92 protein-coding genes, 10 tRNA genes, 2 rRNA genes, 3 pseudogenes and 3 riboswitches are annotated in these 94,230 nt (G+C 35.9%); of the genes and pseudogenes, 77 read left to right on the forward strand and 30 right to left on the reverse strand.

The annotated features are described in order from the left end of the window. From AC1DMU_RS26125 to AC1DMU_RS26200, 16 genes are all read left to right on the forward strand, one after another. Nucleotides 1-113, forward strand: a 23S ribosomal RNA gene (locus AC1DMU_RS26125); the annotation flags it as partial. A gap of 49 nt (nt 114-162) precedes the next feature. After that, nucleotides 163-278: ribosomal RNA gene (gene rrf / locus AC1DMU_RS26130) — 5S ribosomal RNA — on the forward strand. A 9-nt stretch (nt 279-287) separates the two neighbouring features. Next, nucleotides 288-362 (forward strand) — tRNA-Asn (locus AC1DMU_RS26135). Between the two features lie 4 nt (nt 363-366). Next, a tRNA-Thr gene (locus AC1DMU_RS26140) sits at nt 367-439 on the forward strand. 22 nt (nt 440-461) lie between these two features. Further along, a tRNA-Glu gene (locus tag AC1DMU_RS26145) sits at nt 462-536 on the forward strand. A 10-nt stretch (nt 537-546) separates the two neighbouring features. Continuing rightward, nucleotides 547-612, forward strand: a tRNA-Val gene (locus AC1DMU_RS26150). Between the two features lie 46 nt (nt 613-658). Beyond that, a tRNA-Lys gene (locus tag AC1DMU_RS26155) sits at nt 659-731 on the forward strand. A gap of 157 nt (nt 732-888) precedes the next feature. Next, the gene (locus AC1DMU_RS26160) at nt 889-2,034 is read left to right on the forward strand and encodes a glycerate kinase (RefSeq protein WP_142291669.1); all 1,146 of its coding nucleotides are present in this window, start codon (nt 889-891) and stop codon (nt 2,032-2,034) included. Between the two features lie 209 nt (nt 2,035-2,243). Next, a complete protein-coding gene (rocF, locus tag AC1DMU_RS26165; RefSeq protein ID WP_088061671.1) occupies nt 2,244-3,137 on the forward strand; it encodes an arginase in 894 nt (297 codons plus the stop codon). Between the two features lie 249 nt (nt 3,138-3,386). Continuing rightward, nucleotides 3,387-4,208: a diadenylate cyclase CdaA gene (cdaA, locus tag AC1DMU_RS26170; protein WP_088061673.1), complete on the forward strand. Its 822-nt coding sequence runs from the start codon at nt 3,387-3,389 to the stop codon at nt 4,206-4,208. After that, entirely contained in the window at nt 4,201-5,700 is a 1,500-nt protein-coding gene (locus tag AC1DMU_RS26175) for a CdaR family protein (protein ID WP_088061674.1), read from the forward strand. The genes cdaA and AC1DMU_RS26175 overlap by 8 nt, the downstream gene beginning before the upstream one ends. Then, nucleotides 5,693-7,039, forward strand: a complete 1,347-nt coding sequence (gene glmM / locus AC1DMU_RS26180) for a phosphoglucosamine mutase (RefSeq protein ID WP_088061676.1) — start codon at nt 5,693-5,695, stop codon at nt 7,037-7,039. The genes AC1DMU_RS26175 and glmM overlap by 8 nt, the downstream gene beginning before the upstream one ends. 286 nt (nt 7,040-7,325) lie before the next feature. Beyond that, the gene (locus AC1DMU_RS26185; protein ID WP_033659100.1) at nt 7,326-7,511 is read left to right on the forward strand and encodes a hypothetical protein; all 186 of its coding nucleotides are present in this window, start codon (nt 7,326-7,328) and stop codon (nt 7,509-7,511) included. Nucleotides 7,512-7,523: 12 nt separating this feature from the next. Then, nucleotides 7,524-9,326 carry a glutamine--fructose-6-phosphate transaminase (isomerizing) gene (gene glmS, locus AC1DMU_RS26190; protein ID WP_088061678.1) on the forward strand — a complete coding sequence of 601 codons (1,803 nt, stop codon included), beginning with the start codon at nt 7,524-7,526 and terminating at the stop codon, nt 9,324-9,326. Nucleotides 9,327-9,595: 269 nt separating this feature from the next. Beyond that, on the forward strand, nt 9,596-11,560 hold the full coding sequence (locus AC1DMU_RS26195; protein ID WP_088061679.1) for a S9 family peptidase: 1,965 nt from the start codon (nt 9,596-9,598) through the stop codon (nt 11,558-11,560). A gap of 117 nt (nt 11,561-11,677) precedes the next feature. Next, nucleotides 11,678-12,244: a DUF4256 domain-containing protein gene (locus AC1DMU_RS26200; protein ID WP_088061681.1), complete on the forward strand. Its 567-nt coding sequence runs from the start codon at nt 11,678-11,680 to the stop codon at nt 12,242-12,244. A 71-nt stretch (nt 12,245-12,315) separates the two neighbouring features. Here the strand turns inward: AC1DMU_RS26200 and AC1DMU_RS26205 are convergent, their stop codons facing one another. From AC1DMU_RS26205 to AC1DMU_RS26220, 4 genes are all read right to left on the reverse strand, one after another. Further along, nucleotides 12,316-12,822 carry a DoxX family membrane protein gene (locus AC1DMU_RS26205; protein WP_087984974.1) on the reverse strand — a complete coding sequence of 169 codons (507 nt, stop codon included), beginning with the start codon at nt 12,820-12,822 and terminating at the stop codon, nt 12,316-12,318. A gap of 244 nt (nt 12,823-13,066) precedes the next feature. Beyond that, nucleotides 13,067-13,978, reverse strand: coding sequence for a sigma factor regulator N-terminal domain-containing protein (locus tag AC1DMU_RS26210; RefSeq protein ID WP_088061683.1), 912 nt, complete (start codon nt 13,976-13,978; stop codon nt 13,067-13,069). Then, nucleotides 13,978-14,469: an RNA polymerase sigma factor gene (locus tag AC1DMU_RS26215; protein WP_088061685.1), complete on the reverse strand. Its 492-nt coding sequence runs from the start codon at nt 14,467-14,469 to the stop codon at nt 13,978-13,980. Before AC1DMU_RS26215 ends, AC1DMU_RS26210 begins: the two co-directional genes overlap by 1 nt. 140 nt (nt 14,470-14,609) lie before the next feature. Beyond that, entirely contained in the window at nt 14,610-15,911 is a 1,302-nt protein-coding gene (locus tag AC1DMU_RS26220) for a DUF5068 domain-containing protein (protein WP_088061687.1), read from the reverse strand. Between the two features lie 460 nt (nt 15,912-16,371). On the opposite strand from AC1DMU_RS26220, the gene AC1DMU_RS26225 reads away from it, so the two are divergent. Then, nucleotides 16,372-17,148 (forward strand): SDR family oxidoreductase, encoded by a 777-nt coding sequence (locus AC1DMU_RS26225; protein WP_088061689.1) that lies wholly within the window; start codon nt 16,372-16,374, stop codon nt 17,146-17,148. A 37-nt stretch (nt 17,149-17,185) separates the two neighbouring features. Here AC1DMU_RS26225 and AC1DMU_RS26230 read toward each other — a convergent pair whose 3' ends face one another. The 4 genes from AC1DMU_RS26230 to AC1DMU_RS26245 all read right to left on the reverse strand — a co-directional run bounded on the left by AC1DMU_RS26230 (nt 17,186) and on the right by AC1DMU_RS26245 (nt 20,883). After that, nucleotides 17,186-17,854, reverse strand: coding sequence for a methionine ABC transporter permease (locus tag AC1DMU_RS26230; protein ID WP_088061690.1), 669 nt, complete (start codon nt 17,852-17,854; stop codon nt 17,186-17,188). Then, nucleotides 17,829-18,869: a methionine ABC transporter ATP-binding protein gene (locus tag AC1DMU_RS26235; RefSeq protein WP_088061692.1), complete on the reverse strand. Its 1,041-nt coding sequence runs from the start codon at nt 18,867-18,869 to the stop codon at nt 17,829-17,831. The genes AC1DMU_RS26230 and AC1DMU_RS26235 overlap by 26 nt, the downstream gene beginning before the upstream one ends. 12 nt (nt 18,870-18,881) lie before the next feature. Then, nucleotides 18,882-19,694 (reverse strand): MetQ/NlpA family ABC transporter substrate-binding protein, encoded by an 813-nt coding sequence (locus tag AC1DMU_RS26240; protein ID WP_088061693.1) that lies wholly within the window; start codon nt 19,692-19,694, stop codon nt 18,882-18,884. 85 nt (nt 19,695-19,779) lie between these two features. Next, nucleotides 19,780-19,894: riboswitch (SAM riboswitch) on the reverse strand. Nucleotides 19,895-19,974: 80 nt separating this feature from the next. Then, nucleotides 19,975-20,883 carry an NAD(P)-dependent alcohol dehydrogenase gene (locus tag AC1DMU_RS26245; RefSeq protein ID WP_087984968.1) on the reverse strand — a complete coding sequence of 303 codons (909 nt, stop codon included), beginning with the start codon at nt 20,881-20,883 and terminating at the stop codon, nt 19,975-19,977. Between the two features lie 145 nt (nt 20,884-21,028). Between AC1DMU_RS26245 and AC1DMU_RS26250 the strand changes: the two genes are divergently transcribed. The 5 genes from AC1DMU_RS26250 to AC1DMU_RS26270 all read left to right on the forward strand — a co-directional run bounded on the left by AC1DMU_RS26250 (nt 21,029) and on the right by AC1DMU_RS26270 (nt 27,046). After that, nucleotides 21,029-21,793: a hypothetical protein gene (locus tag AC1DMU_RS26250; protein WP_088061695.1), complete on the forward strand. Its 765-nt coding sequence runs from the start codon at nt 21,029-21,031 to the stop codon at nt 21,791-21,793. A 112-nt stretch (nt 21,794-21,905) separates the two neighbouring features. Beyond that, complete coding sequence (locus AC1DMU_RS26255) at nt 21,906-23,342, forward strand: FAD-binding oxidoreductase (RefSeq protein WP_097891797.1); 1,437 nt, start codon at nt 21,906-21,908, stop codon at nt 23,340-23,342. Further along, nucleotides 23,339-23,872 carry an MFS transporter gene (locus tag AC1DMU_RS26260; RefSeq protein ID WP_048567287.1) on the forward strand — a complete coding sequence of 178 codons (534 nt, stop codon included), beginning with the start codon at nt 23,339-23,341 and terminating at the stop codon, nt 23,870-23,872. Before AC1DMU_RS26255 ends, AC1DMU_RS26260 begins: the two co-directional genes overlap by 4 nt. A gap of 78 nt (nt 23,873-23,950) precedes the next feature. Next, nucleotides 23,951-25,669, forward strand: coding sequence for a DUF3981 domain-containing protein (locus tag AC1DMU_RS26265; RefSeq protein WP_088061696.1), 1,719 nt, complete (start codon nt 23,951-23,953; stop codon nt 25,667-25,669). A 126-nt stretch (nt 25,670-25,795) separates the two neighbouring features. Further along, nucleotides 25,796-27,046 (forward strand): multidrug effflux MFS transporter, encoded by a 1,251-nt coding sequence (locus tag AC1DMU_RS26270; RefSeq protein ID WP_080377454.1) that lies wholly within the window; start codon nt 25,796-25,798, stop codon nt 27,044-27,046. A 33-nt stretch (nt 27,047-27,079) separates the two neighbouring features. On the opposite strand, the gene AC1DMU_RS26275 is transcribed toward AC1DMU_RS26270, so the two are convergent. Then, the gene (locus AC1DMU_RS26275; protein ID WP_088061698.1) at nt 27,080-27,526 is read right to left on the reverse strand and encodes a hypothetical protein; all 447 of its coding nucleotides are present in this window, start codon (nt 27,524-27,526) and stop codon (nt 27,080-27,082) included. A gap of 274 nt (nt 27,527-27,800) precedes the next feature. Between AC1DMU_RS26275 and AC1DMU_RS26280 the strand changes: the two genes are divergently transcribed. Further along, nucleotides 27,801-28,304: a hypothetical protein gene (locus AC1DMU_RS26280; protein WP_000756533.1), complete on the forward strand. Its 504-nt coding sequence runs from the start codon at nt 27,801-27,803 to the stop codon at nt 28,302-28,304. Between the two features lie 18 nt (nt 28,305-28,322). Here the strand turns inward: AC1DMU_RS26280 and AC1DMU_RS26285 are convergent. Further along, nucleotides 28,323-28,461: pseudogene (locus AC1DMU_RS26285) on the reverse strand (DUF3951 domain-containing protein). 151 nt (nt 28,462-28,612) lie between these two features. Next, nucleotides 28,613-28,690, reverse strand: a pseudogene (locus AC1DMU_RS26290) (DUF3951 domain-containing protein); the annotation flags it as partial. Between the two features lie 168 nt (nt 28,691-28,858). Continuing rightward, nucleotides 28,859-28,964, forward strand: a riboswitch (SAM riboswitch). A 134-nt stretch (nt 28,965-29,098) separates the two neighbouring features. Between AC1DMU_RS26290 and AC1DMU_RS26295 the strand changes: the two are divergent. From AC1DMU_RS26295 to AC1DMU_RS26315, 5 genes are read left to right on the forward strand one after another with little or no spacing between them, the layout of a single operon-like run. Next, nucleotides 29,099-30,016, forward strand: a complete 918-nt coding sequence (locus tag AC1DMU_RS26295; protein WP_088061700.1) for an ABC transporter permease — start codon at nt 29,099-29,101, stop codon at nt 30,014-30,016. 16 nt (nt 30,017-30,032) lie between these two features. Continuing rightward, complete coding sequence (locus AC1DMU_RS26300; RefSeq protein WP_088061701.1) at nt 30,033-31,037, forward strand: ABC transporter permease; 1,005 nt, start codon at nt 30,033-30,035, stop codon at nt 31,035-31,037. Next, the gene (locus tag AC1DMU_RS26305) at nt 30,994-32,004 is read left to right on the forward strand and encodes an ABC transporter ATP-binding protein (protein ID WP_088061703.1); all 1,011 of its coding nucleotides are present in this window, start codon (nt 30,994-30,996) and stop codon (nt 32,002-32,004) included. The genes AC1DMU_RS26300 and AC1DMU_RS26305 overlap by 44 nt, the downstream gene beginning before the upstream one ends. Beyond that, nucleotides 32,001-32,774 (forward strand): ABC transporter ATP-binding protein, encoded by a 774-nt coding sequence (locus AC1DMU_RS26310; RefSeq protein WP_060486393.1) that lies wholly within the window; start codon nt 32,001-32,003, stop codon nt 32,772-32,774. The genes AC1DMU_RS26305 and AC1DMU_RS26310 overlap by 4 nt, the downstream gene beginning before the upstream one ends. Before the next feature lie 13 nt (nt 32,775-32,787). Beyond that, nucleotides 32,788-34,398, forward strand: coding sequence for a peptide ABC transporter substrate-binding protein (locus tag AC1DMU_RS26315; RefSeq protein WP_070169278.1), 1,611 nt, complete (start codon nt 32,788-32,790; stop codon nt 34,396-34,398). Between the two features lie 16 nt (nt 34,399-34,414). Here AC1DMU_RS26315 and AC1DMU_RS26320 read toward each other — a convergent pair whose 3' ends face one another. Then, nucleotides 34,415-34,882, reverse strand: a complete 468-nt coding sequence (locus AC1DMU_RS26320; protein ID WP_088061704.1) for a YusW family protein — start codon at nt 34,880-34,882, stop codon at nt 34,415-34,417. 172 nt (nt 34,883-35,054) lie between these two features. Between AC1DMU_RS26320 and AC1DMU_RS26325 the strand changes: the two are divergent. From AC1DMU_RS26325 to AC1DMU_RS26335, 3 genes and pseudogenes are all read left to right on the forward strand, one after another. Further along, nucleotides 35,055-35,893, forward strand: a pseudogene (locus AC1DMU_RS26325) (helix-turn-helix transcriptional regulator). Between the two features lie 11 nt (nt 35,894-35,904). Next, the gene (locus AC1DMU_RS26330; protein WP_075312858.1) at nt 35,905-36,096 is read left to right on the forward strand and encodes a hypothetical protein; all 192 of its coding nucleotides are present in this window, start codon (nt 35,905-35,907) and stop codon (nt 36,094-36,096) included. After that, nucleotides 36,093-36,440 (forward strand): ABC-2 transporter permease, encoded by a 348-nt coding sequence (locus tag AC1DMU_RS26335; protein WP_097891789.1) that lies wholly within the window; start codon nt 36,093-36,095, stop codon nt 36,438-36,440. Before AC1DMU_RS26330 ends, AC1DMU_RS26335 begins: the two co-directional genes overlap by 4 nt. A gap of 42 nt (nt 36,441-36,482) precedes the next feature. Here AC1DMU_RS26335 and AC1DMU_RS26340 read toward each other — a convergent pair whose 3' ends face one another. From AC1DMU_RS26340 to proC, 4 genes are all read right to left on the reverse strand, one after another. Beyond that, nucleotides 36,483-38,123, reverse strand: a complete 1,641-nt coding sequence (locus AC1DMU_RS26340) for a peptide ABC transporter substrate-binding protein (RefSeq protein WP_088061706.1) — start codon at nt 38,121-38,123, stop codon at nt 36,483-36,485. 408 nt (nt 38,124-38,531) lie between these two features. Further along, the gene (locus AC1DMU_RS26345) at nt 38,532-40,172 is read right to left on the reverse strand and encodes a peptide ABC transporter substrate-binding protein (RefSeq protein WP_088061708.1); all 1,641 of its coding nucleotides are present in this window, start codon (nt 40,170-40,172) and stop codon (nt 38,532-38,534) included. Nucleotides 40,173-40,304: 132 nt separating this feature from the next. Beyond that, nucleotides 40,305-40,409: riboswitch (SAM riboswitch) on the reverse strand. Between the two features lie 153 nt (nt 40,410-40,562). Continuing rightward, nucleotides 40,563-41,396, reverse strand: coding sequence for an aldo/keto reductase (locus AC1DMU_RS26350; RefSeq protein ID WP_088061710.1), 834 nt, complete (start codon nt 41,394-41,396; stop codon nt 40,563-40,565). A 1-nt stretch (nt 41,397) separates the two neighbouring features. After that, nucleotides 41,398-42,201 (reverse strand): pyrroline-5-carboxylate reductase, encoded by an 804-nt coding sequence (gene proC, locus AC1DMU_RS26355; protein ID WP_088061712.1) that lies wholly within the window; start codon nt 42,199-42,201, stop codon nt 41,398-41,400. 187 nt (nt 42,202-42,388) lie between these two features. Between proC and pnuC the strand changes: the two genes are divergently transcribed. Next, nucleotides 42,389-43,039, forward strand: a complete 651-nt coding sequence (pnuC, locus tag AC1DMU_RS26360) for a nicotinamide riboside transporter PnuC (protein ID WP_476941641.1) — start codon at nt 42,389-42,391, stop codon at nt 43,037-43,039. Nucleotides 43,040-43,106: 67 nt separating this feature from the next. Here pnuC and AC1DMU_RS26365 read toward each other — a convergent pair whose 3' ends face one another. From AC1DMU_RS26365 to modA, 3 genes are all read right to left on the reverse strand, one after another. Next, on the reverse strand, nt 43,107-43,958 hold the full coding sequence (locus AC1DMU_RS26365; RefSeq protein WP_000353549.1) for a GRP family sugar transporter: 852 nt from the start codon (nt 43,956-43,958) through the stop codon (nt 43,107-43,109). A 300-nt stretch (nt 43,959-44,258) separates the two neighbouring features. Further along, complete coding sequence (modB, locus tag AC1DMU_RS26370; RefSeq protein WP_088061716.1) at nt 44,259-44,933, reverse strand: molybdate ABC transporter permease subunit; 675 nt, start codon at nt 44,931-44,933, stop codon at nt 44,259-44,261. A gap of 5 nt (nt 44,934-44,938) precedes the next feature. Beyond that, nucleotides 44,939-45,745 carry a molybdate ABC transporter substrate-binding protein gene (gene modA, locus AC1DMU_RS26375; RefSeq protein WP_088061718.1) on the reverse strand — a complete coding sequence of 269 codons (807 nt, stop codon included), beginning with the start codon at nt 45,743-45,745 and terminating at the stop codon, nt 44,939-44,941. Between the two features lie 133 nt (nt 45,746-45,878). Between modA and AC1DMU_RS26380 the strand changes: the two genes are divergently transcribed. Further along, entirely contained in the window at nt 45,879-46,826 is a 948-nt protein-coding gene (locus AC1DMU_RS26380; RefSeq protein WP_087984958.1) for a helix-turn-helix transcriptional regulator, read from the forward strand. A gap of 218 nt (nt 46,827-47,044) precedes the next feature. Here AC1DMU_RS26380 and AC1DMU_RS26385 read toward each other — a convergent pair whose 3' ends face one another. Together AC1DMU_RS26385 and AC1DMU_RS26390 are read right to left on the reverse strand one after the other, a co-directional pair. Next, the gene (locus AC1DMU_RS26385) at nt 47,045-47,146 is read right to left on the reverse strand and encodes a DUF3948 family protein (RefSeq protein ID WP_001060018.1); all 102 of its coding nucleotides are present in this window, start codon (nt 47,144-47,146) and stop codon (nt 47,045-47,047) included. Nucleotides 47,147-47,409: 263 nt separating this feature from the next. Beyond that, nucleotides 47,410-48,276: a LysR family transcriptional regulator gene (locus AC1DMU_RS26390; RefSeq protein ID WP_048542928.1), complete on the reverse strand. Its 867-nt coding sequence runs from the start codon at nt 48,274-48,276 to the stop codon at nt 47,410-47,412. 127 nt (nt 48,277-48,403) lie between these two features. On the opposite strand from AC1DMU_RS26390, the gene AC1DMU_RS26395 reads away from it, so the two are divergent. Together AC1DMU_RS26395 and AC1DMU_RS26400 are read left to right on the forward strand one after the other, a co-directional pair. Beyond that, complete coding sequence (locus tag AC1DMU_RS26395; protein ID WP_048542927.1) at nt 48,404-49,372, forward strand: DMT family transporter; 969 nt, start codon at nt 48,404-48,406, stop codon at nt 49,370-49,372. Nucleotides 49,373-49,393: 21 nt separating this feature from the next. Continuing rightward, entirely contained in the window at nt 49,394-49,534 is a 141-nt protein-coding gene (locus AC1DMU_RS26400) for a YrzO family protein (RefSeq protein WP_000894064.1), read from the forward strand. Nucleotides 49,535-49,594: 60 nt separating this feature from the next. Here the strand turns inward: AC1DMU_RS26400 and AC1DMU_RS26405 are convergent, their stop codons facing one another. Beyond that, nucleotides 49,595-49,690, reverse strand: coding sequence for a DUF3948 family protein (locus AC1DMU_RS26405; protein WP_001061782.1), 96 nt, complete (start codon nt 49,688-49,690; stop codon nt 49,595-49,597). 336 nt (nt 49,691-50,026) lie between these two features. Between AC1DMU_RS26405 and AC1DMU_RS26410 the strand changes: the two genes are divergently transcribed. After that, nucleotides 50,027-50,632 (forward strand): lysophospholipid acyltransferase family protein, encoded by a 606-nt coding sequence (locus AC1DMU_RS26410; protein WP_000277788.1) that lies wholly within the window; start codon nt 50,027-50,029, stop codon nt 50,630-50,632. A gap of 73 nt (nt 50,633-50,705) precedes the next feature. Here AC1DMU_RS26410 and AC1DMU_RS26415 read toward each other — a convergent pair whose 3' ends face one another. Then, a complete protein-coding gene (locus AC1DMU_RS26415) occupies nt 50,706-50,801 on the reverse strand; it encodes a DUF3948 family protein (RefSeq protein WP_001060007.1) in 96 nt (31 codons plus the stop codon). Nucleotides 50,802-51,106: 305 nt separating this feature from the next. Here AC1DMU_RS26415 and AC1DMU_RS26420 point away from each other — a divergent pair, with 305 nt between their 5' ends. The 6 genes from AC1DMU_RS26420 to AC1DMU_RS26445 all read left to right on the forward strand — a co-directional run bounded on the left by AC1DMU_RS26420 (nt 51,107) and on the right by AC1DMU_RS26445 (nt 57,272). Then, the gene (locus AC1DMU_RS26420) at nt 51,107-52,084 is read left to right on the forward strand and encodes a LacI family DNA-binding transcriptional regulator (protein ID WP_087984956.1); all 978 of its coding nucleotides are present in this window, start codon (nt 51,107-51,109) and stop codon (nt 52,082-52,084) included. A gap of 147 nt (nt 52,085-52,231) precedes the next feature. Beyond that, nucleotides 52,232-52,561: a PH domain-containing protein gene (locus tag AC1DMU_RS26425; RefSeq protein WP_060486406.1), complete on the forward strand. Its 330-nt coding sequence runs from the start codon at nt 52,232-52,234 to the stop codon at nt 52,559-52,561. A gap of 117 nt (nt 52,562-52,678) precedes the next feature. Beyond that, a complete protein-coding gene (locus AC1DMU_RS26430) occupies nt 52,679-53,515 on the forward strand; it encodes a YitT family protein (protein ID WP_000248044.1) in 837 nt (278 codons plus the stop codon). Nucleotides 53,516-53,653: 138 nt separating this feature from the next. Beyond that, a complete protein-coding gene (locus AC1DMU_RS26435; protein ID WP_048563001.1) occupies nt 53,654-54,010 on the forward strand; it encodes a YxeA family protein in 357 nt (118 codons plus the stop codon). A 744-nt stretch (nt 54,011-54,754) separates the two neighbouring features. Continuing rightward, entirely contained in the window at nt 54,755-55,552 is a 798-nt protein-coding gene (locus AC1DMU_RS26440; protein WP_088061723.1) for a TatD family hydrolase, read from the forward strand. 214 nt (nt 55,553-55,766) lie between these two features. Then, nucleotides 55,767-57,272: a DL-endopeptidase inhibitor IseA family protein gene (locus AC1DMU_RS26445; protein WP_142291670.1), complete on the forward strand. Its 1,506-nt coding sequence runs from the start codon at nt 55,767-55,769 to the stop codon at nt 57,270-57,272. 35 nt (nt 57,273-57,307) lie between these two features. On the opposite strand, the gene AC1DMU_RS26450 is transcribed toward AC1DMU_RS26445, so the two are convergent. Then, the gene (locus AC1DMU_RS26450; protein WP_088061727.1) at nt 57,308-58,957 is read right to left on the reverse strand and encodes a DUF2334 domain-containing protein; all 1,650 of its coding nucleotides are present in this window, start codon (nt 58,955-58,957) and stop codon (nt 57,308-57,310) included. Between the two features lie 250 nt (nt 58,958-59,207). Between AC1DMU_RS26450 and AC1DMU_RS26455 the strand changes: the two genes are divergently transcribed. Next, nucleotides 59,208-59,741 carry a transglycosylase SLT domain-containing protein gene (locus tag AC1DMU_RS26455; protein WP_048542991.1) on the forward strand — a complete coding sequence of 178 codons (534 nt, stop codon included), beginning with the start codon at nt 59,208-59,210 and terminating at the stop codon, nt 59,739-59,741. A gap of 11 nt (nt 59,742-59,752) precedes the next feature. Here the strand turns inward: AC1DMU_RS26455 and AC1DMU_RS26460 are convergent, their stop codons facing one another. Further along, the gene (locus AC1DMU_RS26460) at nt 59,753-60,547 is read right to left on the reverse strand and encodes a DUF4931 domain-containing protein (RefSeq protein WP_048542911.1); all 795 of its coding nucleotides are present in this window, start codon (nt 60,545-60,547) and stop codon (nt 59,753-59,755) included. Between the two features lie 134 nt (nt 60,548-60,681). Continuing rightward, nucleotides 60,682-60,810, reverse strand: coding sequence for a hypothetical protein (locus tag AC1DMU_RS26465; protein ID WP_002006681.1), 129 nt, complete (start codon nt 60,808-60,810; stop codon nt 60,682-60,684). A 421-nt stretch (nt 60,811-61,231) separates the two neighbouring features. Between AC1DMU_RS26465 and AC1DMU_RS26470 the strand changes: the two genes are divergently transcribed. Together AC1DMU_RS26470 and abc-f are read left to right on the forward strand one after the other, a co-directional pair. Then, complete coding sequence (locus AC1DMU_RS26470) at nt 61,232-61,366, forward strand: RAxF-45 family protein (RefSeq protein WP_046956655.1); 135 nt, start codon at nt 61,232-61,234, stop codon at nt 61,364-61,366. A gap of 124 nt (nt 61,367-61,490) precedes the next feature. After that, complete coding sequence (gene abc-f, locus AC1DMU_RS26475; protein WP_088061729.1) at nt 61,491-63,371, forward strand: ribosomal protection-like ABC-F family protein; 1,881 nt, start codon at nt 61,491-61,493, stop codon at nt 63,369-63,371. A gap of 241 nt (nt 63,372-63,612) precedes the next feature. Here abc-f and AC1DMU_RS26480 read toward each other — a convergent pair whose 3' ends face one another. After that, nucleotides 63,613-63,810, reverse strand: coding sequence for a hypothetical protein (locus AC1DMU_RS26480; RefSeq protein ID WP_000369258.1), 198 nt, complete (start codon nt 63,808-63,810; stop codon nt 63,613-63,615). 237 nt (nt 63,811-64,047) lie between these two features. Between AC1DMU_RS26480 and AC1DMU_RS26485 the strand changes: the two genes are divergently transcribed. The 6 genes from AC1DMU_RS26485 to AC1DMU_RS26510 all read left to right on the forward strand — a co-directional run bounded on the left by AC1DMU_RS26485 (nt 64,048) and on the right by AC1DMU_RS26510 (nt 71,663). Then, a complete protein-coding gene (locus AC1DMU_RS26485) occupies nt 64,048-65,748 on the forward strand; it encodes an ABC transporter substrate-binding protein (RefSeq protein WP_088061731.1) in 1,701 nt (566 codons plus the stop codon). Nucleotides 65,749-65,981: 233 nt separating this feature from the next. After that, entirely contained in the window at nt 65,982-67,709 is a 1,728-nt protein-coding gene (locus AC1DMU_RS26490) for an ABC transporter substrate-binding protein (RefSeq protein WP_048542902.1), read from the forward strand. Nucleotides 67,710-67,817: 108 nt separating this feature from the next. Continuing rightward, nucleotides 67,818-68,774 (forward strand): ABC transporter permease, encoded by a 957-nt coding sequence (locus tag AC1DMU_RS26495; RefSeq protein ID WP_000860732.1) that lies wholly within the window; start codon nt 67,818-67,820, stop codon nt 68,772-68,774. Between the two features lie 12 nt (nt 68,775-68,786). Continuing rightward, entirely contained in the window at nt 68,787-69,710 is a 924-nt protein-coding gene (gene opp4C / locus AC1DMU_RS26500) for an oligopeptide ABC transporter permease (protein WP_000447957.1), read from the forward strand. Between the two features lie 10 nt (nt 69,711-69,720). Beyond that, nucleotides 69,721-70,701 carry an ABC transporter ATP-binding protein gene (locus tag AC1DMU_RS26505; RefSeq protein WP_000030797.1) on the forward strand — a complete coding sequence of 327 codons (981 nt, stop codon included), beginning with the start codon at nt 69,721-69,723 and terminating at the stop codon, nt 70,699-70,701. Beyond that, entirely contained in the window at nt 70,698-71,663 is a 966-nt protein-coding gene (locus AC1DMU_RS26510; protein ID WP_088061733.1) for an ABC transporter ATP-binding protein, read from the forward strand. Before AC1DMU_RS26505 ends, AC1DMU_RS26510 begins: the two co-directional genes overlap by 4 nt. A 37-nt stretch (nt 71,664-71,700) precedes the next feature. Here the strand turns inward: AC1DMU_RS26510 and AC1DMU_RS26515 are convergent, their stop codons facing one another. Next, nucleotides 71,701-72,573, reverse strand: a complete 873-nt coding sequence (locus tag AC1DMU_RS26515) for a Cof-type HAD-IIB family hydrolase (protein ID WP_088061735.1) — start codon at nt 72,571-72,573, stop codon at nt 71,701-71,703. A gap of 450 nt (nt 72,574-73,023) precedes the next feature. Here AC1DMU_RS26515 and AC1DMU_RS26520 point away from each other — a divergent pair, with 450 nt between their 5' ends. The 14 genes from AC1DMU_RS26520 (at nt 73,024) to uvsE (ending at nt 86,190) form a co-directional block, all read left to right on the forward strand. Then, nucleotides 73,024-73,131: a DUF3948 family protein gene (locus AC1DMU_RS26520; RefSeq protein WP_000664237.1), complete on the forward strand. Its 108-nt coding sequence runs from the start codon at nt 73,024-73,026 to the stop codon at nt 73,129-73,131. A gap of 41 nt (nt 73,132-73,172) precedes the next feature. Further along, nucleotides 73,173-73,280, forward strand: coding sequence for a DUF3948 family protein (locus tag AC1DMU_RS26525; RefSeq protein WP_000664237.1), 108 nt, complete (start codon nt 73,173-73,175; stop codon nt 73,278-73,280). A 41-nt stretch (nt 73,281-73,321) separates the two neighbouring features. Next, nucleotides 73,322-73,429 carry a DUF3948 family protein gene (locus AC1DMU_RS26530; protein ID WP_000664237.1) on the forward strand — a complete coding sequence of 36 codons (108 nt, stop codon included), beginning with the start codon at nt 73,322-73,324 and terminating at the stop codon, nt 73,427-73,429. A gap of 35 nt (nt 73,430-73,464) precedes the next feature. Continuing rightward, nucleotides 73,465-73,581, forward strand: coding sequence for a DUF3948 family protein (locus tag AC1DMU_RS26535; protein ID WP_000654250.1), 117 nt, complete (start codon nt 73,465-73,467; stop codon nt 73,579-73,581). Between the two features lie 42 nt (nt 73,582-73,623). Then, entirely contained in the window at nt 73,624-73,734 is a 111-nt protein-coding gene (locus AC1DMU_RS26540) for a DUF3948 family protein (RefSeq protein WP_001083700.1), read from the forward strand. Nucleotides 73,735-74,044: 310 nt separating this feature from the next. Further along, entirely contained in the window at nt 74,045-75,163 is a 1,119-nt protein-coding gene (gene hppD / locus AC1DMU_RS26545; protein WP_000810916.1) for a 4-hydroxyphenylpyruvate dioxygenase, read from the forward strand. A 66-nt stretch (nt 75,164-75,229) separates the two neighbouring features. Further along, complete coding sequence (locus AC1DMU_RS26550; RefSeq protein WP_000674024.1) at nt 75,230-76,186, forward strand: fumarylacetoacetate hydrolase family protein; 957 nt, start codon at nt 75,230-75,232, stop codon at nt 76,184-76,186. Then, nucleotides 76,152-77,324, forward strand: a complete 1,173-nt coding sequence (locus tag AC1DMU_RS26555; RefSeq protein WP_048542891.1) for a homogentisate 1,2-dioxygenase — start codon at nt 76,152-76,154, stop codon at nt 77,322-77,324. The genes AC1DMU_RS26550 and AC1DMU_RS26555 overlap by 35 nt, the downstream gene beginning before the upstream one ends. Nucleotides 77,325-77,555: 231 nt before the next feature. Beyond that, complete coding sequence (locus AC1DMU_RS26560) at nt 77,556-78,971, forward strand: amino acid permease (protein ID WP_000809356.1); 1,416 nt, start codon at nt 77,556-77,558, stop codon at nt 78,969-78,971. Nucleotides 78,972-79,079: 108 nt separating this feature from the next. Beyond that, nucleotides 79,080-80,351 carry an MDR family MFS transporter gene (locus AC1DMU_RS26565; RefSeq protein WP_048542888.1) on the forward strand — a complete coding sequence of 424 codons (1,272 nt, stop codon included), beginning with the start codon at nt 79,080-79,082 and terminating at the stop codon, nt 80,349-80,351. A gap of 369 nt (nt 80,352-80,720) precedes the next feature. Then, entirely contained in the window at nt 80,721-81,806 is a 1,086-nt protein-coding gene (locus AC1DMU_RS26570; protein WP_088061737.1) for a D-alanine--D-alanine ligase, read from the forward strand. Nucleotides 81,807-81,866: 60 nt separating this feature from the next. Then, nucleotides 81,867-83,243: a UDP-N-acetylmuramoyl-tripeptide--D-alanyl-D-alanine ligase gene (gene murF / locus AC1DMU_RS26575; RefSeq protein ID WP_088061739.1), complete on the forward strand. Its 1,377-nt coding sequence runs from the start codon at nt 81,867-81,869 to the stop codon at nt 83,241-83,243. A gap of 305 nt (nt 83,244-83,548) precedes the next feature. Next, nucleotides 83,549-85,135 carry a degradosome RNA helicase CshA gene (cshA, locus tag AC1DMU_RS26580; protein WP_000206596.1) on the forward strand — a complete coding sequence of 529 codons (1,587 nt, stop codon included), beginning with the start codon at nt 83,549-83,551 and terminating at the stop codon, nt 85,133-85,135. Nucleotides 85,136-85,227: 92 nt separating this feature from the next. After that, a complete protein-coding gene (gene uvsE / locus AC1DMU_RS26585; RefSeq protein ID WP_088061741.1) occupies nt 85,228-86,190 on the forward strand; it encodes a UV DNA damage repair endonuclease UvsE in 963 nt (320 codons plus the stop codon). Here uvsE and AC1DMU_RS26590 read toward each other — a convergent pair. After that, entirely contained in the window at nt 86,183-86,755 is a 573-nt protein-coding gene (locus AC1DMU_RS26590; protein WP_088061743.1) for a rhomboid family intramembrane serine protease, read from the reverse strand. The two genes, uvsE and AC1DMU_RS26590, sit on opposite strands and share 8 nt — an antisense overlap. A gap of 92 nt (nt 86,756-86,847) precedes the next feature. Between AC1DMU_RS26590 and acpS the strand changes: the two genes are divergently transcribed. From acpS to AC1DMU_RS26620, 6 genes are all read left to right on the forward strand, one after another. Further along, complete coding sequence (acpS, locus tag AC1DMU_RS26595; protein ID WP_000635044.1) at nt 86,848-87,207, forward strand: holo-ACP synthase; 360 nt, start codon at nt 86,848-86,850, stop codon at nt 87,205-87,207. A gap of 156 nt (nt 87,208-87,363) precedes the next feature. Beyond that, nucleotides 87,364-88,314, forward strand: a complete 951-nt coding sequence (locus tag AC1DMU_RS26600) for a LolA family protein (protein WP_002096914.1) — start codon at nt 87,364-87,366, stop codon at nt 88,312-88,314. Between the two features lie 118 nt (nt 88,315-88,432). Further along, entirely contained in the window at nt 88,433-89,602 is a 1,170-nt protein-coding gene (gene alr / locus AC1DMU_RS26605; RefSeq protein ID WP_088061745.1) for an alanine racemase, read from the forward strand. Nucleotides 89,603-89,911: 309 nt separating this feature from the next. Further along, entirely contained in the window at nt 89,912-90,199 is a 288-nt protein-coding gene (locus AC1DMU_RS26610; RefSeq protein ID WP_000004570.1) for an antitoxin EndoAI, read from the forward strand. A 4-nt stretch (nt 90,200-90,203) separates the two neighbouring features. Next, the gene (gene ndoA / locus AC1DMU_RS26615; protein ID WP_000635963.1) at nt 90,204-90,554 is read left to right on the forward strand and encodes a type II toxin-antitoxin system endoribonuclease NdoA; all 351 of its coding nucleotides are present in this window, start codon (nt 90,204-90,206) and stop codon (nt 90,552-90,554) included. Nucleotides 90,555-90,622: 68 nt separating this feature from the next. Then, nucleotides 90,623-92,791: a Tex family protein gene (locus AC1DMU_RS26620; RefSeq protein ID WP_141542686.1), complete on the forward strand. Its 2,169-nt coding sequence runs from the start codon at nt 90,623-90,625 to the stop codon at nt 92,789-92,791. A gap of 57 nt (nt 92,792-92,848) precedes the next feature. Here AC1DMU_RS26620 and cmpA read toward each other — a convergent pair whose 3' ends face one another. After that, nucleotides 92,849-92,965 carry a cortex morphogenetic protein CmpA gene (cmpA, locus tag AC1DMU_RS26625; RefSeq protein ID WP_001143642.1) on the reverse strand — a complete coding sequence of 39 codons (117 nt, stop codon included), beginning with the start codon at nt 92,963-92,965 and terminating at the stop codon, nt 92,849-92,851. Between the two features lie 195 nt (nt 92,966-93,160). On the opposite strand from cmpA, the gene AC1DMU_RS26630 reads away from it, so the two are divergent. From AC1DMU_RS26630 to AC1DMU_RS26655, 6 genes are all read left to right on the forward strand, one after another. Continuing rightward, entirely contained in the window at nt 93,161-93,619 is a 459-nt protein-coding gene (locus tag AC1DMU_RS26630; protein WP_000344252.1) for a SprT family protein, read from the forward strand. A 114-nt stretch (nt 93,620-93,733) separates the two neighbouring features. After that, a tRNA-Asn gene (locus AC1DMU_RS26635) sits at nt 93,734-93,808 on the forward strand. Nucleotides 93,809-93,811: 3 nt separating this feature from the next. After that, nucleotides 93,812-93,902: transfer RNA gene (locus AC1DMU_RS26640), tRNA-Ser, on the forward strand. Between the two features lie 8 nt (nt 93,903-93,910). Further along, nucleotides 93,911-93,985: transfer RNA gene (locus AC1DMU_RS26645), tRNA-Glu, on the forward strand. Between the two features lie 4 nt (nt 93,986-93,989). Further along, nucleotides 93,990-94,065, forward strand: a tRNA-Val gene (locus AC1DMU_RS26650). 24 nt (nt 94,066-94,089) lie between these two features. Beyond that, a tRNA-Met gene (locus tag AC1DMU_RS26655) sits at nt 94,090-94,166 on the forward strand. Nucleotides 94,167-94,230: the final 64 nt, after the last annotated feature.

Here is a 94,230-nt window from a genome sequence, read left to right on the forward strand (position 1 = left end):
CACATAGCGTAAGCTAGTAAGATCCCTGAAAGATGATCAGGTTGATAGGTTCGAGGTGGAAGCATGGTGACATGTGGAGYTGACGAATACTAATAGATCGAGGACTTAACCATATAATATGTAGCAATGTTATCTAGTTTTGAAGGAATATRCCTTCAATAGTYTGGTRATGATGGCAGAGAGGTCACACCCGTTCCCATACCGAACACGGAAGTTAAGCTCTCTAGCGCCGATGGTAGTTGGGACCTTGTCCCTGTGAGAGTAGGACGTTGCCAGGCTATTATTATTCCGCAGTAGCTCAGTGGTAGAGCTATCGGCTGTTAACCGATCGGTCGTAGGTTCGAGTCCTACCTGCGGAGCCATTATGCTTCCATAGCTCAGCTGGTAGAGCACTTCCATGGTAAGGAAGAGGTCACCGGTTCAAGCCCGGTTGGAAGCTTGGGAAGAGTTTTGAAATTTTTGGCCCGTTGGTCAAGTGGTTAAGACACCGCCCTTTCACGGCGGTAACACGGGTTCGAATCCCGTACGGGTCACCACTTTTGGAGGATTAGCTCAGCTGGGAGAGCACCTGCCTTACAAGCAGGGGGTCGGCGGTTCGATCCCGTCATTTGACTCCCCGTCATGCGCTGGTTCGAATCCAGCTAGCCCAGCCATTTACGAGCCATTAGCTCAGTTGGTAGAGCATCTGACTTTTAATCAGAGGGTCGAAGGTTCGAATCCTTCATGGCCTGCCTTGCACGCAGGAGGTCAGCGGTTCGATCCCGCTAGGCTCCATCTAATAGAGAAGCTTACATCATATGATGTAAGCTTTTTTTGTGTTTAAAAAGACAACTTTCATATTTGTCATTTAAAATGGAGAAAACACGAAAATAAAGGATGGGGATAATTGTGAAAGTTGTTATTGCATCTGATTCATATAAAGAAAGCTTAAAAGCGATAAAAGTATGTGAAGCTATTGAAAGAGGATTTGGAGCAATTTTCCCTAAAGCAGAGTACGTAAAAATACCAATTGGAGATGGAGGGGAAGGAACGGTTGATTCACTTGTGGATGCTACAGATGGAAGAATGATACCCCTTCATGTGACAGGACCGCTTAGAGAACATGTGCAAGCCTTTTACGGTATGTCTAAAGATAAAAAGACAGCGTTTATTGAAATGGCAGCAGCATCAGGATTACAACATGTTCCAGTTAAAAAGCGAAACCCACTTATTACAACGACTAAAGGAACAGGAGAACTTATACTACATGCGCTAGACGAAGGAGCTGAGCACATTATTTTAGGACTTGGAGGAAGTGCTACAAATGATGGCGGAGCAGGTATGTTGTCAGCTTTAGGAGTCAGGTTTATAAATGGGGAAGGGGAAGTAATAGAGCCATCTGGAGGAACATTACATTCGATTGTCGCTATTGATTTTTCATGTATGGATTCACGCTTAATGCACATAAAGATAGAAGCAGCATGTGATGTAGATAATCCGTTAGTTGGAATAAGGGGAGCATCTTTCGTATTTGGGAGGCAAAAGGGTGCGAATGCAGAGATGATGAAAGAGCTGGATGAGAATTTAAAGCATTATGCGAATATCCTTAAACAATACTTATCTTGCGACGTATCTAAAATACCTGGCGCAGGAGCCGCAGGAGGAATGGGAGCAGCTGTTATTGCAGTGTTAAAGGGAAACTTGCGGAGAGGAATTGAAATTGTATTAGACTATACAAATTTTGATAAGCATATAGAAGGTGCAGATTTAATTATAACTGGCGAAGGGAGAATAGATGAACAAACAGCATATGGAAAGGCCCCTGTAGGTGTTGCGGAGCGTGCAAAGCATTTTCGTATTCCTGTCATTGCTATTGGAGGATCTGTATCTCCGAATTATCCAGCTGTTCATGAAAAAGGAATCGATGCAGTATTTAGTATTACAGCGAGTCCTATGACATTAGAAGAGGCATATAAAGTAGCGGAAGAGAATATCGAAATGACAGCAAAGAATATTGCCGCAGTATGGAAAATAGCATCAGAAAAACACTTCTAAATGTAGGAGTGTTTTTTATTATTATTTAATAATAATGATGGTAGTTGTTTCATTAAGTTAACTTTATACATAGAATAGTCTTGAAATTGGGTTTTTAAGGCGAATACAAGTGAATAATTTGTATATCCATACAGAAAAATGTCGAGTTGAGTCAGACTATATAAAAGATTTAAAATATTTAGTGAAGGCATAAAAGGGGGATACTATCTATGAAAAAAGAAATCTCAGTTATTGGAGTTCCAATGGATTTAGGACAGATGCGTCGCGGGGTAGATATGGGGCCGAGTGCAATCCGTTATGCAGGCGTAATTGAAAGAATTGAAGAAATTGGATATAACGTTAAAGATATGGGAGATATATGTATAGAGAGAGAAAAAGAAATAGATGTAAATACAAGCTTAAGAAACCTTACACAAGTTGCAACTGTATGTAACGAATTAGCAAGTAAGGTGGATCATATTATAGAAGAGGGACGTTTTCCACTTGTATTAGGTGGTGACCATAGTATCGCAATTGGTACATTAGCTGGTGTTGCGAAACATTATAAAAATTTAGGTGTTATTTGGTATGATGCACATGGTGACTTAAATACAGAAGAAACTTCACCATCTGGAAATATTCATGGCATGTCACTTGCAGCAAGTTTAGGGTATGGACATCAAACGCTTGTAGATTTATACGGGGCGTATCCAAAGGTGAAAAAAGAGAATGTTGTCATTATCGGTGCACGTGCATTAGATGAAGGAGAAAAAGACTTTATTCGCAATGAAGGTATTAAAGTATTCTCAATGCACGAGATTGATCGTATGGGTATGACTGCTGTTATGGAAGAAACAATCGCGTATTTATCTCATACTGATGGTGTGCATTTATCATTAGATTTAGATGGCCTTGATCCTCATGATGCACCAGGAGTTGGAACGCCTGTAATTGGTGGTCTATCTTATCGTGAAAGCCACTTAGCGATGGAAATGTTAGCGGAAGCTGATATTGTTACATCTGCTGAGTTTGTTGAAGTAAATACCATTTTAGATGAGCGAAATAGAACGGCAACAACAGCAGTTGCTTTAATGGGTTCTTTATTCGGTGAAAAACTAAAATAAATGTAAGAAAAGCAACTGAGAAGTTGCTTTTTTTATTTGAAAATAAGAGTATAATAATGATTTATATTATACTGTACGATAATAATGTTTGACATCTTACCAATTTAGACGAAAGGGGGGTTGTTTGTAATTGTCGTTTGTTTCATGTATGGTATAATTAACTAGTTGTTGGAAATACATACAGATAGAGCATAAAACAATATTTCAATATATGGATAGAATTGCTCGTAAGTAGGAGGAAGGGTTAGCATGCCTTTTGAAGATACGACCATTTTGAAATATCTTAGTACGGTATTAGATATTGCCGTTGTATGGTTTATTATATATAAGCTAATTCTCATAATCCGAGGGACGAAAGCTGTTCAACTTTTAAAAGGGATTACAGTTATTATTGTCGTTCGGATGATCAGTATTTTCCTTGAATTGCATACGCTTTATTGGCTAACTGAGCAAGTATTAACGTGGGGATTTTTAGCCGTTATTATTATTTTCCAGCCAGAATTGCGAAGAGCACTTGAGCAGCTAGGACGCGGGAGTTTATTTTCGCGTGTTGGAACTCATGAGGATGATGAACCTGAAATCGTTGCAACAGCGATAGCGAAAGCGACGGAATATATGGGGAAACGTAGAATTGGTGCATTAATTACTTTGTCAAAAGAGACCGGTATGGGTGATTATGTGGAAACGGGTATTCCGCTAAATGCATACGTATCATCGGAATTACTTATTAATATTTTCATTCCTAATACACCTCTTCACGATGGAGCGGTCATTATGCAAGGAAGTACCATTAAAGCAGCAGCATGTTATCTTCCGTTATCGGAGAGTCCTTTTATCTCTAAGGAACTAGGAACTAGGCATCGCGCTGCAATGGGAGTTAGTGAAGTTACTGATAGTATTACAGTAGTTGTGTCGGAAGAAACTGGCCAAATTTCTTTAACGAAAAATGGTAAGTTGCATCGTGATTTGAAGACAGAACAACTGAAAGATATGTTGTTAGCTGAATTTAGTGCGAACGAAAAAACGACTTCTTCGTCTTTATGGAATTGGAGGAGAAAGCGTCATGGATAAGTTAATGGAGAATCATTGGTTTCTAAAAGGGATCTCATTACTATTGGCGTGTATGCTTTTTATGTCAGCGACTTTAACTGAAAAAAATACGACATCGGGGATAATACCTTTCGGAAATGATGCGAAAGAAACCTTAACTAATTATGCCATTAACCTTAAGTATGATGAAGAGAAATATATTGTAAGTGGTATTCCGTCAGAGGGCGTTAAGGTGAAGTTAGAGGGCCCAAAAGCAGCAGTTGCTACAGCAAAAGCGAAAAAACAATTTGATATACCAGTTGATTTGAGAGATAGCGAAAAAGGAACTTATGAAGTTTCTTTGAAAACGAACGGGCTTCCAGATGATGTGAAAGGAACAGTTCAGCCATCAACGATTAAAATTACCCTACATGAAAAAGCGAGAAAATACGTCCATGTAGACTTAAAATTATCAAATGAGGATCAAATGCCAGCGGGTTCTACTCTCGAAAAATCAAACATTAAACCTGATACTGTTGAGGTAGTTGGGACGAAAGAAGAAATTGAAAGTATTTCATCTGCTAAGGCGTATATTGATTTAAAAGGTGTTAATAAAACTGTTACAAAAACAGCCGAAGTTACATTATACAATAGAGAAGGAAAACGTTTAAATGTAAGAACGAGTCCATCTAAAATTAGTGTAACATTGAATGTGGCGACGCAAGCTACGGCCAATAATACTGAAAAAACTGTTCCTGTAACGTATACGAAAAAGGGGAGTTTACCAGAAGGATTGGCCGTTACAAATATTAGCATTGAGCCGAGAGAAGTAACGATAGCAGGTCCAAAAGATATCTTGGATAATATACAATCGATAGAGGGGGTCGAAGTAGATCTTAGTCAATTGACAGAGTCTACAACATTCGATACCTCTGTTTTATTGCCAAAGGGTGTAACAAGTGCAAAACCGAATCAAGTGAAGGTTTCGGTAGGAGTGCAAAAAACAAAACAAACGAAAACAAGAACGATTGATGGTATATCAATTCAAAAAAATGGACTTTCTAAAGATGTTACGGCGCAGCTACTTTCGCCGCAAGATGGGAAGATAAGCGTTGATATTTCAGGAGAAACAAGTATAGTAGATAAAATAACAGCTGCTCAAATAACAGCAGCCATTAATCTGCAAAATGTATCTCCGGGGACGAAGGATGTTTCTATTCAAGTGAGCGGTCCTGGTAATATTTCAATAGAGCCAAAGCAAAAAAGTGCTAAAGTCACAATTGTGAAGAAAGAAAATCCAGACAAAGAAGTACAGGGTAACGGTGAAAAACCAGATTCAAATAATAACCAAGATAATCAAACTGAAAAACCAAAAAATCCTGAACCTGAACCTAAGCCTGACACGGAACAGGAACAAAATAAAGATAAAGAAAAAGAAAAAGAAACTAGTCAAGAGCCAACAAAAGAAACTAGTCAAGAGCCAACAGTAGATAATCAAAAAGAGCCAGAAAAAGGAGCGAATCATAATGGGTAAATATTTTGGTACAGATGGAGTACGCGGGGTTGCGAACCAGGAGTTAACACCTGAATTAGCGTTCAAAATTGGACGTTTTGGTGGTTATGTATTAACAAAAGATACAGATCGTCCAAAAGTAATTATCGGCCGTGATACACGTATATCAGGACATATGTTAGAAGGAGCTTTAGTAGCAGGTCTATTATCAACTGGAGCAGAAGTAATGCGCCTTGGCGTTATTTCTACACCAGGTGTTGCTTATTTAACAAAAGCGTTAGATGCACAAGCAGGTGTTATGATTTCTGCATCTCATAATCCAGTACAGGATAACGGAATCAAATTCTTCGGTTCAGACGGTTTCAAATTAACAGATGAGCAAGAAGCAGAAATCGAAGCTTTATTAGACAAAGAAGTTGATGAACTACCACGTCCAACAGGTACAAATCTTGGACAAGTGAGTGATTATTTTGAAGGCGGACAAAAATATTTACAATATATTAAACAAACTGTAGAGGAAGATTTCTCTGGTTTACATATCGCTTTAGATTGTGCGCATGGTGCTACGTCTTCTTTAGCTCCATACTTATTCGCGGATTTAGAGGCTGATATTTTAACAATGGGAACTTCACCAAACGGCATGAACATTAACGATGGAGTAGGTTCTACGCATCCAGAAGTATTAGCTAAATTAGTAAAAGATAAAGGCGCTGATATCGGTCTTGCCTTTGATGGTGATGGTGACCGTTTAATCGCTGTAGATGAAAAAGGAAACATCGTTGATGGCGATCAAATTATGTTTATTTGTGCGAAGTACATGAAAGAAACTGGTCAACTAAAGCATAATACAGTCGTTTCAACTGTTATGAGTAACTTAGGTTTCTACAAAGCACTTGAAGCTAACAATATCACAAGTGATAAAACAGCAGTTGGTGACCGTTACGTAATGGAAGAGATGAAGCGTGGTGGTTACAACTTAGGTGGAGAACAATCGGGTCATATTATCTTACTTGATTACATTACAACTGGTGATGGAATGTTAAGTGCACTTCAACTGGTAAACATCATGAAAATGACGAAAAAACCATTATCTGAGCTTGCAGGTGAGATGACAAAATTCCCACAATTACTAGTAAACGTTCGTGTAACAGATAAAAAACTAGCATTAGAAAATGAAAAAATTAAAGAAGTTATTCGTGTTGTAGAGGAAGAAATGAACGGTGATGGCCGCATTCTTGTTCGTCCATCTGGAACAGAGCCACTTATTCGTGTAATGGCAGAAGCACCAACACAAGAAGTGTGTGACGCATATGTACATCGCATTGTAGAAGTTGTGAAAGCTGAAGTTGGCGCTGAATAATTCGATAAATTTATTGAAAAGGAGCACAAAAAGTGCTCCTTTTTCATATGTTTTATAGACGATGAAAAAAATTTCATTGACGGTTTATCCATGTTTGTTATAAGATGGTCTTGTTCTTTTTCTCAAAGGAAATATTGTAAATTATAGAAGCGCCAGAACTACAAGTAGTGTAGTTGACGAGGTGGAGTTTATCGAGATTTCGGCGGATGACTCCCGGTTGTTCATCACAACCGCAAGCTTTTACTTAAATCATTAAGGTGACTTAGTGGACAAAGGTGAAAGTGTGATGAGAGAAAAGGAACGGATGAAAACTAGCTGTATAAGTATATACGGACTTAAACCCAATCGAGAGGAAGGTGAAAGCCGTTACAAGCTTACAGGGCTAGCAATATGTAATCCGTTTTTTAGTATAAATAAAAATGGTATCGGACTATGTCGTTACATGTTCGCAGAGCAATGTAAGCATTTGTAACGGCGACTAAACATGTGTGGAATCGTAGGATTTATTGGAGAGCAAGATGCAAAGGAAATTTTATTAAAAGGTTTAGAAAAGCTAGAATATCGTGGATATGATTCAGCAGGTATTGCAGTACAAACAGGTAACGGTGTTGTTGTATACAAAGAAAAAGGTCGTATTGCAAAACTTCGCGAAATCGTAGATGAGAACGTAGCAGCAAGCGTGGGAATCGGTCACACACGCTGGGCTACACATGGTGTTCCAAGCAAAGTAAACGCGCATCCGCATCAAAGTACATCAAAACGCTTTACACTAGTTCATAACGGTGTAATTGAAAACTATGAATTAGTGAAAAAAGAATATTTACAAGATGTAACGTTCGTAAGTGAAACTGATACAGAGATTATCGTACAGCTTATGGAACAACAAGTGAGCACAGGACTAAGTGTAGAAGAAGCGTTCCGTAATACGCTATCTCTTTTACATGGCTCTTATGCAATCGGATTACTTGATGCTGAAAATCCAAACATGATTTATGTTGCTAAAAACAAAAGCCCGCTATTAGTAGGTGTTGGTGACAACTTTAATGTTGTGGCGAGCGACGCTATGGCGATGTTACAAGTTACAGATCAATTTATTGAGTTAATGGATAAAGAAATCGTAATCGTAACGAAAGAAAGTATTACAATTAAAAACTTACAAGGTGAAACGATTGAACGTGCACCGTTTACAGCGGAATTAGACGCAAGTGATATTGAAAAAGGAACATACCCTCATTTCATGCTGAAAGAAATCGATGAGCAACCACTTGTAATCCGTAATATAATTCAAAAGTACCAAGATGAAAATGGCGAGATTGAACTGAATGAAGATATCCGTAACGCAATTTTAGACAGCGATCGTATTTACATCATTGCATGTGGAACAAGTTATCATGCAGGTCTTGTTGGAAAACAATTTATCGAGAAGTTTGCAAAAATGCCAGTTGAAGTGCATGTAGCAAGTGAATTCTCTTATAATATGCCATTATTAACAGAGAGACCATTCTTCATTTACATTTCACAAAGTGGTGAAACAGCTGATAGCCGTGCAGTACTTGTACAAACGAATGAAATGGGTCATAAAGCATTAACGATTACAAACGTACCTGGTTCTACACTTTCTCGTGAAGCTGATTATACACTTCCGTTATACGCGGGACCAGAAATCGCAGTTGCATCAACGAAAGCTTACACAGCTCAGCTTGCGGTACTTTCAATTTTAGCTGCGGACATTGCTAAAGCGAAAGGCGAAGTTCTTGATTTTGATTTAACACACGAATTAGGACTTGTAGCGAATGCAATGGTACAACTTTGTGATCAAAAAGAAGAAATGGACGCATTAGCAAAACAATTTTTAGCAACAACTCGTAACTGTTTCTTCATCGGACGTAGCGTAGACTTCTACGTAGGATTAGAAGGTGCGTTAAAGCTAAAAGAAATCTCTTACATCCAAGCAGAAGGATTTGCTGGAGGAGAATTAAAACACGGTACAATCGCCTTAATTGAAAATGGTACACCAGTTATCGCACTTGCTACACAAGAGCACGTAAACCTTGGAATTCGTGGTAACGTGAAAGAAGTAGTAGCACGCGGAGCAAACCCATGTATCATCTCAATGAAAGGCTTAGAAATGGAAGGTGACAGCTTCGTATTACCAGCTGTACACGAAGCATTAGCACCGCTAGTAGCAGTTATTCCATTCCAACTTATTTCATACTATGCAGCACTTCACCGCGAGTGTGACGTTGATAAGCCACGTAACTTAGCTAAGTCTGTTACTGTTGAGTAGGAGATTGGTAGGTTAATAAATATAGCTTTAAAATAAATTTACGAATTTGTACCCCTTTAGATATTTTATCTAAAGGGGTATTTTTGTGCTGAAAAAGAACATCTAAAATTGGTAAGTGGATAGAACCCTATAGATTAAATTTTAACTTTATCAGATTCACTTTTATTTATCTGAATTTTCCGTTATCATTTTAAGTATTCGTGAACAATTTCCTTTATTACGACAAGAAGAGACAATAGATTCATGGACATTACAAGGGGGCTTATTATATGAAAGTGAAAGCAAAAACATATTTAAGTATAGAAGAGATTATTTCATTACCGGTCTTATCAAGTGCAAACATAAGTGATGATGGCGAAAACGTAGCATTTGTTAAGAAGAGCGCTAACTGGGAAGACAATACGTATAGAAATCATGTATGGATATATGAAGCAGATAAAGGGCAGAGTTATCCACTAACAAATGGGGATATAGATAGTATACATCCATTATGGTCTCCAGATTCCAAGAGCATTGCATACCTTAGCCCAAGCGGTGAGGGGGCTAATACAAATCAGATCTTTGTTAAATCAATAGAAGGTGGTAGTGAGATTCAAATTACGGATGAGAAGGAAGGAGTTAATACATTCAAATGGGAGCCTACTGGTAAAGGTTTTTATTATATTGCACAGTCAAAAGAATGTGAGGAAATAAAGAAACGTAAGGGACTATATGGAGATTTTCACCATGTAGGTAAGGAACATCGGAATAATTGTTTATACTACGTTGAAATAGAAAAAGTGATACAAAATGATAAACAGGAACGGAAAGTTAGCGGTATTTATCAACTAACGAATGGTAAGGATTTTTATATACATAACTTTGATATTTCAAATGATGGGAAAAAGGTTGTATGTATGGCTACACCAAGCTTAAACGATTATATGAATGGTGATATATATATATTAGATGTTAGAGCTGGGGAACTACAAAAGATGAATATAGATAAGTTGTTAGGAGCGAGCGTCTGCTTTTCTCCTGAGGAAGATAAAATATGTTACGCAGCAAGCATAAGAGAGAAGGATTACTATAGAAATCATATACAAGATAATACATTAGAGATATATGATATGAATACTGGAGAGGTAATTCAACCTTTAACAAATTTTGATAGTACGGTTATGCCATTACAGTGGACAGCTAAAGGGATTTTAATTAGATGGCAGGATAAAACGAATTATCGTATTGGATTGCTATGTGAGGATGGCACTGTGGAAATGTTAAGCGAAAAAGTAGATGGCTTTATAATGGATGCCTCTATAACAAGGGATGGCAATCATATAACCTATAATAAGGCTATAACAAATGAAACCTTTGAAATCTATTTGGATGATAAAAAAGTAACAAATGAAAATAGCTTTTTCGAAGGAAGGCTTAAAAGTAACAGAGAAATCATCTCATGGAAAAGTAGTGATGGACTGGAAATAGAAGGAGTTTTATCAACCCCAGTAGAGTTTGACGCAAATAAAAAATATCCCTTATTAGTAGTAATCCATGGTGGTCCGAATTGGGCGTCCTTTCCGATATTTTCAGACTGTTTTAATGAGAAATATCCGATTGAACAGTTTATCGACAAAGGCTTTATCGTTTTAGAGCCAAACTATAGAGGAAGTTCTGGTTATGGTAATGAATTTTTAAAAGCAAACTATAGAAAACAAGGACTTGCTGATTATGATGATGTTATATCTGGAGTGGATGCACTAGTTGAAAAAGGGATTGTAGATAAAGAGAGAGTAGGGGTTATGGGATGGAGTAACGGAGGATATATATCAGCTTTCTGTTCTACATGTAGCAGTAGATTTAAAGCTATTTCAGTTGGGGGCGGCATTACGAACTGGAGTACCCATTATGTAAATACAGATATCCCTTACTTTATTAGCATGTATTTAGGAAATACTCCATGGAATGATCCAGAGGTATATAAGAAAACATCACCAATGACATATATTAAATCAGCCTGTACGCCTACCTTAATTCAACATGGGGAAAAGGATGTAAGAATTCCAATTACAAATGCATATGAGCTATATGAAGGGTTAAGAGATATGGAAGTTGATACGGAGTTAATTATATTTAAAGGAATGGCATATAGTTCGAATCAGCCAGGAATGAATGTGGCTATTATGAAGCAGAACTTGATGTGGTTTTCACACTATATTCTTGGAGAAAGCATGAAAGATTTTCGTACTATATAATGGATATCCGCACAGGGATTTTTCGTTGTGCAATTGTATCAGATTGTTGTAAACTGTATGCAAACCATTATTGAGAAGATTTAAATGATTATAGGGAACGGAATTCGGAGGACTAATATGACAGAGAATAAAAATGAGTTATCTGTAGAACAACGTGAAGAACTATTAAAAGTATTACAAGCTCGTTTTGAGAAAAACATGAACCGCCATGAAGGTCTTGAATGGGATAAAGTTGAAGTGAAGCTGGCTACTAATACTGAAAAATTATGGTCAATTTATGAAATGGAAGTAACTGGCGGTGAGCCGGATATTGTTGCTTATGATGAAGAGAAGGACGAGTATACTTTCTGTGATTGTTCAAAGGAGAGTCCTAAAGGGCGCAGAAGCCTTTGCTATGATCTTGAAGCGTTAGAGTCAAGAAAAAAACATAAACCAGAAAATAACGTTATTGATGTGGCAACTGCTATGGGCATTGAATTATTAACGGAAGAACAATATCGAGAGTTGCAACAGCTTGGGGATTTCGATATGAAATCATCAAGCTGGGTACAAACGCCTTCAGATATTCGAGAACTCGGTGGTGCTCTATTTTGCGATTATCGATTTGGACACGTTTTTGTGTACCACAATGGAGCAGATTCCTACTATGCTGCTAGAGGATTTCGTGGTTCGTTAAGAGTTTAAATTTGGAGTAAGTAGAAAAGAGCCTATACTTAGGCTCTTTTTTTTATTTATATTTTAAAAGTAAACGGTTACTACGCAGTTTTACTTAACTTATATGTTTCATGGTTGTTTTTACGGAAAAGTTTAGGGAAAACATAGCCATCTAATCCAATACGTCCAGCGTTATGACCTGCAACTAAAATGAACATAGTTAAAATAAGCAGATTTGGGTTTACACTAACAGTTCCACTTAGTAAAAATGAAAGATTCATTATAATTCCAAAGAATGCAGCAGTTTTTGTTAATCCACCTAAAATTAAACCTAGACCTACTAAAATTTCTCCCCATTGAACTAAAAAGCTAAATAGGTCTGCGTTTGGAAGAACAAAGTGTTGAAGGAAATCTGCCCACCAACTTTGTACGGCAGGGTGATCACCTGATGCCTGAGCAATAGCGCCCTTTAGAAAACCACTTGCATCAAAAGATTGTCCGAAAACTTTACCTATCCCAGCAGTGAGCCATGCATATCCTATGTAAAATCTTAAAAATAATAATATGAAAGCAGCACGTTTATCAGTTCTTAAAAAATTGATAACCATTGAAATCCCTCCAATATTTTATTTACATGTTTATTATATATCCATTGTGAAAAGATTCACAATGGATAAAGTGTGAACAAAAATTATGATTTTTCATTTGTACATAAAGTATTTGTAAATGAATTGTTTGGAGGTGAACAATTCATGAAGGGAGCTCTTCACTAAAATATGTAGCTCCCATAGTAAACAGATTCATGTATGTTCTTTTAACTAGCTATTATTAGTTTATCTTGTCTTTTCCTTATTATTTCTCCGGTTTTATATAAGGAACAACTTGTGCAGTAACCCCTACAGAAGCACCGCGAATAAAGTCTTGGTTTTCTAATGCCTTAAAGTTTTCTGTTTTTCCTGTTAGCATAACCCCTAAGATTTTCACTTGATCGAATGGTTTGTCCTTGTTTGATTTTAAAAACTTCTGGATATCTTCGTCATGTCCATCGTCATCGTATTGGTTAAGTGAATCAACGAACTCTTTGTACGCTTCTTCAGGGGACTTGTCTGGATTAAATCCGTAAATTGGCATACCAGCGGGTCCTTTACTTTCATCTCCAATTGGTGAGGTCATGTATAACCATACAATGTTTAAGTTGTCTGGAATCTTCTCTTTAATTTCTTGTAGTGTGTAGGGCTGGTTGAAAGAGATAGCAACTTCGGCAACATAGTTGTTCATTTGTGAAACTTCCCCTAATTCATTTTGGACTCCATCAAAATATTCCTTAATAGCGGGATTATAAAATGTTGCAAATTTTTTCTTTGTTTGTTTATCGTACTCATAGAACTCTTTATTGGACCAATAAAAACCAGGCGTTAATTCATTGGAATCGATATTGATACGGATCCAACCATAGGAGCTTGTTAATGTATTCCACGGGACTACGTAACCATTAATATTTTTAGAACGATTTGATATAATGTTGCCGCCAAACATGGATGAATTACTCGTTACTTGAGAGTTAATTTGTACATTCGGTTCTGCAATTGCGTTATGTAAAAAGAGTCGTTCGTGAAGCTTCGTAGAGCTTTTTGCTGCGAAGTAATTGCCAACTTTATAAAGTATAGGGATAAGTATGATTACAACGATCATAGAGGTAATGATACTTTTAAATAAATGTTTCCTTTTAGCTTTTTTTAATGCATCTTTTAAAGAAGTATCCATTAAGATTTTCCTCCTATTTTTGAGTGAACTGCTTTACGTGCACGATGTAACTTTTGTTTGACGCTGTTTACTTGAATATCTAGTATTAGGGCGATTTCCTCATATGAAAAGTTGTAGTAGTACTTTAAAAAGAAAGCTTCTTTATATTCTAGTTTTATATCTTTTAATAGATAGAAAATCTCATCTTTATTTAAAACAGCGTCTAATTCTCGGTCTGTATATTGTAATTTTGAATAAATCTCTTCAGTTAAATAAATGTTTTGTTGCTCTTTTTTCCTTTTCAAGTCAATGTATTCGTTTAATGCGACTCTGAAAAACCATGGACGTATGTTACTCTCGGTTAGATTATCTAGCAATGTGTATACTTTATAGAAGGTATTTTGGATGATGTCTTCTGCATCTTCTTTTATAGCCCCTTTCGCTAATAGTAGTTTGAACACTTCCTCCCCTAAATTGATAAGATAGGAGGTCAATATATTTTCTTTTCCCATCACTTTTCCTCCCTACACTTATACAACGGATAGGTAATGATAAATGTATACACTTAAATTAAAATTTTGTTCTTTATACAAATAGAAAAGGCATATAACAATCATATGTTATATGCCTTTTCTAATATATACTTAGTAATTTATTTAGGTAATGTAAATTTAACTTTTTTACCTTGTGAAATATCTTTAGCTTCTTTATTTCTCATAGGTCCTAACTCAATCTCAAAGCTTTTGTCTTTCCAAATCTTTTCATACTGCTCTTGATCTAAAATATATACTTGTAGTAACTCTCCAGATGTTCCTGTTTTGACTGAAGCATTATAGTCATAATTTAATAGCATACCTTCATTAATCGTATATTGTGTACCATCATTCACTCTTAATGTAGAGCTTATAGGAGATAGTGAAACGTCTTGAGCATCTTTGTTATCAAGCTTGAATTTTACTGTTAACAGAACAAGACCGTTTTTAAAATTTGCAAAGCGTGGAGCTTCGACGGAATTTGGTGTGAATTGAGTGAATTGGTATCCGTCTAATGTAACATTAACAGCGCCTAATTCTTGGCTGTTATTAATACTTGATTTCTCTTTTAACATTTTTTTATCGCCCATGTTATTAGCTGTAGCTTTATCTTGGTAGAAAGTGTTATCTGTTGCAACCTTTTCAGCACCTTGTTTGTTTAAACTTAATGAAAAGCTTCCAGGACTTCCGATTGGAGCATCAAATTTTCCTTTATTAGCTTGTGCAGTTGGGACTGTGACTGAGACTGTTGAGAGACTTGAGATTTTCGCTAGATCATCTTTTCCGAATGGATACGCGATATAACCAGTAATAGTTTCCCCTGCTTTTACTAAGTAATCATTCGTTGGAGCAAGCTTAGTTGGTAGCTGATCTTCTTTTGGAATTAAATCTTTATAGTTACTATACGTTTTCTGCGCACCAGTAAATGACATGTCCAATGCTGGCATATAATAAATATCTTTAGCTGAACTATTTTTTACGCTGTAGTTCACAAGAATAACTCCGCCCTCTGTTTGACGATTAAACGGAATGTCGAAGTTTGTATGGAATCCATTTAATTCAACTAATGTGTAACCGTTCATTGATACTGAAACATCTTCAGCTTTATACACTTGTGGTTCCTTATTTTCAAAAAGAACTTTTGTTTTACCACCTGTTTCTTTTTCCATATAGGAAATCAGCTTAGAGTAATCGCTTGAGCTAGTAGCTGTATTTTCAGGCTTTTTATCTTCAGTTTTTTTATCTTCGGATTTTTTATCTTCAGGTTTATTTTCTTTCGTTGTATCCGTTTTTTCTGTTTTGCTCTCTTTTGTTGTATTTTCTTTTTGTTCTTTATTTGTCGTATCGCTTTGACCACAGCCAGTTATTACAAACGCTGCTACGATTACTGTAGAAAATAAAGAAAGTAATTTTTTTGACATGTTTCTTCCCCCTATTTGTTTAAAACTAGTTGAGTCTGTATAATCAGACCGTTTACAACTCTCACATTAGCCCCACATTTTATTATAAAAAATGTAGCCAGTATTTACCAGTGTTTTTCTAATTATTTTAATTATTTAGTTATTGTAATATATTAAAATTAGTGGAAGATCGCCATGGAATATCGATTTTTATTTTTTTATCATTTGAAATATTACATCATATTGGTATGATAGAAATAGAGATATATGGAAAGGGGACAAGGACTTAATATGTGGATGAGCTTGTAATGATTAGAAACTAGATAGATAAATTTTTCTCTCATAAGTGAGGGTTTATTTAGTTATCTGTAAATCATTCAAGGACTGCATATTCGGTTTGTACATCCCTTTTGTAAGGATAATGTGTAGGGAAATTCATATCTCTTATATAAAGTATGCGTCCTTTAAATTGGAGGAGTATATGATGAATCAATTAAAAAATAAAATAGCAGTTGTTACAGGTGTAAGTCGTCTAGATGGTATAGGCGCAGCAATTTGTAAAGAGTTAGCTGAAGCAGGATACGATATATTTTTTACGTATTGGACAGCGTACGATAAAGAAATGCCTTGGGGCGTTGATCAAAGTGAACAAACACAATTAAAAGAAGAGTTACTAAAAAACGGTGTGAAAGTATCGAGTATGGAGTTAGATTTAACTCAGAATGATGCACCGAAAGAGCTTATAAATAAAGTTACTGAACAACTAGGCTACCCTCATATATTAATTAATAATGCAGCGTATTCTACAAATAATGATTTCTCTAATTTGACTGCTGAAGAATTAGATAAGCACTACATAGTAAATGTTCGTGCAACTACATTGTTAAGTAGTCAATTTGCCCGAGGATTTGATAAGAAATCTGGTGGTAGAATTGTGAATATGACGTCGGGACAATTTCAAGGGCCTATGGTTGGAGAGCTAGCGTATGCAACAACGAAGGGAGCTATTGATGCCCTTACGAGTTCGTTGTCAGCTGAAGTCGCCCACCTAGGTATAACAGTGAATGCAATTAATCCAGGTCCAACTAGTACAGGCTGGATGACTGAAGAGATAAAGCAAGGATTGAAGCCGATGTTTCCTTTTGGTAGAATTGGTGAGCCGAGGGACGCGGCAAGACTCATTAAGTTTTTAGTAAGTGAAGAAGCAGAATGGATTACTGGACAAGTTATTCATTCTGAAGGTGGATTTAAAAGGTAAAAAGAAGGTATCTCACCCTAGTGAGATACCTTCTTTTTTAATCTTTCTTCAATCTTCGTGCAACACCATTTCCTAAAGACTGCAACCCTTGAACGAGGATAATTAAAATAAAGACTGTTGCATACATTACTTCCGGTTCGTAGCGTAAATGGCCGAATCGATATGCTAAATCACCAAGACCGCCAGCACCTACAAGTCCAGCCATTGCTGTTGCGCCAATTAAGCCGATTGTTGCGATTGTTAACCCAAGTACAAGGGAGGGACGAGCTTCTTTCACCATAACGTGCCAAATGATTTTTATAGTAGAAACGCCCATTGCTTGGTAAGCTTCAATAACACCACGATCGACTTCTAATAATGCTGTCTCCATCAATCTTGCGATATAGGGAGCAGTGAAGACGACAAGCGGTACGATGACACCTTGCACACCAATGGATGTTCCCATTAGAAACTTTGTAAAAGGTAAAATAAAGAATAGTAGAATGATAAATGGAAGAGAGCGAATAACGTTAATAATTGTATTAAGAATTGGATAAATGATTTTATTTTCGTGTTGTCCACCAGGTCTCGTTAAAACAAGCGTGACGCCAAGTGGTAGTGCAATAAGGATAGAGATGAATAGTGAAATAGATGTCATTTGAAATGTTTGAATGGTTGCTTCCCATATGACTTTACCCCATTCATCCAAAAAGGACTTGTTTCCCATAATCTGTTCTACCTCCTTCTACGATGATCCCTTGCTCTTGTAAAAATGATAAAGCACGGTCTATTTCAGTTTTTTCACCTTGCATATGAATAATCAGTTTCCCATATGCTTCATGTTTTAGCTGTGTAATATTACCGGATAAAATATTCGGATACACTTGGAAACGTTTTGTAGCAACAGCTAATGCTGGCTCTCCTGAAGCATTCCCTATAAAGGAGAGAGTTACAATTTCACCGGTAGTTTGTAGTTCTTTTTGTACCTCTCCTGGAATTTTAGCTGCAAAGGCGCTGTTTACAAATTTTTTCGTTGTTTTATGCTGTGGGTTTGTGAAGATATCCTTCACAGTCCCGCTTTCAACTACTGCTCCATGTTCCATAACAGCAACTCGGTCACATATACGCTGGATAACATTCATTTCATGTGTAATTAATAAAATTGTGATCCCGATTTCTTCATTAATCTTTAATAATAGGTCGAGAATAGAATCAGTTGTTTCTGGGTCTAAAGCGCTTGTTGCTTCGTCGCTTAATAACACTTCCGGTTCATGTGATAGTGCACGTGCAATGGCAACACGTTGCTTCTGGCCGCCAGAAAGTTCGCTCGGATATGCATCTTTTCGGTTAAAAAGATCGACAATACGTAAATACTTTTCTACCCTTTTTTCAATTTCATTTTTGGGAAGACCAGATAGACGTAACGGTAATGCGATATTTTCATAAACTGTCACAGTTTTAAGTAAGTTGAATCCTTGAAAAATCATTCCGATTTTTTGTCTCGATTTTGCTAGTTCATTTGCTGATAAAGTTGTTAAGTCTTGGCCGTTTACAATGATATTTCCTGTCGTTGGTTTTTCTAATAAATTTACACATCGAATTAATGTACTTTTACCAGCGCCACTATATCCAATGATTCCAAATACTTCGCCCTTTTTTACTTGAAGGGAAGTAGGTTTAAGAGCTTCTACATTCCCTTTTTTTGTTGTAAATACTTTGGATACATTTTTTAATTCAATCATTATCGTCAGCTCCTACCAAGATGGTAAAACTGAACCATCAAATTTTTTCTCGATAAATTCTTTTACTTCTTTAGATTGATAAGCTTTCTTTAATTTATTTACAACAGCATCATCTTTATTTTCAGTACGAACAACGACCCAGTTTACATATGGTGAATCCTTTCCTTCACGGAAAATAGAATCTTTCGCAGGGCTTAATTTTGCACCTAATGCAAAGTTTGTATTAATTGCAGCTGCTTTCACTTCACTTAGTTGTGTCGGTAATTGAGATGCCTCTAATTCAACAATTTTTAATTTCTTTGGGTTTTCAATTACATCTTTCGCAGTCGCTTTTTCTGTAGCCTTTGGATCCACTTTTAAAACGCCTGCTTTTTCAAATAGTTTTAAAGCTCGAAGTTCATTCGTTGGATCATTTGGTACAGCGATTGCGTCGCCCTCTTTTAAGTCTTTTACATCTTTTATGTCTTTAGAATATACGCCCATAGGGAATGTTACTGTTGAAAATACTTCAGTTAATTTCATATTGCGTTCAGCTTTAAATACGTCTAAATAAGATTTCGTTTGATAGCTATTTACATCGAGGCTTTTTTCATCTAAAGATACGTTCGGTGCTACATAATCATTAAATACTTTTACATCAATTTCGAGACCGTCTTTCGCTGCCACTTCTTTTACCTTTTCAAAAATTTGTTCATGCGGTCCACCCGTTACACCGACAGTAACCTTTTTCTCATCTAATGCTTTTACCTCTTTATCAGAATTAGCACCACATGCACCTAACAATAATACAGCTCCACTTACAATGCTCAATAATACTTTTTTCATCTATAGTTCCCCCTTCATATACGTTCCAAAATAAAAAGCACCTCTCAAAAATAAGAGAGGTGCCGAATAGACAAAATAGGTTTCTCTCTTATCTTCCAAAACGAAAACTCGTTTTGCAGGAATTAGCACCTTAGCTTATACGTCATAAGCTCGGTTGCCGGGCATCATCGGGCCAGTCCCTCCGCCACTCTTGATAAGAGTATGTGTATGTAGTTTTTTAATATGGTACTAATAGTAAATCTTACAAATAGAATTGTCAATATTATTTTCTGAATATATTTTATTTTAAGGTAATGGAAACATTCCCTTTTTTATGTCCCTTTTCCACATGCATATGAGCTTCAGCAATTTCTTCTAATCGGTAAGTTCTATCAATAACGGGCTTTAGTTTTTCCGTTTCGACTAGTTTTTTTAATAGAATCATATCCTCTTTACTTACCTTGGCCATCATTCCATTAACAGATACATATTTTCCATTGGATGTTAATGTATTTGTACAAAGGGATTTTTTATACTTCCCAACTGCATCAAATATAATATCGTAGCGCTCGCCCGGCTTAGTAAAATCTTCTTTCGTATAATCAATTACTTTATCAGCTCCTAAAGATTGAACGAGTTCAAAATTTGAATTACTACAAACAGCCGTAACGGTCGTACCGAAATATTTAGCAAGTTGTACAGCAGCTGTTCCTACTGATCCGGAGGCACCATATATGAGCACTTGTTGCCCTTTTTTTATACGGCCCTTTCTCAGGAAATGCAATGCTGAAGTTCCACCAAAAGGAATAACTGCCGCTTCTTCATACGTCACATTGGTAGGTTTTAATGTTATTAATCCACTTTCATGTACACATGTATATTCAGCATAAGCACCAGCATGAAGGCCAGTTAATGCAAAGATAGGATCTCCCTCTTTAAATTGAGTTACATCTGTTCCTATTTCTTCGATTTCACCGGATAACTCTACGCCGAGTATAGGGTTTCTCGGTTTTCTGAAACCTAATATGATCCGCATAGGAATCCAAAATAAGAGGGGACTATTAAAACCGCGTATTCTACAATCTCCAGTCGATACACTTGTTGCGTGAATTTTAATTAATACTTCGTTCTTTTTAGGTGTAGGTTTCTCTATATTTTGAAGCTGAAGAACGTTAGGTGGTCCATACTGTGTGCAAATGATCGCCTTCATAATGACCTCCTGAAATGAGTTGTTGTTATTTACATCATATTTAAAACCTTCATTAAACATGTCGCTATATAGCGAATATAGATTAAAAATTATATAGATTTCATAGGAAAAGAGGTGATATTATTTTGGGAAAGGGGGCGACATTATGAAAAAAATTATTTTTGTTTCAAGTTTAGTACTTGCAATCAGTCTAGGGGTAGGGTGTAGTAATGAGAAAACAGCAAAGACGGATGAACCGAAAAAAGAATCAGTTCAAAAAGAAAAAGAATTAGCAGCGAAGGATGTTTTCAAGAAAACGAACGAAGCTTTTAAAAATGAAGAGCATGTAACGATGACATATGGTGTAGGGGTAAAAGCTGAGGGAACAGAGATGGATATATTAAAGGCTAAGATGCAATTAGAGCCAAAGACAAAGAATTCTCGTTCTGAAATGAATATTTCCGGTACAGATGTTGTAGTGTATACTGTGGATGGTAAAGTTGCTGGTGAGGTAAAAAACCCTAATACAGGAGAAGTTATAACCGTACCAGAGGAGCAATTAAACGCTGGTGGAATGAAAGCGACTCAAGATATTATAGATAAGTTAGAAGTACCAGCAGTAGTTTTAGATAAAATGAAGATGGAGAAAAGCGGAGATAAATATAAACTGAAATTTACATTAAAAGGGCAAGAAGCAGAAAGTATGTTAACTAGCATGGATGAAACACAGAAGAAAATGTTACAAGCACAAAATGCGAAGATAGAAGAAGTGGATGCAGAATATATCATTACAAAAGATTTTAAATATGAATCAGCAAAGATAGACATGATTATGAGTAGTAACGGCAAGGATAAAGCACACATTATTACGAACGCAAAATATACGTCGTACGAAAAGTTTGACCCAATACAATTGCCGGCAGCAAAGTAATAGTTTTGATGAGGGGGGACCTAAAATAAGGTGCCCTCTTTTTTGTATACTTTCTTCATAGGAAAATAGGTACAATATGAAGAGGGAAAACTGTAGAAGAGGAGAGTGTCATTTGAAAAAAAGAAAGATAGCGGTGGTCATTGTGGCTTATACAGTGTTGCTTGCAACATCTGTAAATACATATAAAGAGCAACTAAAGCACCCTATTATGAGCGATGTAGGAAAGTTGCTTCCGACGAAAATTAAACGTGTTGAAAATGCTGAGGATGAACGTTCATTAAAACAGGTAGTGAAAGATGCAAATACTTCCGGAGAGAAAATTTCCATTGCAGGTATGCAACATAGCCAAGGAGGACAGACGTATTATCCGAACGGCACGATGCTTGATATGAAGGGGTATAATAAAATATTAGAATTTGATCCGGAGGAGAAGAGGATTAGGGTGCAAAGCGGTGTCACATGGAATGACATTCAAAAGAAAATCAATCCATATGGTCTTGCGGTTCAAGTAATGCAATCTCAAAATATTTTTACTGTTGGTGGTTCATTAAGTGTGAATGTACATGGGCGTGATATTCGTCATGAAGCATTGATTGATACAGTAGAGTCATTCAGATTGTTAATGGCAGATGGTACGGTACGTAATGTAAGTAGAGAAGAAAATGCAGAGCTATTTCCATATGTCATAGGTGGTTACGGGTTATTTGGTGTCATTTTAGATGTGACATTAAAGTTAACTGATGATGAATTATATGAAATGCATACGAGAATGATAGATTATAAAGAATACACATCTTATTTCAAAGATAAAGTGAAAAGAGATGAAAATGTTCGTATGCACTTAGCCCGTATTTCTGTTGCCCCCAATTCATTTTTAAAAGAGATGTATGTGACAGATTATACATTGGCGAAAAATCAAAATATGAGGGAAGAGTACAGTGAATTAAAAGAGGAAACTATTATAGCTGCACCGAAATTTTTACTCGGATTATCCCGTTATAGCGATTGGGGAAAGAATACATTTTGGGATATACAAAGAAGTTATTTTGAGCGTACAGATGGAGCGTATGAGACGCGAAATAATGTTATGAGGTCAGATAGTGCCTTTATGGAATATGAAAATCCGAATAGAACAGAAGTGTTACAAGAATACTTTGTGCCTATAGATTTCTTCACGGAATACATAGATGATTTACGTAACGTATTAAATGAAGAAGAGTTTAATTTGCTCAATATTACGATTCGTTATGTGGAAAAGAATGAAAATGCAGTTTTATCCTATGCGAAAGATGATATGTTTGCGCTAGTTCTTTTAATTAACCAAGGACGCTCAGAGGGTGAAATAAAGAAAACAGAAGATGTCATTCAGAAAATGATTGATGTTACTTTAAAACATAATGGTAGTTATTATTTACCGTACTATTCGTATCCAACGAAGGAGCAGTTAAAGAGGGCATATCCTCGTATAGAAGAATTTCTTCAGAAGAAAAAAGAAGCGGATCCAAAAGAGAGATTTGTGAATTTATTTTATAGGGAGTATACGAAATGACATATAGAAGATTTGTAGCGTCACAAAGCATAATTATGATGGCGGGAAGTATGGTATTTCCTTTTTACATTCTATTGCTTCGGAATGTTGGGAATAGCTTCTCGCAGTTTGGCTGGGCGTATGGCTTATTTGCTTTAACTTCAGCACTTGTATATCCATTAGTAGGAAAGATGTCTGATCGAGTAGGCGATCAAAAATTATTAATTATATATGCTTGGTCCATGGCAATATTAATGCTTTGTTTCCCGATTGCCACGGAAGTCTGGCATGTGTATATTCTTCAAATTGTAATGGGAGTTTTAGGTGCTGTGCAGCGTAATACCGAGAAGACGTCGTTAGCACGAAAGGTTGTGCAAGAAAATGCTGGTTATGAGATTGGAAAATATCATGTGTGGACATCGATTGGAGGAGCAATAGCAATTATTGCAACGGGATATTTAGTAGATTTCTTTACGATTGGCACCATTTTTTATATTGCATCTATCTTATATGTAGTGAGTGGGATTGTATTAAGTAGTAAAAAAATATAATCATCCCCATTTTTACCTGAATACCCTTTATTTGTTATACTAAAAGGGAAAATAAAAGAAAAGGGGACATTGCCTTTGATGAAATTTTTAATTTTAGCTATTCTCACTTTGTTTTTGATTCCATGGACAAGAAGCGGTAGTAAACTTCGAGCAGTGGATAAGAAAGGGGATGAGAAGGTTGTAAAGGGTAAGAAATCATCCATTTTAGTTATTCCTGTATTATTTTGGATAGGTATTGCAATTTATGAATATCTTTGGCTAATCGATGATCGAGCAGATTCGATTCTTACTCATTATGCCGTTGCAGTAGCAGTTTTAATTGGGCTTGTTTTATTTTCACAAAATCAAATAGGGAAATTAGAAGGTACGTTAAAGGGACTTCTAATGTTTGTTTTACTCGCAAGTTACGGCTATTTTGGTTATTTACACGATATAGTAATCACGCAAAAAAAATATGATTCTGTTGTGAAGATCGAGAAAGATATTTCAGAGCCGTTTACTGAAAATGATCAACCGTTTACAGTGCCGCCAAAGACAGCGGAGAATAAAATGAAAAAAGTATTTGGGGATATTCCGAAAGTAGCTTATTTTGAGCTAGGGGAATTAACGCCACAAATGGTAAATGGTGAGGCTTTATATGTAGCACCGATTGAAGTTTCAGGCTTTTTTAAAGCACGTAAAGCTGAGACAATTCCAGGGTACGTAACGATGTCAGGTACGAATCCTGATGCGGAAGCGAAACTGCATCTTGGTTATAAAATGAAATATGTGCCGAGCATGTTCTTCGGGAATAATTTAGAGCGTGTTGTAAGACAAGCAGAACCAAATCTAATCTTTAAAGGGAAACCTAAATTTGAAGTGGATGATAAAGGGAAACCGTATTATACAATGACGTATGGTGAATTTATTTCAGGAAGATCTGGATTTGAGGTAGAGGGCGTTGTAGTAGTAGATGCACAAACAGGTGAAGTGAAAAGATATGATAAAGGAAAAGCGCCTAAATTTGTTGATGGTGTATTAAATCACGAGACCGCATCTACATTAAATACATACTTCGGTAAATATATTCACGGATTTTGGAATACGAAATTCTCGCAAACGGATATGAAGATTCCGACTGAGTGGGGAACGAAAGAAGGAGTTACACCAATTTTCGGTAAGGATGGAACGTTATATTACTTTACTGATTTCACCTCTCCAAAAGAGGGAGTAGATTCTGCGTTAGGTTACTCGCTTATCGATGCGCGTACAGGTAAGTTGTATTACTATAACGGAAAAGAAGTGAAGGGGATTATGGATGGTTCAGCTGCTTCGGAAGTAGTGGATAATTCCTTTAAGAGAGAGAAATGGCATGGAACGATGCCGGTTATTTATAACGTGTATGGTAAACCTTCTTGGATTGTACCTGTTATTGATGACGGGGGATTAGTACGTGCTCATACAGTTATCTATGCTTCTAATGCGAAAATATTTGCAACAGGTTCGACGCAAAAAGAAGCGCTTGAGAATTATAAAAATGCGCTGAGTGGAAGTGGAGATTCATTTAGACCGACTTCAAATGGTAAAGAAGCACAAAAAGAAGCCGTTGTACAACGTGTATATAAAGAAAAATCAGGTGAAAATACAATTGTGTATGTACTGTTAGAGAATGAACAAAAAGTATTTATGATACCGGTGAAGAAATTCCCATATGCTATGTTTACAGAAGTGGGAGATCCAATTCAAATCACATATTTAGATACAGGAGAGGCGATGTCTTCCGTATCTAAATTTACAAATAGCAATTTGAAAAAGTAAAGCGATAGAAATTCTATCGCTTTTTTTTACGGTATGAAACAGGAAAATGAACTATACTTGACGTATGTTTATGTTGTAACTATAATTGTTACGATTTAGTATTTATCGGAAAGGGTGAACGGAAAAGTGAATGGAGTTAATCACGAAATATATAAACCTGTCAAGACAAATAGGTTATGGATGATTCTTGTATTAGGGACACTTACGGCGATTGGGCCATTATCTATTGATATGTATTTGCCTTCTTTACCAAAATTAACAGATGATTTACAAACAGGCGCATCTCTTGCACAGCTTACATTGACAGCATGTTTGCTTGGGCTTTCAGTAGGACAATTATTTGTTGGTTCAATTAGTGACATTTACGGAAGGCGCAAACCTCTTATTATCGCTCTTATTATTTATGTTGCTTCTTCTTTACTTTGTGCTATTGCACCATCTATTTGGAGTTTAGTGTTATTGCGCTTCTTACAAGGGGCTTCAGGATCGGCCGGGATTGTTATATCACGTGCAATGGTACGTGACATGTATTCAGGTTCTGAAATGACGAAGTTTTTCTCACTGCTCATGTTAGTAAACGGAGCAGCGCCTATTTTGGCACCGATTATAGGGGGACAATTACTACAGTTCACAACATGGCGCGGTGTCTTCATCGTTCTCGGAGCAATTAGTGTATTCATGTTAATATCAGCTACTTTCGTATTACGTGAAACATTACCTCCTGAAGAAAGAGAAACAGGTGGTTTGTCAGGGACATTGGCGACGTATGGAAAACTGTTAAAAGATCGTTTGTTTATGGGATATGCATTATCACAAGGGCTAGTAACGGCGGCAATGTTTGCTTACATTTCGGGCTCACCATTTGTGTTGCAGAACATATACGGAGCATCACCACAGCAATTTAGCTTATTCTTTGCGATTAACGGTATCGGTATTATTATTGCTAGTCAGGTTACGGGCCGTTTAGCAGGGAAAGTGAATGAGAAAACGTTATTCGTTTCCGGTATTATTATTGCAGCCGTTGGTGGTTTATCTTTACTACTGACAATCTTACTAGGAATAGGTTTAATTGGTGTTTTATGCTCGTTATTCCTTGTCGTATCAAGTGTCGGGGTTGTATCAACAACTGGGTTCTCATTAGCGATGAGAAATCAGAAACAAGCTGCAGGAACAGCGTCGGCTTTATTAGGTTTATTACAATTTATTTCAGGAGCACTTGTTGCACCGTTAGTAGGTATTGGTGGAAGCAACACCGCATTACCGATGGGGGTTGTAATAGCTCTTTGTGAAATTGGTGCTGTATTATGTTATCTATTTATGGCCAGAAGAAGTGAAAAGCAGTTTGAACTACAACAAAGACAAAATTTAGAGGCTTAACAAAAAAGAACTGATTCAAAGGGAATATTTGAATCAGTTCTTTTTTTCATTTCTTTGAAATACCTCATACATATTATTCATGATCGTATCATATAAAACAGCAAGTTTATCCCACGCCCAGCGATTACTATCGACTTCTTTTTCCCCGCAGTCGATAATATCGGTATGGTCGGTAATTTTATACGCTTTTTTAACGATAATAGGAGCAATTTTCGGTATACGTGGGATTTCTTTTAAGATATCTGCGAAGTTTCCAATGTAGACATGACCGATGATTTCGATTGTTAATGATTTATCTGATATATTTAGCACGGTATGAAATTGATTTGTATGTTGTTGTTTTAAATATTGGGCTAACTTAAATGGAGCATGTTTCTTTTTTAATACGCGGCGAAGGCTCTCTGTATTTTCGATATGAAGTGATTTTTCACGAATAAGGACACGAATATCTTCTCCCATAAAAGGCATTGTGTTGTACATAGATGATTCTCCTTAAAAACTTACATATGTTTGCGTTATGCATATGTAAGTCTAGCATGGTTTGTTCTTTATGTGTGCTTACAGTTTTGTAAGGTGATGTAGTAAAGCAGTGCAAAAGTTATTTGCATAAAGTGACGATACTGTGACAAAAATGTAGGCATGTATATTAAGGTAGCGTCTTAAGTGTAAAAAGTAGGATGTTCTCGGTATAATAACAAGTGGAGATAAAAGAAACTATAATGAGTAGTAGCTGTAGATAAAAGGAGAAGAAGAGATGAAGAAGGTTTTGGGTATTGCTGTAATGGGAAGTATGATCCTTCTAGCAGGATGTAATGGAAATAAAGATACGAAAGAACCGAAAGAAAAGGTAGAGCAATCTACTGAGCAAACAGAAGAGATGAAAGAATACCGTGCAGTACATGAAAAATACGATATGAAAATGAATAAAGAAATTAATAAAGCACTACAGTTATTTGAAGTGGCAAAAGAAAAGGGCGGTAAGGAAATAACGAATGCTACATATAAAGAAGATGTGCAAAAGGTAACGACTAGCATGTTAGAAGATATTGATAATATACGTAAAGAAATTCGTGTTCCAAAATCGAAAGAGCAAGAACATGAGGTATACGCTGGTTTCTTGAATGAATCGGAACAAGCAATGAAAAAATTACAGAAGTTAGCTAAAGAAGAAGACTCATCATTGATTCGTGATATAGAAATTAACTTTGCAACAGCATCAACATACTATAAACGTTTTCAAGCAGAAACGAAAAAATAACCTTGCGTACGCGCAAGGTTATTTTTTCTTCTTACCATCTCCGTCTTCATCCCCGGATACTAATACATTTTGTTTTTCGTGAAATTCAGAGATTGTTTGTCTGGTAATATTATCTATCGAATGGAGTATAAAAAGAAGTGATACGTTTCTTTTTAATAAAGAGTTTATCCCGCTATTTGCCGGGCAGTAAGACCCCCACCTCAAAATTCAGTGAAAGCAAAGAAGTTAGGTAGGGGATCCACTGCCCCTAAAAGCCCGATTGGTTCAACTAATAATCAGTGGGGGATGCCCCCCACTGATTAAAGTTTCACTTTATAGACCCCGATGATGACAAGTATAACGATTGTTAATGGTAATCCTATAGTAGCAAGAAGCAAGGGATCCATCTTATAACTTCTTTAATATTATTTCTTTTTATTATAAGAGAAAACTGTAATTTCGATAAAAGGAGCGAAAACTGATTTTTCTAAATATATCCAATTTGATTGACTTTTCATTTTTTCAGAATTATAATTCAAAATATACAATTTGAACCAAATAATAATATAGCAATTTACTTATCCAGAGAGGTAGAGGGACTGGCCCTATGACACCTCAGCAGCGGGTTCTGTAACAGGAACACCGTGCTAATTCCAGCAAGCAAGTCTTGAAAGATAAGTGATGGGCCTTCGTTTATTAAGCCTTGATCTTATTTTTTAAGATCAAGGCTTTTTGTGTTTTAAGAAGCGGAAAAGTAATAGGAACAAATATGTCAATAAAACAAAGTAAATACATTTGTTTAGGGGGTTATTGAAGTGTATGTTATTAAAAAACTATCGGTTATGGTGTTCACGCTATGGGTCATTACAACAGTAACATTTTTGATTATGCATATCATTCCAGGGGATCCATTTTCATCAGATGCGAAAATCTTTCCTGAAGAAGTGATACAAAACATGAGAGCGAAGTATCACCTTGATGAACCGTTATGGAATCAATATGTTGCTTATTTAGATGGCGTAGTTCATTTTGATTTTGGTGAATCTGTTCAATCCACAGGTCAAGGTGTATCAGAAATTATAACGACAGGATTTGGTCCATCAGCGATTATTGGTTTACAAGCACTTGTTATTTCATTATTAGTCGGAATTGCAGCAGGTACATTTGCAGCTCTATATCATAGGAAAGTAATTGATTATAGTGTGAGCTTACTTGCGATTCTCGGTATTTCTATTCCAAGTTTTATTTTAGCACCACTATTTATACAAGTATTTGCTATACAATTTGAACTTTTACCAGTAGCGTCTTGGGGCACATTCGAACATACGGTATTGCCATCCTTCGCATTAGCGTTAGGACCAATCGCGGTTATTACAAGATTTGTTCGCTCTAATATGATTGAAGTTTTGCAGAGTGATTATATTAAGCTAGCGAGAGCGAAAGGCATACCAATTAAGAAAATCATTATAAGACATGCTCTTCGAAATGCGATTGTTCCGGTACTTACATTTGTTGGACCGTTAATGGCTGGACTTTTAACAGGAACTTTCGTTATTGAAAAAATATTTTCCATTCCTGGTCTAGGAAAATATTTTGTAGATAGCATTTTTAACCGGGATTATCCGGTCATTATGGGAACAACGATTTTCTATAGTGCATTATTAATTTCTTGTATTTTCATTACAGATATTATTCACCGTATTGTGGATCCGCGTATTCGTTCTATTACGTAAGGAGGGGGGCATTTAAATGGGAGCTTATGAAATCAATAAACAGTTATTAACGAATGAGGAGAAAAAAGAATTAACGATAAATAAAGATCAGCAAACGATTAGTCGAAAGAAGGAAGTGTTTCGCAAGTTTATATCAAACCCTATAGCAGTTTTAGGGGCAGTGACGTTATTACTAATTATTATTTTCTCACTGGTTGGCGAAAGTTTAACGGCATTTACTGCGAGTGAACAAGTAAAAGAAGCAACAAACCTCCCACCTAGTAGTGAGCATTGGTTCGGAACAGATGATTTAGGAAGGGACATATGGGCGCGCACCTGGGCTGGAGGGAAAATTTCACTAACAGTTGGATTAGTGGCAGCGGCTCTTGATATAGGAATAGGTGTACTAATCGGGGGCTTTAGTGGATATGTGAGAGGACGTAGTCGCCTTGGAACGTTAATTGATGAGTGGATTGTACGAGGGATTGAAGTGTTATACGGTATCCCATATTTATTAATTGTTATTTTATTATTAATCGTTATGAAACCAGGGCTTTTTACAATTATTATTGCCCTTGCATTAACAGGATGGATTGGCATGGCACGTCTCGTTAGGGCACAAGTATTATCTTTAAAGCAAAGAGAATTTGTTATTGCAGCAGAGCGATTAGGTACATCGCATATGAAGATTATATACGGACACATCATTCCGAATTTAACAGGCATTATTATCGTAAATTTATCATTTACAATTCCAGCAGCTATTTTCTCAGAATCATTTTTAAGCTTTATCGGACTCGGAGTACAATCACCAGCAGCGAGCTGGGGAACGATGACGAACGATGCACTCGGGACATTACTAAGCGGAGAATGGTGGCAATTATTCTTCCCAGCAATCATGATTGCACTCATTATGTTTGCATTTAATGCAATTGGTGATGGTTTGCAAGATGCAATTGATCCGAAGATTGTAAAACGGAATCGAAAGGAGAAAAAACATGGGACAGCTCTTATCTTTAGAAAACGTAACATTGGTCGTTGAAAAAGAGAATAGTAAGCAAGCAATTGTGAAGCATGTTTCCTTTTCTATTAATGAAGGTGAAATCGTTGCACTTGTAGGAGAAAGTGGTTCAGGAAAAAGTGTTACAGCACAATCTATTGTCGGATTAAATCAAGAATCTATTCACATTGATGACGGAAGCATCTCTTTCCAATCTCAAAGGTTGACGAATTTACAAGAATCAGAATGGAATCAAATTCGAGGGAAAGATATTTCATTTATCTTTCAAGACCCTCTGTCCTCTTTAAATCCGACGATGAAAGTAGGAAGGCAAATTACAGAAGTGATTTTGCAACATGAGAAAAAATCGAAAAGAGAAGCAAAAGAAATTGCGATTAACTTATTAAATGATTTAGGGATACATGAAGCAGAGAAACGTTTTGAACAGTACCCACATCAATTAAGCGGAGGCATGAGGCAACGTATTTGTTTAGCAATTGCTTTTGCGTGTCACCCAAAGCTCGTTATTGCAGATGAGCCTACAACTGCATTAGATGTAACGATTCAAAAGCAAATTATGGGGTTATTAAAAGAGCGAAAAGAAAAACAAAATACGAGTATTTTATTAATTACACATGATTTGGCGCTTGTACGTGAAGTAGCTGACCGAGTAGTTGTGATGTACGGGGGACGTGTTGTTGAAAAAGGGACGATACAAGAAGTGATAGGTTCACCTAAGCACCCATATACGAAAAGTTTATTGCAAGCTATTCCGAATATGGATGATTCCGAAAAGGTACTTAGGGCCATTGAGGGAACAACACCATCAATTGAAACGTTAAATAGCTTTGGGTGCCCATTTGTAAATAGATGCCCAGTAGCAATACAAGAATGTGTTCATCGTTTCCCTGATAGAACAGCATATTCTGGGGAACACAGTTCACATTGTTGGCAACATGTTCTAGAGCATGACCAAGCGAAATCAAAAGAGAAGGTGAATGCCTCATGACGACAGATTTAATTACTGTAAAGCAAGTAACGAAAACGTATGGAAGTAAAAAGAAAGAAATCATAGCGCTAAAAGATATATCACTTTCTATCCCGAAAGGAACGACGCTTGGCATTATTGGAGAAAGTGGTTCAGGAAAGACAACACTTGGTAAGCTCATAGCTGGGATCGAGAGCCCAACGTCTGGTCAAATTGATTATAACGGTCAAGTTGTTCACAAGTTGAAATCAGCTCATAAGCGAGATTTCTTGCAGAAAGTACAATTCATTTTTCAAGATTCAACAGCTGCATTAAATCCGCGCTGGAAAGTACGCGATAGCGTAACAGAAGGATATATTTCATTCGGTTTAGGTGATAAAGGATTGAAAGATGAGGTAGCAGGTGATGCGCTAGAACGTGTTGGATTAGATAGACGATACACTGATCGATACCCACACGAATTTAGCGGAGGACAACGTCAACGGATCGCTATTGCAAGGGCGTTATTATGTGAGCCAGAAGTATTAATCCTGGATGAACCAATTTCAGCGTTAGATGTTTCACTTCAAATCCAAATTGTGCACTTGTTGCAAAAGATTCAAAAGGAACAAGGCTATACATATTTATTTATCGCGCATGATTTGCCGATGGTTCACTATTTATGTGAAAAGGTAGCTGTCTTATATAAAGGAGAACTTGTTGAATTTGGAAATACGGATGAAGTATTCCGTAATCCACAACATTCTTATACAAAAACATTATTAGCATCAACACCAAAAATTTCGGGTTAAAGGAGAATGTAGGATGAAGAAGTTTTTATTATTTGTCATTATGACCGTATTAGCAATTACTTCTGTCGCTTGCGGTAAAAAAGAGGCGCAAAAGGCGAGTGCTGGTAAGGGAGAAGGAGATCGATTAGTAACGAATATTGGTAGCGATCCATATACACTCGATTCCGCTATTGCAACAGATAGCACATCAGGTTATGTAATTGGACATTTATTCTCAAGCTTATATACGCAAGATAGTGATGGGAAATATCAAAATGAATTAGCAGAGAAAGAAGAAGTAAATGCAGATGGAACTGAATATACAATCCATTTAAAGAAAGATATTAAATGGTCAGATGGTTCTCCTATTACAGCAAATGATTTTGAATTTGCATGGAAGCGATTATTAAATCCGAAAACGGGTTCTATGAATGGGACAGAAATGTACTTTATTAAAGGTGCAGAGGCGTATAATACTGGAAAAGGTGAAGAAAGCCAAGTTGGTATTCAAGTTGTTGATCCTCAAACATTAAAGGTAACACTTGAGCACCCAGTTGCTTCTATTAAACAAAAATTAGCGAGTTCATTATTTATTCCATTATCTAAAAAATCAATTGATGACAACAACAAATTAAAAACAGATCCAAAAGAGTTAATTACAAATGGACCATTCACGTTAAAAGAATGGAAGCATAACCAAGCAATTACAGTACAAAAAAATAAAGAATACTATGATAAAAAGGTAACATTAAAAGAAATTGAGTTTCGTATTATTCCAGATTCTAAAACAGCGTACCAATTATACAAATCAAAAGAATTAGATTTACTAAGTGGTTTACCACAAGAAATGATTGAGAAAGAAAAAGGAAATAAAGAATATAAGCGTGTTGCGGGATTCTCATCTTATATTTATTCGTTTAACGTAGAAAAAGAGCCATTCACAAATGCGAAAGTACGTAAAGCATTTTCATTAGCAGTTGATCGTAAGTTTATCGTTGAAAAACTGTATAAGAATAATGCGCAAGAAGCATATGCATTCGTTCCAGAAGGAGCAAAAACACAAAGTGGTCGTGATTTCCGTAAAGAAAAAGGTGATTACGTAAAATTTGATACAACAGAAGCGAAAAAATTATTAGAAGAGGGTATGAAAGAACAAGGTTGGTCTACATTACCTGAAGTAACATTAAAATTCACAACGGATACACAGCATAAAAAAGTAGCAGAAGCAATGCAGGAAATGTTTAAGAAAAATCTTGGTGTAGATATTAAATTAGAAAATAAAGAGTGGAAGAGTTACATCGATACATATAAGCAAAGTGATTTCCAATTAGCTTATATGGGATGGGGCGGTTCTTTATTAGACCCAATTACTAAACTAGATTTATATGCAGGTGATGGTCCAAACAACTATGCAAAATGGCATAATAAAGAATTTGACGCTTTAATCAAAGAAGCAGAAGTTGAACAAAATGAAGATAAGCGTTTTGATTTATTGCATAAAGCAGAAGATATTATGTTTACAGATTCACCGTTAATTCCAATTATATTCCCTTCTGATTCTTACTTACAAAAAGGATCAGTATCTGGACTTCAATATTATGTTGGATCTAAACCAGATTTAAGATATGCAAAAATAAAGAAGTAGGCAACCGCCTACTTCTTTATTTTATTTCTCTTTTATATTCTTTTTTCGTTCCATCAGAGAAGACAACTTCTAAATCAAACTTTTGGTAGTCTTTATCAAGTTTGAACACATTTACTACTTGATCGATTACTTCTTGGTCGGGAGTATCTTTATTAAATTTTAATTCTTGTAGAAGTGGGCTTAATTTTGTGATAGCCTCGTCTCCTGTTAATTTTACATCTGCTTTATGATCTTCAATTTTTGCTTCCATTTTTTTATCTGCTGCTACATTTTTATAGTCAGCTTCGTAGTCTTTCTTTGTATCTTGGTAGTCTGCCTTTAAATCGAATTCATTGAAGTTTAGTTTTAAATCAGCAGGAGCTTCATTCTTTGCCTCTTCTGTAGTCTTTTTATTAGAAGTTGTGTCTTCTTTAACAGGAGCTTTACATCCTGTTAATGCAGGTACTAGCATAAGAGCTAATAAAACTGATAGTAAAATTCTCATTAAAAATTCCTCCTTATGTAAATTCGTTCTATACAAGTTTTTCCCAAAATCATGTAATTATGTATGAGGTGAAAATAAATTATTACCCTATAGCCACAAGGGATAATCCGCAATTTAAATCAAAAATGATTTGTATGTATATGGTAAATTGAAGTTGTGAGGGGGTACTAACATGCATGAAGAATATAAAGAGATGATAAAACAAGCAATTGAATATATAGAGGATCATTTACATGAGGAGCTTACAACAGAAAGAGTGGCGTCTCACAGTGCAGTATCGATGTACCATTTTCATCGCATCTTTCAAAGATATGTTGGGATGAGTGTAACGGATTATATTCGAAAGAGAAGGTTAACTTATGCTGCGCAAGCCTTAGTGTCAACGGAGAGGGCTGTTATTGATATTGCAGTACAATACGGCTTTTCCTCACAAGAGGCATTTACGAGAGCTTTTAAAAGAATGTTTCAATTGCCACCAAAGAAATATCGAAAGGATGGATCTTAAGTGGAAGTCATCCTGCTGAGTATGAGATGGGCTTAGATTATGAAGTTGCACATCAAGGAAAAGTATCTGCATACATAAAAGCAAAAGAAAATGTTACGCACGGAGGATTTTCAACATTAATGCAAATGTTCCGAGCAGATAAATATGTAGGTAAAAGATTACGTTTAACAGCATTTGTTAAGAGTGAGAACGTAAGAGATTGGGCAGGATTGTGGATGAGAGTAGACGGAAAAGATACAGAACCACTCGCTATGGATAACATGCAAAATCGCCCAATTAAAAATACGAATAACTGGCAATCGTACTCGGTTGTATTAGATATAAAAGAAGAAGCACTTGGTATAGCATTTGGTGTCTTATTATCAGGGGAAGGTTGTGTGTGGCTAGATAGTATTCGATTTGATGAAGTGGATGAAAAAATTCCTTCAACAGATTTGGCTGAAAATTTTTATGAAACACTACTAGAAGAGCCAATAAATCTGCAATTTGAAGAGATAGAAAAGTAAGGAGAAAAGCTATGTTCAAATATGCAAAACTAATAAGTATTAGTTTAGTAGTATCGTCTTGTATTATGGGAATTAACTATTTCATTAGCTATCTGTGGTCGGGACATATACCTTCTTTGACGTGGAGAACATATTTGATGTTTATGTTTATATTTATGATGAGTTTTAGTTCGATGCAAAAAGAAGGGGAAGAGGATTATTGACAATAGTCTTCTTCGCCTTTCTTTCATTAACACAAATGTTCATAACTGTTTTCGGAAATGCAGGTATGATCTTTAATATAATTTCACTATCATTACAACTTGTAAGTTCGGGTGTAATTGTACCACATGAGATGCTTTCTAAAACATATCAAACAATCGGTGAATTATTTCCCGCAACATATGCAGCGAATGGCTATTATACAATAATATTTGGGGGAGTAAGTTTAGAGAAAAATATTATTTCATTATTAGTCATTATATTAGTTACACAATTGGTAGCAGTAATTACTGTATCTATAAAAGGAATAGTAAAGAGAAGAAGCTATGTAGTTAAAGAAGTATAAAATAAAAAAGGTATCCTGCGATTGGATACCTTTTTTATTTTATTATTTTGTAACTTCTGTCCACTTGTAGTTAAATTCACCACCGAAGTCAGTTGTTACAAGCCCTTTAATAAATCCGCGTTGTAGGTAAGAACGACCTTGTTGGTATAAAGGAGCGACAGCACCGTCTTGTAATAGGATTTTTTCAGCTTGCTTCATTACTTCAAAGCGAGCCTTTTCATCGCTAGCTAAATCTGTTTTCACTTTATGAATGAGCGCATCGTACTCTTTGTTAGAGTATTTATCGAAGTTATAAGCACTATCTGTTGTAAATAAATCTAAGAATGTAATTGGGTCAGCGAAGTCAGGGCCCCAGCCATCAATACCGATTTCATAGTCACCACTTAATAGTAGTTTCAGCTGTTGTTTACGTGGTTGTGGTTTTAATGTCACTGTTAATCCATCTAGGTTCTTTTCTAGTTCACCTTTTAAATATTCACCAGTTTTTTTAGCTAAAGCATTATCACTTGTTAATAGTTCGATTGTTACTTTGTCAGTACCAAGTTCTTGTTTCGCTTTTTTCCAGTTTTCTTTCGCTGTTTTCACATCATCTTTGACTAGGTTTCCGTTTTCTTTACGGAAGTCGTTACCTTCTGGACTCTTTGCGAATTTCGCAGGAACCATTCCTTCAGCTGGAATAGCACCGTTATTTAAAATTGTTTCTACGTATGCTTTTTTATTCATTGCTCCGTTAATAGCAAGGCGTGCATGTTGATTTTTTAATGTTTCATTTTTTTGATTTAGTCGTAAAAATTGAATGCCAACTTCAGCGCGGTCTTTGAAGTTTGGATCGCTCTTATATTTATCAACAAACTCCGCAGTTAAAGCAACGCGATCAATTTGTCCTGAATCGTATAAGTTAACTTCTGTAGATTTATCTTTAACGACATTGAAGTTGATTTCTTCTAATTTTACAGTTTTAGCATCCCAATAGTTAGGGTTCTTCTTCAATTGGAAGCTTTGCTCGTGTTTCCAGTTATTTAATATGAAAGCACCGTTGTAAATTAAATGATTTGTTTCTAAACCATATTTATCGCCCTGAGATTTTAAGTAATCTTCATTAATTGGTAAGAATGTTGAGAATGTCGTTAAGCTTAAGAAGTAGGGAACAGGACGGTCTAGTTGTACTTCTAACGTTTTATCATCAAGAGCTTTGACACCTAGTTGATCAATTGGCAATTGTTTCTGGCTTATTTGTTTCGCATTCTGTATATCGAAGAATAAGAATGCATATTCAGCTGCTGTATCAGGATTTACGGCACGTTGCCAAGCGAAGACAAAGTCCTTTGCTGTAACTGGAGTACCGTTTGACCATTTTGAATCACGCAGGTGGAATGTATATTTTGTTTTATCGGGACTAAGGTCAACCGACTCAGCAACACCAGGAATTGGTTTGTTATCTTCTCCCATTGCATATAAACCTTCAAAAACATTGCGCATTACGCTCATGGATTCCCCATCCGTTGCTTTTGCAACATCCATTGTTGGAATTTCTGAAGCGAATGATAAGTTAATTGCCTGTTTATCAGGTGCTTTATCATTTGCTTTCGCTCCGCTTGCATGATCTTTATTTCCTCCGCAAGCAGTTAGTAATAGACTTGCCCCTAAAACAGATGCAACAACAGGTACAACTTTTTTCTTCATTGTTCGTTCCTCCCTAAATGTGTTGTTCGTAACGTCGTAATGTCCACGTTTTGAAGTGTAGCTATAGAAGAAGAGAAAACCTATTATAGATATGTGTATGTAGGTAATCAGGTGTTCTATATGTATATACATGTTGAGCTATAATCTATCGTTATATGTTTCAACGTAGTAGACGTTATATTTTGATGGTGAAATATTTTGTTTCTTTGATTATTTAGAATATTAACACTGGAAAGAACTATATGTCAATAATAAAAATAGATTGTTAATTTCTTAGAATAATATATTAAAAAAGCAGATTTCCTCGCATTAGGGAATCTGCTTTTAATATGTTTTGCTAAAAAAACAATTGGTGTGGGCTAATAATCAGTGGGGGATGAAGAAAACCCCACTGATTAAAGTTTCGCTTTATTTTTCAATTTTGGCCCATTTGAAGTTTAATTGACCTGCAAAGTCTACTTGCACAATTCCTTTCACATAAGAACGTTCTAAATAAGATTCGCCTTTTTGGTAAAGAGGAGCGATAACAGAGTCTTTAAATAATATTTTCTCGGATGCTAGTAATGCTTCCCAGCGAGCTTTTTCATCACCGGCTAAAGTTGTTTTCACTTTTGCTATTGTTTCATCGAACTCCTTATTAGAGTAATGATCTAAGTTGTAAGGGTTATTCGTTGTAAATAGCTCAAGGAATGTAATTGGATCTGCAAAGTCAGGGCTCCAGCCGTCAATTCCAATTTCGTAGTCACCTTTTAATAAAAGTGAAACTTGTTGTTTACGTGGTTGCGGCTTTATATTTACTGTTAAGCCATCTAAATTCTTTTCTAATTGTCCTTTTAAGAACTCACCAGTTTTCTTTTCAAGGTCACCGTCACTTATTAATAGTTCTAATGTTATTTTTTCAGACCCAAGTTCTTGTTTTGCCTTTTTCCATAATTCTTGAGCAGATTTTGTATCAACCTTTGTTAAATCGCCGTTTGCAGCACGGAAGTCTGTTCCGTCAGGTCCTTTTGCAAAGTTTTTCGGTACGAGACTAGAGGTTGGTGTGGAGCCGTCATTTAATAACGTATTTACAAAGGATTTTCGATCAATTGTTTGATCGATTGCTTGGCGTGCAGAAACGTTTTGAAGTACTTTGTTTTGTTGATTCATACGTAGAAACTGTACCCCTACGTTTGGCCGTTCTTTAAAGTTAGCATCCTTTTTATATTTATCAACGAAGTCAGATGTTAGTTTGATACGATCTAATTGTTTTGACTCGAATAAATTTACTTCTGTAGATTTTTCCTTTACGACGTTAAAATTGATTTCTTCCAGTTTGACAGTATCTTTATCCCAATAGGTAGGGTTTTTCTTAAATTTAAAGCTTTGCTCATGCTTCCAATCGCTTAGTGTAAAAGCTCCGTTGTACAAAATTGTATTGTCTTCTAACGCATACTTATCACCTTGTGCTTTAAAGAATTCCTCGTTAATTGGTAGAAATGTTGGGAATGCTGTTAAGCTTATAAAGTACGGAACAGGACGTTCTAATTCTACCTCAAACGTATGGTCATCAATTGCTTTTACACCAAGTTGATCGGCTGGAAGTTCTTTGTTGTTAATTTTTGTTGCATTTTTAATATCAAAGAATAGAAATGCATATTCAGAGGCTGTTGCTGGATCAACAGCTCTTTGCCAAGCGAAGACAAAATCTTTCGCTGTGACAGGAGTGCCGTTTGACCATTTTGAATCTCGCAGGTGGAATGTGTATTTCGTTTTATCGCCACTTACTTCATGAGATTTCGCAACGCCAGGGACAGGTTTGTTACCTTCACCAAGATTATACAAACCTTCAAATACGTTTCTCATTACTTGACCAGAATCAGTATCTGTAGCACGAGCTGTATCCATTGTTCGTATTTCCGTAGGTGAAGATAAGTTTAAAACCTGTTTACTAGGCGCCTCGTCTTTTGCATTTGCTCCGCTTGCTTCGTTTTTATAACTACCGCAACCAGTTAATAAAATACTTACTCCTACAGCTGATGCAATACCGGGTACAAACTTCTTTTTCATTTGATTTTCCTCCTAAATAATTAAGTTTGGATGATGATGAGGGAAATGAAAAATAAAAAATCCCTCTTTTCATATTGAGAAAGAGGGATTTTTACGTACAAGTTATGCACCCGTATATAAACGAAGTCCCTCATTCTATCTTTCAAGCACAATGCTTGCAGGAAGTGGCACAGTATTCAAAATGAACCTGTTGCCGAGGTTTCAAAGGGCCAGTCCCTCCACCTCTCTTGATACAATGAGTAAACGAATAAATTTTATTAATTTTTGTGTTTCTTTGATAATTCAAAATCTTACACCTTGGATGATGAAGTGTCAACCAATTGAAATATAGTTTAAATTTTCAGTTTTATTTAACGAGAAAAACCACTGCATATGGCAGTGGTTTTTCTACTAGAAGTCAAAGTTATCTGGATCTGGACCAACGCGACGATCTTCATTTAGAGCTTGAATTGCTTTCATGTCATCAGCACTTAATTCAAAATCGAATATATTTGCATTTTCAATAATGCGATGTTCTTTAATAGATTTAGGGATTGTTACAACTTCATTTTGTAAATCCCAGCGTAAAATAATTTGTGCAGTTGATTTATTATATTTTGTCGCAATGTCTTGTAATGTGGAGTTATCCAGTAGTTGTCCCTGCATTAATGGTGACCAAGCTTCAAGCTGGATGTTATGTTCTTTACAGAAAGCGTGTAATTCTTCTTGTGCTAAACGTGGGTGGTATTCCACTTGATTGACCATTGGCTTAATTTCAGCGATTTCAAACACGTCTTGTAAGTGGTGAATGTGGAAATTACTCACACCGATAGCACGAACACGGCCATCTTTATAAAGTTTTTCTAACGCTTTCCATGATTCAGTATATTTCCCTTTTACAGGCCAATGTACTAAATATAAATCTAAATATTCTAGACCTAATTTTTCTAATGTAGTTTCAAATGCTTGAAGTGTTGTTTCATATCCTTGATCGCTATTCCATACTTTTGATGTAATAAATAATTCTTCACGTGAAACACCTGCTTCACGGATCGCTTGTCCAACGCCTTCTTCGTTTTGATAGATTGCTGCAGTATCGATGCTGCGGTAACCATTTTTAATTGCTGATTTTACAGACTCAATTACTTCTGAACCATCTTCTACTTTAAAAACACCTAAACCGAACCAAGGCATTTTTACACCGTTATGTAATGTAGTATAGTCTTTTAAACTTGTTAAACTCATATTATTTCCCCCTAGCTTTTTTGTTTGTTGCTTCTACTGCTTTTTGAATCGCCTCTGAAAAATTATATTCATATAAAGCTTTGAGACCTTCAGCTGTGGAACCACCTGGCGTTGTTACTTGTTCGCGGAGGTTAGCCGGATCTTGCGTTTGTTCAAGCATAGAAGCAGATCCAGAAATCATTTGAATGACAAGGTGTTTTGCGGTTGCTTCATCGACGCCATAACTTTTTGTTGCTTCAATCAAGCTTTCAGCAAAGTAATAAAGGAAAGCTGGTGCACTTCCAGTAACTGCAGTAAGCTGATGAACTTCTTCCTCAGTGCAAAGTTGCGAAGTACCAATGCCTCTTAAAAGCAGTTGCAAGGTTTCTTGATGCATCTCGTTTACTGATTGTCCTGTTGTATATAAGGAGATTGACTTCCCAATTTCAGCAGCTGTATTTGGCATAATCCAAGCAACAGGCGTGTCCTTAGGGAGTCTAGCTTCTAAATAAGATGGACCAATGCCAGCAGCTACCGTTACGACAAGTTGATTCGATAGTAACGGAGATAGCTCCGCTAATAATTCTTCATGTGCAGAAGGCGGCATTGCTAAAACAATCGTATCAACAGATGTAACATGCTGCTTCCAATCTGTTGTGATAGACACATTATATCGTCCTTGTAATTGTTCTAGCTTTTCTACGTTGCTGCGGTTAGAAACGATAATTTTTTCGATGTATTCTTTGCTTGTTTTAAGTAATCCGGAAAATATAGCTTCTGCCATACGACCAGCACCAATAAATAGAATTCGATGTTTAGTTAGCATATCCTTTATTCCTTTCTAGTGGAGATATGTTATAAAAAACGATACCATCTTTAAGAGAATTTTGTAAAAAGAAAAGACTTACCGTAGATGGAATGGATAACGAGGAGGAGGAAATTCATGGTAAAGGGAAGCGTTGTTCCTTATACTGGTGATAGGGAATTTATTATACATCTGGGGAGAGATGATCATGGTCAGAAGTCCGCTTTTTTTATTCATTTCTAGTATTATTTGCGTATTGGTTGGATTTTATATTCAATCGAGTTATATTGAAATTTTCGCATCGGTTATGGGGATTATTAATGTTTGGTTATTAGCGAGGGAAAAGGTATCTAACTTTTTGTTTGGCATGATTACGGTTGCGGTATTTCTGTATATTTTCATTACGCAAGGTTTATATGCAATGGCAGTATTGGCAGCCTTTCAATTTATATTTAATGTATATGGTTGGTATTATTGGATAGCACGTAGTGGGGGAGAAGAGATAAAAGCAACAGTTCGTTTAGGTGTAAAAGGGTGGACTATTTATATAATCTTTATGTTAGTTGCTTGGATTGGTTGGGGCTATTATCAAATCCGTTATTTAGAATCAACTAGTCCATATTTAGATGCTTTAAATGCTGTACTAGGATTAGTAGCTCAATTTATGCTAAGTCGAAAAAATTTAGAAAACTGGTATTTATGGATTTTGTATAACGTGGTTAGCATTGTGATTTATATTTCCACAGGTTTATACGTCATGTTAATATTAGCTGTTATTAATCTCTTTATATGTGTAGCTGGTTTACTAGAGTGGAAGAATAACTATAAAAGACAGGGGCATRTAAATAATTATATTTAGAAAACAATTGAAAGAGAAAAACCCCTGAAGCATATATGCTTCAGGGGTTTATTAATAGATTATAAGTTTATGCTTTTGTCATACCTAATAATACAGCGCCGCCGATAATTAAAACACTACCTAGTGCAATAAAGATCAATTGACGTTTTGTTTTCTTTTCACCTAAGAAGACAATCGCACCGAATGTTGAGATAACGATTCCAGTTTGAGATAATGGGAAGCTTGTTGCTACTCCGACACGTGGTAATGAAAGAAGTAAGAATAAGTTTCCAGTTCCCCATAGTAAACCAGATAAAGCATTACGGATTGCATATTTGTTAAATGGTTTATGTTTAGATGTCAATACAACCGCACCGACAAACATACCAACTGCTTGTGGTAAAATAGCAGACCAACCATCGATATTATACCAACGAATAATAATTACATATACAAGGTAACCGAAAGTAGAAACAATTAAAGTAAGAAGTCCTTTTTTCAATTGTCCTGGTGGCTGTGCATTTTCTTTGTCATCTAATGATGTGAATACAACACCAACTACGATTAATAGGATTGCAATCGTTCCCAGAACAATCGTTGTTGTAGTAGTCCACTCACGGAAAGCGATAACCCCAAAGATAGAAGTTGCAACAAGTTGCATACCAGTAGAAATCGTTACAGTAGTTGAAACACCTAGTTTTTCAACTGTTTTTAATTGGTTTACTTGTCCTAATGCCCAGAATAAACCTGAAATAAAACCAACAATCAAGACTGTCATTGTTAAAGCTGGTTGAGTAAATACATACATAATTGTTGCGAAGAATAGAGCACCGATTGTCATACCTACCGTTTGGCTATATGCACCACCGCCCATTTTTACGCTTACTAATAAGATGTTTCCCCATGCAATTGCAGGAAGAAGCGCTAATAAAATGTCCATTACAAGACTCCCTTCGGTTTTCTATACCAATATAATTACATATCGTTCTAACGATCGGTAATGCCCCACTACTAGAGTAGAAGATTACCGATCGCTAAAACAGGATGAAGAATTCACGATATAAATGCGTTTTCATTTCTTCATTTTTTGAAACACCTCCATATAATAACAGGAAATTGCCTATTTTAGAAAGTGAATTCAAATAAAATGTATATTTTAATAAAAGGTAAAATTCAGTTATTTCCCGATGGTATATTTTATTTCCTAAGAAATAAAGAAGCAGCTTCGAAAAAAGCTGCTTTAAGAGTTAGTAATTCTTTTATTGATAAGCTGAATACATAGCAGAAATAGGAGTGACAAACTGATAGTGATAACTACAAGTGTCCAGGCGAGCTGCATATTACTTGCATCAATTGCCATATAAATTGCAGTTGGGATAGTCTGTGTTTTACCAGGAATATTTCCGGCAAACATGAGCGTAGCACCAAATTCCCCTAGCGCACGAACAAAGCTCAAAATCATTCCGCTTAGTAAGGCAGGAAATGCCAGCGGAAGTGTAACGTGTAGAAAGACTTGAAATTCACTTGCACCAAGGTCACGAGCGCTTTCTTCAATTTGTATATTTGCAATAGAAAATCCCGTTTTTGCTGATTGATACATGAGTGGAAATGCAACAACTGTAGAAGCGATGATCGCAGCAGTAGATGTGAACATAATGGACTGCTGAAATATTGATTCTATCCATGTTCCAATGGGACTATTATTTCCAAAAATGATAATGAGAAAAAAGCCGATTACAGTTGGTGGAAGTACCATTGGTAATAAGAAAATAGTTTCTAATATTATTTTATATCTCCATGAGGAGCGTGCTAGCGCTCGCCCGATAATCGTCCCTAAAATTGTAACGATAATGGTGGCGCATGCAGCTACTCGTAAAGATAGAAAGATCGGTAACAAAAGGGCATCAAAGCTCATGGCAATTATGATAGGACTGTAAATCCATATTTCTTAAAGATAGATTGTGCATCTTTTGACTGCAAATACTCATAAAATGAAGTCGCCTCTTTCTTATGCTTAGATTCCTTTATAACACCTAAAGGATAGTGGATTGGCTCATGCGAAGTAGCTGCTGCTGTCTCACCAATCTTTACTTTTTTTGAAATAAGAGCATCTGTTTTGTATACAATACCAGCATCGACATTACCTGTTTCTACATATGTTAACACTTGGCGAACATCTTTTGTAAATACGATTTTATTTTGAATGTCATTCCAAAGATTTTCATGTATGAGAGAAGCCTTTGCGTATTTTCCCGCGGGTACAGATTCAGGTGTACCAAGTGCGATTTTCTTAATTTTTTCATCTTTTAAATCTTGAATTTTCGTAAGAGAACTATCTTTTGGGATAACTAGAACAAGTTCATTTCCAAGAAGATTTTTCCCTTCTTTTTCATTAATGAATCCTTTTTTTACAAGAGTTTGGAATTTATCTTCGGCTGCTGAGAAGAATAAATCAGCAGGCGCGCCTTGTTCAATTTGTTGTTGAAGTGCACCAGAAGCACCGAAGTTAAAAGAAAGTTTAATATTAGGTTCTTTTTCTTTATATTGTGTTTCAATTTCTTTTAGTGCATCTTGTAAGCTTGCAGCTGCTGATATAGTAAGTTCAACTGCTTTTCCTTCTTTAGCAGTTGATTTCTCTTTCTTTTCGCCGCTTGTACATGCGGCACTAAATATAAGAAGAAAAGAAAGTATAAGTGCTCCGATGGATCGTAATGTAAACTTGTTCATAAAAAAATCCCCTTTCGTTTTGACATGTTTAATTATAACTAATTATAACTAGATATAACTAGTTATAATTGAATATAATTTGAACGATGTAGTTGTTTTTAAATATAGGAGAAATATTCTTTTCTTTGTTACAATGAAGGAAGAAAGTGAGGAATCGTCTATGGATCATCATTCCTACACAACGGAAGAAGTAGCGAAGCGATTAAAGGTATCAAAATTAACTGTATACGATCTAATTAAAAAAGGAGAACTTCCTTCTTATAGAATTGGTAGACAGATGCGCATTGATGCAACAGATTTAGAACAATATATAAAGCAAATGAAAACAGGGAAAATACAAGGTACTCCTGTAAAGAGCGAAGATAGTAGGGGCTTGGATACATGTATTATTAGCGGACAAGAACTAACGTTAGATATGTTGGCAAAACGTATAGAAAATCGCCTGCCAAGTTCAAACATATTAAGGGCATATCAAGGTAGTTTAACGAGTTTAGTAAAAATGTATCAAGGAGAAGGAAATATCGTTAGCTTGCATTTGTTTGATGGAGAAACAGGTACATATAATGTTCCGTATGTAAAACGTATTTTAGTGGGACAACCATGTACGATGATTAATTTATTAGCAAGAAACGTTGGGTTTTATGTGCAAAAGGGAAATCCGAAAAATATAAAAACATGGGCTGATTTATCTCAATCATCTATACGATTTGTAAATCGAGAAAAAGGTTCTGGCATTAGGGTGTTAGTGGATGAACAATTGCGCATTCAAAAATTAAATAAAGAGCGTATTAGTGGATATGAATGGGAAGAGTCGAATCATCTTGGTGTTGCCACGCAAGTCGCAAATGGAAAAGCTGACGTAGGAGTAGGTTCAGAAAAGTTTTCACAGATTGTAAATGTAGACTTTATTCCAATCATGAAAGAACAGTATGATTTAGTGATTTTGAAGAATAAAGAAAATGAAGAGCTGATCGAAGTCGTGAAAGACATTCTGCAATCGGAAGAATTTCATAATGAATTAAAAGCGATTGGCGGATACGATATGACGAAAACAGGTCAAGTTATATATGAAATAAAGTGAAACTTTAATCAGTGGGGGTTTTCTTCATCCCCCACTGATTATCAGCCCTCACCAATCGGACTTTAATGGGCAGCCCGACCCCCACCTAACTTCTTTGCTTTCGCTGAATTTTGAGGTGGGGGTCTTACTGCCCATTAAAGCGGGACAAACTAAAAAGCTGCTTGTCTATAAGACGAGCAGCCTTTTCTATATATAAAGGGGTTTGGGGAAACAAAGTATTAAACAAGACCTTGAGCAAGTGTGTAAATGAAGGCTGTAAGAAGAGTCGCTCCACTTGCAAGTCCGATAAAGTCTGATTTGTTAAATGTAATGTTGTTCATTATAATCTCTCCTTATTTATTTATTTATTTAATGTAGTTGCAACAGCTTTTGCATCGACAAGTGCGGATAGCACCATGCCCATTGTATGTAAAAATTTGTTTGATTTCATTTTGTTCATCATGCGTATCCGCTCCTTTTCGAATTGTTGTTGCCCTGCTTTATGTCTTAATTATAGGAAATATGATCGCCTGCAACTATCGAATTAGCTTACGGGAGACTTACATTTTTGTAAGAAAAAAAGACATTCATGTAAGAATGTCTTTTAAAGCATATTGATATGATGATGCTCTTCAATTGTTTTTAAAAAGCTACGCATTGAATTCGTCATATAACTATCTTTACGGCGTATGAAAACCGTTGAAATACTACCATATTTTTCAGGGATTGCATGACAATGTACCTTACCAGCTTTAGAAAGATGGTGGACAGCAGACTGTGGTACGAGTGTAATTCCAAGGCCGAGTGCAACACTGTTTAATATCGTTTCTAATATATTAAATTCCATAATTCTTTTTGGGAGCAAACCTTCATCTTTAAGCCATCGTTCTAGTTTGGAACGGTATCCACATCCTTGGTTAAAAACGAGTAGGGGCGTTGTTGTAAATTCTTCTATATGAAAAGCTTTATTTTGTGTTACAAGCATTAATTTTTCTGTACTAACATCGTATTGTTCAATTAGTGGGTGTTTAATAGGCCCTGATATAAAGGCACCATCTAATTGATGATCAAGTACTTCTCTAATCAATGCTTCTGTTAGACCCGCTTGTAATGATAAATCGACATTCGGATAGCGTTTATAGTAAGAAGATAAAATGGTAGGTAATGTACTTACTGTTTCGACTGTACCGATTTTTAATATGCCAGAGGGAGTTTCACTATCTAAAAATACTTGTTTTAGCTCGTCAACATCTTGCAAAATTTTATTAACATAAACGAGCATTTTTCTTCCTTCAGCTGTTAAAGTCATGCCTCGTTTATGACGATAAAAGAGCGGTGTTTTTAGTTCGTTCTCTAGTTGTTTAATACGTGCAGTTACATTTGATTGTACGTAATTTAATTCCTTTGCTGCGCCGCTTACACTACCTTTGTCGGCAACGTTCTGGAAGATTTGTAAATCTCTTAATTCCATAATGTGATCCTCCTTGATGTTAACTATCATTATAAATGATAGTTAACATCATTTTGAATCATTTTACGTGATATATTTTTTCTTTTACAATTCTCTTTGTGCAAATAGAAAGAAGTGGGGGATTGTGGTGAAAAAAGGTCAAATGATAATAGGGGCTTTAGCATGTTTAATTGCAAGTATGTCGTGGGGAGCAATGTTTCCGGTTGCTGATCATGCGCTAGAATACATAGATCCATTTTATTTTTCGCTTATTCGCTATGGAGCAGTGGCGATCGTACTGATTGTATTGTTGTTAATGAAAGAAGGAAAACAGGCATTTCGTTTAGAGGGAAGAGGAAAGTTACTCGTCTTTTTCGGAACGATGGCGTTTACTGTATATAATGTACTTATATTTTTAGGTCAAATGTTAATGGGAAAATCAGGTGTGATGGTAGCCTCCATTATGGAAGCACTGATGCCGATGATTTCTATTTGTATTCTATGGGGATATAAGCATGTAAAACCGAAAAAGTATATGATAACGAGCATGATTATCGCTTTTGTAGGGGCTGTATTCGTTATTACGAAAGGTGATATGAGTTTCTTTTTAACATTGAAAGATAACATGTTTTCGCTGGCCTTTATATTTGTTGGGGTTGTAGGTTGGGTTATTTATACGATGGGTGGTCAAACGTGTAGCGATTGGTCAACATTACGTTATTCTACGTTGACGTGTGTATTCGGTACGACTGTCACAGGGATTATAACTGTAATCATTACATCGTTTGGATACGTATCGGTTCCGAGTATGGGAACGATTTCTATCGTGAAATATGATTTATTGTTTATGATGACATTACCAGGTATCGTAGCGTTACTTGCTTGGAACTATGGTGTGAAAATTTTATCGTCCATTAATGGGATTTTATTTATTAATTTTGTACCAATCACGACTTTGGTTATTATGATGATGCAAGGATATCGAATAACAATGTTTGATATTATAGGGACTTTACTTGTTATTGCAGCACTTATTCGCAATAACGTTTGTCAGAGAAAAGAAGAAAATATAAACAAGCGAAGTTTACAAGAAGAGCAATTACGTCAAGCTGTTTAATAGGCAATTGGAGGATTTCACATGTTAGAAAGTTTATTGTTTTTCTTCGCCGTCGGAGTTGCCTGCGAGCTTGCAGCAATTAACCGAAATGGTCGTAAAAAGATAAAACAACAAGCTGAGCTGATACAGCTTTTAAAAGAATTGAAAGAAAGAAAAATGTAAAAAGACGACCGGGCATAGACGGTCGTCTTTTTCTATATAAAGGGGAAAGGGGACACAAAGTTATACAAGCGTAGCAGCGTAAATAAAAGCAGTAAGAAGAAGAGAGCCACTAGCTAATCCTAAAAAATCTAATTTGTTAAAAGTGAGGTTATTCATGATGCATTATCCTTACTTGTTTAATGTAGAAGCAACAGATTTTGCATCGATTAGAGCGGAAAATACCATGCCCACTGTATCTGAAAAATTGTTTGATTTCATTTTGTTCATCATATGAATCCGCTCCTTTTCGAATAGTTGTTGTTTCTTTCTGACTTAATTGTATGAAATATTTGGGGAAGTAACTATCGAATTAGCTTACAAGAAAATTACACTTTTGTAAGAATTGAAATGTAACAATTAATACTTAAAATTATTACCAACTCCTAAAACTTAGTGTTATAATCGTTATAAGAAAATGATTATAATTCGGATATTCAGAAAGGAACGAAACAAATGTATAAACCAATTACATTTTTGTTGAAATATATATTTAAAACAGCTGGGAAAGTAGAAGTGCAAGGAAGAGAAAAGTTACCAGAAGGTGGCCCATATGTTGTTGCATGTACACATACAAGTTTTATGGATGTATTAATGTTAGCCACAGGGATGTACCCGACCCAAATTCATTACATGGCAAAAAAAGAGTTATTTGAAGGGAAGTTCAAAAATTGGTTCTTTAAAAATGTGAATGCATTCCCTGTAGATCGTGCGAATCCAGGACCGAGTACACTCAAAATTCCGTCACGCCTATTAAAAGAAGGGAAAGTAGTAGGGATTTTTCCGAGTGGGACACGATCAACAGAAGACGTTTCATTAAAAGCTGGGGCTGTTACGATTGCATTGCGTTCTAATGTCCCGTTAGTACCGGCAGCTTATGTTGGTCCATCAAGTGTAAAAGAATTAATAAAAGGGAAAAAGGCACAATTAATTTTTGGCGACCCAATTCAAATTGATGCTGAAGAACAAATAGATCGAAAGACAGCTATGAAAATGATGACAGATCAATTAAATGAGAAGTTTGATGAGCTAAAGGAAACTTTGCAATCAAATCAAAAGTAAGAAAAGACGACCGGGCATAGACGGTCGTCTTTTCTATTACTATTTATAATAAAGGGGAAAGGGGACACAAAAGTTATACAAGCGTAGCGGCGTAAATAAAAGCAGTAAGAAGAAGAGAGCCACTAGCTAGTCCTAAAAAATCTAATTTGTTAAAAGTGATGTTATTCATGATGCATTCTCCTTACTTGTTTAATGTAGAAGCAACAGCTTTAGCATCGATTAGAGCGGAAAATACCATGCCCATTGTATTTAAAAAATTGTTTGATTTCATTTTGTTCATCATATGAATCCGCTCCCTTTCGAATAGTTGTTGTCCTGTTTCTGACTTAATTGTATGAAATATTGAGGAGAGTAACTATCGAATTAGCTTACAGGAAAATTACACTTTTGTAAGAAAAACGAATGAAGGTGTAATGATGAGAAAGTTTGACATATGTTCGTGGAATTCATTAAGTTAAAAGTAGAGGTGAGTGTATGGCCAATATTAAAGATATTGCAAAGATGGCGGGAGTTTCAGTTACAACTGTTTCGAGAGTGTTGAATGATCACCCATATGTAAGTGAAGAAAAAAGGAAAGCGGTTATGGAGATAGTTGAGAAGTTGAATTACTCACAAAACGCAAATGCCGTTCATTTATCAAAAGGGAAAACGAATATTGTTGGTGTAATTTTACCGTATATTAATCATCCATGTTTTGATGCGATGGTGGGCGGGATGATGGAGGTGGCGTTAGCTCATAATTACAGAGTGCTACTTTGCCAAACGAATTATAATAAAAAAGAAGAAATGAAAAGTTTACATATGTTAAAAACAAAACAATTGGATGGCCTTATTATTTGTTCTCGTGCGAATGATTGGGAAACGATAGAGCCGTATGCTTCCTATGGGACAATCGTTGCTTGTGAAGATAATGATATTTCAAATATCTCAAGTGTATATACGAATCATTCGGCAGCTTTTCAATTAGGAATGGATTATTTGATTGAGAAAAGTTATAAAAAAATTGGTTATTGTACGGGGAGGAAATTAGGTCCGAGTAGTCAAAAGCGTTTTGATGTTTATAAACAGCAATTGCAATCTATAGATGAAGAAGTGAATGAAGAATGGATTTTTACAGAATGTTTTACATTAGAAGATGGTGTGAAAGTGGCTCATAAATTAAAGGGGATGCAGCATCTTCCCGAAGCATTAATAGTAGCGGGAGATGAAGTTGCGATTGGGGTTATGACAGAAGCTGAAAAATTAGGTATTCAAGTTCCTGAGGATTTAGCGATTATTGGCTTTGATAATCAACCTATTTCGCAAGTGTTACAACTTACAACCATTGATCAAAATTTAAAGGAGATAGGTAAAAAGGCTTTTGAAATGTTTTATAGGCAAATAAGTGGTGAGAGTTCTAAACAAGAAAAGGTGGAAATTCCATACGAACTTGTGGAACGCTCTACTGTTTAGTTTTAATCCGTTATGTGTAAATTGCATAACGGATTATTTTTTTGAAATATCTTTGACAGGAAACGCGTTTCATACTTTATAAAGGAGTTACACCGGTCTGTAATAATCCATGGATTCTTTTCAAGAATAGTATTTGGAGGGATATGCATGAATGAACTTTTATTGAGTATGAAAAAGCATATAGAGGATGATGAAAAGATTTTGGCTTTTGTCGTAGGGATATTTGAGAAGGATAATTTTACGCTATCGTATCAACAAGGGATTTTTGCTGCTACTACTAGACGTCTTCTCTTTTATGGGAAATTTCCATACTATCCTGCAACATTTAAAGATTATTCATATTTGCATATAGATAGCATAGATTTTCGTCCGCATTTCGAATGTACTTGTAATCATGAAACCATTCGAGCTAAGTATATTCAGAAGGGGAATGTGGAGCGATTTGTCCGTACAGTTAGAGCGAATATGAATAATTAATCACCCCTTTGTTTAAACATAATATCCCGATCTGTAAGAGTAAAAATGCGCAATAAAAACAACTTCTAAACCTCTAGGAGATAGTGATACAATGTCAAATGGGGGGAGGTATGAACTATGGTTAATCAACGTATAAAGGAAATAACACTAATTACAATTGGTTCATTATTATTCGCAATTGGTATTAATTACTTTGCAATTCCAAACCGTTTATCAGAGGGTGGAATTATTGGTTTAACGGTTGTTACGTACTATTTATTTGATTGGTCACCGGGGATTGTAAACTTTGCTATAAATGCAATTTTACTAGCTATTGGTTATAAATTTTTTGATAAGAAAACGATGGTTTATACAATTTTAGGGATTGTAGAAACATCCTTGTTTTTATATGTTACGGAACATATTGAGTATCATGTAAATAGTGATACGTTATTAGCAGCTCTATTCGCTGGCTTATTTGTCGGTGTCGGATTAGGCTGTATGTTCAAAGCTGGAGGTACATCAGGAGGATCGGCAATTTTAGCTCGGTTAGCCAATCAATATTTAGGGTGGAGCGTTGGTAAAGGCGTACTTATTATTGATATTGTGGTAATTGCTGGTTCTGTATTTATAATAGGGCAAGAAAAAGCAATGTACACACTTGTTGCAGTATTCATCGGAGCGAAAGTGATTGATTTCATTGTAGAAGGAATGGATACAAAAACAGCTGTTACAATCATTTCAAATCAACCGGATTTAATCCGTGAAACTATTACGAAAAACATGACACGCGGTGTCACTGTATTAGAAGGACGCGGCGGATATACTGGTAAAAATAAAGAAGTGTTATATGTTGTTATAAATAAACAAGAGCTTGTTAAGTTAAAGCAGGTTATTAGTCGAGTAGATGAAGATGCTTTCGTTGTTATTCATGATGTACGCGATGTACTTGGCGGTGGCTTTAAAGCGAGCTAAAAGGTGAACGAGTAAATTCGTTCACCTTTTTTAATTCTTACAATAATGTAAGTGTAATGTAATGAGATTCAATAGTAGATTTTATTCCTTCTTTTTAAAATGGATGTATATATATCCTGCAGAGGAGGAAGATTGATTATGAAGAAAAAAATGATCACTACTATAATAGCGATGATAGTGATAGTAGTAATGTTACTGCCTACGAAACTTGGACCAGTTATCGATAAATATAATCCACTTTATAAGACGAAAGAATACTATACGGTCGTGAATACAATTGGCCAGCATATTGGTGATGAGTGGTATGAATATGAATTTATTGCATTTGACGAACGTGGAAGAGAACAAAAAATAAAGAAGACTGTTAAGCATATGTTAAAGAGAGATGAAGCGTTAAAGGTGTATGCAAAAGGACGCTACGGAGAGGCGATTGAAGAAATTGAAGCTGTAAATATTCCTATTAATGCGAAGAGTAAACTTTTAACGATGAGATAGCAGATTATACCCCCACCTATTTTTTGTCGAAAATAAAAATACTAGGTAGGGGTATTTTAGGGTTCATGAAAGAGCCTTAGTCAATATGGACTAAGGCTCTTTTTGTTATATAAAGGGGAAGGGGGTACATTGTAGTAGCATGAGTGAAAGGTATAAGAAGAGTAGCTACTAGCAATGTAATTTGGTTATGTGAGTGTTCTTCTTATTTGGCTTGCTTTCTAACTTTAGTGTACGAGATATAGGTAAGAGAAACTATCGAATTACATTACACATAGCTTACAAACATGTAAGTCTTCTGTAATGTAATTCGATGGTTAAAAGATAGTGAATTTCATATAGTGTAATTAGAAAGTCTCACTGTATTACTTTCTGTTTGTAATATTAATGAAGAATGAAAAACCAACTACTTTTTAATAGCCCTCATCTGTATTTAGATGAGGCTCTTTTTATAAACCTTACAACATTGTAAGGTTTACGTAAGTTAATTCGATAGTAAATTTGTCATATTTTTTGCATAATAGATACAAATAGATAAAATAATTAGGGATATAGTAAGAAGGGAGAAAACTGGGATGCGTAAAGAAGAAGTAGTGAAGTTTCCAATTAAAGATTTCTGTAGCTACTTTACTGTTGCCGTAGTATGTATTGGATTATTTGATATCATAACAAACTTAATTGTTAAATAATATAGATGATAAAACAAGAAGGGAGATCCTTTCTTGTTTTTTTTATGGGGGAATAAAGATGAAATGGATTGATAGTCATATACATGTTGACCAATATAAGGATGAAGAAAAAAGTAGATTACTTAAAGATGTGGAACATAGTAAAGAGATACAGGGGCTTATCGCGGTATCTATGAATTATCAATCATGTAAAGAAACTTTATCTTTAGCAAAGCGATATCCTTTTGTACATCCAGCAATAGGTTTTCATCCGGAGCAACCGATTTATAAAGAAGAATGTGAGCAAATTTATAAATTAATTGAAGAGCATGTAGAAGACATAGTTGCGATTGGTGAAGTAGGCTTACCGTATTATTTAAGAAAAGAAGATGAGCGTATTACTATCAAATCATATATATCAGTGTTACAACGATTTGTTGAACTAGCTAGTAAATATGATTTACCCATTATATTGCATGCAGTGTATGAAGATGCTGATATTGTATGTGATTTACTAGAGAAATATAAAGTTTCACGTGCACACTTTCATTGGTTTAAAGGAAGTGAAACAACAATGAAACGGATGATGAGGAACGGTTATTATATTTCTATCACACCAGATGTTTTACATAAGGACAAAATTAGAAAAATTGTTTCGTATTATCCACTTGAATATATGATGGTAGAAACAGATGGACCGTGGGAATTTCACGAGGATGCTATGACGCATCCGAGAATGATTCGAGAGGTATTAAAGGAAATTAGTGTTATAAAAAACGTATCTGTTAATAAGGTTGCGAAAACGATATATGAAAATACGATTCAATTTTACCCCGCATTAACGAGCAGTAAGACTCCCACCTCAAAATTCGACTAATGCGGAGGAGTTAGGTGGGAGATCAACTGCCCGTAAAAGCCCGATTGGTTCAACTAATAATCAGTGGGGGATGGACAAAACCCCCACTGATTAAAGTTTCACTTTATTTGAAAGGATAGGAGAGTTACTCTTATTCTTTTTATTATGGATATTTTTTCTAATATTTTCTATAATTTATGATGTGTTTAATTTGATGAAGGAAGTAGGGAAGAAAATGGGGAGAGCGTATAAAAAAATAGCTATTACAATGATGGTCGGTGCACTTTCACTTGTAGCGTTTGGGTGTGAGGCAGAAAAAAAGGTTATAAATCCAAACACAACACAGGAAAAGAAGGAAGAACAAATTGATCCAGTAGTTGAAAAACAGATGAAAGAAAATGAGAAAAATGGGAATACGGTTGGAAACAGTTCTAATAAAGGGAAGATGGTAGAGAGTAATGGATGGGTTTACTATGCGGTAAATAGTGATAAAAATACAGGAGGCATTTATCGTACGAAAGATCAATTTCAGACTTCGGAACGTGTAGTGGAAGGTGTAAATGTTTCTTACATAAATATAAAAAACAAAGCTTTATATTTTATTCATACGGATGAAGATAAGAATGCGGGATTATCTTCTTTAATGAAGTATGATATATCTAACAAAAAGCTAGACACGTTAAAAGCGGATACAAATTATGTTTATATAAAAAATCAAACTTTATTTTATCCGAAAAAATATTCTGAGCATGGTGGTTTTGATATTGTAGGGATAGTAAAAATGGATTTGAAAACGGGGCAGGAAGAAGAAGCGGCATTTAAAAACTCAGGTTGGTCTCAAACGATAGACGATAGTATTCTACATTGGAATAAAAATCGTGGAACACAAGTGACAAAAGATAATAAAACTTGGTCAAAAGAAAATTATGCAACAATATCTAGTGCTACTTATAATAATGAAAAATTATATGCTGTTATCGACTTTTCGTTACCTTTTGAAACAAATGAAGCTGAGCATGGCATATATGAAATAGACATTCAACAAAATAACGAAAAGTTATTGGTAAAGGATGCTTTGCAGATGAATGTGAAAGGGAATACTTTTTATTATTTAAAAAAGGATGGAGTATATAAGAAGAAAATGAATGGTGGAAATGAAAAAGTAATTTATAATAAAGCGGTTGAACCAACTAAATCCTATTTATATTTTGTAGCAGGAGATATGTATCTTTATACGGATAATGGAACTATTTTAAATCTAGATACAAAGAAATCAAATGAAGAAAAAGATAAGAAATTAGCAGATGATGTTATGTTACAGAAAGTATGGAATGCACAGAAGGAACTTACTAATGTTCAAATGGCTGCACTAACAGGAAATCCAAAACGAGTAGGGGATTTTTCATACGGGGAATTAGTGAATCCTATTTATAATACGAAGGATACTTTAGAGACTACGCTATCTACGTACTTCTCAAAACCATTTATAGCAGAGTATATGAAGAGTAAGTATATTAAAGAGTTAAATGGAAAAATGCACTATGCTATTGGAGATCCAGGATCAAAAGCAGCAACTAAATTTACAAAAATTATTTCTGCCGAGTTAAAGGATGGAAAAATAAAAGCGCAGGTAGAAACGTATAATGACTATGATAATGTAACGGAAAAAGTAGAAGTTGAATTTATTTATGAAAATAATCAATGGGTTATTAATAATATGCCGCGTTTTGGTTTAAGTTAAAAAAACCACCAAGCATTTTGTTTGGTGGTTTTTTTTTAGGATTCTAATTTTTTCCCACGTCTTAATAACAATAGAAAGACAATGATGAAGAAACCAAGTATAAGGAAGAATCCATATTGTTTTATATAATCCATTACATCGCTTGCGCTTGTTGGTTTTTCAACGTGAATGCCGTCTTTATTAGTAGTAATATGAATATCTTGCATTTTCACTTCATTTGCTTCTTTTTGTAAATCAATCCATTCTATATTTGGAATGCTTTCTAGATCCTTTAATACTCCTTTTAATGGTTTCACACCTAAGTAAGGATGATAGAATGCACCAATAACTCCATCGGATAATTTAGCAACAGATACAGCACGTTCTTTCATCTTTGCAATAGCATGTGGCTTATCTTCTTCAATAAAGCCAACTGTTTCAGGCATTAATTTCATTCCGTGTAAAAATGATGGGGTACTTGTATAGAATGGTGAGTGCATGGATTTCCAAGTTGTATCACTTAACTGTAGTTGTCCTACATAAGTTGAAAAGTACCTTGATAATATTTCATATCCTTTTTGAGACATCGTGTAATGAGGTGCTTCAAATGCGACAGGATATAGTTTGGCATCTACAAGTTCTTGAATACCTTTTTCAATATGATCGGTCGTATATTTTTCTTCAAACTCTTCCCCTTTTTTTACATATGCATTATATGTTTCGATATTAGGGAAGTCATCTTTTGTTTTTGGTTTTTCATGCTTCGGTTGACGAATTGGTTGATTTGTTTTTACGTCCCAAAATTCAAAACCTTCCCCAGTTTCACTATCATAAAATTGATGCGTATAACCATGCATAATAATTGCTGCACCATCATCTTGCATAGAGCGTAAAAGATCGACTAGTTCGGGTTTATCTTTTAAATGCAGTGTTTTACCTGTATCAGGATCTTTATATACAGGAATAACAGTGATCATGTAAGGAATCTTTTTCTCTTTTAGTAATTCAGCAATTTCTTTTAATTGATTTATATCTGCGGCCGGATGAACGTCCTCAAGACGCAAATAAGCCTCTACTTTATTTGTCGTTGGCTTTTGTCCAAAGTAAGAAAATAACATTTCACCAACGTAATGAGACATCCAGTCAAAGAGGTGTGGCGTTGCGACGTAATAAGATGTTTCATGCTGAACGATTAGTGGGTTCTTGCTATTTGAACTTACAGCGTTAGCAAAAACAGTTCCATTTGTATCAAAAGATTGAATCAATCGTTCCTCTTCTAAAGTGTTTTTAAGCTTATGGCTTGGATATTCGATTTTATTAACTCGTATATCATCAGCCTTTAGGGTAATGAAAGAAAAGCGATGAGATAATTGTTCAACATTTCGTCCTAAAACTAATATTGGGCCTGAGAAATTTTCTAGAAGTTGCTTTGTTTCAATAGGAAACTCTTCTTTTTGTTCACCGATATAAACAATATGTGTATAAGAAGATGAATTAGTAATTTCATTAGCCTTTTTTAAACTTTTCGTAGTTATATCGTTTGTAAAATGTCCTAATTGAGTATTAAGGATTTGAATATTATTTGTAATTTTATCGTCTTGTGTACTGTATAAAACAAGTACTTTTGGTTTTGATGATGTTTGTGCAGAGGTGTGGATAGGGATAAGTAGTAAAATGCTGAACAAGAGTATGATGCACTTTTTCATTTGGTCTGCTCCTATTCTATATGTAGAGTTCAATTTAAAATTATATACAAAAAATACGTTGTAGTCTATGAAAGTTACATTTTTGCACGTATTTACCAGCTGTTTTTTCACAAAATCGGTCTAAAGCATGATGATAATATATATAGTTATTTGCTATGATAAAAGGGTAAGAGAATGATAGAATGTGGGTAATTGTAAAGGGAGGAAGGCTGAAAGGGGACAAATTTCAGCGGAGAAAGAGGTAGTGGTAGTGAAGAAATTCTTTGTAGGATTTTTAGTTGTTCTTGGGGTGTACTTATATTTCCAAGGAAAGTCTGAAGGAATGGGCAAGTTAGTGAATGAGACAAGCTATGTTGACTCAGAAGAAGCAAAACAAATGAAACAAATTATTATAGAGGAAGCAAAGAAAGTCAATCTTCCAGAATGGATACCTCTTACAATTGCTGAACATGAAAGCCGGTTAAATCCAAGAAGTATTGGAGATAACGGAACTTCATTCGGACTGTTTCAATTGCACCGTGGCGGTGGGCTTGCACCAGATCATTTAACTGATGAAGAGTTGAAAGATCCGCGCACAAATGCGCAAATTGCAATGCCGCATTTAATGAAAGGATATAAGCGCGGGGTGCAAAAAGGTTTGACTGATTTTGCATTACTAAAATATGTAGCAAATACATCTGGATGGCCAGGAAATTTAGGGCCAGAGTGGACGGATAATAACATGAAGTATAACATTGGATTAGAAGATGTGTACTATCGAAATAAAGGTGTAATCAAAGAGTAGGTTTTCTATACCTACTCTGTTTTTTTATGAATAATTGCATCTTTTTCGCTCGTGAAGTACTGCGCGAGTTGTATTTTCACGTCTTTTAGTTTTGTAGAAACTTGCGGTATTTTATATCCTACATATAATGGTGAAACGACGAACCTAGGAACAACTTTACAAATGATTTTTCCGTTTAAGTAATAGAAGAATAAGTTATAACTACTACATCCTTTATGGAAATCTGTCAGTATGTAACGTACAGTTTGCTGAATATAATTTGCCAGTTCATCTATGTATCCAATATCTGCAATAATGATATTAAATTCAGTAAAACCGATAATAGGACGATCTGAAATATTGAGTTCAATGCGTTCGTTTTTTTGTACAATGACTCCTCGGAAGTTGTCCTGTTCTACGTTACCGAGATAGTCTACATATTTCATTCCGATAATCTGCATGTGTGCATGATGCAAACTCCCGCCTGAGAATGGACCGTGATTTTTGTATAAAATCACAGATGTGAATTCTTCATTCTTCTGTAAGTCTAACCAATGTTTAATGGAGAAACGAATTAGCGATCTCATATGTTCTTCTGTATATGTTGCAATGTGGTCTTTACAATTATCGGTTTCGATTAGCACCGTTTGAAATGTATCTTTTAATGTAGGGAATTTGTTTTTCAGCCAAATAATTGAGCCCTCAGTTGCTAAAATATCCGTTAAATTTTCTCTGTCACAAAAAGGACATGCAGCGCTTCTATTCCGAATGCTTTCTGGTTTTTGTTTGCCAATATCGTTTAAAAAGTATAGTTGTTGTGTATCCATTTGTATATATGCCCCTTTAAAATATGTATAAAAATCCCGATTAATACATTCGGGAAAAGGAGAAGGAAATCCTTTAAAAGGAATAGGAAAAATAAAAGACAAGATATCCTCATTACAATAGGGTACCTTGTCTTTTATTTTTTCTTTAATAATGTGTATGGATAATATAAATCATTTTTATTATGTTTCTTTTTTCTATTTTTTATTGTGTATAAGGCAATTGCTGTACTTGCGATTACAATAATGGCTTTCTTCATATTCATTTACCCCTTTTTTATTGTTGGTTTAATTCTTGGCTAACTGCTTTTGCATCAACTAGAGCATGTAAAATCATTTTTACCATGTTCATCATATTCCTTCACTCCTTTTTATAGTTCATTTAGTTCTTTTACAACTGCTTGTCCGTTCACTAATACCTCAAAGATTGCTTTTACGATTTCTTTCATCATGATCGTTTCCTCCTTTTGTTTGGCTCTCTTGTTTACATCTTTATTGTATAGGGAGGCATTTTTTCGTACTATCGCTTTCCATTACGTGAACATAACAGTTTTGTAAGATTTGATGTCACTTATTGAAATGTTTAGTCTATCTTCATTATTTTCAGAAAAATGACTATTCAAACATGAAATGGGAAAGTATAATAAAGAAGTAAGTATTAAATTCCGTACGAAAGAGGTGAATGAGATGAAACGTTCTTTAGCTGCACGTGCCAAATTTTTAGATTATATCTATTTTTGTCGTGCGATTTTTCATGATGTAGTTGTTAACGGGATACGTCTGTCCTTTTTTAACAATTGCATAGTAGCTATTGAACGATAGAAATCTCTTCACCCATTTTTAATAAACGTGTGAAAAGGGAGCTATTTGGCTTCCTTTTTCTATGTCGAAAACCATGGGGAATGTTTCTTTTTCATGGTTTTTTATATTGAAAGGAGTACGGAAAATGACAATTTGTAGTGTAAATAATGTAACGAAATCTTTTGGTGGAAACATCATATTTGAAAATATATCGCTTGAAATAAAGAATGGTGAACGTGTTGGATTAGTTGGTCGTAACGGTAGTGGGAAGACAACAATCTTTCAGCTTCTAACTGGAATGGAAAGTTTAGATGTAGGAGCCATTCATATGAAGAAAGGTACACGTATTGGTCATGTGGCACAAATTCCGAAATTTGATGAAGGTATGACTGTATATGATGTATTGAGTTCCGCTTTTAAAACAGAAAAGGAATTGGAAAGAGAAATGCGTGCTTTAGAAAAAAATATGGCGGAAGAACTGGAACCGTCTGCTTTACAAAAATTAATGGAGAGATACGGAGTAATTCAAGAAAAGTTTGCGTTTCTCGGTGGTTATGAAATAGAAGCCAACTTGATGAAGGTAGCAAATGGTCTACAGGTGACAGAACTATTTCCACGATCATTTTTGGATTTAAGTGGTGGGGAACAAACAAAGGTAAGCCTTGCATACATGTTATTGCAGAAACCAGATTTACTTCTATTAGATGAACCAACCAATCATTTAGACTTATTTGCCGTAGAGTGGCTAGAGCAATTTTTAAAAGAATACAATGGAACAGTTATGGTCATTTCACATGATCGCTATTTCCTTGATGAAGTTGTAACGAAGATTTTTGATTTAGAAGATGGAGAGATTCACGTGTATCATACGAACTATTCTCAGTTTGTTGACGAAAAGGAAGAACGGTTGCTTCAGGAGTTTCAGGCTTATCAAGAACAGCAAAAGAAAATAAAGAAAATGAAAGAAGCAATTAAGCGACTACGTGAATGGGCAAATCAGGCGAATCCTCCGAATGAAGGATTGCATAAGAGAGCGAGAAGTATGGAACGTGCACTGGAACGTATAGAGAAACTAAAGAAACCTATTTTAGAACGAAAACAAATGGGACTTCAGTTTGAAGGGCAAGAGAGAAGTGGGAAAGACGTTGTTTTAATGAAAGAAGTGAGTAAAGGTTTTGCTGGCCATCCTTTATTTAACGAAGCGAATTTACATGTTCGTTTTCAAGAGCGTGCGGCGATCGTTGGCCGTAATGGTACAGGAAAGACAACGCTACTAAAGTTATTATTAGAAGAAATAAAACCAGACGCTGGAGAAATTCGAATTGGTAGTAGTGTGAAAATCGGTTATTTATCACAGCATGCGTACGGAAATATGAAGAGTAATGTATTAGAGGCTTTCAGGGAATATGTAGCTGTAACAGAGGGAGAAGCGAGACATATATTAGCTAAGTTTTTATTTTATGGTCCAGCGGTGTTTAAGAAAGTAACGCAACTGAGCGGTGGAGAAAAAATGAGATTAAGACTTGCGCAACTTATGTATCAAGATATCAATTTTTTAATTTTAGATGAGCCGACAAACCATCTCGACATTGAATCAAGGGAAGTTTTAGAGGAAGCTCTTGAGCAATATAATGGGACGATTTTAGCTGTTTCACATGATCGTTATTTTTTAAATAAGTTATTTGAAAAGACGTATTGGATTGATGAGCATAAATTATTTGAGTTTGCAGGGAACTACGCATGGGCTCGTCAAAAGTGGGAAGAAAAGCTCGAGAAACAAGTAATAAAGCAGCAACGCCAAGGAAGAAAAAGTATGGCAACAGCTCCTGTAAAAAAGAAAGAAGTTAGGAATGTTGAGGATATTGAAACGGAGTTAATGCATGTAGAAGAGGATATATATATGCTTGAGTGTAAGATGGAACATGTAGTTGATGTTGAAATGCTTGAACAATTGTATGAAGAAAAAACGAAGAAAGAGTTGTTACGAGCGGATTTATATAATGAGTTAGAGAATATTGTGGAGTAAAAAGTAGAAAGCGAATCCCTTCAGCTTTGCTGAAGGGATTCGCTTTTTTATACTGATATTTTACTTTAAGAGAAAAATAAAAATTGTGTTTCACGTGAAACAGTAAATTTGATACATCTTTGTTCCGTAATTTGCATAGATTGTAAAACATAGATGATATTAGTTTTTTTGATCGGTTACTTATTTCCCGAGACATAAGTATGTGTAACAGCGAATCAGGATTGAAAATAAAAAAACAGAGTTACAGCTTTACACGCTGAACTCTGTTTTCTTTTTGTGTGGTATCTTCCCTTGTTGAAATGATAATAGCGATCCCGAGCATAATAAAAAAAGCTAAAAAGAGGACGAACTTTGGGAAGAATGGGAATAGTAATAGAGCCCCGACTATCATAATTGTTAATAATACGTAGTGCAGGACGTATTGGAATAGGTTGTCCATGTTTTCGCCCCCTTTTTGGTAATTGGTTATTAGTATTCTATGTTTCATACTGAACGAATAGAAGTGAATTTTTAATTTTTTAATAAGAAATAAAAGAGAACGATTGACATGTTTAAAGGAAAGGAATAATCTTGAAATTAATTCATACTATTTTTATAGGAAAAATAAAGATAGCTACAGGGAGGAGGCCTATGTTCCTGCATCGATAAAAATTAGGAAGGTAAAGGTGAGAGGGCAATGAAAAATACTTTTAAAGGAGCACTTGCTAGATTTCTTAGTGTATCGGTATTACTAGCCGGATGTGGTCAAGAGGAAGCAAGTACAAATGAAGCCGGGAACGTACCAAAAGTAAAAGATGAATTTATTAAAGCAAGCGACAAAGCAAAAAGTCCTACAAAAGTAAAAGAAAGAAAAGATACTTTTGTAGTTGGAATGCCAAGTCCTGGAGGGATATTCCTTCCGCACTTTATGGAGAATGGATGGGATGGTAACATAACGCAAGCTATCTTCGCGCCCCTTGTTGGGCTGGATAAGGAAGGAAAGCCAATTCCAATATTAGCGAAAAAGTGGGAGATTTCGGAGGATCAGCTTACATATACATTCCATTTGAAAGATGATTTAAAGTTTAGTGATGGTTCACCGTTAACTGTAGATGATGTAGCATTTACATTAACGTTATTACATGATCCAACTTATAGTGGTGCGACTGATATAAGCCAAACAGCAATAAAAGGTGGGCAAGCTTATAAAGAAGGAAAGGCAACCTCTATTGAAGGAATTCAAATCATTGATCCGAAAACAATTACGATTACGACTGAAAAGGTAAATGCTCAAACATTATCATTAATCGGTGGAGAAGTTATATCTAAAGCTTATTATGGGAGAGAGTATAAACAAGGACACTTGGAGTACTTAAAAGAGTTATATGGAAAGCCGGTGGGAGCAGGAGCTTATAAATTGGATAAATATATTCCTGGTCAAGAGGTTCGATTTGTAGCAAATGAAAATTATTTTGAAGGAAAACCGAAGATTGAGCACTTTATTTATAAAATTACAAAGGGTGATACGAAGTTACAACAATTTCAAGCAGGAGAAGTAGATTATGATGGTTTTACGACAAACGTGGAGACCATTGAGCAATTAAAAGATTTAGGTTTTGCTAATATTAATGTGTATACAGGAAGCTCTTATGGCTACATTAAAATGAATTATAAGAAGCCATACTTTAAAGATAAACGTGTCCGCCAAGCATTTATTTACGGATTAGAGCGTCAAAAGGTTATTGATACGTATTTCCAAGGATATGCGTCACTCGTTAATGTACCGATTACGCCAGTTTCATGGGCGTATACAGAAGAGGGCATTAATAAATATGAGTATAATTTAGAGAAGGCGAAGAAATTACTGGATGAGGCTGGATGGAAAGCGGGTTCGGATGGAATTCGTGAAAAAGATGGACAAAAATTGAAAGTAAGTTATTTTGCCTCATCAGCAAGTAAAATAAATGATGTAATGATTCCTGTGATGAAAGAAGATTATAAAAAGTTGGGTGTAGAGTTTAACCCAGAATATATGGACTTTAATACGATGATTTCAAAAGTGATAAAAGGTGATTATGATTTAGCGATGGTATCTACGCCAATGATTGATGATCCGAGCGGAACGATTGAAGAGTTTGTTTCAACAAGTAAACGAAATTATGATGGATATTATAATCCGAAAGTAGATGAATTAGCTAAGCAAGCATTAGAAACGTTGGATATTGAAAAGCGAAAAGAAATTTATAAAAAGTTATATCAAGAATTAAGCGAAGACCCGCCTGTAATCTTCTTGAATAATAGCAAAGTGGTGTCTGCACATAATGCACGAATTCAAGGATTACAAGAAGATAACTATAACGGTATTTTATTAAGTTTACCTAAATTAAAGATAGAATAAAAATTTTCAAAATATTTATTTAGAAAGAATTGACAAAATATAACTGACGATATAAGCTAATAACCATAAAGTCTACTGGAAAGGTCGGAATAGGATTGTTACCCCTCAAAAACATCTATTTTTTTACGATTAAAACCGACTTTTCCGATTGGCTATAAAATGTTGCTGTGGGAGGCATACATAAGGCAAGCAATTCATAAGGTTTAATTATTAAAAAAGTTAGGGTGGGGACAATGAAGAAAAAGACAAAAAAATGGGCTGGTGTATTTTCAGTATTATTGAGTAGTTCGCTTGTGTTATCTGCTTGTGGGGGACAGGAAGATACGGCTTCTACAGAACCGGTAAAAAAGCAGGATTTAAAAGACGCTAAGATTGAATCAATCCCAGCTACAGATAAAAAGAAAAGTCCAGAGAAAGCAAATCAGCGAAAAGATACTTTTATTACAGCCATTTCTAAGCCAGGGGGAGTTTTTCTTCCGTATTTTCAAGATAATGGTTGGGATGGAAATGTAACATCTGTTATTTTTGCGTCATTAGTAACAACAGACAAACAAAGTAAACCTATTCCGGATCTTGCAGAAAAATGGGATATTTCTGCTGACCAGTTAACTTATACATTCCATTTACGTAAAAATCTAAAATTTAGTGATGGTTCGCCTTTAACGGCGGAGGACGTAGCATTTACATTAACACTACTTCATGATAAAGCGTATGAAGGTGGAATGGATATTGCTCAGTATGCTGTTAAAGGTGGAAAAGAATATAAAGAAGGAAAAGCAACTTCTATTGAAGGAATTCAAGTTGTTGATCCACAGACAATTAAAATTACAACTGAAAAAGTTAATTCACAGGCGCTAACTAATTTAGGTGGCCCAGTGCTATCAAAAGCTTATTATGGAAAAGATTATAAACAAAATACAAGTTTAGACTATTTAAAAGCATTATATGGGCAACCAATTGCAGCGGGTCCATATAAATTTGAAAAATATGTTCCAGGTCAAGAAGTACGCTTTGTTGCTAATGAAAATTATTATGCAGGTAAACCAAAAATCAAAAACTTTATTTACAAAATCACATCAGGTGATACTGGATTCCAATTATTCCAAACAGGTGAACTGGACTATAGTGGATTTAGAGCAAATCCTGAGAATATAGACCAATTAAAAGGATTAGAGTTTGCAAATATTAATCTTGAGTCATCAAGTGATATTGCTTATATCTATGTAAATAATAAGAAATCGTATTTGAAAGATAAGAAGGTACGTCAAGCACTTACTTATGGATTAGACCGTAAGAAGTATGTGGATACAGCTTTACAAGGATATGGATCTGTTGCTAACGTACCAATTGCGCCAGTTTCATGGGCATATACAGAAGAAGGTATTAATAAATATCCACACGACGTAGAAAAGGCTAAAAAATTATTGGATGAGGCTGGTTGGAAAGTAGGTTCTGACGGGGTTCGTGAAAAAGATGGTCAAAAACTAAAATTAACATACTACGCATCAAATACAGGTAAAACAAATGATATCTTTATTCCAATTGCAAAAGAAAGTTACAAAGAAATCGGTGTTGAATTAAATCCAGAGTTGATGGACTTTAATACGATGCTTTCAAAAGTAGGAAAAGGTGACTACGATTTAGCGGCAGTTTCAACACCAGGAATTAGTGATCCAAGTGAAGTTGTAAGTGATTACTTATCAACTAATCCAAAAAGTGATACGGGTTATAACAACCCGAAAGTAGATGACTTGATTGTAAAAGGTATAGGGACGACAGATATTGAAAAACGTAAAGCAATTTATAAAGAACTGTATAAAGAGTTAAGTGATGATCCACCAGTTATTTTATTAAACTATCGTAAACTACTTTATGCTCATAATGCACGTATAAAAGGAATTGATCCAGAAAAGTACGATAGCATTAGTTCCAACTTACCAGTGTTATCTATTGAACAATAAGGGTTGACCTAAATAATAGAAGGCGTTTTTTCATACAGCGATGGGATAGTAGCTGTTTTGAAAAAATGTTCTTCTATTTTTAAGTAAATAGGATTGGGGAGACAAAAGGTGAAAACATATATCGTTCGTAGGTTCCTTCAAATGATCCCTACATTGTTTGGTACATCTATTATTATTTTTTTCTTATTTGCACTTTTGCCGGGGGATTATATTGATTCAAATCCTAAGTTAACACCAGAGAGAGCTCAAGAGTTAAGGGAATTGTATGGCTTAAACAAACCAATTATTGAAAGATATTTTCAATGGTTAGTGAATGCTTTGCATGGTGATTTTGGATTTTCTCTACAGTATCAAGAACCTGTAACTTCATTACTTAATAAATTTATTTGGAATACATTTATCGTTGCTGTTGCAGCTTTATTTTTCACTTGGATTATTGCTCTTATTATTGGGGTTATTTCTGCAACAAAGCAGCACTCTTGGTTTGATAGATTGGTAACAATCGGTGTCTTTGCAGCAATGTCATTTCCATCATTCTTTATCGGATTATTTTTAATTAAATTATTAGCAGTTGATTTAAAGTTATTACCTATTGGTGGCATGATTGATATTGGAAGTAACTCAACAGGAATAGCATACATATTAGAAGTATTACGTCATATGATTCTACCTGTATTTATTTTAACGCTTCTTGGTGTAGGATCATTAACACGATATTTTAGAACTAGCATGTTGGATGTTGTTAGGCAAGATTATATTCGTACTGCTCGTGCAAAAGGTTTAAAAGAAAGAACCGTTATTTATAAACATGCATTGAAAAATGCAATTTTGCCAGCAATTACATTACTTGCTTTTGAATTACCTGGTTTATTTTCAGGAGCGATTATTATTGAACAGATTTTTAATTGGCCAGGGATTGGGAGTATTCAATTAGAAGCATTAAACTTCCGTGATTATACGGTATTAATGGCCTTTACAATGTTTCTTTCTTGTTTAACAATTATGGCTAATTTCTTAGCTGATATTGTATATGCGTTTGTTGATCCAAGAATTCGATTGAAGTAAGGGGGGAAAGATATGGAGACTATTACACCAATAATAGAGAAAAAGAAAGAACGAAAAAAGAGAAATGAATCATCACCATGGCGTCAAGCGTATAAAAAAATTAAGAAAAATAAGATGGCACTGTGTGGCTTATACGTTTTAATATTTATGTTTTTATTTAGTTTTATCGGTCCAATCTTTTCGCCGTATGCTGATGGGAAAGTACAAGTAACACAAATTAATAAACCACCCAGCCTGTCACATTGGCTTGGAACAGACCAATTGGGACGGGATATTTTAACTAGACTTATGCAAGCAGGGCGTATTTCATTAACAATTGGTTTAGCGTCGATGCTATTATCCGTTATACTAGGAGCTTTATTAGGAGCAATTGCTGGTTTTTATCGAGGGGTTGTAGATCATTTAATTATGCGTGTTGCGGATGTGTTAATGTCCATTCCGGGATTACCGCTACTTATTATAATGGGAGCAATTTTATCAGAATGGAAATTACCATCGGAATACCGTTTATATGTTGTAATGATTATTTTAAGTTTAGTAGGATGGCCAGGACTTGCCCGGCTTGTGAGAGGACAAATTTTAACATTGCGGGAGCAAGCCTTTATGCAAGCAGCAGATGTATTAGGATTAAAGGATTCTCGGAAAATTATTCATCATTTAATTCCTAACGTCTTTCCGTTGCTTATTGTTGTAGCAACTTTGGGCGTTGCAGGTTCAATTTTGAGTGAATCCGCACTAAGCTACTTAGGTCTCGGCGTCGTCCCACCTACACCATCATGGGGGAATATGATTAGCGCAGCTAACTCATTAATTGATTTCCAAAAGCGTCCGTGGTTATGGATTCCGCCTGGTTTTGCAATCTTTATAACAGTTGTATCAATTAATTTACTTGGTGATGCACTTCGTGATGCGTTAGATCCAAAGATGAGACGGTAGGTGAGAAGGTATGAGTAAAGCGGTAGTAGAGCTGAAAGACTTACAAACACACTTTCAGACAGAAGAAGGAACAGTAAAGGCTGTGAATCATGTTAGTTTTACAGTTCGAGAAGGTGAAACGGTTTGTGTTGTAGGCGAATCGGGTTGCGGGAAAAGTGTAACAGCTTTATCTATTATGGGACTTATTGCTGAATCAGGCAGTGTAGTAGGTGGAGATATCTTATATGAAGGAAAAAGTCTTTTAGGAATGAAAGAGAAAGAGCTTCGTAGTTTACGAGGAAATGATATTGCGATGATTTTCCAAGAACCGATGACATCGCTAAATCCTGTCTTCACTGTAGGTGAACAAATTGTAGAGACGTTAAGAGAGCATGAATTACTTAGCAAAAATGAAGCGTATAAGAAGGCAATTGAGTTAATTCGTAAAGTTGGTATAGCTCGTGCAGATGAAATCGTCCATTCTTATCCGCATGAACTGAGTGGTGGCATGTTACAACGTATTATGATTGCTGTTGCACTTAGTTGTAATCCGAAGTTATTAATTGCGGATGAACCGACAACGGCTCTTGATGTTACGATTCAAGCTCAAATATTAGACTTATTAAGACAAGTAAAAGAAGAATTTAAAACATCCATTTTATTAATTACACATGATTTAGGCGTTGTAGCTGAGATGGCTGATTACGTTGTCGTTATGTATGGCGGGAAAGTTATTGAAGAGGCACCAGTACTAGAAATATTCCAAAATCCGAAACACCCGTATACGAAAGGGTTGTTGAAATCAAAACCAGTGATGGGAAAACGAATAGATAAATTATATTCTATTCCAGGGCAGGTTCCTAATTTAGTTGGTTTGGATGAATTTTGCTACTTTAGCGGTCGTTGTGAGCATTGTATGGAAATATGTAAAGAAGAAGCGCCAAATCTGAATGTACATGATGAGAATCATAAAGTAGCTTGCTGGTTATATGAGGAGCGTGCGGGACAATGAGTGAACCATTATTAGAAGTAAAAAACTTAAAAACATATTTCCCAATTAAAGGCGGCATATTTAGTAGAACGATTGGACATGTGAAAGCAGTTGATGGAGTAAGTTTTACTATTAATAAAGGCGAAGTGTTCGGTCTCGTTGGTGAATCAGGAAGCGGAAAAACGACGATAGGAAAAACAATTTTACGTCTCGTTCAAAAAACGGAGGGAGAAGTGAAGTTTAAAGGACACAATGTTCATTCTCTATCAAAAGAGGAATTGAGAAAACATCGTCCTAATATGCAGCTTGTGTTTCAAGATCCATTTAGCTCATTAAATCCGAGAATGAGGATTGGAGAAGCACTTGGCGAGCCGATGTTGGCTCACGGACTAGCGACGAAAGAAAATGTTCGTGAAAAAGTGACAGAAGTATTAGAGTTATGTGGCTTAGCCCCATATCATATTGACCGGTATCCTCATGAGTTTTCTGGTGGACAACGTCAGCGTATCGTTATCGCAAGAGCTATGGTATTAAATCCGGAATTTATAGTAGCTGACGAACCTGTGGCAGCACTAGATGTATCTATTCAAGCACAGATCATTAATTTATTTAGTGAGTTACAGGAGAAAAAGGGACTATCTTATTTGTTCATTTCTCATGATTTAAGCGTAGTAGAGCACTTATGTACGAAAATTGGAATTATGTATTTAGGAACGATTGTGGAAACAGCGCCGCGTGATGAGTTATTTACGAACCCACTGCATCCGTATACAAAAGCATTGTTATCAGCTGTGCCAATACCAGATCCAACAGTGAAGCGAGAGCGGATTATACTAGAGGGTGATATTCCAAGTCCAGCAAATCCACCTTCGGGTTGTCGCTTTCATACACGTTGCCCGTTTGCAACAGATATTTGTAAACAAACGGTACCAGAATTCCGTAATGTTGGTGAAGAGCATTTTGTTGCTTGTCATCATGTATAAAAGAAAAGGACCCTTTCAAATTGAAAGAGTCCTTTTTTTATTTACTAGATGAAGTTTGTTTCAATACAAATTTCTCGATTGCGTGAGCAACACCATGCTCATTATTTGTTAATGTTACGACATCACATAGTTTTTTTACATCTTCTTCAGCATTTCCCATTGCAACTGATAAGCCAGCTACTTGTAACATTGGCACATCATTAAAGTTGTCCCCGATCGCAATAGTATCTTCAATTGGTATATTGAAATAAGCAGCCATTTCTTGTAGACCGTTCCCTTTATGACCGTGCTTATCCATAATTTCTACATTAGTAGGAGCTGATGCTGTAACTGAAATATCAGTGTCTTCTTGTAACATGCTTAATAGCTGTGCACGATGCGCTGCATTAAATGTCAAAATGAAGAATTTAGATATTTCTAATTCTGGATTATTTACAACATCTTCGATTTTTTGGAAATCAGTAATTAAGTTTGATTTCTTTTGTTTTTCTGTAATTCTTTCAAGTTCTTCAAGTGTAACATCTAGTGCATGCTTGTTTTCTTCGAACGCTTGCATGACTTGATCTTGCCATGTATATGGAGAATAAACTCCTTTATTCGTATATAGCTTATAAGGAAAACCTTCAGATTCTAGTAATTTTGCAAGCTTGTATACTTTATCGTTTTGTAAACAACGCGAGTTAATTACTTTTCCATCCACATAAACAATTGCCCCATTGCTCGCTCCAACTGGAAGAGATAGTTTATATTCTTCCAATAATTTTAAAGCATCCTCTTTTGCACGACCAGAACAAATCATGACTATATGACCATCCTCTTTTGCAGTTTGGATAGCTTGTAAGTTCTCCTTGGAGATTTCAAGATTAGATGATAGTAGCGTACCATCCATATCTAATGCGATTAATTTCAAAATGACCACCTCTTTGCTTTTATTATACATAGTTATATAGAGGAAACATATAAACTTATCTTGGAAAGATCGTATTTTATCTTGCGTGAACCGTCAGTAAAAAGTTGATAGGCGCCATCTTATTACTTTGAATATGCACTTTAATTTGTAACAAAAATAGAGGTAGGTATGAGGGTGTTTCGTTATATGACTGTAATATTACAATAACATTACAAACGTCAACTTAGTAGAAAGTGCATTAAAACAGGGTTTTTAAGGGTGTTTATAAAAAACGTAAAAAAAGTGTAATAAAATTTACGTAATTATATTGCAACGTAACAATAGTTATGTTACATTAATGTTACAAACGTTACGTTAATAACTTTAATGTAACGCTAACATAAAAACTATGAAATAAACATTTCTTAGAAATTACATATAGATAACTTATTAAAAAGGAGGATACATAAAATGAAAGAGCAAGTATTACAAGTAACAAAAGGTGACTTCGTAGGATCAGCAAGTGGAGCAGTAGTATTAACAGCATTAATCGTATTTCTATCAAGCGTATTAGTATAATAGAAGTTTTGTAATAAAAGAAAAAGAGAGGAGAATGCAAAATGAAAGAGCAAGTATTACAAGTAACAAAAGGTGACTTCGTAGGATCAGCAAGTGGAGCAGTAGTATTAACGGCATTAATCGTATTTCTATCAAGCGTATTAGTATAATAGAAGTTTTCTAATAAAAGAAAAAGAGAGGAGAATGCAAAATGAAAGAGCAAGTATTACAAGTAACAAAAGGTGACTTCGTAGGATCAGCAAGTGGGGCGGTAGTATTAACGGCATTAATCGTATTTCTATCAAGCGTATTAGTATAATAGAAGTTTTGTAACAAAAGAAAATAGAAGGGAGAATGAAAGATATGAAAGAGCAAGTATTACAAGTAACAAAAGGTGATTTCGTAGGATCAGCAAGTGGAGCAGTAGTATTAACGGCATTAATCGTATTTCTATCAAGTGTATTAGTATAATAGAAGTTTTAAATCATACAAAATGAAAGGAGAATGAGGAATATGAACAGTGAACAAGTGTTACAAGTAACAAAAACAGATTTATTAGGATCATTAGGTGGAGCGGTAGTATTAACATCATTTATTTTATTCCTTGCAAATGTATTAGTATGAGACATATAAATACAATCATTCAAAAAAAATAAAGACTCTAGCATATTAGTAAGTAGTTAATATGTTGGGGTCTTTTTTGTTTTCCTCTCCTATATACCTTCAAGTATGAATATTCCCTCCGTCATGTAAAGAGAAAAAAGTCGAATTTTATATGTAAGAAAAAAAGAGGGATTTGACAGAAAAGATAGAAAATTTTAAAGGTCAGAATTTGTTAGCTTGCTAACTAATTTCTATTAATTGATGTTGGAAGCGTTTTCGGTTGGTTTTAAGTATGAACCATTTAATCTATTTACAGGGGGATGAGGATTTTATGAAACAAAAATCTATGGATACGCTAGCTGCACAAATGGAGGACTTTTTTCCGGTACGTGATGTAGATCATTTGGAATTTTACGTAGGAAATGCAAAGCAATCAAGTTATTACCTCGCGAGAGCATTCGGGTTCAAAATTGTGGCTTACTCTGGATTAGAAACTGGTAACCGTGAAAAGGTATCTTATGTTCTTGTGCAAAAAAATATGCGTTTTGTTGTGTCTGGAGCTTTAAGTAGCGATAATCGTATCGCAGAATTTGTAAAGACACATGGTGATGGTGTAAAAGATGTTGCTTTACTTGTTGACGATGTTGACAAAGCATATTCGGAAGCTGTAAAACGTGGTGCCGTTGCAATTGCTCCACCTGTGGAATTAACAGACGAGAACGGTACACTGAAAAAAGCAGTTATTGGTACGTATGGTGATACAATTCACACGCTTGTAGAGCGTAAAAATTATAAAGGAACATTTATGCCAGGATTCCAACAAGTGGAGTTTAATATTCCATTTGAAGAGTCAGGTTTAATTGCTGTAGATCACGTAGTTGGTAATGTTGAGAAAATGGAAGAATGGGTTAGCTATTATGAGAATGTTATGGGCTTTAAACAAATGATTCATTTTGATGATGACGATATTAGTACAGAGTATTCAGCATTAATGTCGAAAGTTATGACAAATGGAAGTCGTATTAAGTTCCCTATTAACGAGCCAGCAGATGGAAAGAGAAAATCGCAAATTCAAGAATATCTAGAATTCTATAATGGAGCAGGTGTACAACATCTTGCTTTATTAACAAGCGATATCGTTAAAACAGTGGAAGCACTTCGTGAAAATGGCGTGGAGTTTTTAGATACACCTGATACTTATTATGATGAGTTAAGTGCGCGAGTTGGGAAAATTGATGAAGAAATTGATAGGTTAAAAGAATTAAAGATTTTAGTAGATCGCGATGAGGAAGGATACTTACTACAAATCTTTACGAAACCAATTGTAGATCGTCCAACTTTATTTATTGAAATTATTCAACGTAAAGGTTCTCGCGGATTTGGAGAAGGGAACTTTAAAGCATTATTTGAATCAATTGAAAGAGAACAGGAACGTCGCGGAAACTTATAAGATTTGTATCCACCAGCAAAAGTCTCTTTGCTGGTGGAAATTTCATTTTCATAGGGAGGAATCATGATGAAATTTGTTACATTTCGTCTTCCTTCGAAAGAAATGCGAGCTGGATGGCTTGAAGGTGACAAAGTAATTGATATGAATCTTGCTAGTGATGGAAAATTACCTTCTTCTATGTTCGCCTTTTTAGAGAAAGCGGATGAGTATGTAGAAGTATTGCGTAATATGGAGAATCCGGAAAAGGGTATATATTCCTTAGAGGAAGTGCAATTAGCGGCGGCAATTCCTAATCCGAGTAGTATTCGGGATTTTTACGCGTTTGAACAGCATGTAAAAACGGCCCGCGGCCGGAGAGGGCTAGAGGTTGTACCTGAATGGTACGATATCCCGGTTTTTTATTTTACGAACCATCGTGCTGTAATTGGTCCAGATGATTTTGTAATTGGTCCGAAGAAATCTAAAAAGCTTGATTATGAGTTAGAGATCGCTTGCGTAATTGGGAAAGAAGGAAGAAATATTTCTCGTGAGCAAGCAGAGGAATACATTTTTGGTTATTGTATTATGAACGACTGGAGTGCAAGGGACTTACAAGCAACAGAAATGAAGGTAGGACTTGGTCCAGCAAAAGGAAAAGATTTTGCAACTTCATTAGGAGCGCACCTTGTTACGAAAGAGGAATTGGATGTTTATCGTAACGGTGACCGTTATGAGTTAGAGATGACTGCTCATGTAAATGGAAAGCTATTATCAAAGGGGAACTTCCAAGATATTTACTATACATTTGCTGAAATGATTGAACGTGCTTCGGAAGACGTTACGTTATATCCAGGCGATGTGATTGGTTCTGGGACAGTAGGAACAGGTTGTGTTTTAGAACTGGGTACGGAAGAGTGGCTGCAAGATGGGGATGTTGTAGAACTTACGATTACTGGTTTAGGTACGTTACGTAATACGGTCAAAAAAGAAATGGAAGCAGGTGATGGGCATGTTTTATCGTCACATGGGGGAGCTACCTCATAAACGACATGTACAATTCCGTAAAAAAGATGGGTCGCTTTATCGCGAACAGGTAATGGGAACAAAAGGTTTTTCTGGTACGCAATCTATTTTGTACCATCATTATATGCCAACGGAAGTAGGTCATGCGGCATTATCTCATTCTTGTCAGTTGCAGTATGAAGAAGATGTAGCTCTTGCTCATCGTCATTTTCGCACGAAAGAAAATAAAAAAACTGGCGATGCAGTAAGCGGAAGGAATTTTATGCTTGGGAATGAGGATTTATTAATTGGAGTAGTGGCTCCAACAGAAAAAATGGACTATTTCTACCGTAATGGTGATGGTGATGAAATGTTATTTGTTCATTACGGAACAGGGAAAATTGAAACGATGTTTGGAACGATTCACTATCGAAAAGGTGATTATGTAACAATCCCAATTGGAACGATTTATCGTGTTATTCCAGATGAGGGAGAGACTAAGTTTCTTGTTGTAGAGGCAAATAGTCAAATCACAACGCCGCGTCGTTATCGGAATGAATATGGACAATTGTTAGAGCATAGTCCGTTTTGTGAGAGAGATATTCGTGGTCCTGAAAAATTAGAGACGTATGATCAAAAAGGTGAGTTTGTCGTAATGACAAAGTCGCGAGGCTATATGCATAAACATGTTTTAGGGCACCATCCGTTAGATGTTGTTGGTTGGGATGGCTATTTATATCCGTGGGTCTTTAATGTAGAGGACTTTGAACCAATCACAGGTCGTATTCATCAGCCACCTCCAGTACATCAAACGTTCGAAGGTCACAATTTCGTTATTTGTTCTTTCGTACCACGTTTATACGACTATCATCCAGAATCTATTCCGGCACCATATTATCATAGTAACGTGAATAGTGATGAAGTACTGTACTATGTAGAAGGAAACTTTATGAGCCGGAAAGGTGTGGAAGAAGGTTCTATTACACTTCATCCGAGCGGAATTCCTCATGGGCCGCATCCTGGGAAAACAGAGGGAAGTATAGGGAAGAAAGAAACACTTGAACTAGCTGTTATGATAGACACGTTCCGTCCGCTTCGTATTGTAAAGCAAGCACATGAAACAGAAGATGAAAAATATATGTATAGCTGGATTGAAGAAGGTTCACATACTGTGAAATAGGTAAAAAGAGGCATGCTCAATAAGTGAGCATGCCTCTTTTGTGGAATCGACATGTATAATAATACCAAAAAAAAATACGGAAAGATATATAGAAACAACGATAAGGATATTGTATGTTCCGAAAGATTTCTACTTATTTCGACAAAAGTATTGACTGGGGAAAGTGCAATGAGTAAAATAAAAAAGCGAATTAAAAATTTTCAGAAAATTTAAAACTTGGAGGAGCATGCTATGAAGCAAATTTTTCAAAAGAAGCCTATTGCAAAGCTAATGCAAGAGAGTAAGCAAAAGACGTTAGCAAGAACATTGGGTGCATTGGATTTAACTATGCTTGGAATCGGGGCAATTGTTGGAACAGGTATTTTTGTTCTAACGGGCGTGGTAGCAGCAAAACATTCTGGACCAGCTATTATATTATCATTTGCGATAGCCGCGTTAGCCTGTGCCTTTGCTGCATTTTGTTATGCTGAATTCGCTTCTTCAGTTCCTGTCTCAGGCAGTGTGTATACGTACACATATGCGACGATGGGAGAGGTATTCGCATTTTTAATTGGATGGGACTTAATGCTTGAGTATTTACTCGCTACATCTGCTGTAGCAAACGGTTGGTCCGCTTATTTTCAATCTTTATTAAAGGGATTTGGGATCCATATTCCTACCATTCTCTCCTCGGCCCCTGGTACAGGAAAGGGTGGAATAATTGATTTGCCTGCGGTTCTAATTATTTTAGTAATGACAGTTCTTTTATCTAGAGGTGTTCGTGAAAGTGCACGAATAAATAACATTATGGTGTTTATTAAATTAGCGGTTGTTCTCATATTTATCTTTGCTGGTTTTAATTATGTAAAACCTGAAAATTGGACACCTTTTATGCCGTTTGGCTTAGATGGTGTAATGGCTGGAGCTGCTACAGTGTTTTTTGCATTCATAGGGTTTGATGCAGTTTCAACGGCAGCAGAAGAAGTGAAACGTCCACAACGTGATTTACCAATTGGCATTATTGCATCTTTATTAATTTGTACGGTTCTTTATATTGTTGTTTCACTTATTTTGACAGGAATTGTTCCATACGGACAGTTAAATATATCAGATCCAGTTGCTTTTGCACTTCAATTTATTGGACAAGATAGTTTAGCGGGAGTAATTTCAGTAGGAGCAATTACAGGAATCACAACAGTAATGTTAGTTATGATGTATGGGCAAGTACGTGTTTCGTATGCAATGAGCAGAGATGGATTATTGCCGAAGCGCCTTGCTAAAGTCCATCCAAAATTTAAAACACCATTTTTAAATACATGGACAACAGGAATTATTGCAGCACTTATTTCAGGATTAATAGATTTAAATGTGTTAGCGCATCTTGTAAATATGGGGACTTTATCAGCCTTTGCACTTGTAGCTGTTGCTGTTATTGTAATGAGAAGAACTCATCCGGATTTACCAAGAGCATTTAAGGCACCGCTTGTACCATTTTTACCAGCATTAACGGTGATTTTTTGTTTATATTTAATGCTTCAGTTATCCGGAACTGCTTGGATTAGTTTTGGGGTATGGATGGTTATCGGTATTGCGGTTTACTTCTTATATAGCCGAAAACATAGTGCTTTAAATAATAGTAAAGACGAAGAAGATGCAGCGAATTTATAAGTTGAAAAATCCATTCTAATTCTGTTAGGATGGATTTTTTGTTCTGAAAATTTACATTTTTCTGATTGCGTATATAATATAATTGTTGGGGAACTGAGGGGGGAATGTATGAAAAATACGTGGCGTGAGTTAAGGGAGATGGACCGAAACATATGGATTCGGTTTATTGGCGAAACGTTAAATGGAATTGCAATGATGATGTTGATGCCTTTTTTTGCCCTATATTTAAAAGATAAGGTGGATTCGTTATTGGAAGTAGGGGTTATTATGGCACTTTCTCCGATTGCCGCAAGTTTCGGTTCTCTTCTTGGTGGGAGGATTGCTGATATATATGGAAGAAAGCCAATAATGATTTTTTCAATGGTGAGTAATGCTTTGTTCATGCTAGGTTTTTTATTTATAGAAGGATTTATTCCTTATGCTATTTTATCTATTTTTTTAGGGCTCAGTAATTCATTATTCCATCCCGCTGCATCAGCAATGGTTGCGGATGTAACAGCACCTGAAAAAAGAACAGAAGCATATGGTTTATTACGAATGGGGCACAATATAGGTGCTGCAATTGGCCCGATAATGGGTGCTTCAGTAGTTATGTTGTCGAAGAACCTTGTGTTTATTATTGCCTCGTCTACGATGTTATTTTATGCATTACTTGTATTCATTCTTATTCAAGAGACAATGCCAAAGAGTGCGACTAAAGAAGAGAATAAAGAAAAGGAATCAGAGGCGGTTTGGAAAATTGTAATGAGAGATAAGGCACTAATGATTTATTTGTTAGCAGGTATCATTATTTCGATGGGATTTTCTCAAACAGAGGGCATGTTGCCGCTGCACTTTGATAATGAAATGAAAGGCATTTTTGGAACTAACAATCCATATCCATATTTAATGGCTTTAAATGGACTATTAGTTGTGTTGTTCCAATTTCAAATTTCAAAATGGGCCACAGATAAACCTGTCGGAAAGACGATGTTATATGGTGCATGTTTGTTCGGTGTTGGTTTGTTCTTTATAGGATGGTTACCGAAGTGGTTTGGAGAATTTGATGCAAATGCTACGATTATTTTAATAACGTTGCTGTTCGTTTATGCCATATATACGTTAGGTGAGATGATTATGTCGCCTGTACAGATGACGTTTGTAGCGAATTTGGCCCCTGAGCACTTGAGAGGGACTTATATGGGAGCTGCCAGTTTGCAGTGGATTACAGGAGGCGCATTCGGTCCACTTCTTGGCGGTTTTTTATTGGATCGATTACTTGGCCACTTTCTATTTACAATTTTAGCTGTAGGATGTGTAGTTGCAGGTATTGTATATGTTTCTTTAGATCGTCTCGTTGAGCAAAGGCAAAAAGGCACACTGACGAAACAATCTTCTTAATGAGTAGATGACATACACAAAAAGGGGATTTCTACATATTTTAGGTACATAACTAGATTGGATTACAATTTTATCCCGCTATTTGTGGGCAGTAAGACTTCCACCTCAAAATTCGGCGGGAGATAACTGTCCGATTGGTGCGGGCTGATAATTAGTGGGGATGGCCCCTCGTTAATTAAAGTTTCGCTGTATTTTAGAATTTAATTTTGTATATTTATGAAGAAAGTTAAGTAGAAAAAGTATAGAAAACCAATAAGTGGTGTCATTTAATTATTTGTGGAAGTTACATTTTATTTCAAATAGGAACTACCTATTTTTATAAAAAGTGCTAAAATAGAAAAATGAAAACAATTGGTTAGGGTGATTTCAGTGACAAAAATTAAATTAGGTTTATTATATGGTGGAAAATCAGCTGAGCATCAAGTTTCGCTACAAACGGCTCTTGCTGCTATTAAAGCATTAAATCAAGATAAATTCGAGATTCATCCAATTTATATTACAGAACAAGGTCAATGGGTGCGCGGTGAGCGTATTGAAGGTGAAGTAACAGATGTTGAAGTTCTAAAAATGAGCGGCGCAGAAAATGCGATTTCTCCGTTATCATTAAGCACAGAAATCATTCCATCTGTAGCTTCTGAGGAAAACGCTATCGACGTTATTTTCCCATTATTACATGGACCAAATGGTGAAGATGGAACGGTTCAAGGATTATTAGAATTAATGAACATTCCTTATGTAGGAAATGGTGTTCTAGCATCTGCTGCTGGTATGGATAAAGTTGTTATGAAAAACATCTTCGCAGAAGCTGGATTGAAACAAGCGAAGTATGCATCGTTTATTCGTAGTGCATGGGAAAAAGATCGTGAAACAGCATATGAAAAAGTAGAAGAAGTTTTAGGATATCCTTGCTTCGTAAAACCAGCAAACCTTGGTTCAAGTGTTGGTATTAATAAGTGTAAAAATCGTGAAGAGCTTGAGAATGCATTTGAAGAGGCGTTCCAATTTGACCGCAAAATTATTGTAGAAGAAAATATTGTTGGACGTGAAGTAGAAGTTGGTGTATTAGGTAATGTTGAACCGAAATGTTCAGTTGTAGGTGAAATCGTACCGAAAAAGGACTTCTATGATTATAAGTCGAAATATATCGATGGTGATACAGCATTAATTATTCCGGCTGAAATGACAGAAGAAGAGTCTAATGTCATTAAGCGAGATGCGATTATTGCATTCCAATCTTTAGATAGTGCTGGCTTAACAAGAGCTGATTTCTTCTTAACGAAAGACGGAGAAGTATATATTAACGAAGTGAATACGATGCCAGGATTTACGCCGTTTAGTATGTTCCCTCTACTATGGCAACATACTGGATTACCGTATCCGGAATTAATTGAAGAGCTAATTCGTTTAGCGATTGAGCGTCACGAAGAAAAACAAAAAATTAAATATACAATCTAACAAAAAAGGAGGAAGCACTATTCGCAGGAATAGTGCTTCCTCTATGTAAGGAGTGTTCTCATGATAAATCGAACGTTAAAACAAGTAGAACAGATGGTAAATGGTACGGGATTAGCAGAGCAATATGAGGGAATTACTATACAAGGAGTCTCTATTGATACGAGAAAAATTGAAAATGGAAACTTATATGTTCCGATTCAAGGTGAACGTTTCGATGGACATGCTTTTGTAGATAAAGCCGTTGAAAATGGAGCTGTGGCGACATTATGGATGAAAGATGTAGCAAATCCACCTGAGAATCTTCCCGTTATTTTTGTGGAAGACACGTTATCAGCATTACAAATGTTAGCGAAAAACTATCGCAATCAATTGGATGTGAAAGTTATTGGTGTGACAGGGAGTAACGGTAAAACATCTACAAAAGATATTGTAACAAGTCTTCTTGCGACTAAATTCAAAGTTCAAAAAACAGAAGGAAACTTTAATAACCATATTGGGTTACCTCTTACTATTTTAAACTTAGAAGAAGATACAGAAGTAGCTGTATTAGAGATGGGTATGTCCAGTCGAGGGGAAATTGAATTCTTATCTAAGTTAGCACGTCCAAATGCAGCTATCATTACGAACATCGGTGAGGCACATTTAATGGACTTAGGCTCTCGTGAAGCAATTGCTGAAGCGAAATTAGAAATTGTGACAGGATTACAAGAAGGTGGAGTATTCGTATATAACGGAGATGAGCCATTATTAACAAATCGTGTTCCTGAAATGAATTTAATAGCTGAAACAGTTACGTTTGGTGATGCTAGAGCAAATGATTACTATCCAACGACTGTAACATTACAGGCAACTGGGACACATTTTAAAATGAATAGAGAAGAAAATATTTCATTCTACTTACCAGTATTAGGAAAACACAATGTGTACAATACGCTTGCTTCAATGGCAATTGCGAAATATTTTGGTGTAACGTGGGAAGAGATGAAAGAAGGTTTAGTAACACTTCAAATGACAGGCATGCGTATGGAAATTGTAAAAACAAATAGTGGTTTAACAATTATCAATGATGCTTATAATGCAAGTCCAACGGCTATGGAAGCAGCGTTCCACCTAATGAATGGTTTAGATGGATTTGCTAAAAAAATTGTTGTACTTGGTGATATGCTAGAACTTGGTGATCAAGAAGTACAATTCCATTATGAGGTAGGTAAATTAATCGATCCAGCAAAAATCTCATATGTGTTCACATATGGTAAATTAGGGGCTCAAATTGCTGAAGGAGCGAAAATTAATTTCCCTATTGAGCGTGTAAAAGCGTATGATAATAAAGAGGAGCTAGTAAAAGAGTTACAAGCAGTAGTTGATGTGAAAGATGTTGTATTAATAAAAGCATCTCGCGGCATGAAATTGGAAGAAGTAATTACGATGTTGAAATAATTGGTGTATATAAATAGGGATGATAGATGCGAAAATAGAAGAAACTTATAATAAGCGCTTACAGTAAATATAAAAAAATAAAAGTGAAGAAAAAAACTCTGAATATGAAAATAAGGTAACAGTTGGGTTTGCTTTTTGCACATACAAAACTTATAATTGATAAAGTGTAATAACGTTTAGAAGTATTTTCGCGAAGAATATACGCCCGTTTATATACGTGAGCATTCAGGAAAAGGGCTTTTCCGCAAATTCGGAAAACGCCTTTTTTTAAATGATAAGTATAGGATAGAAAAGGAGAAGTAACATTGACAACATTTCGAGAATTAGGATTAAGTGAGTCTTTACTACAATCTGTTGAAAGTATGGGCTTTGAAGAGGCTACGCCGATTCAAGCTGAAACAATTCCACATGCATTGCAAGGTAAGGATATTATTGGGCAAGCGCAAACAGGTACAGGGAAAACAGCAGCATTCGGATTACCACTATTAGATAAAGTGGATACAAATAAAGAAGCAGTTCAAGGTATTGTTATCGCGCCAACGCGTGAATTAGCAATTCAAGTTGGAGAAGAGCTGTACAAAATTGGTAAACATAAACGCGTTCGTATTTTACCAATCTATGGTGGTCAAGATATTAACCGCCAAATTCGTGCTCTAAAAAAACACCCACACATTATTGTTGGTACGCCGGGTCGTATTTTAGATCATATTAACCGTAAAACACTTCGCTTACAAAACGTAGAGACAGTTGTTCTTGACGAAGCGGATGAAATGTTAAACATGGGCTTCATTGAAGATATTGAAGCGATTTTAACAGATGTGCCAGATACACATCAAACATTATTATTCTCAGCGACAATGCCAGATCCAATCCGTCGTATTGCTGAGCGTTTCATGACTGAGCCTCAACACATTAAAGTAAAAGCAAAAGAAGTAACAATGCCAAACATTCAGCAGTTCTATTTAGAAGTGCAAGAAAAGAAAAAGTTTGACGTGTTAACACGCTTATTAGATATTCAATCTCCAGAGCTTGCAATCGTATTCGGTCGTACAAAGCGTCGTGTTGATGAATTATCAGAAGCATTAAACTTACGTGGTTATGCAGCAGAAGGTATTCACGGTGACTTAACACAAGCGAAGCGTATGTCTGTATTACGTAAATTTAAAGAAGGTGCTATTGAAGTTCTTGTTGCAACAGACGTTGCTGCACGTGGTCTTGATATTTCAGGCGTAACACATGTATATAACTTCGATATCCCACAAGATCCAGAATCATACGTTCACCGTATCGGTCGTACTGGCCGTGCAGGTAAAAAAGGTATTGCAATGTTATTTGTAACACCACGTGAATCAGGACAATTAAAAAATATCGAGCGCACTACAAAACGTAAAGTTGATCGTATGGAAGCACCGACACTTGACGAGGCATTAGAAGGTCAACAACGTTTAATCGCTGAAAAACTTCAAAGCACAATTGAAAATGATAATTTATCATACTACAAGCGTATTGCAGAAGAAATGTTAGAAGAGAATGATTCTGTAACAGTAGTAGCTGCTGCTTTAAAAATGATGACAAAAGAGCCAGATACAACTCCAATCGCTTTAACGTCAGAACCACCAGTTGTTTCAAGAGGTGGCGGTTCTAAAAAACGCGGCGGTAACGGAGGCGGATACCGTGATGGTAACCGTAATCGTAGTCGTGACGGACGCGGCGGTGGCGATGGTCGTAACCGCGATCGCAATCGTGATGGTGGTAGCCGTGGTGGCGATGGCCGTAACCGTGATCGCAATCGTGATGGTGGTAGCCGTGGTCGTAAAGGTGAAGGTCAAGGTCGCCCTGGATCTTCAAATGGACGTGGCGAAAGAAAACATCATAGCCGTCCACAAGCTTAATAAAAAAGAGAATGCCCTTTGCTGGCATTCTCTTTTTTTATTTCTGTAATTGTACATACTACATAATAACTTGTGTAGAAAAGAGGTGCTACATGCTTGTAAGACTTGGATATGTTGCGATGAGTGTACATTTAAAGAATGCATCTCCATCTCAAACGATGACATATGCGCAGTTTCAACGAATTGGTGATCGAGAGGCTGCAATTCGTAAACTCGAAAGAATTGCTAATTCGAATTTAGAAAATTGTTTACGGTTATTAAAGCATAATAAAGGGCATGACATATCTTTCTTTCGGCTTAGTTCCAAGCTTGTTCCTTTAGCGAATCATGAGGAGTTGTTAGAGTGGAACTATATTCGCCCCTTAAAAGAAAATTTAAAAGTACTAGGTGATTACGCTATTCGAATGAATATGCGTATTGATTTTCATCCAGATCATTTCGTTGTACTGAATTCACCTGAAGAGAATATTTTTAAACAATCTGTAAAGACATTGCAGATGCATAAAAAATTATTAAAAGCTATGGGGATTGAACATAAGCAACGATGCGTATTACATGTGGGTGGAGGTTATAAAGATAAGGAACTCGCATTAGAACGCTTTATAGAAAATTGGTCAAGTGTTCCAAGAAGTATCCAAGAGATGGTCATATTAGAAAATGATGATACGACCTTTTCTTTAGAAGAAACATTGTATTTAGGTGAAAAATTAGATATTCCAGTCGTGTTTGATTTGCATCACCATATGATGAATAATGATCGAGAAGATTGGCATGAAGATTGGGCGCGTGTTGTACATACGTGGGAATCGTCTTTGTTACCAGTGAAAATGCACATTTCTAGTCCTAGAGAGGGAAAAGACCCGAGAGCGCATGCGGACTTTATTGATGTAGATACTTTTTTATCTTTTTTAAAAAAGATAAAGGGAAGTGTTCCGCAAATTGATTGTATGATTGAAGCGAAGAAGAAGGATGAGTCTTTATTTCAACTAATGAGAGATTTAAGTAAACAAACAGATGTAGAAATTGTCGATGGTGCGAGCTTTTATATTAAATAAGCTCTGCACCATCGAATTTTTTTGTTAATAAAGGAGTGCAAATACCACCAATAATCAATCCTGTTAAATGGCTTATAGGGTTAGCGGAGGGATTGAAGAAAGTGAATAGTAGTAATATACATATCATGATTGAAAAAATAGCAATGTCTCTTGGATTGGAAGAACGATATCGACTATACAATAGAAATAATTGTGCACCTAGCAATCCGAAAATACCACCGGATGCCCCGGCATGAATATATTCAAGAGGCATAATGAGATAAGAAGAAATATTTCCAAGAGTTCCAGAAAGGAAAAAAATAATGATGAAAGAAAAGTGCCCTAGTTGTTTTTCAATAGAAGAGCCAAGCACAAATAAACAAATACTATTAGAAAGGAAATGTTGTAAGTCTACATGTACAAGTAAGGAAGTTATGAGACGCCACCATTCTCCTTTAGCGATATATTCATTGTAGGATGCCATGGGAAAGAGAAGAAAGTCGCCTAACATAATCATGACTAATTGTATGAGAAGTAAAGCGATGACGATTGGTTGTAAGGAAATGCGGGCAGAAGGTATTAGCATGTTGTGAGTATCACTCCTTTTGCATCAGAAAGATTCTCTGTTATTCTTACAATATGAAAAAAGAAAGCTAAATAGAAGAAGGGGATTTTGAAATGATTGTAGGGATTGGAATCGATATTATTGAATTGAATCGAATTGAAAAAATGCTAGATGGAAAACTTAAATTTATGGAGCGTATTTTAACTGAAAGTGAACGTAATGTTGCTAAGGAGCTGAAGGGAAGTCGCCTTACAGAGTTTGTAGCTGGAAGATTTGCAGCGAAAGAGGCGTATTCAAAAGCGGTAGGGACTGGTATTGGAAAAGAAGTGAGTTTTTTAGATATTGAAGTAAGGAATGATGATAGAGGTAAGCCGATTCTCGTTACAAGTACAGAGCATATTGTTCATTTATCAATTAGTCATAGTAAGGAATTTGCTGTTGCTCAAGTTGTTTTAGAAAGCTCGTCACGCTAGTCTGCATATTTTATATCTTTGTCTCATATATTTGATGTAGCGATAAGGAAGGTACATCTTCCATTCATTTATAGGGGCAAAGGGGCTGAAGTGATGAAAAGGCGTCTGTTTTTAGTTCTTGTCGGTTTATTAACCGTTTTTGTGTTGGCGGGTTGTATGGAAAAGAAACAAGATGATGTTGTGAGAGATTTAGAGGCGAAAGTAAAAGGGATGAAAAGTTATCAAGCTGAAGCAAAATTATCTATTAAAACAGGGAATGAGCCTCAGGAGTACAAGGTAGAAATATGGCATAAGGAACCTTCTTTTTATCGTGTGAATTTGCAGAATGCGAAAAAAGATCAAAGCCAAATTATTTTAAGAAATGAAGAAGGGGTATTTGTATTAACGCCAGCACTTAATAAGAGTTTCCGTTTCCAAAGTGATTGGCCGCAAAATAGTAGCCAGGCTTATTTATATGAATCCCTTGTGAGAGATATTTTGCAGGATAAGAAAAACCTTACTTTTGAAAAAACAGATAAGTATTATATTTTTAAAACAAAAACAAACTATCAACATCAAAACATGTTGCCGAAACAAGAGATTACATTGAAGAAAAGTGATTTAACACCAGTTTCGGTGAAGTTAATGGATAATGATCAAAATGTTCTTGTGAAAGTAGATTTCTCAAAAGTGAAATTTGATGCGAAATTTGATAAAGGTGCATTTGATACGAAACAAAATATGTCTAGAGCGCAAGTAGATGTTCAAACAACAGCGAAAGAAGACAAACCATTTGCTATTTTGTATCCGCGTGATACGCCGCAAGGTATGGTTTTGAAAGATGAAAAAGAGTTAAAGACAGACAGTGGCAAGCGTGCGATACTCACATACACTGGAAGTAAGAAATCCTTTACTTTGATACAAGAAAAGGCAAAAGTTGCAGAGGCTTCGTCAGCGATAAGTGTGAGCGGAGAATTGGTTGATCTTGGCTTTACAATTGGGGCATTGACGAAAGATTCTTTAACGTGGTCGCATAACGGAGTAGAATATATGCTCGTGTCTAAAGGTTTAGAGCCGAAGGAGCTATTAATGGTTGCTCGTTCAGTTACAGAGAAGCAAGTGAAGTAAACTTCTTAGACGTGGTGATATATGTGCACCACGTCTTTTCTTAGTTTGAAGGGTGGATTTCATAAAAGAAGCATATAAAAGAATAAGCTTCGCATATCGTGTATAAGGAAGTGTATTTATGGAAGAAGCACCATTTTACCGTGACACTTGGGTGGAAGTGGATTTAGATGCGATCTATAACAATATTACACACATTAAAGATTTCATTCCAAGTGATGTAGAGATTTTTGCTGTAGTCAAGGCGAATGCATATGGACACGATTATGTACCGGTAGCTAAAACGGCATTAGAAGCAGGGGCGACAAGGTTAGCGGTTGCCTTTTTAGATGAAGCTCTAGTGCTTCGAAGGGCTGGTATTACTGTGCCGATTTTAGTGTTAGGTCCTTCCCCGCCTCGTGATGTCAATGTAGCTGCTGAAAATGATGTAGCGTTAACTGTTTTTCAAAAAGAATGGGTGGATGAAGCGATCAAACTTTGGGATGGTTCATCTACAATGAAATACCATATTAATTTCGATAGTGGTATGGGGAGAATTGGAATACGCGAACGAAAAGAATTAAAAGCATTTTTAAAGAGTTTAGAAGGTGCGCCATTTTTAGAATTAGAAGGAGTTTATACACATTTTGCAACAGCGGATGAGGTGGAGACTTCTTACTTTGATAAGCAATATAACACATTTTTGCAGCAGTTAAGTTGGTTGAAAGAGTTCGGAGTGGATCCTAAGTTTGTCCATACAGCTAATAGTGCTGCAACGCTACGTTTTCAAGGGATTACATTTAATGCAGTACGAATTGGCATTGCGATGTATGGGTTATCTCCGTCTGTAGAAATACGCCCTTTTTTACCGTTTAAATTAGAACCAGCGCTATCACTGCATACGAAAGTTGCTCATATTAAACAGGTGATTAAAGGGGATGGGATTAGTTATAACGTCACTTACCGAACGAAAACGGAAGAATGGATTGCAACTGTTGCGATTGGATATGCAGATGGATGGCTTAGAAGATTACAAGGGTTCGAAGTGCTTATAAATGGTAAAAGGGTACCGATTGTAGGTCGAGTAACAATGGATCAATTCATGATACACCTTCCTTGTGAAGTGCCGCTTGGTACGAAAGTTACACTCATTGGAAAACAAGGTGATGAGTATATTAGTGCTACTGAGGTTGCTGAATATTCTGGGACTATTAATTATGAAATTATTGCAACGATAAGCTTCCGAGTGCCGAGAATATTCATACGGCACGGCAAGGTTGTAGAAGTAATCAATTATTTGAACAATATATAGAAGGTAGTATGGTTTGCTTCTTGTCATTTGAGAGGACTGTTCATTGGTTAAGAATAAGCTCATTTTTGATGAGAAGCTTTTTACTTATCATTACTTTTAACATAATTTAACGTAAATTTTGCTGGGAAACTCTTTCGTTTCTTGTTTGTAATAAGATAAAAATAAAAGAATATGAATTTTTTGTTTGTGAATTGGAAAACATAAGCAAGGAATAAGGAAGTCTTTGCAACAGGCTCCATACAATGGTATTATTACAATAGGTGTCATATATATATTTGGGTGTGTAGTTGACGGTGGAGGTGTATTTTTGTGTCCGAATCAAGTGTAACTACTGAAATCGTGGTTCGGTTGCCAAAGCAAATGGTAACGGAATTGGACGGAATTGGAAAACAAGAGAATAAGAATCGCCATGAACTAATTTGCCAGGCAACACAACTGTTATTGCGTCAACATAAGACGAAGAAACGCTACCAACATGAATCAATGCGACGTGGGTACATTGAAATGGGAAAAATTAATCTTGGTATTGCATCGGAAGCTTTCTTAGCAGAGTATGAAGCAGCTCATACAGTAGAACGCTTAGTTAGCGGGGGGTAATATTTTGATTGTAAAACGCGGCGACGTGTATTTTGCAGACCTTTCCCCAGTTGTTGGTTCTGAGCAAGGAGGCGTTCGTCCGGTTCTTGTCATTCAAAATGACATCGGAAATCGTTTTAGTCCAACGGTGATTGTAGCGGCTATTACTGCACAGATTCAAAAAGCTAAATTACCCACTCATGTGGAAATTGATGCGAAAAAGTACGGTTTTGAGAGAGATTCTGTTATTTTACTTGAGCAGATTCGAACAATCGATAAGCAGCGCTTAACGGACAAAATCACTCACTTAGATGAAGTGATGATGATTCGTGTAGATGAAGCGCTACAAATTAGTTTAGGACTAATAGATTTTTAAATCGGCAGTTTAAGTTGCTCTCTTTACAGGGCAACTTTTTTTTATTATAGAGGAGGTTACGGTTGTATATGGAAATGGTAGATAATCGACAAGCGTTAATGAAAATGTTAGTGAAGGAATTAGGCTTTACCGAAAAGCAAGTTCGTCATGTTATTCAATTAACAGAAGAAGGTAACACAGTTCCATTTATTGCTCGTTACCGAAAAGAATGGACAGGCTCTTTAGATGAAGTGCAAATTCGTACAATTTTAGAGAGATGGCAATATATGATGCAGCTTGAAGATAGGAAAGAAGAGGTTCTTCGTCTTATTGATGAGAAGGGGAAACTGACAGGAGAGTTACGTCAGCAAATTGTTAAAGCTGTAAAGTTGCAAGAAGTAGAAGATTTATATCGTCCATATAAAGAGAAAAGAAGAACGAAAGCAACGATTGCAAAAGAAAAAGGACTAGAGCCGTTAGCTGAATGGTTATTGTTATATAAGAAAGAAGATCCAAATCAGAAGGCAGTGGAGTTTATTAACGCAGAGAAAGAAGTGCAATCTGCAGAAGAAGCATTACAAGGTGCCCAAGACATTATTGCAGAAATCGTTTCAGATGAAGCAGCTTATCGTAGTTGGATTCGGAATGTTACTTTTAGAAAAGGTGTTATGTCTTCGTCCGTAAAAGATGAAGAGAAAGATGAAAAGAATATATATGAAATGTATTACAGTTATGAAGAACCGTTGCAGAAAGTAGTACCGCATCGTGTATTAGCGATGAATCGCGGTGAGAAAGAAGATATATTGAGAGTTTCTGTTGTTCCACCAGTAGATGAGATAGTAACTTTCTTATATAAGAGAGTAATTCGTGATAACGATTCTAAAAGTGCGCATTATGTAAAGTTAGCAATTGAGGATGGTTATAAACGATTAATTCAATCCTCCATTGAAAGAGAGATTCGAAAAGAATTAACAGAAACAGCTGAGGAACAAGCGATACATATTTTTTCTGAGAACTTACGTAATTTGTTATTACAACCTCCAATGAAAGGAAAGGTTGTGTTAGCTTTAGATCCTGCATATAGAACGGGTTGTAAATTAGCTGTTGTAGATGATACTGGGAAGGTTCTATATATTGATGTTATTTATCCGCATCCACCTGTTCGTAAATATGAAGATGCAAAAATGAAAGTTCTTTCTATTATAGATAAATATCAAGTTGAAATGATTGCGATTGGGAATGGTACAGCTTCTAGAGAATCGGAAGAATTTATAGTTGATGTATTACAAAATGTGAAACAAGAAGTCTTCTATATTATTGTGAACGAAGCTGGTGCGAGTGTGTATTCGGCCTCCGATTTAGCTCGTGAGGAATTTCCGAATTTACAGGTTGAAGAAAGAAGTGCTGTTTCTATTGGGAGACGTCTGCAAGATCCACTTGCTGAACTTGTGAAGATTGATCCTAAATCAGTTGGGGTTGGACAATACCAACATGATGTATCTCAAAAGAGGTTGAATGAATCATTAACATTTGTAGTAGAGACGGCAGTTAACCAAGTCGGTGTGAATGTAAATACAGCTTCAGTTGCGTTATTGCAATATGTTTCGGGTTTATCGAAAACTGTTGCGAAAAATATTGTGGCAAAGCGTGAAGAAGAAGGGAAATTTACAAAACGAACAGACTTAAAGAAAATACCGCGTCTAGGTGCGAAGACATATGAACAATGCATAGGTTTCTTACGTATATTAGAAGGGGCAAATCCGTTAGATCGAACGGGTATTCATCCAGAACAATATAAAAATGTTGAATTGTTATTGAAGAGTCTAGGGTTATCAAAAGATGACGTAGGGCAATTGCAATTACAAAAGAGCTTAGAAGAAGTGGAGATTTCTAAGTTATCGCAAGAAACGGGAGTTGGGGAGCCAACATTAGTTGATATTATAGATGCGCTCATTAGTCCAGAGCGAGACATGAGGGATGAGTTGCCTAAACCGCTTCTGAAAAAAGGGATTTTGAAATTAGAAGATTTAAAACGTGGTATGGAACTGGAAGGAACAGTTCGTAACGTTGTTGATTTTGGTGCTTTTGTTGATGTAGGTGTAAAACAAGATGGTTTAGTACATATTTCTAAACTAAGCAAACAGTATGTGAAGCATCCGTTAGATATTGTATCTGTCGGACAAATCGTCAAGGTATGGGTAGATGATATTGATACGAAAAAAGGTCGCGTTGCACTATCCATGTTGCCGATTGAATAGTAAGAGAAGAGAGCAGATGAAACTGCTCTTTTTTTATGGGATAAAACGTGTAATGGATTATGAGCTTTGATGTATTTTGCTATAATAAAACCAGCATTCATTTAGTAATTTAATTTGATACCGGTTTTTTTCAAAATATGCGCGTTGCATTTGTTTTTTTAGCCACGTAGGCATAGGAATCCCTCCTTGTTTAATCCTACTCTCAAAAATGTAAGGTACTATTGATGAGAGGTTGGTGAGTGGATTTCTATTCATGCTATATTTTTAGAAACCACGCTTCTTGAATGAGGATGGGTATATGTACTATTTAATATATGTATAAGGGAGGAGAAAAGTGTAAAAATATTTTTTAGTTTAGGAGGAATGAGAGTGGATGAGCAAGAAATACAGCGTCTGGTGGAAGAAGTATCACTACAATACTTCGGAATGCCATTTTTACATAGAGCTATGTTCAATAGTAGGTTGCGTACAACTGGTGGACGTTATCTATTGAATACACACAATATTGAACTGAATTATCGATATTACGAAATGTATGGGAAAGAAGAGTTAGTCGGAATCATTAAACATGAGCTTTGTCATTATCACTTACATATTACAGGAAGGGGCTATAAGCACCGGGATAGAGATTTTCGTGAATTGTTAAAAGAAGTTGATGCGCCACGCTTCTGTAAACGAATAATTAATGAAGAGAAGGAAAAAAAGGTTTATACGTATGAATGTATGGGTTGTTTGCTTCAATATGTAAGAAGACGTCAAATAAATACAAAAAGATATGTCTGCGGAAAGTGTAAAGGGAAACTGAACCTGATAAAGAAAACATCTTGACAGTGAAAACGCAATCCAGTATATTATAAACATGTCACGTTTGTACAAGATGTTGAGAAAAAACATCTTGACTTACGATAAGAAATTTTATAAGATACAAATTGTCTTTATTATTCCGCAGTAGCTCAGTGGTAGAGCTATCGGCTGTTAACCGATCGGTCGTAGGTTCGAGTCCTACCTGCGGAGCCATACAGAGAAGTACCCAAGTGGCTCAAGGGGCTCCCCTGCTAAGGGAGTAGATCGCTAACGCGGTGCGAGGGTTCGAATCCCTTCTTCTCTGCCATACATACTGGCCCGTTGGTCAAGTGGTTAAGACACCGCCCTTTCACGGCGGTAACACGGGTTCGAATCCCGTACGGGTCACCACTTCGGAGGATTAGCTCAGCTGGGAGAGCACCTGCCTTACAAGCAGGGGGTCGGCGGTTCGATCCCGTCATCCTCCACCATATAAATTATATRAATAGTATYATCGCGGGGTGGAGCAGCACGGTAGCTCGTCGGGCTCATAACCCGAAGGTCGCAGGTTCAAATCCTGTCCCCGCAACCAAATGGTCCCGTGGTGTAGTGGTTAACATGCCTGCCTGTCACGCAGGAGATCGCCGGTTCGACCC

This window comes from Bacillus sp. 01N45 (assembly GCF_056399205.1).

Coding starts and splice junctions, on each gene's coding strand:
- AC1DMU_RS26460 (WP_048542911.1), bottom strand. CDS start 60,547: ATGGATACACAACAACTATACTTTTTAAACGATATTGGCAAACAAAAA.
- AC1DMU_RS26225 (WP_088061689.1), top strand. CDS start 16,372: ATGATGAATCAATTAAAAAATAAAATAGCAGTTGTTACAGGTGTAAGT.
- AC1DMU_RS26245 (WP_087984968.1), bottom strand. CDS start 20,883: ATGAAGGCGATCATTTGCACACAGTATGGACCACCTAACGTTCTTCAG.
- AC1DMU_RS26535 (WP_000654250.1), top strand. CDS start 73,465: ATGAAAGATATGAAAGAGCAAGTATTACAAGTAACAAAAGGTGATTTC.
- AC1DMU_RS26230 (WP_088061690.1), bottom strand. CDS start 17,854: ATGGGAAACAAGTCCTTTTTGGATGAATGGGGTAAAGTCATATGGGAA.
- AC1DMU_RS26315 (WP_070169278.1), top strand. CDS start 32,788: ATGAAGAAGTTTTTATTATTTGTCATTATGACCGTATTAGCAATTACT.
- cdaA (WP_088061673.1), top strand. CDS start 3,387: ATGCCTTTTGAAGATACGACCATTTTGAAATATCTTAGTACGGTATTA.
- AC1DMU_RS26280 (WP_000756533.1), top strand. CDS start 27,801: ATGAAGAAGGTTTTGGGTATTGCTGTAATGGGAAGTATGATCCTTCTA.
- AC1DMU_RS26425 (WP_060486406.1), top strand. CDS start 52,232: ATGAATGAACTTTTATTGAGTATGAAAAAGCATATAGAGGATGATGAA.
- uvsE (WP_088061741.1), top strand. CDS start 85,228: ATGCTTGTAAGACTTGGATATGTTGCGATGAGTGTACATTTAAAGAAT.
- modB (WP_088061716.1), bottom strand. CDS start 44,933: ATGAGCTTTGATGCCCTTTTGTTACCGATCTTTCTATCTTTACGAGTA.
- AC1DMU_RS26265 (WP_088061696.1), top strand. CDS start 23,951: ATGAAATTTTTAATTTTAGCTATTCTCACTTTGTTTTTGATTCCATGG.
- AC1DMU_RS26185 (WP_033659100.1), top strand. CDS start 7,326: ATGAGAGAAAAGGAACGGATGAAAACTAGCTGTATAAGTATATACGGA.
- AC1DMU_RS26400 (WP_000894064.1), top strand. CDS start 49,394: ATGTTAGAAAGTTTATTGTTTTTCTTCGCCGTCGGAGTTGCCTGCGAG.
- AC1DMU_RS26415 (WP_001060007.1), bottom strand. CDS start 50,801: ATGAATAACATCACTTTTAACAAATTAGATTTTTTAGGACTAGCTAGT.
- AC1DMU_RS26490 (WP_048542902.1), top strand. CDS start 65,982: ATGAAGAAAAAGACAAAAAAATGGGCTGGTGTATTTTCAGTATTATTG.
- AC1DMU_RS26470 (WP_046956655.1), top strand. CDS start 61,232: ATGAAACGTTCTTTAGCTGCACGTGCCAAATTTTTAGATTATATCTAT.
- AC1DMU_RS26555 (WP_048542891.1), top strand. CDS start 76,152: ATGTTTTATCGTCACATGGGGGAGCTACCTCATAAACGACATGTACAA.
- AC1DMU_RS26525 (WP_000664237.1), top strand. CDS start 73,173: ATGAAAGAGCAAGTATTACAAGTAACAAAAGGTGACTTCGTAGGATCA.
- rocF (WP_088061671.1), top strand. CDS start 2,244: ATGAAAAAAGAAATCTCAGTTATTGGAGTTCCAATGGATTTAGGACAG.
- AC1DMU_RS26320 (WP_088061704.1), bottom strand. CDS start 34,882: ATGAGAATTTTACTATCAGTTTTATTAGCTCTTATGCTAGTACCTGCA.
- opp4C (WP_000447957.1), top strand. CDS start 68,787: ATGGAGACTATTACACCAATAATAGAGAAAAAGAAAGAACGAAAAAAG.
- AC1DMU_RS26410 (WP_000277788.1), top strand. CDS start 50,027: ATGTATAAACCAATTACATTTTTGTTGAAATATATATTTAAAACAGCT.
- AC1DMU_RS26480 (WP_000369258.1), bottom strand. CDS start 63,810: ATGGACAACCTATTCCAATACGTCCTGCACTACGTATTATTAACAATT.
- AC1DMU_RS26250 (WP_088061695.1), top strand. CDS start 21,029: ATGAAAAAAATTATTTTTGTTTCAAGTTTAGTACTTGCAATCAGTCTA.
- AC1DMU_RS26430 (WP_000248044.1), top strand. CDS start 52,679: ATGGTTAATCAACGTATAAAGGAAATAACACTAATTACAATTGGTTCA.
- AC1DMU_RS26505 (WP_000030797.1), top strand. CDS start 69,721: ATGAGTAAAGCGGTAGTAGAGCTGAAAGACTTACAAACACACTTTCAG.
- AC1DMU_RS26175 (WP_088061674.1), top strand. CDS start 4,201: ATGGATAAGTTAATGGAGAATCATTGGTTTCTAAAAGGGATCTCATTA.
- AC1DMU_RS26345 (WP_088061708.1), bottom strand. CDS start 40,172: ATGAAAAAGAAGTTTGTACCCGGTATTGCATCAGCTGTAGGAGTAAGT.
- AC1DMU_RS26520 (WP_000664237.1), top strand. CDS start 73,024: ATGAAAGAGCAAGTATTACAAGTAACAAAAGGTGACTTCGTAGGATCA.
- AC1DMU_RS26440 (WP_088061723.1), top strand. CDS start 54,755: ATGAAATGGATTGATAGTCATATACATGTTGACCAATATAAGGATGAA.
- AC1DMU_RS26390 (WP_048542928.1), bottom strand. CDS start 48,276: ATGGAATTAAGAGATTTACAAATCTTCCAGAACGTTGCCGACAAAGGT.
- AC1DMU_RS26205 (WP_087984974.1), bottom strand. CDS start 12,822: ATGGTTATCAATTTTTTAAGAACTGATAAACGTGCTGCTTTCATATTA.
- AC1DMU_RS26435 (WP_048563001.1), top strand. CDS start 53,654: ATGAAGAAAAAAATGATCACTACTATAATAGCGATGATAGTGATAGTA.
- AC1DMU_RS26365 (WP_000353549.1), bottom strand. CDS start 43,958: ATGGACATTTTATTAGCGCTTCTTCCTGCAATTGCATGGGGAAACATC.
- AC1DMU_RS26600 (WP_002096914.1), top strand. CDS start 87,364: ATGGAAAAGAAACAAGATGATGTTGTGAGAGATTTAGAGGCGAAAGTA.
- AC1DMU_RS26305 (WP_088061703.1), top strand. CDS start 30,994: ATGGGACAGCTCTTATCTTTAGAAAACGTAACATTGGTCGTTGAAAAA.
- AC1DMU_RS26330 (WP_075312858.1), top strand. CDS start 35,905: ATGTTCAAATATGCAAAACTAATAAGTATTAGTTTAGTAGTATCGTCT.
- modA (WP_088061718.1), bottom strand. CDS start 45,745: ATGAACAAGTTTACATTACGATCCATCGGAGCACTTATACTTTCTTTT.
- AC1DMU_RS26620 (WP_141542686.1), top strand. CDS start 90,623: ATGGAAATGGTAGATAATCGACAAGCGTTAATGAAAATGTTAGTGAAG.
- AC1DMU_RS26420 (WP_087984956.1), top strand. CDS start 51,107: ATGGCCAATATTAAAGATATTGCAAAGATGGCGGGAGTTTCAGTTACA.
- AC1DMU_RS26510 (WP_088061733.1), top strand. CDS start 70,698: ATGAGTGAACCATTATTAGAAGTAAAAAACTTAAAAACATATTTCCCA.
- AC1DMU_RS26260 (WP_048567287.1), top strand. CDS start 23,339: ATGACATATAGAAGATTTGTAGCGTCACAAAGCATAATTATGATGGCG.
- AC1DMU_RS26530 (WP_000664237.1), top strand. CDS start 73,322: ATGAAAGAGCAAGTATTACAAGTAACAAAAGGTGACTTCGTAGGATCA.
- AC1DMU_RS26590 (WP_088061743.1), bottom strand. CDS start 86,755: ATGCTAATACCTTCTGCCCGCATTTCCTTACAACCAATCGTCATCGCT.
- AC1DMU_RS26565 (WP_048542888.1), top strand. CDS start 79,080: ATGAAAAATACGTGGCGTGAGTTAAGGGAGATGGACCGAAACATATGG.
- glmS (WP_088061678.1), top strand. CDS start 7,524: ATGTGTGGAATCGTAGGATTTATTGGAGAGCAAGATGCAAAGGAAATT.
- murF (WP_088061739.1), top strand. CDS start 81,867: ATGATAAATCGAACGTTAAAACAAGTAGAACAGATGGTAAATGGTACG.
- AC1DMU_RS26385 (WP_001060018.1), bottom strand. CDS start 47,146: ATGAACAACATTACATTTAACAAATCAGACTTTATCGGACTTGCAAGT.
- AC1DMU_RS26235 (WP_088061692.1), bottom strand. CDS start 18,869: ATGATTGAATTAAAAAATGTATCCAAAGTATTTACAACAAAAAAAGGG.
- glmM (WP_088061676.1), top strand. CDS start 5,693: ATGGGTAAATATTTTGGTACAGATGGAGTACGCGGGGTTGCGAACCAG.
- proC (WP_088061712.1), bottom strand. CDS start 42,201: ATGCTAACTAAACATCGAATTCTATTTATTGGTGCTGGTCGTATGGCA.
- AC1DMU_RS26450 (WP_088061727.1), bottom strand. CDS start 58,957: ATGAAAAAGTGCATCATACTCTTGTTCAGCATTTTACTACTTATCCCT.
- acpS (WP_000635044.1), top strand. CDS start 86,848: ATGATTGTAGGGATTGGAATCGATATTATTGAATTGAATCGAATTGAA.
- AC1DMU_RS26405 (WP_001061782.1), bottom strand. CDS start 49,690: ATGAATAACCTCACTTTTAACAAATTAGATTTTTTAGGATTAGCTAGT.
- cmpA (WP_001143642.1), bottom strand. CDS start 92,965: ATGCCTACGTGGCTAAAAAAACAAATGCAACGCGCATATTTTGAAAAA.
- abc-f (WP_088061729.1), top strand. CDS start 61,491: ATGACAATTTGTAGTGTAAATAATGTAACGAAATCTTTTGGTGGAAAC.
- AC1DMU_RS26300 (WP_088061701.1), top strand. CDS start 30,033: ATGGGAGCTTATGAAATCAATAAACAGTTATTAACGAATGAGGAGAAA.
- AC1DMU_RS26200 (WP_088061681.1), top strand. CDS start 11,678: ATGACAGAGAATAAAAATGAGTTATCTGTAGAACAACGTGAAGAACTA.
- AC1DMU_RS26445 (WP_142291670.1), top strand. CDS start 55,767: ATGGGGAGAGCGTATAAAAAAATAGCTATTACAATGATGGTCGGTGCA.
- AC1DMU_RS26220 (WP_088061687.1), bottom strand. CDS start 15,911: ATGTCAAAAAAATTACTTTCTTTATTTTCTACAGTAATCGTAGCAGCG.
- AC1DMU_RS26465 (WP_002006681.1), bottom strand. CDS start 60,810: ATGAATATGAAGAAAGCCATTATTGTAATCGCAAGTACAGCAATTGCC.
- AC1DMU_RS26540 (WP_001083700.1), top strand. CDS start 73,624: ATGAACAGTGAACAAGTGTTACAAGTAACAAAAACAGATTTATTAGGA.
- alr (WP_088061745.1), top strand. CDS start 88,433: ATGGAAGAAGCACCATTTTACCGTGACACTTGGGTGGAAGTGGATTTA.
- AC1DMU_RS26240 (WP_088061693.1), bottom strand. CDS start 19,694: ATGAAAAAAGTATTATTGAGCATTGTAAGTGGAGCTGTATTATTGTTA.
- AC1DMU_RS26275 (WP_088061698.1), bottom strand. CDS start 27,526: ATGTACAACACAATGCCTTTTATGGGAGAAGATATTCGTGTCCTTATT.
- AC1DMU_RS26340 (WP_088061706.1), bottom strand. CDS start 38,123: ATGAAGAAAAAAGTTGTACCTGTTGTTGCATCTGTTTTAGGGGCAAGT.
- AC1DMU_RS26310 (WP_060486393.1), top strand. CDS start 32,001: ATGACGACAGATTTAATTACTGTAAAGCAAGTAACGAAAACGTATGGA.
- AC1DMU_RS26380 (WP_087984958.1), top strand. CDS start 45,879: ATGAAGGAAGAAAGTGAGGAATCGTCTATGGATCATCATTCCTACACA.
- AC1DMU_RS26350 (WP_088061710.1), bottom strand. CDS start 41,396: ATGAGTTTAACAAGTTTAAAAGACTATACTACATTACATAACGGTGTA.
- AC1DMU_RS26550 (WP_000674024.1), top strand. CDS start 75,230: ATGAAATTTGTTACATTTCGTCTTCCTTCGAAAGAAATGCGAGCTGGA.
- AC1DMU_RS26560 (WP_000809356.1), top strand. CDS start 77,556: ATGAAGCAAATTTTTCAAAAGAAGCCTATTGCAAAGCTAATGCAAGAG.
- AC1DMU_RS26485 (WP_088061731.1), top strand. CDS start 64,048: ATGAAAAATACTTTTAAAGGAGCACTTGCTAGATTTCTTAGTGTATCG.
- AC1DMU_RS26215 (WP_088061685.1), bottom strand. CDS start 14,469: ATGGGAAAAGAAAATATATTGACCTCCTATCTTATCAATTTAGGGGAG.
- AC1DMU_RS26210 (WP_088061683.1), bottom strand. CDS start 13,978: ATGGATACTTCTTTAAAAGATGCATTAAAAAAAGCTAAAAGGAAACAT.
- AC1DMU_RS26195 (WP_088061679.1), top strand. CDS start 9,596: ATGAAAGTGAAAGCAAAAACATATTTAAGTATAGAAGAGATTATTTCA.
- hppD (WP_000810916.1), top strand. CDS start 74,045: ATGAAACAAAAATCTATGGATACGCTAGCTGCACAAATGGAGGACTTT.